At 68.2% G+C, this 102,077-nt stretch carries 82 protein-coding genes; 60 read left to right on the top strand and 22 right to left on the bottom strand.

Translation table 11 applies throughout. The features are described from left to right. Positions 1-1,245 precede the first annotated feature (1,245 nt). The 4 genes from A3A5_RS0112785 to A3A5_RS0112770 all read left to right on the top strand — a co-directional run bounded on the left by A3A5_RS0112785 (position 1,246) and on the right by A3A5_RS0112770 (position 5,850). Positions 1,246-2,769: a Fic family protein gene (locus A3A5_RS0112785; protein WP_018310967.1), complete on the top strand. Its 1,524-nt coding sequence runs from the start codon at positions 1,246-1,248 to the stop codon at positions 2,767-2,769. A 264-nt stretch (positions 2,770-3,033) separates the two neighbouring features. Beyond that, positions 3,034-3,735 (top strand): cytochrome c biogenesis CcdA family protein, encoded by a 702-nt coding sequence (locus A3A5_RS0112780; protein ID WP_018310966.1) that lies wholly within the window; start codon positions 3,034-3,036, stop codon positions 3,733-3,735. Between the two features lie 3 nt (positions 3,736-3,738). Then, positions 3,739-4,257 (top strand): thioredoxin family protein, encoded by a 519-nt coding sequence (locus tag A3A5_RS0112775; protein WP_018310965.1) that lies wholly within the window; start codon positions 3,739-3,741, stop codon positions 4,255-4,257. 261 nt (positions 4,258-4,518) lie between these two features. Continuing rightward, on the top strand, positions 4,519-5,850 hold the full coding sequence (locus A3A5_RS0112770; RefSeq protein WP_018310964.1) for a nucleobase:cation symporter-2 family protein: 1,332 nt from the start codon (positions 4,519-4,521) through the stop codon (positions 5,848-5,850). 141 nt (positions 5,851-5,991) lie between these two features. Here A3A5_RS0112770 and A3A5_RS0112765 read toward each other — a convergent pair whose 3' ends face one another. Continuing rightward, on the bottom strand, positions 5,992-7,632 hold the full coding sequence (locus A3A5_RS0112765; protein WP_018310963.1) for a hypothetical protein: 1,641 nt from the start codon (positions 7,630-7,632) through the stop codon (positions 5,992-5,994). A 161-nt stretch (positions 7,633-7,793) separates the two neighbouring features. Here A3A5_RS0112765 and A3A5_RS0112760 point away from each other — a divergent pair, with 161 nt between their 5' ends. From A3A5_RS0112760 to A3A5_RS0112705, 12 genes are all read left to right on the top strand, one after another. After that, positions 7,794-8,633, top strand: a complete 840-nt coding sequence (locus A3A5_RS0112760) for a penicillin-binding transpeptidase domain-containing protein (RefSeq protein ID WP_026200721.1) — start codon at positions 7,794-7,796, stop codon at positions 8,631-8,633. 247 nt (positions 8,634-8,880) lie between these two features. Beyond that, positions 8,881-9,804, top strand: coding sequence for a hypothetical protein (locus A3A5_RS0112755; RefSeq protein ID WP_198293135.1), 924 nt, complete (start codon positions 8,881-8,883; stop codon positions 9,802-9,804). Between the two features lie 193 nt (positions 9,805-9,997). Then, positions 9,998-11,266, top strand: a complete 1,269-nt coding sequence (locus A3A5_RS0112750) for an ROK family protein (RefSeq protein ID WP_018310960.1) — start codon at positions 9,998-10,000, stop codon at positions 11,264-11,266. Positions 11,267-11,285: 19 nt separating this feature from the next. Next, complete coding sequence (locus A3A5_RS0112745) at positions 11,286-12,848, top strand: sugar ABC transporter ATP-binding protein (protein WP_018310959.1); 1,563 nt, start codon at positions 11,286-11,288, stop codon at positions 12,846-12,848. 79 nt (positions 12,849-12,927) lie between these two features. Beyond that, positions 12,928-13,959 carry a ribose ABC transporter permease gene (locus A3A5_RS0112740; RefSeq protein WP_018310958.1) on the top strand — a complete coding sequence of 344 codons (1,032 nt, stop codon included), beginning with the start codon at positions 12,928-12,930 and terminating at the stop codon, positions 13,957-13,959. 25 nt (positions 13,960-13,984) lie between these two features. Further along, on the top strand, positions 13,985-14,971 hold the full coding sequence (locus A3A5_RS0112735) for an ABC transporter substrate-binding protein (protein WP_018310957.1): 987 nt from the start codon (positions 13,985-13,987) through the stop codon (positions 14,969-14,971). A gap of 44 nt (positions 14,972-15,015) precedes the next feature. Continuing rightward, positions 15,016-16,512, top strand: a complete 1,497-nt coding sequence (gene zwf, locus A3A5_RS0112730; protein WP_051108519.1) for a glucose-6-phosphate dehydrogenase — start codon at positions 15,016-15,018, stop codon at positions 16,510-16,512. Between the two features lie 24 nt (positions 16,513-16,536). After that, on the top strand, positions 16,537-18,171 hold the full coding sequence (pgi, locus tag A3A5_RS0112725) for a glucose-6-phosphate isomerase (RefSeq protein WP_018310955.1): 1,635 nt from the start codon (positions 16,537-16,539) through the stop codon (positions 18,169-18,171). A 28-nt stretch (positions 18,172-18,199) separates the two neighbouring features. Continuing rightward, positions 18,200-19,156 carry a carbohydrate kinase gene (locus A3A5_RS0112720; RefSeq protein WP_018310954.1) on the top strand — a complete coding sequence of 319 codons (957 nt, stop codon included), beginning with the start codon at positions 18,200-18,202 and terminating at the stop codon, positions 19,154-19,156. 168 nt (positions 19,157-19,324) lie between these two features. Further along, positions 19,325-20,650 carry an MFS transporter gene (locus A3A5_RS0112715; protein ID WP_018310953.1) on the top strand — a complete coding sequence of 442 codons (1,326 nt, stop codon included), beginning with the start codon at positions 19,325-19,327 and terminating at the stop codon, positions 20,648-20,650. Between the two features lies 1 nt (position 20,651). Further along, a complete protein-coding gene (locus tag A3A5_RS0112710; RefSeq protein ID WP_018310952.1) occupies positions 20,652-21,890 on the top strand; it encodes an amidohydrolase family protein in 1,239 nt (412 codons plus the stop codon). A gap of 96 nt (positions 21,891-21,986) precedes the next feature. Next, positions 21,987-22,892 (top strand): LysR substrate-binding domain-containing protein, encoded by a 906-nt coding sequence (locus tag A3A5_RS0112705; RefSeq protein WP_018310951.1) that lies wholly within the window; start codon positions 21,987-21,989, stop codon positions 22,890-22,892. A gap of 4 nt (positions 22,893-22,896) precedes the next feature. Here A3A5_RS0112705 and A3A5_RS0112700 read toward each other — a convergent pair whose 3' ends face one another. After that, positions 22,897-23,868 (bottom strand): tripartite tricarboxylate transporter substrate binding protein, encoded by a 972-nt coding sequence (locus A3A5_RS0112700; RefSeq protein WP_018310950.1) that lies wholly within the window; start codon positions 23,866-23,868, stop codon positions 22,897-22,899. Positions 23,869-24,143: 275 nt separating this feature from the next. Then, on the bottom strand, positions 24,144-24,854 hold the full coding sequence (locus A3A5_RS0112695; protein ID WP_026200716.1) for an SDR family oxidoreductase: 711 nt from the start codon (positions 24,852-24,854) through the stop codon (positions 24,144-24,146). A gap of 125 nt (positions 24,855-24,979) precedes the next feature. On the opposite strand from A3A5_RS0112695, the gene A3A5_RS0112690 reads away from it, so the two are divergent. The 10 genes from A3A5_RS0112690 (at position 24,980) to A3A5_RS0112645 (ending at position 35,779) form a co-directional block, all read left to right on the top strand. Then, a complete protein-coding gene (locus A3A5_RS0112690) occupies positions 24,980-25,450 on the top strand; it encodes an SUF system Fe-S cluster assembly regulator (RefSeq protein ID WP_018310948.1) in 471 nt (156 codons plus the stop codon). Between the two features lie 31 nt (positions 25,451-25,481). Then, positions 25,482-26,930, top strand: coding sequence for a Fe-S cluster assembly protein SufB (sufB, locus tag A3A5_RS0112685; protein ID WP_018310947.1), 1,449 nt, complete (start codon positions 25,482-25,484; stop codon positions 26,928-26,930). Positions 26,931-26,983: 53 nt separating this feature from the next. Continuing rightward, the gene (sufC, locus tag A3A5_RS0112680) at positions 26,984-27,730 is read left to right on the top strand and encodes a Fe-S cluster assembly ATPase SufC (RefSeq protein WP_018310946.1); all 747 of its coding nucleotides are present in this window, start codon (positions 26,984-26,986) and stop codon (positions 27,728-27,730) included. Further along, positions 27,727-29,070, top strand: coding sequence for a Fe-S cluster assembly protein SufD (sufD, locus tag A3A5_RS0112675; RefSeq protein WP_018310945.1), 1,344 nt, complete (start codon positions 27,727-27,729; stop codon positions 29,068-29,070). The genes sufC and sufD overlap by 4 nt, the downstream gene beginning before the upstream one ends. Next, on the top strand, positions 29,067-30,335 hold the full coding sequence (locus tag A3A5_RS0112670) for a cysteine desulfurase (protein WP_018310944.1): 1,269 nt from the start codon (positions 29,067-29,069) through the stop codon (positions 30,333-30,335). Before sufD ends, A3A5_RS0112670 begins: the two co-directional genes overlap by 4 nt. Continuing rightward, on the top strand, positions 30,335-30,781 hold the full coding sequence (gene sufU, locus A3A5_RS0112665) for a Fe-S cluster assembly sulfur transfer protein SufU (protein WP_018310943.1): 447 nt from the start codon (positions 30,335-30,337) through the stop codon (positions 30,779-30,781). Before A3A5_RS0112670 ends, sufU begins: the two co-directional genes overlap by 1 nt. A gap of 4 nt (positions 30,782-30,785) precedes the next feature. Beyond that, complete coding sequence (locus A3A5_RS0112660) at positions 30,786-31,154, top strand: SUF system Fe-S cluster assembly protein (protein ID WP_018310942.1); 369 nt, start codon at positions 30,786-30,788, stop codon at positions 31,152-31,154. Position 31,155: 1 nt separating this feature from the next. Further along, a complete protein-coding gene (locus A3A5_RS0112655; RefSeq protein ID WP_018310941.1) occupies positions 31,156-31,476 on the top strand; it encodes a non-heme iron oxygenase ferredoxin subunit in 321 nt (106 codons plus the stop codon). Between the two features lie 191 nt (positions 31,477-31,667). Then, positions 31,668-35,138, top strand: coding sequence for an adenylate/guanylate cyclase domain-containing protein (locus tag A3A5_RS0112650; protein WP_026200715.1), 3,471 nt, complete (start codon positions 31,668-31,670; stop codon positions 35,136-35,138). Beyond that, positions 35,135-35,779 carry a hypothetical protein gene (locus A3A5_RS0112645; RefSeq protein WP_018310939.1) on the top strand — a complete coding sequence of 215 codons (645 nt, stop codon included), beginning with the start codon at positions 35,135-35,137 and terminating at the stop codon, positions 35,777-35,779. The genes A3A5_RS0112650 and A3A5_RS0112645 overlap by 4 nt, the downstream gene beginning before the upstream one ends. Here the strand turns inward: A3A5_RS0112645 and A3A5_RS0112640 are convergent. Continuing rightward, positions 35,760-36,791: a patatin-like phospholipase family protein gene (locus A3A5_RS0112640; protein WP_018310938.1), complete on the bottom strand. Its 1,032-nt coding sequence runs from the start codon at positions 36,789-36,791 to the stop codon at positions 35,760-35,762. The genes A3A5_RS0112645 and A3A5_RS0112640 overlap by 20 nt on opposite strands. A gap of 281 nt (positions 36,792-37,072) precedes the next feature. On the opposite strand from A3A5_RS0112640, the gene A3A5_RS0112635 reads away from it, so the two are divergent. Then, on the top strand, positions 37,073-38,551 hold the full coding sequence (locus A3A5_RS0112635) for a sensor domain-containing diguanylate cyclase (RefSeq protein WP_018310937.1): 1,479 nt from the start codon (positions 37,073-37,075) through the stop codon (positions 38,549-38,551). 33 nt (positions 38,552-38,584) lie between these two features. On the opposite strand, the gene A3A5_RS0112630 is transcribed toward A3A5_RS0112635, so the two are convergent. Then, positions 38,585-39,136 carry a MarR family winged helix-turn-helix transcriptional regulator gene (locus tag A3A5_RS0112630; protein ID WP_018310936.1) on the bottom strand — a complete coding sequence of 184 codons (552 nt, stop codon included), beginning with the start codon at positions 39,134-39,136 and terminating at the stop codon, positions 38,585-38,587. Positions 39,137-39,231: 95 nt separating this feature from the next. Here A3A5_RS0112630 and A3A5_RS0112625 point away from each other — a divergent pair, with 95 nt between their 5' ends. The 3 genes from A3A5_RS0112625 to A3A5_RS0112615 all read left to right on the top strand — a co-directional run bounded on the left by A3A5_RS0112625 (position 39,232) and on the right by A3A5_RS0112615 (position 42,428). After that, positions 39,232-40,209 carry a Bug family tripartite tricarboxylate transporter substrate binding protein gene (locus tag A3A5_RS0112625; protein WP_018310935.1) on the top strand — a complete coding sequence of 326 codons (978 nt, stop codon included), beginning with the start codon at positions 39,232-39,234 and terminating at the stop codon, positions 40,207-40,209. Between the two features lie 17 nt (positions 40,210-40,226). Continuing rightward, complete coding sequence (locus tag A3A5_RS0112620) at positions 40,227-41,795, top strand: sulfatase-like hydrolase/transferase (RefSeq protein ID WP_018310934.1); 1,569 nt, start codon at positions 40,227-40,229, stop codon at positions 41,793-41,795. A 108-nt stretch (positions 41,796-41,903) separates the two neighbouring features. After that, the gene (locus A3A5_RS0112615; protein WP_018310933.1) at positions 41,904-42,428 is read left to right on the top strand and encodes a host attachment protein; all 525 of its coding nucleotides are present in this window, start codon (positions 41,904-41,906) and stop codon (positions 42,426-42,428) included. Between the two features lie 45 nt (positions 42,429-42,473). On the opposite strand, the gene A3A5_RS0112610 is transcribed toward A3A5_RS0112615, so the two are convergent. After that, positions 42,474-43,184: a GntR family transcriptional regulator gene (locus A3A5_RS0112610; protein WP_018310932.1), complete on the bottom strand. Its 711-nt coding sequence runs from the start codon at positions 43,182-43,184 to the stop codon at positions 42,474-42,476. Positions 43,185-43,332: 148 nt separating this feature from the next. Between A3A5_RS0112610 and A3A5_RS0112605 the strand changes: the two genes are divergently transcribed. The 7 genes from A3A5_RS0112605 to gabD all read left to right on the top strand — a co-directional run bounded on the left by A3A5_RS0112605 (position 43,333) and on the right by gabD (position 51,049). Beyond that, positions 43,333-45,033 carry a GMC family oxidoreductase gene (locus tag A3A5_RS0112605; RefSeq protein WP_035812466.1) on the top strand — a complete coding sequence of 567 codons (1,701 nt, stop codon included), beginning with the start codon at positions 43,333-43,335 and terminating at the stop codon, positions 45,031-45,033. Positions 45,034-45,082: 49 nt separating this feature from the next. Then, positions 45,083-45,994, top strand: a complete 912-nt coding sequence (locus A3A5_RS0112600) for a TauD/TfdA family dioxygenase (protein WP_018310930.1) — start codon at positions 45,083-45,085, stop codon at positions 45,992-45,994. Between the two features lie 30 nt (positions 45,995-46,024). Then, entirely contained in the window at positions 46,025-47,446 is a 1,422-nt protein-coding gene (locus tag A3A5_RS0112595) for an aldehyde dehydrogenase family protein (RefSeq protein ID WP_018310929.1), read from the top strand. Positions 47,447-47,639: 193 nt separating this feature from the next. After that, entirely contained in the window at positions 47,640-48,875 is a 1,236-nt protein-coding gene (locus A3A5_RS0112590) for an AI-2E family transporter (RefSeq protein ID WP_026200713.1), read from the top strand. A 108-nt stretch (positions 48,876-48,983) separates the two neighbouring features. Then, entirely contained in the window at positions 48,984-49,199 is a 216-nt protein-coding gene (locus A3A5_RS0112585) for a hypothetical protein (RefSeq protein WP_026200712.1), read from the top strand. Positions 49,200-49,297: 98 nt separating this feature from the next. Beyond that, positions 49,298-49,528 (top strand): DUF3079 domain-containing protein, encoded by a 231-nt coding sequence (locus tag A3A5_RS0112580; RefSeq protein ID WP_026200711.1) that lies wholly within the window; start codon positions 49,298-49,300, stop codon positions 49,526-49,528. Positions 49,529-49,600: 72 nt separating this feature from the next. Further along, complete coding sequence (gene gabD / locus A3A5_RS0112575; RefSeq protein WP_018310924.1) at positions 49,601-51,049, top strand: NADP-dependent succinate-semialdehyde dehydrogenase; 1,449 nt, start codon at positions 49,601-49,603, stop codon at positions 51,047-51,049. A gap of 12 nt (positions 51,050-51,061) precedes the next feature. Here the strand turns inward: gabD and A3A5_RS0112570 are convergent, their stop codons facing one another. The 3 genes from A3A5_RS0112570 to A3A5_RS38415 all read right to left on the bottom strand — a co-directional run bounded on the left by A3A5_RS0112570 (position 51,062) and on the right by A3A5_RS38415 (position 53,139). Further along, positions 51,062-51,865, bottom strand: coding sequence for a hypothetical protein (locus tag A3A5_RS0112570; RefSeq protein WP_232431332.1), 804 nt, complete (start codon positions 51,863-51,865; stop codon positions 51,062-51,064). Between the two features lie 61 nt (positions 51,866-51,926). Next, positions 51,927-52,280, bottom strand: coding sequence for a flagellar transcriptional regulator FlhD (gene flhD / locus A3A5_RS0112565; RefSeq protein ID WP_018310922.1), 354 nt, complete (start codon positions 52,278-52,280; stop codon positions 51,927-51,929). Between the two features lie 22 nt (positions 52,281-52,302). After that, positions 52,303-53,139 (bottom strand): cyclic nucleotide-binding domain-containing protein, encoded by an 837-nt coding sequence (locus A3A5_RS38415; protein WP_157637216.1) that lies wholly within the window; start codon positions 53,137-53,139, stop codon positions 52,303-52,305. Between the two features lie 239 nt (positions 53,140-53,378). On the opposite strand from A3A5_RS38415, the gene A3A5_RS0112555 reads away from it, so the two are divergent. Further along, positions 53,379-55,376 carry a PAS domain-containing sensor histidine kinase gene (locus A3A5_RS0112555; RefSeq protein WP_018310920.1) on the top strand — a complete coding sequence of 666 codons (1,998 nt, stop codon included), beginning with the start codon at positions 53,379-53,381 and terminating at the stop codon, positions 55,374-55,376. 109 nt (positions 55,377-55,485) lie between these two features. Continuing rightward, positions 55,486-56,466, top strand: coding sequence for a tripartite tricarboxylate transporter substrate binding protein (locus A3A5_RS0112550; RefSeq protein WP_018310919.1), 981 nt, complete (start codon positions 55,486-55,488; stop codon positions 56,464-56,466). Between the two features lie 10 nt (positions 56,467-56,476). On the opposite strand, the gene A3A5_RS0112545 is transcribed toward A3A5_RS0112550, so the two are convergent. Next, positions 56,477-57,307 carry an IclR family transcriptional regulator gene (locus tag A3A5_RS0112545; protein WP_018310918.1) on the bottom strand — a complete coding sequence of 277 codons (831 nt, stop codon included), beginning with the start codon at positions 57,305-57,307 and terminating at the stop codon, positions 56,477-56,479. Continuing rightward, positions 57,304-58,131 carry an IclR family transcriptional regulator gene (locus tag A3A5_RS0112540; RefSeq protein ID WP_018310917.1) on the bottom strand — a complete coding sequence of 276 codons (828 nt, stop codon included), beginning with the start codon at positions 58,129-58,131 and terminating at the stop codon, positions 57,304-57,306. The genes A3A5_RS0112545 and A3A5_RS0112540 overlap by 4 nt, the downstream gene beginning before the upstream one ends. A 318-nt stretch (positions 58,132-58,449) precedes the next feature. Between A3A5_RS0112540 and A3A5_RS0112535 the strand changes: the two genes are divergently transcribed. The 4 genes from A3A5_RS0112535 (at position 58,450) to A3A5_RS0112520 (ending at position 62,932) form a co-directional block, all read left to right on the top strand. Beyond that, on the top strand, positions 58,450-59,409 hold the full coding sequence (locus tag A3A5_RS0112535; RefSeq protein WP_018310916.1) for an MBL fold metallo-hydrolase: 960 nt from the start codon (positions 58,450-58,452) through the stop codon (positions 59,407-59,409). Positions 59,410-59,458: 49 nt separating this feature from the next. After that, on the top strand, positions 59,459-61,183 hold the full coding sequence (locus tag A3A5_RS0112530) for an FAD-dependent oxidoreductase (protein ID WP_018310915.1): 1,725 nt from the start codon (positions 59,459-59,461) through the stop codon (positions 61,181-61,183). A 31-nt stretch (positions 61,184-61,214) separates the two neighbouring features. Beyond that, a complete protein-coding gene (locus A3A5_RS0112525; protein ID WP_018310914.1) occupies positions 61,215-61,439 on the top strand; it encodes a DUF2783 domain-containing protein in 225 nt (74 codons plus the stop codon). 140 nt (positions 61,440-61,579) lie between these two features. After that, positions 61,580-62,932 carry an MFS transporter gene (locus tag A3A5_RS0112520; RefSeq protein WP_026200709.1) on the top strand — a complete coding sequence of 451 codons (1,353 nt, stop codon included), beginning with the start codon at positions 61,580-61,582 and terminating at the stop codon, positions 62,930-62,932. Positions 62,933-62,987: 55 nt separating this feature from the next. Here the strand turns inward: A3A5_RS0112520 and A3A5_RS0112515 are convergent, their stop codons facing one another. Then, on the bottom strand, positions 62,988-63,296 hold the full coding sequence (locus tag A3A5_RS0112515; protein WP_018310912.1) for a hypothetical protein: 309 nt from the start codon (positions 63,294-63,296) through the stop codon (positions 62,988-62,990). A gap of 173 nt (positions 63,297-63,469) precedes the next feature. Between A3A5_RS0112515 and A3A5_RS0112510 the strand changes: the two genes are divergently transcribed. Beyond that, positions 63,470-63,691, top strand: coding sequence for a DUF2188 domain-containing protein (locus A3A5_RS0112510; RefSeq protein WP_018310911.1), 222 nt, complete (start codon positions 63,470-63,472; stop codon positions 63,689-63,691). Positions 63,692-63,751: 60 nt separating this feature from the next. Continuing rightward, a complete protein-coding gene (locus A3A5_RS0112505) occupies positions 63,752-65,119 on the top strand; it encodes an erythromycin esterase family protein (protein WP_018310910.1) in 1,368 nt (455 codons plus the stop codon). Positions 65,120-65,160: 41 nt separating this feature from the next. On the opposite strand, the gene A3A5_RS0112500 is transcribed toward A3A5_RS0112505, so the two are convergent. From A3A5_RS0112500 to A3A5_RS0112490, 3 genes are read right to left on the bottom strand one after another with little or no spacing between them, the layout of a single operon-like run. Further along, positions 65,161-65,418 carry a BON domain-containing protein gene (locus tag A3A5_RS0112500; RefSeq protein ID WP_157637215.1) on the bottom strand — a complete coding sequence of 86 codons (258 nt, stop codon included), beginning with the start codon at positions 65,416-65,418 and terminating at the stop codon, positions 65,161-65,163. Positions 65,419-65,466: 48 nt separating this feature from the next. Then, entirely contained in the window at positions 65,467-66,036 is a 570-nt protein-coding gene (locus A3A5_RS0112495; RefSeq protein WP_026200708.1) for a BON domain-containing protein, read from the bottom strand. 44 nt (positions 66,037-66,080) lie between these two features. Then, positions 66,081-67,223, bottom strand: a complete 1,143-nt coding sequence (locus tag A3A5_RS0112490; RefSeq protein ID WP_018310907.1) for a flavodoxin family protein — start codon at positions 67,221-67,223, stop codon at positions 66,081-66,083. 305 nt (positions 67,224-67,528) lie between these two features. Here A3A5_RS0112490 and A3A5_RS0112485 point away from each other — a divergent pair, with 305 nt between their 5' ends. Then, complete coding sequence (locus tag A3A5_RS0112485) at positions 67,529-68,119, top strand: nicotinamide-nucleotide amidohydrolase family protein (RefSeq protein WP_018310906.1); 591 nt, start codon at positions 67,529-67,531, stop codon at positions 68,117-68,119. Positions 68,120-68,201: 82 nt separating this feature from the next. After that, complete coding sequence (locus A3A5_RS0112480) at positions 68,202-68,531, top strand: hypothetical protein (protein WP_018310905.1); 330 nt, start codon at positions 68,202-68,204, stop codon at positions 68,529-68,531. A gap of 23 nt (positions 68,532-68,554) precedes the next feature. On the opposite strand, the gene A3A5_RS0112475 is transcribed toward A3A5_RS0112480, so the two are convergent. Further along, positions 68,555-69,007 (bottom strand): PA2169 family four-helix-bundle protein, encoded by a 453-nt coding sequence (locus A3A5_RS0112475; RefSeq protein WP_018310904.1) that lies wholly within the window; start codon positions 69,005-69,007, stop codon positions 68,555-68,557. A gap of 37 nt (positions 69,008-69,044) precedes the next feature. Continuing rightward, entirely contained in the window at positions 69,045-69,416 is a 372-nt protein-coding gene (locus A3A5_RS0112470) for a hypothetical protein (protein ID WP_018310903.1), read from the bottom strand. Positions 69,417-69,758: 342 nt separating this feature from the next. Between A3A5_RS0112470 and A3A5_RS0112465 the strand changes: the two genes are divergently transcribed. From A3A5_RS0112465 to treY, 8 genes are all read left to right on the top strand, one after another. After that, the gene (locus tag A3A5_RS0112465; protein WP_035812472.1) at positions 69,759-73,175 is read left to right on the top strand and encodes an alpha-1,4-glucan--maltose-1-phosphate maltosyltransferase; all 3,417 of its coding nucleotides are present in this window, start codon (positions 69,759-69,761) and stop codon (positions 73,173-73,175) included. Positions 73,176-73,196: 21 nt separating this feature from the next. Next, the gene (gene treS / locus A3A5_RS0112460; protein WP_018310901.1) at positions 73,197-76,556 is read left to right on the top strand and encodes a maltose alpha-D-glucosyltransferase; all 3,360 of its coding nucleotides are present in this window, start codon (positions 73,197-73,199) and stop codon (positions 76,554-76,556) included. Then, positions 76,553-78,823: a 1,4-alpha-glucan branching protein GlgB gene (gene glgB, locus A3A5_RS0112455; protein ID WP_018310900.1), complete on the top strand. Its 2,271-nt coding sequence runs from the start codon at positions 76,553-76,555 to the stop codon at positions 78,821-78,823. The genes treS and glgB overlap by 4 nt, the downstream gene beginning before the upstream one ends. Then, positions 78,820-81,081 (top strand): glycogen debranching protein GlgX, encoded by a 2,262-nt coding sequence (glgX, locus tag A3A5_RS0112450; RefSeq protein ID WP_018310899.1) that lies wholly within the window; start codon positions 78,820-78,822, stop codon positions 81,079-81,081. The genes glgB and glgX overlap by 4 nt, the downstream gene beginning before the upstream one ends. Next, positions 81,078-83,339, top strand: coding sequence for a 4-alpha-glucanotransferase (malQ, locus tag A3A5_RS0112445; RefSeq protein WP_018310898.1), 2,262 nt, complete (start codon positions 81,078-81,080; stop codon positions 83,337-83,339). Before glgX ends, malQ begins: the two co-directional genes overlap by 4 nt. A 106-nt stretch (positions 83,340-83,445) precedes the next feature. Further along, positions 83,446-86,022 carry a glycogen/starch/alpha-glucan phosphorylase gene (locus A3A5_RS0112440; protein WP_018310897.1) on the top strand — a complete coding sequence of 859 codons (2,577 nt, stop codon included), beginning with the start codon at positions 83,446-83,448 and terminating at the stop codon, positions 86,020-86,022. A gap of 217 nt (positions 86,023-86,239) precedes the next feature. Continuing rightward, positions 86,240-88,246, top strand: a complete 2,007-nt coding sequence (treZ, locus tag A3A5_RS0112435; RefSeq protein ID WP_026200706.1) for a malto-oligosyltrehalose trehalohydrolase — start codon at positions 86,240-86,242, stop codon at positions 88,244-88,246. Next, entirely contained in the window at positions 88,246-90,933 is a 2,688-nt protein-coding gene (treY, locus tag A3A5_RS0112430; RefSeq protein WP_018310895.1) for a malto-oligosyltrehalose synthase, read from the top strand. Before treZ ends, treY begins: the two co-directional genes overlap by 1 nt. Before the next feature lie 31 nt (positions 90,934-90,964). Here treY and A3A5_RS0112425 read toward each other — a convergent pair whose 3' ends face one another. Continuing rightward, a complete protein-coding gene (locus tag A3A5_RS0112425; RefSeq protein ID WP_018310894.1) occupies positions 90,965-91,540 on the bottom strand; it encodes a hypothetical protein in 576 nt (191 codons plus the stop codon). 422 nt (positions 91,541-91,962) lie between these two features. Here A3A5_RS0112425 and A3A5_RS0112420 point away from each other — a divergent pair, with 422 nt between their 5' ends. Genes A3A5_RS0112420 through A3A5_RS0112410 form a run of 3 tightly spaced genes read left to right on the top strand, consistent with a single transcriptional unit; the run spans position 91,963 to position 93,007 of the window. Continuing rightward, on the top strand, positions 91,963-92,328 hold the full coding sequence (locus A3A5_RS0112420; RefSeq protein WP_018310893.1) for a BON domain-containing protein: 366 nt from the start codon (positions 91,963-91,965) through the stop codon (positions 92,326-92,328). Between the two features lie 34 nt (positions 92,329-92,362). Then, entirely contained in the window at positions 92,363-92,593 is a 231-nt protein-coding gene (locus A3A5_RS0112415; RefSeq protein ID WP_018310892.1) for a hypothetical protein, read from the top strand. A 30-nt stretch (positions 92,594-92,623) separates the two neighbouring features. Then, positions 92,624-93,007 carry a hypothetical protein gene (locus A3A5_RS0112410; protein WP_018310891.1) on the top strand — a complete coding sequence of 128 codons (384 nt, stop codon included), beginning with the start codon at positions 92,624-92,626 and terminating at the stop codon, positions 93,005-93,007. Positions 93,008-93,111: 104 nt separating this feature from the next. On the opposite strand, the gene A3A5_RS0112405 is transcribed toward A3A5_RS0112410, so the two are convergent. The 3 genes from A3A5_RS0112405 to uvrA form a co-directional block, all read right to left on the bottom strand. Next, a complete protein-coding gene (locus tag A3A5_RS0112405; RefSeq protein WP_018310890.1) occupies positions 93,112-93,972 on the bottom strand; it encodes an endonuclease/exonuclease/phosphatase family protein in 861 nt (286 codons plus the stop codon). 30 nt (positions 93,973-94,002) lie between these two features. Next, on the bottom strand, positions 94,003-94,353 hold the full coding sequence (locus A3A5_RS0112400; RefSeq protein WP_018310889.1) for a hypothetical protein: 351 nt from the start codon (positions 94,351-94,353) through the stop codon (positions 94,003-94,005). A gap of 99 nt (positions 94,354-94,452) precedes the next feature. Next, a complete protein-coding gene (gene uvrA, locus A3A5_RS0112395; RefSeq protein ID WP_018310888.1) occupies positions 94,453-100,314 on the bottom strand; it encodes an excinuclease ABC subunit UvrA in 5,862 nt (1,953 codons plus the stop codon). A gap of 221 nt (positions 100,315-100,535) precedes the next feature. On the opposite strand from uvrA, the gene A3A5_RS0112390 reads away from it, so the two are divergent. Further along, complete coding sequence (locus A3A5_RS0112390; protein ID WP_026200704.1) at positions 100,536-100,814, top strand: type II toxin-antitoxin system RelE/ParE family toxin; 279 nt, start codon at positions 100,536-100,538, stop codon at positions 100,812-100,814. A gap of 8 nt (positions 100,815-100,822) precedes the next feature. Continuing rightward, a complete protein-coding gene (locus tag A3A5_RS0112385) occupies positions 100,823-101,164 on the top strand; it encodes a HigA family addiction module antitoxin (protein ID WP_018310886.1) in 342 nt (113 codons plus the stop codon). Positions 101,165-101,213: 49 nt separating this feature from the next. On the opposite strand, the gene A3A5_RS38410 is transcribed toward A3A5_RS0112385, so the two are convergent. After that, positions 101,214-102,077: serine hydrolase (locus A3A5_RS38410; RefSeq protein ID WP_018310885.1), on the bottom strand; the 864-nt coding region annotated here is incomplete at its 5' end.

Raw genomic sequence — 102,077 nt, 5'->3', positions numbered from 1 at the left:
GGCAAGATCGTGAAAGACCTTGGTGTGCAGATATTGGGCAAGTGCAGCGAACAAATCGGACAGGGGCATGAGAGCCAAGCGAAGATCGAGAAGCGATCCTCTATTGGCCGCCGCCCTGCTTGCGCTAAACATCCAGCGCAAGCAGGGCGGCGGCCCCTCGAACCTCGTCACCTGTCAAGCGTTCTCGGCGCCAATTGCGATTTTATTTGGCGGCTTATCTTGGGTGGATTGGGGTGCGGGCGGGTATGCGGACGCGCTGCGCCTCAGCATAAGGGTGGCTGCTGGCATTTCATGTCTCCTGTGTCATTGGCATTTATTTGCCTCTTATTCCGACGCCGACCTGAGGTCTCCGCCCTCACCTCTCTCAAGTTGGGAGCGGCGATTGGATACACAGTATGTGATATATCAAGTAAGTCAAGAGAAAGGGGTGGCAGGGTTTTCACTGAATTTATGACAGGGAAGGATCGGCCCCGGATATTCACCCTGAATATGCATCATCGGTCCCGGAGAAAGGCGTCGCCAGGTGCGATCCGATGACCGTGAAACCCTTTACTGTAGCCACTTCCAGCCGAATCGCCGCTGATAGATGAGGGTTCGTTTTGAATGAATGAGGGAAAGGACTTAAATCCAATCATTACGAATTTGTAATGCCTGGAAGCATCCTCCCGGTCTGCCAGCATGATTACGAAAATGTCATGATTACATAAATGTCATGATTTTAGCCGCGCCGAATGATGAAGCAGAGAAATCAGAGCGATTAATACGGTATTAACAGCAACCCACGTGCCAAAAAAAAAGCCCGCAGGCAAGCCTGACGGGCGTAGGCATGATGCGTGACATCAGCCGCAGCATGTAGATGCAGTTATAGGCGATTATTCGAGCCAGACAAATAAATAAAAACGCTTAGTGCGGAATGGCAGCAGGAACCCTCAAAAACCCTGACGGATTTACCGAAAAACCCTGAACACCATTAGGCCGATTCAGAAGATGGCATTTTTGTCATGATCGGATGCACTGCTACCCGGGTCGGAAGGCAAGCCCTGTAGACAAGATCACCCAGGCCACTCATGAAAGTAGATGAAACGGTAAGTGCTGTAGAACATCTGTGAACCGGGCGACCAGGGTGCCCATCCATCGCTATAGATGGAATCGAAAGCGCTTGGCCATCAAGTAGATGTTTTGGTAAATTCTGTAGAAACTCTGGTAAGCTCCGAGCAAACCGGCACCCAAGGATTGCGACTTCATATGTCTCATGCGCCACTAGGCTACGATGCGCTTATCCGCAAGTTCGGGCTGCGCGTCCCGCCGCTGCGCTCGACGTCCGCCCTCGCCGACAAGACCGGGGTCCTCAGCACGCACACCGGACCGGACGGCACCACGCGCACCGTGTACCCAAGAAACCGCTACCGCGGCGGCGACACGACCGTGGACCACCTGACATTCGCGCTGAAGAAGGAGCAACTGGACCTGACCGTGCTGGCGGCGCTGTTTGAGCATGCACAAGCGGTGCAGGCCGTACGGGAGTGGCTGGCGGCCACCCCGACCTCCCGTTATGCGAGGCTGAGCGCGTTCTATGCCAAATGGCTTGCCGGAATTCAATTCGACTACAAGCTGCCGGCCGGGGCGCCCAGGGTACTGGCGCTGGACGAGACCCGGTACCTGACCGGCCCGGCAACGCCGGACCTGCAGTTCGGCATCCAGAACAACCACCTGGGCCCGCCCGCGTTTTGCCCCGTGGTGCGCCGCACCGAGAAACTGGCGCAGTACCTTGCCGCCGACCTCCCCGGCCGCGTGGCCGCGGCCATCAAGCGGCTCGAGCCAGAGTTGCTGGCGCGCGCGGTGGACTACCTCTACCTCGCGGAAACACGATCGACCTACTCCATCGAGCACGAGATCCCCGATAACCAGCGGGTCGCCAAGTTCAGGCGATTGCTGGAATACGCCGGCAATCCCGCCCCGCTTACCGAAGAGCAGCTGTGCGAGTGGCAAAACGAAATCATCTCGGGGCTGCGCGCCGAATTCGCCTACCGCGACAAGCAGAACTGGCTGTCGCGCGGCGGGCGCATGCGCAACATCGCGGACTATATTCCCCCGCCGCCCGGGCAGCTTGGCGCGATGATGGATGGCATTGCCGCGGTGGCGGGCCTGGTCGAGGCACAGGCGGCAAACCCGATCGTGGCCGCGGCGTGCGTATCGTTTGGCTTTGTCTTCGCCCACCCGTTCTACGACGGCAACGGCCGCCTCCATCGATTCCTCATCCACCACTTGCTGCGCCAGGCCGGTGTCACGCCCGACGGCGTAGTGCTGCCGGTGTCGGCGCGGATGCTCAAGCAAATCGATACCTATGCCGCCCTGCTGAAGTCCTATTCCGCCCCGCGGACGGCCCTGCTCAACTACGCGCTGGATTCGGACAGCGACACGATCCTGATCAAGTCGCCACAGCCCGGCTGGCTCTACGCATCCTTTGATGCGACAGCGTTGTGCGAATTCGTCTTCGAATGCATCGAGCAGTGCGTCGAGCGAGACCTTGCGCAGGAGATCCAGTACCTGCGCGCGTACGATGCCAGCGTCACACGGCTGGAAAGCTGGCTGGACCTGCGCCAGTCACGCCTGTCGAACCTGATCGACCTGATCGTCCAGAACCACGGCGAGCTGTCCAGGCGCAAGCGCAAGCTGTTCGAAGACATCACGGACGACGAGCTCGCCCGCATTGAAGCCGTCGTGCACGACGAATTCAAGGAATACCTCGAGCTCCACGGCGGCCGCTGAAGCGGCACAGCGTTGGCACTGCCCGGTGCCGCCACTATGCGGCGGCGGCGCCACTATGTATCGCTCTGTATCCCGGGCCGCGGCAGACATGAAAGATTGCACGGATGCCGGGAAGCGGAAACAGCCGGGATACGTGCGGACGGTGGAATGCGTCTATCGCCAAGACCGGGAGTTCTCCGCCATGTCCATCGTCGCCATCCATCCGCCGCCCGGCCCCTGCCATCGTGCCCGCTACGGTACCGCGCATGCCAATGGGAGCCGCCCATGATCGACGCCTTCCTTGCCTTTGCCGCCGGCGTGCTGACCATTGCCTCGCCCTGTGTGCTGCCGGTGCTGCCCATGCTGCTCGCCGGCTCGGTGGGCGAATCCGGCCGGCTGCGCCCGCTGGCGATCGCGCTTGGCTTCGTCAGCGCCTTTTCCGCGCTGGGCATAGTCTTCGGCGCGCTGTCCAGCGCCTTCAGCGAAGCCCCTGGCGTGGTGCGCAACGCGGCCATCCTGTTCCTGCTGGGTGCTGGCCTGGCACGGCTCTGGCCGGCGGGCTTCGAGCGCCTGGCGGCCCCGTTCGCCGGCGTGGTCGACCGCCTGGCGGGCGCCGGTGGCCGGACCGGCACCGGCGTGGCCGGCGGCTTTGTGCTGGGCATGACGCTGGGCGCGGTGTGGACCCCGTGCGCCGGGCCGGTGCTGGCGTCGATCCTCGCGCTGGTGGCCAAGGCGCAAGACCTGCATCGCGCTGCCGGACTGCTGGCGCTGTTCGCGGCTGGCGCGGCCATCCCGATGCTGGGCATTGCCTATGGCGGCCAGTTCGCCACCACTCACGTGCGCCGCCTGGCCCGGCACACGCACCGGCTGCAGCAAGGCTTCGGCGTGCTGGTGGTGGCGACCGCCATCGGCATGTACTTCCAGTACGACACGCTTGCCGTCGCCTGGCTGACCTCCCTTTTCCCTGCCTCCCAACCTGGAGCCTGAACCATGCACCGCTTCCTTCGTACCCTGCTGGCCACCACCGCCATCGTTGCCGCCCAGCATGCCGCCGCCGCCCCTGCCGACTATGGCAAAGCGCCCGAATTCACCGGCATCGACAAATGGCTCAACTCTGAACCGCTGACCGTTGCCGGGCTGCGCGGCAAGGTCGTGCTGGTCGATTTCTGGACCTACAGCTGCATCAACTGCATCAACACGCTCCCCCATGTGCGGCAGTGGTACGACAAATACCGCGACCAGGGCCTGGTTGTGGTCGGCGTCCACACCCCGGAGTTCCCCTTCGAGAAGTCCACTGCCAACGTGCAGGCAGCGCTCAAGCGCTTCGATATCCGCTACCCGGTCGCGCAGGACAACGCCTATGCCACCTGGAATGCCTGGCGCAACCAGTACTGGCCGGCGCTCTACCTGGTCGATGCCAACGGCACCGTGGTCTACAAGCACTTTGGCGAAGGCCAGTACGCGCAGACCGAGGCAGCGATCCAGAAGGCCTTGAGCGAGCGCCGCTGACCCCGCGCTCCTCCCCGGTCCTGATCCTCCCGCGCAAGGGAGTTGATACAAATTGTATGCAATTTTTGTATCATGGAGTGCCTATCCCTGCTATTCTTGCTTCCCGGTTGCGGCCTGGAACTTGATTCCGGCCACGCTCGCGGCAGGCGGGTTTCCGCCTGCCCGGCAGCGCGCAACGACAGGGCCGGGGCAGGCACTCCCCCGGCGCCAGAAGAACAAGACAGTCCGGAAACATATCCGGCCAGACAACAGGAGACATGAATGGCGCCCTTGCTGTTCAAGGTGGAAGACCGCCCCCCTCGGCTGACGACGTTTTTGCTTGCGCTCCAGCATCTGCTGGCCGCCCTGGGCGGCATCATTGCAGTGCCGCTGGTCATTGGCGGCGCCCTGAAGCTGCCGCCGGACCAGGTCATTGCACTGGTGAATGCCGCCCTGCTTGGCTCGGGCATCGTCACCATCATCCAGTGCAAGGGCATTGGCCCGGTTGGCATCCGCATGCCATGCGTAATGGGCACCAGCTTCGCCTTTGTCGGCGCGGCCATCAGCGTGGGCGTCGAACACGGCGTGGCCGGCATCCTGGGCTCGGCGCTGGCGGGCTCGCTGGTGATGATCCTGGGCAGTTTCTTCATGCCGGCAATCCGCAAGCTGTTTCCGCATACCGTCACCAGCGTGGTTGTCACCATGATCGGCCTGTCGCTGATTCCGGTGGCCATCGACTGGGCGGCAGGCGGCCAGGGCAGCAGCCGCTATGGCGCGCCCGGCAATCTGGCGATTGCCGTCGCGGTGCTGGCGCTGGTGGTCGCGGTGGTGCAGTGGGGCAAGGGCATGCTGTCGGCCTCGGCCATTGTCGTCGGCATTGCCGGCGGCTACCTGCTCTGCCTGGCACTGGGCCTGGTCGATTTCACCCAGTTTCACCAGGCGCCGATCATCGCGGTGCCGCAGCCGCTGCACTTCGGGATGTCGTTCCCCATCGCGGGCATCGTCGCCATGTCGATCGCCTTCCTGGTGACCATCGTCGAGTCCACGGGCACGTTCATGGCACTGGGCGCGGCCACGCAGCGGCCGATTTCCGGCAAATGCCTGTCGCGCGGCATCCTGTGCGATGGCTTTGGCTCGGCCTTCGCGGCGCTGGTGTCGAGCCCGCCGTTGTCCACCTTTGCGCAGAACGTCGGCGTGGTTTCGCTGACCGGCGTGGCCAGCCGCCATGTGGTCGCCCTGACCGGCGTCATGCTGCTGCTGGCGGGGCTGTTCCCGGTGCTGGGCGCGCTGGTGGTGACGATCCCGCAGCCGGTACTGGGTGGCGCAGGCCTGATGATGTTCGCGATGATCGTGTCGGGCGGCATCCAGATGCTCAGCACTGTCAAGTTCACGCAGCGCAATACCCTGATCGTGGCGGTGTCGATCGGCTGCGGCCTGGCGGTGACGTTCCGCCCGGAACTGCTGTCGAAGCTGCCGGCCTTTGTCCACGAAGTGTTTGGCTCCGGCATCACGGTAGGCTCGCTGTCGGCCGTGTTCCTCAACCTGCTGCTGCCCGGCGGCAAGGACGAGCCCGCTGAAGAAGCCAGCCACGGCACCGTCGGCGAGGTTGCGTGAGCGGCCTGCCTTGAAACCCGCGGCGGCCGCGCTAGTGTGCGCCGCCTCGCGCAGCCGCCCCGCCCCCCTGGCGCGGGCGCCTTCCGCAGCGGGTAGGGATTGATCGCCCCGCCCGCGGTGTAGGGGCGTAGCACTCCGCCGTCACGCCGCCTTGCGCCTGCGCCGCGAAGCTTCCGCGGCAGCATCGCGCAACTCTGGCGGCAACGCGCGCAGTTCCGCGGTGAAGAACGCACGCTCGGCCGGCCGCAGCGCGGGCAGTTGGGCGGCCAGCCGCTCGACCGCGGCGCACGCTATTGCGCAAGCGCCCTGCTCGTGGGTGAGATACCAGGCCGATTCGAGCAACAGGTTGGCCAGCTGCAACGGCCCCAGCCTGATGTGGCCGGCGTCATGGTCTTCCAGTGCGAACGCGGCCACGGCCGACCAGCGCACGAAGCCCTTGGCCGGCGCGAACGGCGCGTGGAACGGCCGCAGCGCGTCGACAGCGTCGGCAACAGACAGCGGCCGCTGGCGGCGGAACGCGGCCATGCTGTCGTTGGCCCTGGCTGGCCGGCCGGACGGCGGCGTATCGGGCCCGCAGCTGCCGCGTGCGATGCGCAGCAGGAAGATCGCATTCCACGCCGTGCCGCCGCCCACGCCGAACCGGTCGCAGATCCACTCCGACAAGCCCAGCCAGCGCATCGCCTGCCGCTGCACCGCGCTGGCGGACAAGGAGCGCGCAGCATCGACCAGGCCGTGCTGCCAGAACAGCCACAGGCACAGGCCGATATTGGCCGCGGCATGCTGCACGGCTTCGACGGAATCGGCCTCGTAGGCTGCCTGCAGCGCGCCGGCGAAGGTATCCAGCGCGCGCTGCGCGGCCTGCGCCGTGCCGGCATGCCCGGCGCGCATGGCATCGGCCTTGTGCAGCAGCGCTTCCAGGTTCAGCACTTCAAATCGCACGCGCGGGTTGTAGCGCACCACCAGGCGCAGTTCCGGATCGGACTGCAGCCCTTCCAGGCCGGCACGCGCACCGTCGCCGTCGCCGCGGGTATAACGCTCCCAGGCCCGCACGATATGCGCCATGGCGCAGAACGCGGGCGTCGCCGCGCCGGCCTCGGCCGCCTGCACCAGGCGGTCGACACGCCTGAGCGCCGCCCGGCTCTGATCGAGGCGGCCGCAGCGGCGCCAGGCCAGGCTTTCCTTGAGCAGCGACAGCGCTTGCTGGAAACCGTCGCCGGCACTGCGGCCTGCCGCGCGGAAGGATTCGGCCACGGCTGAGCCGTGCATGCCCGCGTGGCCGTCCTGCGCGCCGCGCATGGCCTGGGTCAGCTCGCTCCAGAAGGCCATGTCGCGCATCACGTAGCCAACGCCGTCCGGCTGGCCCGCCGGCGCCGCTTGCGGCCCCGTGGGAAAGCCAAGGCGGCGGGCCAGCGCGGCCGGGCCCAGCGTGCGCCCGTCCGCCACAAAGCGCAGGCGCCGCGCGCTCGCAGCCGTGATCCAGAACGGCCCGCGGCTGCGGTGCGCCGGGTTGGCCGCGGCGGGATCGCGCTGGCGGTCGGCCCCCCATCCGACCGCCACCTGCCAGCGCGCAAAGTCCGCAAACGCGCGCGATACCAGCATGCGCAGGTTGGCCGCTATCGGGAAGGCGCTGCGCACCACTGCCGCGGTGACGCCGCTCTCTCCGGTGCGATGCGCATGCCAGATGCGCGCCAGCAGCCAGACCGACTGGTAGCGCGCGGGTTGGCCGTCGACCCGGTACGGGGCCGACACGTCGATACGGATCGGGGCAGGCGTGGCTGGCATCAGGCAGTCAGGGAACGGGGCAATCGCGGGGGAAGCGCAGGCGGTGCCCGTCATGTTACGCAAGTTACAGGCAGCGCGGTTGGCGTTACCCGGGCGCTCTCCTATGCTGCGCACCACGGTCCGGGCCCGGATTGCCATCCCCTCAACTCATCTGCACAGCCATGAACAATCACCTTGCGCGTTTGCTGACACCGATGGCGATCGGCCTCGGCCTGCTTGCCTCCACCCTGCCCGCCCTGGCGGCACCGAAAGAAGTCCCGCTGGATGCCGCGGCGCTGTTCCGCCAGGCCGATACCACCGGCACCATGGTGATCTACGACCTGCGGCGCGACCGCATGCTGACCTACAACAAGCCGCGGGCGGCCACGCAGTACTCGCCGGCGTCGACCTTCAAGATCCTGAACTCGATGATCGGCCTGGAGAGCGGCGCCGTGGCTGACGTCGATCATGACAAGCTGCCGTGGGACGGCAAGGTCTGGCTGGTCGGCGGCAAGGCCATCCTGCCCGACGCCTGCAACGCTGACGTGCCGCTGCGCGTCGCCTTCCCCAATTCCTGCGTGCCGGCCTACCAGGCGCTGGCGCGGCGGGTTGGCAGCGCGGCCTACCAGCGCTACCTGACTGCGTCGCATTATGGCAATGCCAACAGTTCCGGCCGGGTCGACCGCTTCTGGCTGAACGGCACGCTGCAGATCTCCGCCTACCAGCAGATCGACTTCCTGAAGGGCGTGGTGCAACGCACGCTGCCGTTCTCGCCAACCACCTTCAACGCCGTGGACGACATCACGGTGATGGAGCGCACCGCCGCCTACACCCTGCACGCCAAGACCGGCTGGGCCGATTCGGCCAGGCCGGCAGTGGGCTGGCTGGTGGGCTGGGTCGAGCGTGGCGACGACGACTACCTGTTTGCGCTCAATCTCGACATGCTGCGGCCCGAGCACGCCAAGGCGCGCATGGAGATTGCGCGCGCGGCGCTGCGCCAGGCGGGGGCATTGCCGGACTGACGCTTCCAAAGGCGGCCGCCGCACGCGCGGCCGCTCTGCAGTCACCGCCCTCAGACTCTCCATCTACGCAATTTCCCCTCCATATTTCAGATCCGTCTGATTTACCTGCCGACCCCGGATCGATAGTTTTAGGCCGGTCGGCATGTCCCACCGCGTCGCCCGACGCAACCAATCCGTAGTGGGATCTGCCGGCGCCTGCATGCAACGGGACAGCAAGACCTTTCCCACCATCCGGAGGTGAAATCCAATGAGAAAAATAGCAATGCCGGCAGCCCTGCTGTCGGCAATCGCGCTGCTGGCCGCCTGTGGCGGCGGCGGGGACGATGCGACGAGCACACCGGCGGCACAAACGCCACCGTCTGAAAATAGTCCCGCACCGGCACCGGCACCGGCGCCTGGCCCAAAGCCTGAGCCCTCGCCCGCTCCGGCACCGCAACCTGCACCCGTTGGCGAACTGCTGCCGAGCCTGAGCACACCGCAACCGGGCTCGACGGCAGCGGTCGGCGATGGCAGCGAAGGTCTCTGGGTCGGCGCCATGAACGCCACGCTGGTCGACAACAGCGGCAAGTTCGTGCACGCGAGACTGACGGGCGTGCTGGGAGGCGCGTTCCAGTTCTCTGGTTCGACCTGGACGCTGGGCCCCGGCACGCTTTACGAGACCGGCTTTGTCAACCCGGCCACCGGGGCCGGCACCATTACCCCGAGCCAGCGCTTTGACGGCAATTTCGTCACCACGCCAAACAACGTTACCAATGCGCTATCCGGTACCTATGATCCGTCCAACGCGCTGGCCGTGGACCAGGCTGCCATCGCCGGCAACTGGACGCAAGGCGGCTTTGCCATGCAGATCGACGACGCGGGCAATGTCACCGGCACCTATACCAGCGGCACCCGCATCTGCGACCTGCAGGGCACGGCAACACTTGCCACCCCGGGATCGGCGACGAACCTGTATGCGGTCAGGATATTTGCCGAAAACTCCACGCAGCCGGGCAGCACCGGTTGCGCGCTGTCGACCGGCGTGCCGCACAACGGCTTTGCCGCGATCCGCCTGATGCCGGCCGACGGCAGCATCATCGTGAGCAACAGCACGCGCTATGCACGCACGCTGGTGATGGCCGGCAGCACCGGGACCGGCGGGTATTTCACCATGCAGATGTCAAAACAATAAGCCCACTCTCGGGCAATCCCCTGGCGGTCCCCTGCTGGGGGACCGCCGCTTCCGCTTCCTAGTCACTGAAGTGGAATTAAAATCACTTATCACGCGGACGGCGCATCCGCCCTCCGGGTTTCCCCGTGGTTGAGTTCTGCGCTCCCATATCATTTAATTCAACGTGAATTAATTAATAGCGGACGGAGACAAGATGACCGCATCCAAAGCGGGCCGTGGCGTAAATTCCGCCAGCCTGCGCCTCTACAACGAACGCGCGCTACTGCTGGCGCTGCGCCGTGCCGGCGAGGCCTCCAAGGCTGACCTGGCGCGGATGGCGCAACTGACCAATACCGCGGTGGGCAGCATCGTGCAGACCCTGTCCGAGGAAGGCCTGGTCGAGCAGTCCGGACGCCGCACAGAAGGCCAGCGCGGCCAGCCCGCCAGCCTGATCCGGCTGCAGCCCAAGGGCGCCTTCGGCATTGGCGTACGGCTGGACCGCGGCAGCATCGAGGTGGTGATGGTGGACTTTGCCGGCCATATCCTGGCCAGCCGCGCCCACCAGCTGGTCCTGCCCCACCCCGACCAGGCGCTGGACATGGTGCGGCACGACATTGCCGAGCTGCGCGCCCTCCTCACCCCCGCCGAACAGAAGCGCCTGCTGGGCATCGGCGTGGCGCAGCCCTATAACCTGGGTGCCTGGCTGCGCGAACTGGACGTACAGGGCGAAGCCTTCCAGGCAAGCTTCCGCGCCTGGGACCAGGCCGACTTCCCGGCGATGCTCAACGCCGCCACCGGCTTGCCGGTCTTCGGCGAGAACGACGGCACCGCCGCCGCGGTGGCTGAGCTGTTCTACGGGCGCCACCATGCCCAGCATTTTCTCTATGTCTTCCTTGGCCCCGCCATCGGCGGCGGCGTGGTGCTCAATGGCGACTGCGTGCGCGGTGTCTCCGGCAATGCCGGCGATATCGCGATGATGCCGGTGCCGCCCAGCGCGCTGTCTTCCGCGCCGGGTGCCGCGGGCACCGGCAAGCGGCGCGACATCCTGATTTCGCGTGCGTCGCTCAACGCGTTGACCCGCCACCTGCGCCACCACGGCGTGGTGGTCAACGGCCATGCCGACCTGCAGCGCCAGGTCGAGCTGGGCCACCCCGCGGTCGAGGAATGGATTGCCGACTGCGTCGATGCGCTGGCGCCTGCGCTGCAGTCCGCGCTTGCCGTGCTCGACGTGCCGCTGGTGATCTTCGATGCCGATATCGACGGCGGCCTGGTCGCCACGCTGATCGCGCGCCTGCAGCAGGCGCTGGAGGAAAGCGCCCCCGAAGCCCGCGCGCCCGCCACCGTGGTGCGCGGCTGCTTTGGCGCCAACGCCGGCGCGGTGGGTGCCGCCTCGCTGCCGATGTTCATGAACTTCTCGCCACGCGCCGAACTGCTACGGGGTGCGTCTGCCATCGTTCCGGAGGCCAGCCATGCCATTGTCTGAAGCACCGCGTCCCTCGCCCATGCCGGCGCACCTGCATGGCGGCCATGCGGGCCCCGCCCCGCTGCTCGAACTGTGCAATATCTCCAAGACCTTCCCCGGCGTGAAGGCGCTCAGCAACATGGAGCTGACCGTCTACGCCGGCGAAGTCCATGCCCTGATGGGCGAAAATGGCGCGGGCAAATCCACGCTGATGAAGATCCTGTCCGGCGCCTATATCGCCGACCCCGGCGGCGAGTGCCGCATCGCGGGCGAGCCGGTGGCCATCGACGGGCCGGCCACGGCGCGCGCCCACGGCGTGGCCGTGATCTACCAGGAGCTGAGCCTGGCGCCCAACCTGAGCGTGGCCGAGAACATCTACCTGGGCCGCCACCTGCACCACCGCGGCATGGTCGACCGCGCCGCCATGGCGCGCGCCTGCGAGGCCACGCTGGCGCGGCTGGGCGCGGACTTCACGCCGCAGACGCCGGTGCATTCGCTGTCGATCGCGCAGCGCCAGCTGGTGGAGATCGCCCGCGCAGTGCATTTCAAGGCCCGCATCCTGGTGATGGACGAGCCCACCACGCCGCTGTCCACCCGCGAGACCGACCGCCTGTTCGCGCTGATCCGCCAGCTGCGCGCCGAAGGCATGGCCATCATCTACATCAGCCACCGCATGGCGGAGATCGATGAGCTGGCCGACCGCGTCACCGTGCTGCGCGACGGCTGCTTTGTCGGCATGCTCACGCGTGCGGCGCTGACACAGGCGGCGCTGGTCAAGATGATGGTCGGGCGCGACCTGTCCGGCTTCTACACCAAGACCCATGGCGAGACCGCGCCGGGCGAGATCATGCTGTCGGTGCGCAATATGTCCGACGGCCGGCGCGTGCGCGGCTGCAGCTTCGACCTGCGCGCCGGCGAGGTGCTGGGGCTGGCCGGGCTGGTGGGCGCCGGGCGCACCGAGCTGGCGCGGCTGGTCTTCGGCGCCGACGCCCGCACCGATGGCGCCGTGTTCGTGGCCGGCACGCCGCTGGCCGTCACCGGCCCGCGCCAGGCGATCGATGCCGGCATTGCCTACCTGACCGAAGACCGCAAGCTGCAGGGCCTGTTCCTGGACCAGAGCGTGCACGAGAACATCAACCTGATCGTGGCCGCGCGCGATGCGCTGCGCGGCGGGCGCCTGAACCGCGCCAGCGCGCGCCAGCGCACGGCCGCGGCGATCTGCTCGCTCGGCATCCGCGTGGCACACCCGCAGGTCAACGTGGGATCTCTGTCCGGCGGCAACCAGCAGAAGGTGATGCTGTCGCGGCTGCTGGAAACCCGGCCGCGCGTGCTGATCCTGGACGAGCCCACGCGCGGCGTGGATATCGGCGCCAAGGCCGAGATCTACCGGCTCATCAACGAGCTGGCGCGCTCCGGCGTGGCGGTGCTGATGATTTCCAGCGAACTGCCCGAGGTGGTCGGCCTGTGCGACCGCGTGCTGGTGATGCGCGAAGGCGAGCTGGCCGGCGAAGTGCCGGGCTGCGCCGATGCCGCCGCCATGCAGGAACAGATCATTGCGCTGGCGACCGGCGCCGGCGAGCAACCGCCCCCGGTCCTGCATTGAACCGCTGAATTCCCGTACAGGCCGGCAAAGAACGGCCGCGCCGGCGCGGCATCCCGCCTCGCAGCATCAGGAGACACTTATGCGCAATCCCCTCTCATCCACGGCCCAAGCGGCCCATGGCGCCACCGCCCAGGCCGCCGCCCCGCTGGCGCGCGCCACCGGACGCGCCACCACGCAGGAACGGCTGCGCGCACTCGGCATGCTGCCGGTGCTGGTGCTGCTCTGCCTGGGCTTCACGCTGCTGACCGAGAACTTCGCCAGCCTGCAGAACCTGTCGATCATCGCCCAGCAGGCGTCGATCAACCTGGTGCTGGCCGCCGGCATGACCTTCGTGATCCTGACCGGCGGCATCGACCTGTCGGTGGGGTCGATCCTGTCGGTGTCGGCGGTGGTGGCGATGCTGGTCTCGCTGATGCCGCAACTGGCGGCGCTGAGCGTGCCGGCAGCGCTGCTGTGCGGGCTGCTGTTCGGACTGGCCAACGGTGCGCTGATCGCCTTCATGAAGCTGCCGCCGTTCATCGTGACGCTGGGCAGCCTGACCGCGGTGCGCGGGCTGGCGCGGCTGGTCGGCAACGACAGCACGGTCTACAACCCGGATATCTCGTTCGCCTTTGTCGGCAACGGCGACCTGCTGGGTATCCCCTGGCTGGTGGTGATTGCCTTTGCGGTGGTCGCGGTGTCGTGGCTGGTGCTGCGCCGCACGGTGCTGGGGCTGCAGATCTACGCGGTCGGCGGCAATGCCGAGGCGGCGCGCCTGTCGGGCATCAAGGTGTGGGTGGTGCTGCTGTTCGTCTATGCGGTGTCGGGCCTGCTGTCGGGGCTGGGCGGCGTGATGTCGGCGTCGCGGCTGTATGCGGCCAACGGGCTGCAGCTGGGACAGTCCTATGAGCTGGATGCGATCGCCGCGGTGATCCTGGGCGGCACCAGCTTTGTCGGCGGGGTCGGATCGATTGCCGGCACGCTGGTGGGCGCGCTGATCATTGCGGTGCTGTCCAACGGGCTGATCCTGCTGGGCGTCTCGGATATCTGGCAATACATCATCAAGGGCCTGGTGATCATCGGCGCGGTCGCGCTCGACCGCTATCGCCAGAAGGGCTCTGCCCGTACCTGAAATGCGGCCGCACAGGAGACAGACCGTGATCCAACCCATCCTCAAGGCCCTGGCCGCGGGCGTGCTGGCAGCGCTGTGCGCGTTGCCCGCCCTGGCACAGACGCCCGCGCCGGCCGCGCCGGCTTCAGGCGCCCAGACTGCGCAACGACCGCTGAAGAAAGTCGGCGTGACGCTGGGCTCGCTGGGCAACCCGTACTTCGTCGCACTGGCCCGCGGCGCCGAGGCCGCCGCCCTGCAGGTCAACCCCAAGGTAAAGGTGACCGTGCTGTCGGCGGACTACGACCTGAACAAGCAGTTCATGCACATCGACAGCTTTATCGTCGCCGGCGTCGACCTGATCCTGATCAACGCCGCCGACGCCCGCGCCATCGAGCCGGCGGTACGCAAGGCGCGCAAGGCCGGCATCGTGGTGGTGGCGGTCGATGTGGCCGCCGCCGGCGCCGATGCCACCGTGCAGACCGACAACACCCAGGCCGGCGAACTCGCCTGCGGCTTTATCGCCGACCGGCTCAAGGGCCGCGGCAACGTCATCATCCAGAACGGCCCGCCGGTGTCGGCAGTGCTGGACCGGGTCAAGGGCTGCAAGACCGTGCTGGCGCGCCACCCCGATATTCGCATCCTGTCCGACGACCAGGATGCCAAGGGCTCCCGCGAAGGCGGGCTGAACGTGATGCAGCTGTACCTGACGCGTTTTCCCAAGGTGGATGCGGTCTTCACCATCAACGACCCGCAGGCCGTGGGCGCGGACCTGGCCGCGCGCCAGCTCAACCGCCGCGGCATCGTGATTGCCTCGGTCGACGGCGCGCCTGACATCGAGGCGGCGCTCAAGGCCGACACGCTGGTGCAGGCCTCGGCCAGCCAGGACCCGTGGGCCATTGCCCGCACTGCGGTGCAGCTGGGCGTGGGCATGATGAATGGCCAGCGCCCGCCCAACCCGACCGTGCTGCTGCCGTCCACGCTGGTGACGCGCGCCAATGTCGGCCAGTACAAGGGCTGGGCCGCGCCGCGGTAAGCGGCATGGCCGGCCCCTCCACCCTTTTCTCTGTTTTCTGAACCATGATGGCTAGCCACCCTGCCGGCGCTCCGGTGCCTGAACCTGCCCCGGAGTTCGATTTCATACTGTTCGGCGCCACCGGCGACCTGGCGCGGCGCAAGCTGCTGCCGGCGCTGTTCGATGCCCACGCCGCCGGCTCGCTGCATCCGCGCGGGCGCATCCTGGCCCTGGGCAGCCAGCCGCTGTCGCATGACGCCTACCTGGCGATGCTCGACGATGAAGTGCTGCCAGCGCTGGCGGGCAACGCCGCGGCGGCGGCGTGGCAGGGTTTTCTCGAGCGGATCCTGTACCTGCAGGTGGATGCCAACGCCGATTCCGGCTTCGATGCGCTGGCCGAGCTGGTCAATGCGCGCGCGGCGCCGGTGGTGGTGTTCTACCTGGCCACGGCCCCGCACCTGTTCGTCACCATCTGCGAGCAACTGGCGCGCGTGGGCCTGACCGGCCAGCGCAGCCGCATCGTGCTGGAAAAGCCGCTCGGGCACGACCTGGCCTCGTCCGAGGCCATCAACGCCGAAGTGGCGCGGCACTTTGCCGAGGACCAGATCTACCGGATCGACCACTACCTGGGCAAGGAGTCGGTGCAGAACCTGATGGCGGTGCGCTTTGGCAACGTGCTGTTCGAGCCGTTGTGGCGGCGCGAATGGGTGCGGCAGGTGCAGATCACCATCGCCGAAGAGCTGGGCGTGGAGCGCCGCGGCAACTTCTACGACGGCATCGGCGCACTGCGCGACATGGTGCAGAACCACCTGCTGCAGCTGCTGTGCATGGTCGCGATGGAGCCGCCCACGAGCCTGTCGGAAGACGCCATCCGCGATGAGAAGCTCAAGATCCTGAAGGCGCTGCGGCCGATCCGGCCGGAAGACGTGGCCGAGAAGGTGGTGCGCGGACAGTACTCCCGTGGCGCCGCGGGCGGCGACCCGGTGCCCGGCTATGCCAGTGAGCCCGGCATCGCGACCGACAGCCGCACCGAGACCTTCGTCGCCATCCGCGCCGAGATCGCCAACTGGCGCTGGGCCGGGGTGCCGTTCTACCTGCGCACCGGCAAGCGCATGCAGTCGCGCGTGGCGGAGATCGTGATCCATTTCCACGACGTCCCCTACCCGCTGTTTCCGCATCCGCTGGGGGTCATGTCCGGCAACCGGCTGGTGATCACGCTGCAGCCCGAGGAAAGCATCCGGCTGTACTTCCTGACCAAGCAGCCGGGCGACACGCAGGCACTGATTCCCGCCTCCCTCGACCTGCAGCTGAACACTGCCGCTCCCCGTGTGCGGCGCGTGGGCGCGTACGAGCGCCTGTTGCTCGACGTGATCCGCGGCCGGCTGGGCCTGTTCGTGCGGCGCGATGAGCAAGTGCAGGCGTGGCGCTGGGTCGCGCCCATCCTGAAGACATGGGAGAACTCCCCCGCGCCGCCCAAGCCTTACACCGCCGGCACCTGGGGCCCGGCGGCCTCGAGCGCCCTGCTGTCGCGAGACAGCATGGCCTGGCATGAAGAGATGTAGCCCACGTATCGCGGAGTATCCGAGATGACCACTTCCCTACCCGCCTGGCAAGCCCTGCGCGCGCACGCCGACACCCTGCGCGGCACCCATATGCGCGACTGGTTCGACGGCCCCCGCGGCCTGCTGCGCGCCGAGCGCTTCACCGCCGAAGCCTGCGGCCTGACGCTGGACTACGCCAAGAACCGCATCACCGGCGAAACGCTGGCGTTGCTGTTCACCCTGGCTGGCCAGGCAGGCGTGGCCGAGCGGCGTGACGCCATGTTCTGCGGCGAACCGGTCAACACCACCGAGCACCGCGCCGCACTGCATATCGCGCTGCGCGCCTATCCAGAGGATGGCTATCGCGCGCTCGGCGTGCCCGTGGGCGCGGATGTCGCCGCGGTGCTGGCACAGATCGAGCGCTTTGCCGGCGCGGTGCGCAGCGGCGCCTGGACCGGGTCCGATGGCCGCGCGATCACCGACATCGTCAATATCGGCATTGGCGGCTCGGACCTGGGCCCGCGCATGGTCTGCCGCGCCCTGGCAGGCGCGCAGACCACTGGCCCGCGCATGCACTTTGTCGCCAATGTCGACGGCAGCGATCTGGCACGCACGCTGTCCGGGCTGGATGCCGCCACCACGCTGGTGATCGTCTGCTCCAAGACCTTCACCACGCTGGAAACCATGGCCAACGCCTGCACCGCGCGCGACTGGTTCCGGCAGCAAGGCGTGACCCGTGCCGGGCTGGCGCGGCATTTCGTGGCGGTGTCGACCAACCGCGACGCGGTGGCCGAATTCGGTATCGACCCGGCCAATATGTTCCCGTTCTGGGACTGGGTGGGCGGGCGCTTCTCGCTGTGGTCCGCAGTGGGGCTGTCGATCGCCGTGGCCATCGGCTTCGAGCGCTTCCGGCAATTGCTGGACGGCGCGCGCGCGATGGACCTGCATTTCGCCAGCGCATCGCCCGAGCGCAACCTGCCGATGATCCTGGGCCTGCTCGACGTCTGGTACCGCAGCTTCCTCGGTGCCGGCAGCCGCTGCGTGGCGCCCTACTGCGAGCCGCTGGAACTGCTGCCGGCCTTCCTGCAGCAACTGGAAATGGAAAGCAACGGCAAGTCCGTCCGGCTTGACGGCGGCGCCCTCGATGCGGGCTCGGCCGCGGTGGTGTGGGGCACCACCGGCACCAACGGCCAGCACGCCTACTTCCAGATGATGCACCAGGGCTCGCAACTGGTTCCGGTAGACTTCATCGCCACGCTGGAACCAGTAAGCGACTTGCCCGGCCACCATACCAAGCTGCTGGCCAACTGTTTTGCGCAGGGCGAGGCGCTGCTGCGCGGGCGTACCGCCGACGAAGTGCGCGCGGAGGGCGTTGGTGACGAGGCGCTGGTGCCGCATCTGGTGTTCGAGGGCAACCGGCCCAGCAATACGCTGCTGCTGCAGCGGCTGGACCCGTACCACCTGGGTGCGCTGCTGGCGTTGTCGGAACACCGCACCTTGGTGCAGGGTGCGCTGTGGCAGATCAATTCGTTTGACCAGTGGGGCGTGGAACTCGGCAAGAAGCTGGCCGCGCCGATCCAGCGCGAACTGGAAGGCACGGCCGCAGCCGCCGCGCATGATGCCTCGACCGCCGCACTGATCCGGCGCGCCCGGGCAGTGCGGGCAACGGCCGCAAGCTAACCCGCAGCAGACAACACAGGAGACCCCAATGTCCGCGCCCCTTCCCCGCTATGTCGTGTTCGGCGAAGCCCTGACCGACATGGTCCGCCAGGCCGACGGCAGCTGGCTGGGCCTGCCCGGCGGATCATGCTGGAACGTGGCGCGCGTGGGCGCCCGGCTGGGCATTGCGACCGCCTTTGCGGGAGCCGTCAGCCAGGACCTGTTCGGCGATGACCTGGCGCAGGCCAGCGCTGACGCCGGCCTGGACCGCCGTTTCCTGCAGCGGGTGGCGCGCTCGCCGTTCCTGGCCTTTGTGGCCTCGCGCCATCCGCCGCAGTACTTCTTTGTCGGCGACGACAGCGCTGACCTGCATTTCGATCCGGCACGCCTGCCGGCTGGTTGGCGGCAGGCCGCGCAGGTGGTTCATTTCGGATCGATCAGCCTGGTGCGCCAGCCGCTGGCGGCACGGCTGTGCGAGGAGGCCACGCAGGCCGCGCGCGCCGGCAAGCGCATCGCCTTCGACCCCAACTACCGCGACCTGATGCGCACGCCCGGCTACCAGGAGGTGCTGGCCCATATGCTGGGACTGGCCACCTACATCAAGATTTCCGATGAAGACCTGGCCGGGCTGTTCCCGGCGCTCGACACCGGCGCCGCGCTGGCGCGGGTACTGGCGATGGCGCCGGATGCCACCGTGATGCTGACGCGCGGCGCGCACGGCATGACCCTGCTCAAGGGTGGTGCCGTCATCGAGCAGGCGGCGATGCGGGTTGATGTTGTCGATACCGTGGGCTGCGGCGACGCGGCCATGGGTGGCTGGATGGCCGCTGTGCTGGGCGATGCCACCCTCGACCTTGCCGCGCAGGCGCGCATGGCTGCGGCGGCGGCAGCGGTAGCCGCGACGCGTGCGGGCGCGTATCCGCCATTGCGGCGGGAAGTGGATGCGATATTGGCAGCTACACCTGCGGCAGGAACGCCGGCGACCGCAGCCGCAGCCCGATCGTAAAGAAGCGCGCGCCGTACCCGACCCATGCGCCACGCGCATGCATTCATGCGGAGATATCGCTAACGTTCGCGCCCCGCCTTCTCCTAACATCAGCTGCATCATCTGCCAGGCCGGCTCTGGACGACACCGGCCCTTGCCCCCGGCAGCTGACACAGAGGAGGAGGACCGATGCCAAACAGTGCTGCGCCGTCGAGCGCACCCTACACCCCGGCAGCGCCTGCGGCGCCCGCCATCCAGCCCAGCCAGCGCCGCCGCGCCATCATCGCCACGGTGATCGGCAACGGCCTGGAGTGGTTCGACTTCACCGTCTACAGCTTCTTCGCGGTCATCATCGCCAGGCTGTTCTTTCCCACCGGCGACGACCTCAGCTCGCTGCTCCTGGCCGTGGCCACCTTCGGCGTGGGCTTCTTCATGCGCCCGGTGGGCGGCATCGTGCTGGGCATCTACGCCGACCGCGTCGGCCGCAAGGCAGCACTGTCGCTGACCATCCTGCTGATGGCGCTGGGCACCACGCTGATCGGCATGGCGCCGACCTATGACCAGGTCGGCATCTTCGCCCCGCTGCTGATCGTGGTCGCGCGCCTGATGCAGGGGTTCTCCGCCGGCGGCGAGATGGGCGGCGCCACCGCCTTCCTGACTGAGTACGCCCCGGCGCGCCAGCGTGCCTACTACTCCAGCTGGATCCAGGCCAGCATCGGCGTGGCCGTGCTGCTGGGCGCCGCGGTGGGCACCTTCGTCACCAGTTCGCTGAGCACCGAGGCGCTCAACAGCTGGGGCTGGCGCCTGCCGTTCCTGCTGGGCATCGTGATCGGCCCGGTGGGCTACTACATCCGCCACCACCTGGATGAAACCCCGACCTTCCGCGACAACGCCGAGCGCGCCGATTCACCGCTCAAGGAAATCGTGCAGGCCTACCCGGGCGAAACCCTGGCCAGCTTCTCGATGGTGATCCTGTGGACGGTGTGCACCTATGTGCTGCTGTTCTACATGCCGACCTACGCCGTCAAGGTGCTGAAGGTGCCGCAGGCCGATGGCTTTATCGCCGGCATGGCAGGCGGCAGCGCCATCATGGTGTTCGCGCCGCTGGTGGGCCTGCTGGCAGACCGCATCGGCCGGCGCGTGCTGCTGAGCGGCTCGGCGCTGCTGATCCTGGTGCTGGCCTGGCCGATGTTCGCGTACATCAACCACACGCCCGGCCTGGCTTCGCTGCTGGTGTTCCAGCTGGTGTTCGGCGTACTGATCGCCACCTATACCGGCCCGATCCTGGCGGCCTTCTCCGAGCTGTTCCCGGCACGCGTGCTGTCGACCGGCCTGTCGGTGGCCTACAACTTCGCGGTGACGATCTTCGGCGGCTTTGCCTCGTTCATCATCACCTGGCTGATCGCCACCACGGGCAGCAGCATGGCCCCGGCCATCTACGTGATGATTGCCGCCGCCATCAGCCTGGCCGGCACCCGCTTCGTGCGCGAACCTTCCTACCTGCAACAACGCTGACATGTCCCAGAGTTCCCAGATCCTTTTCCACGGCGGCGATGTGCTCGAACCCGGCACGGGCGAGCTGCTGCGCGGCCACGACGTCCTGGTCGAAGGCGACCGGATTGCCGCGGTCGGCCCGGCCGTCGACGCCCCCAACGCACAGCGCATTGACGCGCGCGGCAAGACCGTGATGCCTGGCCTGATCGACTGCCACGTGCATGTGCTGGCCTCGCTGGCCAATCTCGGCCTGAACGCGGTGCAGCCCAATGTGCTGGTGGCGATCCGCGCGCTGCCGATCATGCAGCGCATGCTGGAGCGCGGCTTCACCACCGTGCGCGATGCCGGCGGCGCCGACTGGGGCCTGTCGCAGGCGGTTGCCACCGGGCTGGTGCCGGGCCCGCGCATCTTTGCGTCGGGCAAGGCGCTGTCGCAGACCGGCGGCCATGGTGATTTCCGTCCGCGCTCGGATGTGCTGGAGCCCTGTTCGTGCGCCTTCCGCGCCGGCGCCATCGCGCGCGTGGTGGATGGCGTCGACGCGGTGCGGCTGGCCGTGCGCGAAGAAATCCAGAAGGGCGCCAACCAGATCAAGATCATGGCCTCGGGCGGCGTGGCCTCGCCCACCGACCCGATCGGCAACACCCAGTACAGCGAAGAGGAGATCCGCGCGATCGTGGCCGAAGCCGAAGCCGCGCAGACCTATGTGATGGCCCACGCCTACACCGGCCGCGCCATCACGCGCGCGGTGCGCTGCGGCGTACGCACCATCGAGCACGGCAACCTGGTCGACCGTGCTGCCGCCGACGAGATGCGCAAGCACGGCGCCTTTGTCGTGCCGACACTGGTCACCTACGACGCGCTTGCGCGCGACGGCGCCCGCCTGGGCCTGCCGCCCGACTCGGTAGCCAAGATCGAGACCGTGCGCCAGGCCGGCCGCGACTCGCTGCGCATCTATGGCGATGCCGGCGTGCCGATGGGCTATGGCTCGGACCTGCTGGGCGAGATGCACGACCACCAGTCCGAAGAGTTCCGCATCCGCGCCGAGCTGCTCGGCAACCTGGAAGCAATCCGCTCGGCCACCTCGATCGCCGCCGCCATCCTGCAGCGCGAAGGCGAACTCGGCACCGTGCGCGCCGGCGCGCTGGCCGACCTGCTGCTGGTCGACGGCAACCCCCTGGCCGATATCGGCCTGATCGCAGGCCAGGGCGAGCGCCTGAGCGTGGTGATGCAGGCCGGCCGCATCCATCGCCGCGCCGGCTGATCCGGCATGCCGCCGCCCGGACGATCCGGGCGGCGCCCCTGCCCGCTGGCCTGCGCCTGCGGTCTATCATGGAGGCATCTCCGACCAGAAGCCCCCATGCGCATTTCCCCGCTCCCGCCCCTGCCCAACCTGGTCGCCTTTGAAGCCGCCATGCGGCACGGCAGCTTCACCCGCGCCGCGGCCGAGCTGCACCTGACGCAAAGCGCGATCAGCCGCCAGGTGGCCCAGCTTGAACGCTTTCTCGGGCGCAAGCTCTTTATCCGCGAACCGCGCGCGCTGCGCCTGACCGTCAGCGGCCAGCGCTATGCCGAGGTGGTGCAGCGGCTGCTGGTGGGCTGCGCCGAGGCCACCGAAGACGTGATGAAGGTGCGCAGCCATAGCGCGTTGACGGTGGCCAGCTCCACCGGCGTGGCGGTGCTGTGGCTGACGCCGCGGCTGGCTTCGTTCCGCGAGGCGCACCCCGAGATCCAGCTGCGCCTGACCGTCAACGACAGCCTGGCGTCGCTGTCGCCGGCGGAGTTCGATATCGGCATGTACTACCTGCGTGAAGGCCCGCCGCCCGGGCTGGCGGCGCGACGGCTGTATGGCGAAGAGGTGTTCCCGGTATGTGCACCCGGTTATCTGAACGGGCGCACGCTGGCGCCGTCTGCGCTGGTCAACGAAACGCTGCTGACGATCGACGACGGCCAGCGCCAGTGGATGTCCTGGCGGACCTGGCTGGCCCACCACGGCCTGCCTGACGCCACGCCGCGCAACGTGCTGACCTCCAACCAGTACCCGATCCTGCTGCAGCTGGCCATGGAAGGCCAGGGCATTGTGCTGGGCTGGCGCCATATGATCGACGCCTGCCTGCGCGAAGGCCTGCTGGTGCGCGCCAGCGAGGCCAGCGCCAGCCTGGGCGGCGGCTACTACGCGGTGTGGCCGCGCGACCGGATGGAACCGGCCGCGGCGCGCGCGTTCCGCAGCTGGCTGGTGCGGCAGGCGACGGCTGCACCAGCCTGAGCCCTCACGACCCCGCCTTGTAGTTCGTATCCTTGACGATCTTGACCCACCGCGCGGCATCCTCGGCAATGGTCGCGGCGAACTGCTCCGGCGTGCCACCCACCACCTCATAGTCGATCGCTGCCAGGCGCTGCTTGATCTCGGGCTGCGCCAGGATGCGGTTCACTTCCTGGTTCAGCCGCGTGACGATCTCCCTGGGCGTGCCGGCCGGGGCCAGCAGGCCTGCCCAGGAATTGAAGGCCATGCCGTCATAGCCGGCCTCATGCATGGTCGGCACATCCGGCAGCGCCGGCGAGCGCTTGGATGCGAACACCGCCAGCGGGCGCAGCTTGCCGGCCTTGATCATCGCCATGCCGTTGAACGGGTCGATGGTCATGTCGACCTCGCCCGCCACCACCGCCTGCATCTGCGGCCCGGTGCCGCGGTAAGACACGCTGACAACGTCCGGCGTGCCCGCCGCGGACTTGAAGGTGGCGCCGATCAGCTCGATCATGCTGCTGCCGGCCGACAGGCTCAGCGGCTTCGTCTTCGACTTGGCCAGCGCCACGAACTCCTGCACGGTCTTGGCCGGCACCGACGGGTGGACCACCATCACGAAGCCGATATTGCTGATCTGCGAGACCGGCGCAAAGCTCTTCAGCGGCTCATAGCCCGCCTTGTACAGCACCGGGCTGAGGGTCTGCGCGCCGGCGCTGTTCAGCAGCAGCGTGTAGCCGTCCGGCGCCGCGCGCGCCACGATGTCCGTGCCGATGATGCCATTGGCGCCGGGGCGGTTTTCCACCACCACGGACTGCTTGAGCGCTTCGCCCAGCTTCTGCGAAATCAGCCGCGCCACCACATCGGTGGCCCCGCCTGGCGCAAACGGCACCACCATGCGGATCGGCTTGCTGGGATAGGTGTCACTCCAGGCCAGCGCGGGCATCGCGCCCAGCATGGCGGCGCACAGCATCAGGCGGCGGCGCGAGTTCGGTTTCATCGGGGTTGTCTCCTGGACGGCGGTGGCAGAAAGCCTGCGCCGGCATGGCCAGCGCCTGGCTGGCACCTGCCATTATTCATGGTTGTGAATTATATTTTACGCACATAAATTATCCCGTCAACCGAGGGTATGTGCGGACAGCCGCCCGCGGCGCATGCCCGAGCGCGTCACAGCCCGGTCGTCAGTGGGCCGGCGCCAGTCTTCGGCAGATAGACGTCCACGCGCGCGACTTGATGCACGACGCCTTCGACGCGGCTGCCGCCAACCCGCCGGGGCTACCACGGAATCGGCTGGCGATCGCGGAAGAAGCCACCGGTGGGGCCATCGTCGGGCAGCGTTGCCAGCCAGATCACAGTGTCGATGCCCTGCTCCGGTGAGCGCGGCGCATCGGGGCCGCCCAGGTCGGTGCGACACCAGCCGGGGCACACCGAGTTGACCTTGACGCCGCTATCGGCCATCTCGGCGGCCAGGATGCGCGTGACGGCATTCAGCGCCGTTTTCGAGATTCGGTAGGCTGGCACGCCGCTGCCCATCTCCGCCAGCTGTCCCATGCCCGAAGCCAGGTTGACCACCCGGCCGGCGCCGCTGGCGCGCAGCAGCGGCGCCAACGCCTGGGTAGTCCGCAGCACGCCGAACAGATTGGTTTCCAGGGTGCGGTGCAGGATCTCGAGCGGAAGTTCGAGCAGGCTGGTGCTGTAGTGATCGAGTGAAACACCAGCGTTGTTGACCAGCACATCCACGCGACCGAAGCGTTCGGTCAGCCAGCTGGCCAGCGCGGCCGCCGAGCCTTCCTCCGTGACGTCAAGGGGACGGCATGCAATCGGATGCCCCGCAAGCCGCAGCTCTGTCTCAAGCGCCGCGAGGTCCGTTGGCTGGCGCGCCGTGGCAACGACCAGATGGCCTTCAACGGTGGCCAGACGGCGCGCTGCTGCGCGGCCCAGGCCGCGGCTCGCGCCGGTGATGACGGTAATGGGTTGGTTGACCATGCCTGAGTCCTCCCCGCTGGCGCCGATAATCATCTATACACCGTTGACTGCGACCTTGTGTCAGCGGATTCGCCGGAACAAATGAGGACCGGATTGGTTCTAATTAACAAATACTGGTGGCGACAATGCTCAGACTCAGCAAGCTGACCGACTATGGCACGGTGATCATGACGCACCTGGCGCGAAACCCGGGCCGAATCTACAGTGCCTCCGAAGTCGCCGCCGCGATCGGCGTGACGGTTCCGACGGCAAGCAAGATTCTGAAGTTGCTGGCAAGACACCACTTGCTGGAGTCATTGCGCGGCGCCAATGGCGGCTATCTGCTGGCGCGGCCGCCGGAACAGATCTCGATCGCACAGGTGATTGACGCCATGGAAGGCCCGGCCGGCATGACCGAGTGCAGTGTCGCTGCCGGCCTGTGTGCGCAGGAAGGCCTGTGCGCCATCCGCGCCAACTGGCAATCGATCAATCGAGTCATCTTTAGCGCACTGAATCGCGTGACGCTGGCAGATATGGCGCAACCGGTATTGCACCCGGTGGATATCGGCGCCTTGCACGCCCGACGCACCAACGGGCCGCAAGCTGACATCCGGTGATTCAGGTGACAGTGGCAAGCGAAGGCAGAACATGGCAACCCCGGCACGCAAGCTCGACGAACTGATCAGCCAAGGCTATAAGCATGGCTTCTACACGCCCGTGGAGACGGACACGGTACCGTGCGGGCTGAATGAGGACGTGATCCGCATGATCTCGGCCATCAAGGGCGAGCCGGAATTCATGCGGGAGTGGCGTCTCAAGGCCTTCCGCCACTGGCTGACGATGTCCGAGCCGCACTGGGCGACGGTCAGGCACCCGCCCATCGACTACCAGGCGATCGCCTATTATGCGGCGCCGCGCTCCCAGAAGGCCGGACCGAAGACGCTGGACGAGGTCGATCCGGAGTTGCTGCGCACCTACGAAAAGCTGGGCGTGCCGCTGCACGAGCGTGAGCTGCTGGCAGGCGTGGCGGTGGATGCGGTATTCGACAGCGTCTCGGTGGCCACCACCTTCAAGCAGAAACTGGGCGAACTCGGCATCATCTTCTGCTCTTTTTCCGAGGCGGTGCGCGAGCATCCGGCGCTGGTGCAGCAGTATCTCGGCTCGGTTGTGCCCTATACCGACAACTTTTTCGCCACGCTCAACTCCGCCGTGTTCAGCGACGGCTCGTTCTGCTATATCCCACCCGGGGTACGCTGCCCGATGGAGCTGTCGACCTACTTCCGCATCAATGCCCGCAACACCGGCCAGTTCGAACGCACCCTGATCATCGCCGACCAGGGCGCTTACGTCAGCTACCTGGAAGGTTGCACCGCGCCGATGCGCGACGAGAACCAGCTGCATGCCGCGGTGGTGGAGCTGATCGCGCTGGAAGACGCACAGATCAAGTACGCGACCGTGCAGAACTGGTATCCGGGCGATAAGGACGGCAAGGGCGGCATCTACAACTTCGTCACCAAGCGCGGTGACTGCCGCGGCGCGCGCTCGAAGATTTCATGGACCCAGGTAGAGACCGGCTCCGCCATCACCTGGAAGTATCCGAGCGTGATCCTGCAGGGTGACGACTCGGTCGGCGAGTTCTATTCCGTCGCACTGACCAACCACTACCAGCAGGCCGACACCGGGACCAAGATGACGCACCTCGGCAAAAACACCAGGAGCACCATCCTTTCCAAGGGCATCTCGGCCGGGCACGGCCAGAATGCCTACCGCGGGCTGGTGAAGGTTGCCCGCAGCGCGGTCGGCGCGCGCAACTACTCGCAGTGCGATTCGCTGCTGCTGGGCGACAAATGCGCCGCCCACACCTTCCCTTATATCGAGGTAAAGAACGCCACCGGCCAGGTCGAGCACGAGGCCTCCACCTCGCGCATCGGCGAGGACCAGTTGTTCTATTGCCAGAGCCGCGGGGTCAGCGCAGAGGATGCCGTTTCGATGATCGTGAACGGCTTTTGCAAGGAAGTATTCAAGGAGCTGCCGATGGAATTCGCGGTGGAAGCCCAGAAGCTGCTGGGCGTGAGCCTGGAAGGCAGCATCGGGTAAGGGTGGCGCGCACGGCGCGCGCCGCGGGCCGCATCGGATGAAAGAAGCCAGCCATGCTTGAGATTCGCAAGCTGCATGTCAGCGTAGACGACAAGCCCATCCTGCACGGCATCGACCTCGGCGTGAAGGCCGGCGAGGTGCACGCCATCATGGGCCCCAACGGTTCGGGCAAGAGCACCCTGGCCCACGTACTGGCCGGGCGCGACCGCTTTACCGTGACAGAGGGCCAAGTCATCTATGACGGCACCAGCCTGCTTGGCATGCCGCCGGAAGAGCGCGCCCGCGCGGGCATCTTCCTCGCCTTCCAGTATCCGGTGGAAATCCCCGGCGTCTCCAATATCTACCTGCTCAAGGCGGGGCTCAACGCGATCCGCAAGCACCGCGGTCAGCCAGAGCTGGACGCCATGGATTTTCTCGCCCTGGTCAAAGACAAGCTCCGCCTCATGGAAATGGACCAGGACCTGCTTTACCGATCGGTGAACGAGGGCTTCTCCGGCGGCGAGAAGAAGCGCAACGAGATCCTGCAGATGGCGGTGCTGGAGCCGCGGCTCGCCATTCTCGATGAGACTGACTCTGGCCTCGACATCGACGCACTCAAGATCGTCGCCAGGGGCATCGAGGCCATGCGCAGCCCGCAACGCGCGATTGTGCTGGTCACGCACTACCAGCGCCTGCTCGACTACATCGTGCCGGATCAGGTTCACGTGCTGGCGCAAGGCCGCATCGCCAGGTCCGGCGGGCCCGAGCTGGCGCGCGAGCTGGAGCGGCACGGCTATGCCGGGATGGAGTCTTCAACATGAGCGCAAGCGGACTGGAGCACTATCTCGCCGAGTTCGCCCGCGTCGAGGCCGCGTTGCCCGGCCACCACCTGGGCTGGCTTGCGCACGCGCGCCGGCAGGCGCTGGATCATTTCGCCCAGGCCGGGTTCCCCACGCTGCGCCAGGAGGACTGGAAGTACACCAGCGTGGCCGCACTCGAGAGAAGCCGCTTTGCCGTGGCACTGCCGCAGGCCGGCGCCGGCCTGGACCCTGCGGTGGCAGCACAGATCGAGGCGCTTGCCCTAGCCGGCGCGCATCTGCTGGTATTCGTCAATGGCGCGCACCAGCCGCAATGGTCGCGCGTCGACGCCCTGCCTGCGGGCATGGAGCTCGCCAGCCTGGCCGCCACGCTGGAGCGCGCACCAGACTGCCTGGAAGCGCTGCTCACGCGTCGCGCAAGCGACTACCCGTCCGGTTTTGCGTCCGGCTTTGCCGCCTTGAACATGGCGTTCATGACCGACGGTGCCTATATCCGCCTGGCGGCCGGAACCGTCTCCGAACAGCCGATCCACTTGCTGTTCCTCGCCACGGCTGGCGAGCTGGCAACCCATGCGCGCAACCTCGTGGTGGCGCAAGCCGGCAGCCAGGTCTGCATCGTGGAGCACCACGCGGGCCTGGATGGCCTGGGCTATTGCACCAATACCATCACTGACATCGTTGCCGAGCGCGATGCGCAGGTCGAACATCACAAGCTGCAGCAGGAGAGCCTCAAGGCCTTCCATGTCGCCGGCGTGAAGCTGGACCAACAGCGTGGCAGCCGCTGCGCGTCCAGCTCCTTTGCCCTGGGCGGCGCCCTGGCGCGGGTCGACATCGAAGTCGGGCTGAATGCCGAGCATACGGAGTGCTCGCTGGACGGGCTGTACATGAGCGGCGGGCGACAGCATATCGACCACCACACCCGCATCGACCACGCCAGCCCGCACAGCAAGAGTCGCGAGTTCTATAAAGGCGTGCTCGCGGGCGCCGCGCGCGCCGTCTTCAATGGCAAGGTGGTGGTGCATGCCGATGCCCAGCACAGCGACGCGCATCAGTCCAACCGCAACCTGCTGCTGTCCGACAACGCCGAGGTCGACACCAAGCCGCAACTGGAGATCTATGCCGACGACGTCAAGTGCAGCCACGGCGCCACCGTAGGCCAGCTCGATCCCGAGCAGATCTACTACCTGCGCTCGCGCGGGATGGACGATGCCGCGGCGCGTGCGCTGCTGACCTTTGCCTTCGCCGAAGAGGTAGTCAGACGGCTCGGCCCGGCCCCATTGCGCACGCGGCTGGAAACGCTCCTGCGCGGCCGGCTGCCGGCACCCGTGAAGGAGGTGCCATGAACACGGCAGCGCATGAGTCGATGGCAGTGGAGCACGCCTTGCCGGTCGCCAGCCTGGAGGTAGAGCGGCTGCGGCAGGATTTCCCGATCCTGCGCCAGACCGTCAACGGCAAGCCGCTGGTCTATCTGGACAACGCCGCCACCACCCAAAAGCCGCAAAGCGTGATCGATGCCGAAGCGCGCTACTATGGCGCGCTCAACGCCAATATCCACCGCGGCGTGCATACCCTGAGCCAGCGCGCCACCGATGCCTACGAGGCCGCGCGCGACGCAGTGCGAGACTTGATCAACGCGGCCGGGCGCGAGGAAATCGTGTTCGTGCGCGGCACCACCGAGGCGATCAACCTGGTGGCGGCAAGCTTCGGCCAGCGCCTGCGCCCGGGCGACGAGATCCTGATCAGCGCGATGGAGCACCACTCCAATATCGTGCCGTGGCAACTGGCCTGCCAGCGCACCGGCGCCTTGCTGCAGGTGGCGCCGATCAACGATGCCGGCGAGCTGATGCTGGAACAGTTCGCGCGATTGCTCGGCCCCCGCACCAGGCTGGTCGCGCTGACGCACCTCTCCAACGCGCTTGGCACGGTCAACCCGGTGCGACACATCATCGATCTGGCGCATGCCCAGGACATCCCGGTGCTGATCGACGGCGCCCAGGCAGTGCCGCACCTCAAGGTCGACGTACAGGCCCTCGATTGCGATTTCTACGCGTTCTCCGGGCACAAGCTATACGGCCCCACCGGCGTCGGCGTGCTCTACGGCAAGGCCGCGCTGCTCGATGCCATGCCGCCTTACCAGGGCGGCGGGGACATGATTCGCGAGGTCACGTTCCGCAAGACCACCTACAACGCGCTTCCCTACAAGTTCGAGGCCGGCACCCCTAATATCGCCGGCGTCATCGCCCTTGGCGCCGCGATCGGGTACGTGCGCGCGGTCGGCCTGGATGCCATTGCCGCCCACGAGCACGCGCTGCTCGCCTACGCCAGCGCGCAGGCCGCGAGGATCGCCGGCCTGCGCATGATCGGCACGGCTGCCGACAGGGCGAGCATCCTCTCGTTCACCCTGGACGGTATCCATCCCCACGATGCAGGCACCATCCTCGATCAGCACGGCGTGGCGGTCCGTGCGGGCCACCATTGCGCCATGCCGGTGATGGAGCGCTTCGGCGTGCCTGCCACGGTGCGCGCTTCCTTCGCGTTGTACAACACGCGTGAAGAAGTGGATGCACTGTTTGCCGCCGTGCGCGCGGCACAGGAGGTATTCGCCTGATGTCTGACCTGCGCAACCTCTACCAGGAAGTGATCGTCGACCACAGCCGCTCGCCGCGCAATTTCGGGCGGCTGGCGGCAGCGAACCGCAGCGCCGAGGGCTTCAACCCGCTGTGCGGCGACCGGCTGAGGCTGTACCTGAGAATCAGCGATGGGGTGATCGAGGACGCCAGCTTCGAGGGCTCGGGCTGCGCCATCTCCACCGCCTCAGCCTCGCTGATGACAGAAGCGCTCAAGGGCAAGACCGAGGCACAGGCGCGGGCCTTGTTCTGCGGCTTCCACGCGCTGGTCACCGGAGCGCCGGGGCAGGCCGAGGTGCCGATGGGAAAGCTGGAGGTCCTGGCCGGCGTGCGCGAGTTCCCGGCACGCGTGAAGTGCGCCACCCTGGCCTGGCATACCATGCAAGCCGCTTTGGAGAACAGCGCCAGGCCGGTCTCAACGGAGTAAGACCATGAGCATGATCGATTGGCTGCACAAGGCCAGGGAACACGAAGACAGCTCCGAGGCTGAGCCGGACAGCCTCGAGGGGCGGGTGATAGCGGCCTTGCGCACCGTGTACGACCCCGAGATCCCGGTCAATATCTACGACCTTGGCCTGATCTACCAGTTATCGGCGGACGAAGCCAGCGGCAAGGTTGGCATCCGCATGACGCTGACCGCACCGGGCTGCCCGGTGGCGCAGGCCTTCCCCGGCGTGGTGGAGGGCGCCGTGATGGAAGCCAGCGGGGTGAACGAAGTCGAGGTTGAACTGGTGTGGGACCCGCCCTGGTCGAAGGAAAGAATGAGCGAGGCGGCACGCCTGGAACTGGGGCTGATCTGAGATGAGCGAGTGGATCGATGTCGCCAGGGCCGACGAGTTCGCGCCCGGCACTTGCCGCAGCGTCGATGTCGATGGCATACAGGTCGCGGTATTCAATGTGGGTGGCAATTATTACGCCATCGAGGACCTCTGCTCGCACGAGGCCGAGCCGCTTTGCGGCGGCGACGTGGAGGGACAGGAAGTGGTCTGCCCGCGCCACGGCTCGCACTTTTCCCTGCTGACCGGCGAGGCGCTGTCCCCGCCCGCCTACGAACCGGTGGCAACATTTCCGGTCCGGGTGGAGGGCGGCAAGGTGCAGGTCAGGGACGAGCGCGCGGAATAGGCGGCCGCGCCGCGGGCACTTTCCCTCTGCGCAGCACTATGCGTACACTCTGAGCCGGCACAAGTTCAGTCACTTGGCCCGAGCCGTCTGGACTCACTGTCATCAGGCAGCACTGCCTTGCCATACCCGCCGATCCCATCTCTAATAGTCTTGAGTACCGTCCAAGCGACCAACGACGGCCAGGAGGCGAAATGCGCTGCACCAGTTGCGGTTTCGCGAACCTTGCGGGAGCCAACTTCTGTGAGGCATGCGGGGCAAGGCTTGGCCGAGCGTGCCCTCAGTGTGGCGAAGAAGCCACTGCAGCTGCGAAGTTCTGCCGCGCTTGCGGCTTTGCACTGTCCGACGCCCCTGCCAGCGCCGTTTCCACGCCAGTGCCGCCTTCACCTGCGGCCACGGCCCCGGTCCTCTACACGCCGCCCCACCTTGCCGGGCGCATCCTCGCCGAGCAGGCGGCGATGGAGGCCAGGGGCGAGACTGCCGGCGAGCGCAAGACCATCACCGCGCTGTTTGCCGACATGGCGGGCTCGACCGCGCTGACGCAGGACCTGGACCCCGAAGACACGCGCCGGCTGATCGACCCCGTGGTGACGCTGATGATGGAAGCCGTCCACCACTATGAGGGCTATGTGGCCAAGTTCCTCGGCGATGGCATCCTGGCGCTGTTCGGCGCCCCGATTGCCCACGAGGACCATGCCTTGCGCGCGCTGTACGCGGCGCTGCGCATGCAGGATGCCATGCATCGCCACAGCGACCGGGTGCGGCTGGAGCAAGGCATTCCGCTGCAGATCCGCATTGGCATCCACACCGGCGAAGTCGTGGTGCGCTCGATCCGCAAGGATGACCTGCACACCGACTACGATCCGGTCGGGCACACCATCCATATCGCTTCGCGCATGGAGGGGATTGCCACGCCGGCGTCGATCCTGGTCAGCGAATCGACCCACAGGCTCACCGAAGGCTATTTCGAATTCACGGCGCTGGGGACCACCCATGTCAAGGGCGTGCGCGACCCGCTCGCGGTGTATGAGGTGGTTGGCCTGGGGGCCTTGCGCACGCGCCTGCAGGTGGCGGCGCACCGCGGCCTGGCCAGGTTTGTCGGGCGCCAGGATGAGCTGGCGCACTTGCACGCGGCGCTGGGGCAGGCCAAGGCGGGGCACGGGCGCATTGTCGCAGTGGTCGGCGAAGCAGGGGTCGGCAAGTCCCGGCTGTTCCATGAATTCAAAGTCAGGTCGCAACAGGGCTGCCTGGCGCTGGAGACCTTTTCGGTCTCGCACGGCAAGGCTTTTGCCTACCTGCCGCTGATCGAGATGCTGAAGAGCTATTTCCAGATCACGGCGCAGGACGGCGACCGCAGCTGCCGCGAAAAGGTGACCGGCAGGCTGCTGACGCTGGACCGTTCGCTGGAAGAGCACCTGCCCTACCTGCTCTACCTGCTGGGCACAATCGAGCCCGACTCGCCGTTGCCGACCATGGACCCGACCATCCGGCGCCAGCGTACCTTCGACGCGATTGCGCGGCTGCTGGTCCGGGAAAGCCTCAACCAGCCACTGGAAGTCATTTTCGAAGACCTGCAATGGCTGGACGGTGAGACCGAGGCGTTCCTCAATATGCTGATCGAGCATGTACCCGGCGCGCCGATCCTGCTGCTGGTGAACTACCGGCCGGAGTACAGCCATCACTGGAATGCGGACGGGCATTATTCGCAGCTGCAGTTGCAGCCGCTAGGGCAGGCGGAGGCGCAGGAACTGCTGACCGCGCTGCTCGGAGACGACCGTAGCCTGGTGCCGCTGAAGCGGCTGATTCTCGACAAGACCGAAGGCAATCCCTTCTTCATGGAGGAAGTGGTCCAGACCCTGGCCGAGGAAGGCGCGCTGCTCGGCCAGCCCGGCTGCTACCGCATCGAAACCGCGCCGGCCCTGCTCCATATCCCCACCACCGTGCAAGGCGTGCTGGCCGCCCGTATCGATCGGCTGCCGCTGGCCCAGAAGGAGCTGTTGCAGACGCTGGCCGTGATCGGCAAGGAGTTCCCGCTGAGCCTGGTCCTGCGCGTGACCGGCTTGCCGGAAGACCGCTTGCATCCGCTGCTGGCCGACCTGCAGGCTGCGGATTTCGTCTACGAACGTCCGGCATTCCCTGAAGTCGAGTACGCCTTCAAGCACGCGCTGACCCAGGAGGTGGCCGGCAGCTCGCTGCTCACCGAGCGGCGCAGCGCATTGCATGAAAGCTCCGCCCAGGCCATCGAGGCGCTCTTCCATGGGCGGCTCAAGGACTACTGCAGCGAACTGGCGCACCACTACAGCCTCAGCGGCAACATCCCGAAAGCAGTCGAGTACCTGCACTGCGCCGGCCAGCAGGCACTGCTGCGCTCCGCGCAGGCCGAAGCGATCCGGCACCTGAGCACCGCCATCGACCTGCTCAAGCGGCAACCCGACAGTCCCGAACGCGCGCGCCAGGAGCTGAAGCTGCTGCTTGCGCTCGGGCCCGCCCTGTTTGCGGCCCGGGGCCAGGCATCGCCCGAAGTGGAGGTCAATTACCGGCGCGCGCTGGCCTTGTGCGAGCAGGGCCAGCAGACGCCCTATGTGTTCTCGGCACAACTGGGGCTGTGGGCGTTCTATCAGCTGCGCGCGCAATACGAGGTCTCGCTGCCTTTGGCCAAGCGGCTGCTTGCGCTGGCCATGCAGTCACAGAAACCCAAGCAACTGGCGGAGGGCCATCGCGCGATGGGCGCCACGCTGTTCCGCCTTGGCATGCTGGACGCCGCGCGCAAGCATGTGGAGGCGGTGCTCGCCGTGCCGCACCCTGAACAGCCGGCGTACGACTTCCTGACGGGCTACGGGCGCGACCCGGCCGTCCATGCCACCGGTACACTGGGCTGGCTCCTGTGGTACCAGGGGTTGGCGGACCAGGCACTGGCGCGCTGCAAGGAGGCGCTGGCCATGGCCCGCGCCCGGCCGGATGCATACAACCTTGCGCTGTGCCTGGTGTTTGCCGCGGAACAGCATCAGTGCCGGCACGAGGCCCGGCTGACACGGGAGTACGCCGAAGCCGCCATCGCCATTTCGGGCGAGCAGGGGTTTCCGATCTACCTGGCATGGGGCACGGTCCTGCAGGGCTGGGCGCTGGCGGAACTGGGCAGCCACCAGGAGGGCCTTGCACTGATGCGCCGGGGCGTAGCCGCCTATGAGGCCACCGGTGGCAAACTGGGTATGCCGAATATGCTGGCCTCGGTTGCCGATGCCTGTGGCAAGGCGGGCCAGACCACCGCCGCGCTGGACTTGCTCACGCAGGCACAGGCACTGGTGGAAGAGACCGGAGAGCGGCTCGATGAGGCAACCGTGTACCGGCTACGCGCCGAGATGCTGCTGCAGCTGTCGGCAGAGCGCCCTGCATCGCCGGCCGCGCAGGAGGAAGCCGAAGCCTGCTTCCAGCGGGCCATCACGGTCGCCCACGAACAAGGTGCAAAGCCGCTGGAACTGCGGGCCACCCTGGGCCTGGCCCGGCTGTGGCGGCAACAAGGCAAGGGCGACGCGGCGCGCGAAGTGCTGGCGCGGATCCACGGCAGCTTCAGCGAGGGCACCGATACTGCGGACTGGCAGGAGGCCCAGGCGCTGCTTGCAGCGCTGGCCGCCGACCACACCACCCCGGAGCGCCCACACGCATGACCCCGACGCCAGGCCTCCCCCTGCAAGACCGCTTTGTCGCCCTGTGGACTCGTGCGGGCGGCACGCGCGCGGCCGACGTCTTCACCGATCTCGCCCGTTGCTACGGTGAACCGACGCGGCACTACCACACCCTCGACCATGTCCGCCGCTGCCTGCACGACCTGGACTGGGCGCGCAGCGCGATCCCGGATACCGACGAGGTGGAACTGGCGCTCTGGTGCCACGACGTGATCTACGTGCCCGGTGCCACGGACAACGAGCAACGCAGCGCCGAATGGTTGCGCCATTGGTCGGGCGGCACCATCGCCGCCGCCGCGCGCGTGGCCGCCCTTATCCTGGAAACCACGCATGCCGAAGTGCCGGCAAGCCTGGCCGGCCGCTTCACCGCCGATATCGACCTGGCGGCGCTGGGCTGCAGCCGCGCGCGCTTCCAGGAAAATGGCGACCACCTGCGGGCCGAACGCACCGACCTGGACGACGCCGCCTATGACGCTGCCGAGCGCGCCTTCCTGAGTGCGCTGCTGGCCAGCCCACGCATCTACACCACCGACCTGTTCCAGGCGCGCTACGAGGCGCAGGCACGCGCCAACCTGACGTGGCGGCTGGCGCAGCCGGGCCGGCCTACAGGAACTCTCCGCTGATATCGATGCTGGAGCGCCGGCCCACGCTGTCGTAGTGCTGCTCCAGCCACCGGCTCGCCTCTGCCCGGCCCTTGTCGCGCAGCGAGCACAGGAATGCCCAGTCGGCGTTGTACTTGGTGGAGACCCCCAGCGCGGCCATGGTCTGGTCCGAGCGGATCGAGTGGATCCACATCTCCTTCATCTCCGTGCCGTCGACCTTGCCCTGCTGGATCAGCGACGTGACGAAGGCAATCGCGCGCATCTCGCGCATCAGCGACGAATTGAAGCTGACCTCATTGACGCGGTTCAGGATATCCGCGGCCGTGGTCGGCACGCCGTGGCGCACGATCGGGTTGATATGGACGATCACGACATCGTGCGTCTGGCAGTGATAGATCAGCGGAAAAATCGCCGGGTTGCCGACATAGCCGCCATCCCAGTAGTGCTGGCCGTCGATGCTGACCGCCTGGAACAGCGTGGGCACGCAGGCCGAGGCCAGCACGGCGTCGATGCTGAGCTCCTCGGGCGGGAAGATGCGTATCCGGCTGGTCTCGATATTGGTCGCACACAGGTACAGCCGGATCGGGCAATGCTCGCGCAGTGCCGCAAAGTCGACCTGGCTGCCGAGCACGTCGCGCAGCGGATTGAGGTTGTTGGGATTGAACTGGTACGGCGACAGCAGGCGCAGCGCAATGTCGGCCATCGCATACATCGGGGAATGGTTCAGGCCCAGCGTATGGCTGCTCTTGAACCACGGCAGCCACCGGAACGGGTTGTAGCGCTGCGCCGAGTGCGCGATCGCTTCCCAGAAATCGTGCAAGGCCAGGCGTGCGCCGTCACTGCCGCCCTGCAGCAGCCCGTAGGCCAGCACCGTGCCGTTCATGGCCCCGGCGCTGGTGGCGCTGACACCTTCGATCGCCAGCCTGCCGTCCTCCAGCAGACGGTCGAGCACGCCCCAGGTAAAGGCGCCATGCATGCCGCCGCCCTGCAGGGCGAGCGCCACGGGCTTGGGTTGTGCAGGCTCTGGCTGCATGCGTTCTTCCCTTCAGCGGCGGCAACCCGCCATGCTCAAGTGTAGGGAAGAACTGTGCGTGCAGCGTAGTGCCGGACGCGCGCAGGGGCACACACCGCGCATGCCCTGGCCAGGCAGGGCCGGTCCGCAAGCGCCGGGCCGTTGCGCTGGCGCACAAGGCACTGAGCCAGGCTGCGGCCAGGTACTACAATGGCCGCATAAAAGCAGAACAGCTCTTCTTCGTGCGCCAAATACCTCACTTTCCGGCTCGAAAGGCCATTTCCCGCCCGGCCTCCCTGATCGTGGCCGCCAGCGTTATCCTGGTCTGCATGATCACGGCCCTTGGCGCGCTCGCCCTGGTGCAAATGCGCAGGGATGTGCTGGACAATGCCGGCGAGGCCTCGGCCAACCTGGCGCTGACGCTGGAACGCAGCATCACGCGCAACCTGCAGATCCACGAGCTGGCGATCGGGGGCGTGGTGGAAGCCATGCACGATCCCGCCCTGCTGGCGCAGCCGCCGGCGCTGCGCCAGCGGCTGCTGTTCGACCGCTCGATCAATGCCGAAGACATGGGCTCGCTGCTGGTCACCGACGCCAACGGCACGCTGGTGTTCGACTCGCACCAGTGGCCGCCGCGCCCGGTCAACGTCTCTGACCGCGACTACTTCCAGGCCCACCGCGGCGGCGATCACGGCGGCTTGTTCCTGAGCCGGCCGTTCCAGCCGCGCCTGACGCCGGAGAACCAGTCCATCGGCATCAGCCGGCGGCTCTCCGCGCCGGACGGCAGCTTTGCCGGCATCGTGGTCGGCACCTTGCGCCTGAACTACTTCCGCAAGCTGTTCGATGGCGTAAGCCTTGGCGCGGGCGGCACCCTGACGCTGCTGCGCACGGACGGCACCATCATCATGCGGCGGCCCTATCAAGCCGAATCGATCGGGCGCGACATCTCCGGCAGCCCGTCATTTGCACCGCTGCTGCAAGGCACGCAAGGTACGTTTATCGGCGTCGCGGCAGTCGACGGGGTTCAGCGGCTCTACAGTTTCAGGCGCATTCCGGGCTTTCCGCTGCTGGTCGTGGTGGGACGCGCCACCCACGACGTGCTGGCGCCCTGGTACCGGCGCGCGTGGCTGTTCGGGACGCTGATCATCGCCCTGGACGCCGCGATCATCGCGCTCTCGGTATTGCTGTCGCGCCAATGGCGGCGCCGCGCCGAGATGGAAGAGCACCTGCGCTGGATGGTCAACACCGATGGCCTGACCGGGCTGGGCAGCCGGCGCGCGCTGGACGATGCCGCCGATGTGGAATGGCGGCGCGCGCGGCGGCACGGCGAGCCCTTGTCGCTGCTGATGCTCGACGTCGACCATTTCAAGGAGTTCAATGACCGCTACGGGCACCAGGCCGGTGACGATGCGCTGGCCGCGGTGGGCGCCTGCATCCAGCGCCATGTGCGGCGGCCGGGCGACTATGCGGGACGCTATGGCGGTGAAGAATTTGCCATCCTGCTGCCCCACACCGACGCAGCCGGCGCAGCCGCCATGGCCGAGACCGTCCGCGCAGCCGTCCAGGCCTTGCAGATTCCGAATGCGGCGGGAGCCAACGGGCTGCTGACGGTCAGCGTCGGCGTGGTGACCGACTCCAACAGCGCCGGCAGCCACGAGGCCTTCACCGAGTTGCGCGCCTTTCTCCGCGCCGGCGACGAAGCGCTGTATCTGGCCAAGCGCTCCGGGCGCAATGGCGTGGCAACCTTCGGCACGACGACGGCAGTGGCAATGGCACCCTGAACGCGCGCCGCTGCATGCTCGCTGCGCCAGTGCTTACACCCGCCAGACCTGCAGCAGATCCCATGCCGGCTCCGCCCCTTCCGGCTGTGGCAACGCCTGCGCCTCGACCAGCATCGCGCCGGCCTGCGCCTGCAGCTTGTCCAGGCAGCGCGACAGCACGCGCGCCTCTTCGGCCGTCAGGCAGCCAGCCAGCCGTGTATTGAAGTCCCGGGCCTGCGCGAACGCCGCGCGGTAGACGGCTTCGCCTTGCCCGGTCAGCGTGAAGGCTGCAGCGCGCCGGTCCTGGGTGCGCGTTTCGCGCCGGACCAGGCCGCGTTCCACCAGGGCGTGGACGGCGCGGCTGGCCAGCACCTTGTCCAGGCCGGCGCTTTCGGCCAGTTCGGTCAGCCGGGTGCCTGGCTGCTCGCCAAGGAAGGAAATCATGCGCCATTCGCGCCGCGTGACGCCCGCCCTGGCGCGCAGGTGCAGCGCCGCGGCGCCCAGCGCGACGCGATTCAGGTGGTAGACCCGGTAATTGATGAAATCAGCCAGCCGCTGCGGCCGCTGCAGCCGGTTGCCGCGGTTGCCGCTGTTGTCGTGTGCCATGCCACACCTGCCAATTAGTTGACTTTGTCAATTATATCGACGGGTGTTAGCTTGCATCGACGCCGCTCGCCGGCGGACAACAAACTGGAGACATCGTGAGCCCTCGCACCTTCCTTCCCCGATTCGCCGCGTGCCTGCTGGCCGTTGCCGCCGCCTGGTCCGCGCCCGCCAGCGCCCAGTCGGACCGTCCGCTGCGCATCCTGGTGGGGTACCCGGCCGGCGGCACTGCCGACCTCGCCGCACGCCTGGTCGGCGACAAGCTGCGCGAGACCCTGAACCAGACCGTGGTCATCGAGAACAAGCCCGGCGCCGGCGGGCGGCTGGTGATGGACTACGCGCGCACGCAGCCGGCCGATGGCAATACGCTGGTGGTGGCCAACTCGGCGGTCATGACCATTGCGCCGCTGGTCTACCGCAAGCTCAACTACGATATCCAGCGCGATTTCACGCCGGTGGCGCAGGCCGCCAACTTCCAGCTGGCGCTTGCCACCGGGCCGGCCAGCCCGGCACGCACGCTGAAGGACTATGTGGCATGGCTCAAGGCCGGTCCGCAGAACAACTCCTACGCCTCGCCGGCGCTGGGCAGCATCCCGCATTTCTTCGGGCTGATGATCGGCAAGCAGGTTGGCATCGAGATGCTGCACGTCCCCTTCAACGGCTCGGCGCCGCTGATGAGCGCGCTGGTCGGCGGGCAGGTGCCGGCTTCGGTCGACACCCTTGCTGACCTGACTGAAATGCACCGCGCGGGCAAGATCCGCGTGCTGGCGACTTCCGGCACCCACCGCTCGGTGGCACTGCCCGATGTGCCGACCTTCACCGAACTTGGCTACAAGGGCATCGAAGGTGAAGGCCGCTACGGCCTGCTGGCACCCGCGGGCACGCCGCGGCCGGTGCTCGACAAGCTCAACGCCGCCATCGTCAAGGCCGTGACGTCGCCGGACGTGCGCGAGAAGTTTCTCAAGCTGGGACTGGAACCCGCAACCGGCCCGGCCGACGCCTTTGCCGGCGTGCTCAAGGCCGACGCCAGCAAGTGGGCACCGGTGGTCAAGGCGTCCGGCTATACCGGCGACTGAAGCGAGGCAGACCGACCATGACGATCCGCAATACCCTCTTCATCATGTGCGACCAGCTGCGGCGCGACCACCTGGGTTGCTACGGGCATCCGGCGCTGCGCACGCGCAGTATCGATGCGCTGGCCGCGCGCGGCGTGCGCTTCGACCGCGCTTTCGTTACTTCCGGGGTCTGCGGGCCCAGCCGCATGAGCTTCTATACCGGCCGCCATGTCAGCAGCCACGGCGCCACCTGGAACCGTGTGCCGCTGTCGGTCGGTGAAGTCACGCTGGGCGAATACCTGAAGGACAGCGGCCGCGCGCTGGCGCTGGCGGGCAAGACCCATGTGATGCCCGACAACGCCAACCTGAAACGGCTGCACCTGGATGGCGGCACTGAGCTGGAAACGCTGCTGCGCAGCGGCCACTTCACCGAGGTCGACCGCCATGACGGCCACCACGCCGAGCCGCACAGCGCGTACGCCGACTGGCTGCGCCGGCAAGGCTACGACAGCGCGGATCCGTGGACCGACTACGTGATCAGCGCCGAGAACGAACGCGGTGAGATCGTCTCCGGCTGGCACATGCGCAACGCAGGCCTGCCCGCGCGCGTGGCCGAGCCGCACTCCGAGACCGCGTACACGGTGAACCAGGCGATGCAGTACATCGCCACGCGCGGCGATGATCCGTGGGTGCTGCACCTGTCGCTGGTCAAGCCGCACTGGCCCTACCTGGCGCCCGCGCCCTACCACGCCGCGTATTCGCTCGACGACTGCCTGCCGCTGCAGCGCCACGACGCTGAGCTGGAAGACCCGCACCCGGTGCTGTCGGCCTACCGCACGCAGGAAGAATGCGCCAGCTTCATGCGCCAGGAAGTCTCGGACACGGTGCGGCCCGCCTACCAGGGCCTGATCCAGCAGATCGACGACCGGCTCGGCCAGCTATGGGAACAACTCGAACGCCTGGGCCGCTGGCAGGACACGCTGATCGTCTTCACCGCCGACCACGGCGATTTCCTGGGCGACCACTGGCTGGGCGAGAAGGAGCAGTTCTACGACACCGTGCAGAACATCCCGCTGATCGTCTACGATCCCTCGCCGCAGGCGGATGCCACGCGCGGCACCGCGCAGGCCAGCATGGTCAGCGCGGTCGACGTCGTGCCGACGGTGCTGGACGCATTGGGCCTGGCGCCGGCCGACCACCGCGTCGAGGGCCGCTCATTGCTGGACCTGACGCGCGCGGGTGAGCGCGCCGATGCCGTCAGCTGGCGCGATTTCGTCGTATCCGAACTGGACTACGCCTATCGCGGCGCTCGCGTGGCGCTGGGCCGCCATCCCGGCGAATGCCGCGCCTGGATGGTGCGCGACGCGCGCTGGAAATATGTGCACTGGCAAGGGTTCCGGCCACAGCTGTTCGACCTGCAGAACGATCCGCAGGAATATGTCGACCTGGGCTGCGATCCGGGCCACGAAGCCGTGCGCAGCGCCATGCGCTTGCGGCTGCTGGAGTGGTTCTGCACGCTCAAGCCGCGCGTGACCGTGACCAACGAAGAGGTAGCGGCCAAGACCAATGTGTACAAGCAGGCCGGCGTGTTCTTTGGCGTGTGGTGACTACGCCCCGCGCCATCCGCGGTACGGCGACTGCCCCTGCCCGGATGGCGTATCCTTTGAAAGGAGGGATGGGGGGGGCCGGTGTTCGGACCGGCAACCGGAGCGATCATGAAACACACCTGGATCCTTGTGGCGGACGAATCCCTCGCCCGCATCTTTGCCTCGCACGCCTCAACCGCGCCAATGGCGCTGGTTGAGGAAATCACCGACGCGGCTGCGCATGGCGACCGCGCCGACCTGCGCCGCGATGCCTACGGCCGGCGCGGCCACGCCGCCGTACAGGGCGACGCCGGGCACCCGGGTGCCCACCAGGCCGGACCGTCCACTGTCACATCCTCGGCCGGGGAGGATGAACTGCACCAGGAAGCGCAGCTGTTTGCCCGCCGCGTGGCGGACTATCTTGCCGATGCGCGCAACAAGCAGCGCTTTGATTCTCTGGCGCTGATCGCGGCGCCGCGTTTCCTGGGCCTGCTGCGCAAAGCCCTTCCCGCCGGCGTCACGGACGTCATCACGAAGGAAATTGGCAAGGACCTCACCCACGTGGCCAACAACGACCTGCAACAACGGCTGGCCGACGAAAACATCATTCCCGCGCGCCGCGACGCGCGCGTCAATACCGGCCGGGACCGGTAGTGAAGCCACGCAGCGCCGGTGCCAGCCACTGGCGGCTGCGTCGCCCTATCGCGTCAGTGTCCACTTGTAGGCATAGCGGTCCGGACGGAACAGCAGTTCGCCGCAGAACAACGGTGTGTCCTCGATGTCATGCGGCGTGCTGCGCAGGCGCAGCAGCGGTTCGCCCACGGCAACACCGAGCCGGCGCGCCACGTCCGCGGGCGCGGCAACGGCGGTGGCTTCCATCGCCACTTCCTTGAACCGGTATCCCAGCCGGCTTTCAAACAGCGCCATGGCGTCGTTGGTTTCCAGGTCCTCCTGCACCAGGCGGCGCATCAGTGGCTCAGGACCCATCAGGGTGAAATGCGCGACGGCCGCGTCGTCCCAGTACCGCACGGTGGCCACGCTCAGCACCTTCTCGCCAGGCTGCAGACGCAGCGCCGCCGCCACATGGGCCGGCGCGCGCACCAGCCGTACCGACGCCAGCTTGCCGTACGCAAGCTGGCCACGGGCGCGTCCGGTTTCATAGAAGCCGGTCAGTGCGCCAAGGCTGGGCGTGTCCGAGGGACGGGTCACGAAACTGCCCTTGCCGTTGACCTTTTCGATCAGACCGGCGTTGTGCAGCCCGGACAGGGCCTGGCGCACGGTGATCCGGCTGACCGCGAATTCCGTCACCAGCTCCGCCTCGGACGGAAGCTTGGCGCCCGGCCCCCATGTATTGCTGGCGATTCGCTGGCGAATCTCGTTCTCAATCTCTTTGAACCTGGGCAGCGTCACGTATGTTCCGCCTTGGCGGCGGCTCCGAACTGGGTGGAACGGGATTATACCTATCATAATAGGTCTCGGCCTAACCCTATTGACCTGTCATAACAGGTGATGGCAGTATCCGTCATCACCAGATGTGCGCGCCCCTGAAGAACACCGCATGCTGGCAACTCAGGAGACACGTAAATTGAATACCAGGGCATCACAAGACGCCGCCAGCGCGGCGGCGGAGTTCGACTACATCGTGATCGGCGCGGGATCGGCGGGGTGCGCCGTGGCAGGGCGCCTGGCAGAAGACCCGAGTGCGACCGTGGCCCTGCTCGAGGCGGGGCCGCATGACCATCACTTCTCGATCTGGGCGCCGGTGGGCATCGCTGCGGTGGTGCCCAAGGCCGGCCCGCGCAACTACGCCTACTACACCGTACCGCAACCGGGCCTGAACGGCCGCCGCTCCTACCAGCCGCGCGGGCGCGGCCTTGGCGGCAGTTCATCGATCAACGGCATGGTCTATATCCGCGGCCATCGGCGAGACTACGACGACTGGGCCGCGCTGGGTTGCCGGGGCTGGGGTTTCGACGACGTCCTGCCCTACTTCCGCCGCAGCGAGCACAATCCCCGCCTGGCCGGCCACGAACATCCGCTGCACGGCAATGACGGGCCGCTGCACGTGAGCGACTTGCGCTCGCCCAATCCGTTTGCGCGGCGCTTTGTCCAGGCAGCGATCCAGGCCGGCCTGCCTCACAACGACGACTTCAATGGCCACAGCCAGGAAGGCGCCGGCCTGTACCAGGTGACGCAGCGCAACGGCGAACGCTGGAACGCGGCGCGGGCCTACCTGCACAGCGGCAATGCAGCGGACACGGCGCTGAATGGCGGCCGTCGCGGCCTGGCGGTGCTGACCGATACGCAAGCCCTGCGGATCGTGTTCGAAGGCAAGCGCGCTGTCGGCGTGGAAGTCGTGCGCGGTGGGGCGGTGCAGATCCTGCGCGCACGGCGCGAGATCGTGGTCAGCAGCGGCGCCTTCAACTCGCCGCAGTTGCTGCTGGCGTCCGGCATCGGTCCGGCCGCGCAGCTGCGCAGCTTCGGCATCGGTGTGGTCCATGACCTCCCGGGCGTGGGCGAGAACCTGCAGGACCACCTCGACATCATCGTCAACAAACAGCTGCAAACGACTGAGCTGTTCGGCAAGACCGGCCGCGGCATGCTGCGGCTGGCACGCGAAGTGATGCGCTACCGGCGCACCCGCACCGGCATGGTGTCGTCAAATATCGCCGAGGCCGGTGCCTTCCTGCGCAGCCGCCCCGAGCTGGACATCCCGGATGTGCAGCTGCACTTTGCCGTGGCGCTGCTCGGCAACCGCAGCCTGGGCAATCTCGGCCACGGCTACTCCTGTCACGCCTGCGTGCTGCGCCCGACGAGCCGCGGCCATGTGCGCCTGCGCAGCGCCGACATGCGCGAGACGCCGGTGATCGATCCGCGCTTCCTGTCGGCCGAGGAAGACATGGCCGGCATGGTCGAGGGCGTGCGGGCCATCCGCCGCATCTTTGCGCAGCCCGCACTGGCGCAGCACGGCGGGCGCGAAGTCCTGACCGACGCTTTCGGTCCCGACAGCGGCAATGAAGCCGCCATCCGCGACTTCGTGCGCGCGCACGCGGACACGGTCTACCACCCGGTCGGCACCTGCAAGATGGGCGTCGACAACATGGCGGTGGTCGACCCGGCGCTGCGCGTGCATGGTGTGGAGGGCCTGCGCGTCGCTGACGCGTCAATCATGCCGACGCTGATCGGCGGCAATACCAACGCCCCCGCCATCATGATCGGCGAAAAGGCTGCGGACCTGATCAAGGCCTCGCACCGCTGAGACGGCCATCCCCCCTGCATTGGCAACCACAACACGGAGGAGACACCCCATGCAAGCCACTGCCGCAGTCACCATCAGCGCGCAAGCCTATCGCGCGCTGGACAATGAAGCCTTTCCCTTTACCGTGCGCCGCTGCACGCCGACAATCGGCGCCGACATCGAAGGCATCGATTTCCGCGAGCCGCTGGACGACGACACCTACCTGTCGCTGCGCCGCGCGCTGCTGAAGTACAAGGTGCTGTTCTTCCGCAAGCAGGCGATCACCCCGGCTCAGCACGTGGCCGCGGCGCGCCGCTTCGGCACGCTGGAAACGCATCCGATGCTCACCAACCATCCGGAACTGCCCGAGCTGGTTGTCTTCGGCCGCGACGGGCAGACGCGCGGGCGCGAGAACCTGTATCACTCCGACGTGTCCTGGCGCGAGATCCCGTCGATGGGTTCGATGTTGCGCTGCCTGGAATGCCCGGAGGTCGGCGGCGACACGCTCTGGATCAACATGGCCGCCGCCTACGAGAACCTGCCGCAGGATGTGAAGGTCCGCATCGCCAACCTGAAGGCCGTGCATGACGCGATGCCGACCTTCGGCGCGTCGATGAGCGACGAGAAGTACGCGGAGATGCGCGCCAAGTATCCGCCGATGGTGCACCCGGTGGTACGCACCCACCCCGAAACCGGCGAGAAGATCCTGTTCGTCAACGAAGCCTTCACCACGCATTTCGCCAACTTCGTCAAGGAACAGCCCTATCGCTTCGGTTCCGATTACCGGCCCGCCGAACTGGACCTGCTGCAGTACCTGTACCGCCAGGCGGCCGCGCCGGAGTACCAGGTGCGCCTGCGCTGGCAGCCGGACACGATCGCGCTCTGGGACAACCGCTCCACGCAGCACTATGCCGTGCAGGATTACTTCCCGGCCGTGCGCCACATGAACCGCGCCACCATCATCGGCGACCGTCCGGTCTGACCGAACGCCAACCCATCCGAGGCAACCGGCATGCATATCGTCGACAAGTTCTATATCAATGGCAAGTGGGTGCAGCCCGCAGCGGGCGCGACCCAGGCCGACATCACCGACCCGGCCACCGAAGCGATCGCCGGCAAGCTCGCCATGGGCACCGCGGCAGACGTGGACCAGGCCGTGGCCGCAGCGCGCGCGGCATTCCCGGCCTGGTCGGTGTCCACGCGTGAAACGCGCATCGACCTGCTCGAACGCATCATCGCCGCCTACCAGGCGCGCATGGGCGAGCTGGCGCAGGCGGTGCGCCAGGAGATCGGTGCGCCGATCACGCTGGCCACCAACCTGCAGGCCGCGATCGGCCTGGCACAGCTGCAGGCAACGCTGCAGGCGCTGCGCGAGTTCGAGTTCGAAACCACGCGCGGCAAGAGCTACATCCTGCGCGAAGCCATCGGCGTGGCGGCGCTGATCACGCCGTGGAACTGGCCGCTGAACCAGATCGCGGCCAAGGTGGCGCCGGCGCTGGCGGCGGGTTGCACCGTGGTGCTCAAGCCATCCGAGATCGCGCCGCTGGACGCCCGGATCTTCGCCGAGATCATGGATGCCGCGCAGACGCCGCCGGGTGTCTTCAACATGATCTATGGCGAGGGCCGCGCGGTGGGCGCCGCGCTGTCGTCGCATCCCGAGGTCGACATGGTCTCCATCACCGGCTCGACCCGGGCCGGCGTGGAAGTGGCCATCAGCGCCGCGCCCACGGTCAAGCGCGTGGCGCAAGAACTGGGCGGCAAGTCGCCGATGATCATCCTGGACGATGCCGACCTGCAGGCAGCAGTGACCAGCGGCGTGGCGCAGTGCATGGTCAACACCGGACAGACCTGCATCGCGCCGACGCGCATGCTGGTGCCGCGCTCGCGCTATGAGCAGGCCGTGCAGATCGCCACCGCCGTGGCCAGCGCGGTGAAGGTGGGCGACCCGTCCGACCCCGAAACCAAGATGGGCCCGATCTCCAACCGCGGCCAGTTCGACAAGGTGCAGCGCCTGATCGGGGCAGGCATCGAGGAAGGCGCGCGCGTGGCCGCAGGCGGCCCCGGCCGCCCCGACGGGCTGGAACGCGGCTTCTATGCGCGCCCGACCATCTTTGCCGACGTGCGCAATCACATGGCCATTGCCCGCGAAGAGATCTTCGGGCCGGTGATGTGCCTGCTGCCGTACGACACCGAAGACGAGGCCGTGGCCATCGCCAATGACACCGAGTTCGGCCTGGCCGCCTACATCGCCTCGTCCGACCCGGCGCGCACGCGCAAGCTGGCGGCCCGCCTGCGCGCCGGCAGCGTGCGCATCAACGGCGCGATGATGGACATCACCGCACCGTTCGGCGGCTACAAGACGTCCGGCAACGGGCGCGAATACGGCCCCGAAGGCATTGCCGAGTTCCTTGAGACCAAGACGGTGACTGGCTGAGCCTGCGCGCCCCGCCTGCAGTCACCGGACCACCCGGCCGTGCAGCGCCATGCTGCCGGCCGGGCGGTGTCGCTAGTAAGGCGCCTCGCTGCCGCGCTTGTCTGACATGCACAGGCGGCGGCGTCCGACAGCCGCCACCTTCCAGCCAGCTATCTTCATAGCAGCGCCCGGCCTTTTGCCAGGGCGCCCGGCCATGTCGACCATCCCCGATTCCGCGGCGCCTTCGCTGCCCCCTGCCCCGCCCGTTCCGTTGCCCGCCGACGGTAGCCCGCATGCCGGCGCCGACACCGAGGGCGCCGGTGGGCCTCGCACGGTGGGAGAGATGCCTGGCACCGTCGCGCCGGCCGACGCCGTCACCGCCTCGCTGCACCGTGCCAGCCTGGCGCTGGTGGTACTGGCCACGCTCCTTTCGCTGTACGCCGTGCATATCGCACGCGACTTTCTCATTCCGGTGGTGCTCGCGATCGTTCTGGCCTACCTGCTGGACCCGCTGGTCTGCGCGCTGCAGCGGCTGGGCCTGCCGCGCGCGCTGGCAGGCACCGTGGTGCTGCTGGCCGTGCTGAGCGCCCTGCTCAGCGGCGCCTACCTGCTGCAGGGGCAGGTGGAATCGATCGTCAACAGCCTGCCCGAGACGGCCAGCAAGCTGTCGCGCTCGGTGGGCGCGCTGATGAGCGGCGACGATTCCATGTGGCAGAAGGTACGCCGTGCAGCCACCGTCCTCAGCGGCACCGGCCAACCCCCGCCCGCGCGCGGCACGCACGTGGTGGTGGAGCAATCGCCCGCCCAGATCCAGAACATGCTGCTGGCCGGTTCGGTCAGCATCTTCACCATGGCCGGACAGGCGGTGGTGGTGGTCTTCCTGCTGTACTTCCTGCTGCTGGCCGGCGATACCTTCAAGCGCAAGTTCATCAAGATGACCGGGACCACCATCTCCGAAAAGAAGATCAGCGTGCACATGCTGGACGAGGTCAACCACTCCATCCGCCGCTATATGGGCATGCTGCTGGTGACCAATGCGGGCCTGGGCGCCTGTACCTGGTTGCTGCTGAAGTGGCTGGGCGTGCACAACGCGGGCAGCTGGGCGACTGCGGCTGCGGCGCTGCACCTGGTGCCCTACTTCGGCGCCATGGCGATCGCGGCGTGCCTGGGAGTGGTGACCTTCATGCAGTTCGGCACGCTCGGCATGGCGGCCGCGGCTGCGTTCGGATCACTACTGATCGCCACGCTGATCGGATCGGTCATCACCACCTGGATGACCGGCCGCATGGCGCGCATGAACGCGGTGGCCGTATTTGTTGCACTGCTCCTGTTCACCTGGCTCTGGGGCGTATGGGGCATGTTGCTCGCCATCCCGCTAATTACCATCGCCAAGGTGGTAGCCGATCACATTGAAGGACTTGAAGTGATGGCAGAGTTCCTTGGCGAATAGCCGTTGCGCCGCCGCCCACGGCACTATCGTTCCGCCGCTATACTGGAAAAACGAATGCTGCACCACAGCATTCTTGCTGCGCCGGGGATCGTGCGGAGGAAAACAATGATGTCTTTATGCGACCTGTGCGAGTCGCAGCTGGACCGGCCTGGCCACGTGCCGCCGCATCCCAGGCTGGTGCTGTCGGCGACCTTGCGCACCACCAGCGGCCAGAATGCGTTTGTGTACCGTTGCGGGCACTGCGGCCAGACACTGCTGCTGGCCTCGCCCGATGGCGAGGCGCCCGACCGCTGGACCCGGCTGGACGCCGACGGATGGGACTGAGCGGGATGGCCGGCCGGCTGACTTGCGCTTGCGGTAGCGCAAATCGACGGCTTGCAGGTGTGGGCATAATCGTCCCAGCAGTTTCCCAACCGCAAGCCATGGCCAAGAAATTTCCCCTGCATCCCCGCCACCCTGAGCGCATCTGCTGGGGTTGCGACAAGTACTGCCCCGTAGACGACATGGGCTGCGGCAACGGCTCCAGCCGCACGCAGCACCCCATTGAACTGCTCGGCGACGACTGGCTGGAGTGCGGCGACTGGGATATCGAGGCACCGTCCACGGCCGCACCTGCCGGCCCGCCCAAGACCTCCACCAAGACCTCTACCTAGGTAGCCGGACTACAATCGTTGTCTCAGGCATCCACAAGACGCCGGGCACCGCCGGCATCCACCGAGACAACCATGCTGAACCTCCAGGACTCCTCGCTGCTGCGGCAGCAGTGCTATATCGACGGCCGCTGGATCGATGGCGAGCGCCGCATCGACGTCACCAACCCTGCCACCGGCGAACGCGTGGGACAGGTCCCGCAACTGGGCGCCGATGAAACCCGCCACGCCATCGAAGCCGCCAACCGCGCGCTGCCGGCATGGCGCGCCCGCACCGCCAAGGAGCGCTCGGCGCTGCTGCGCAAATGGTTCGAACTGATCATGGCCAGCCAGGAAGACCTGGCGCGCATCATGACTGCCGAACAGGGCAAGCCGATCGCCGAAGCGCGCGGCGAAATCGCCTACGCGGCCTCGTTTATTGAATGGTTTGCCGAGGAAGGCAAGCGCGTCTATGGCGACACCATCCCGGCGCCGGTCAGCAACCAGCGCATTGTCGTGACCAAGGAGCCTGTGGGGGTATGCGCGGCCATCACGCCGTGGAACTTCCCCGCTGCCATGATCACGCGCAAGGCCGGCCCGGCCCTGGCGGTGGGTTGCACCATGGTGCTCAAGCCGGCGTCGCAAACCCCGCTGACAGCGCTGGCGCTGGTGGCCCTGGCCGAGCGCGCGGGCATTCCGGCCGGGGTGTTGTCGGTGGTGACCGGCTCGGCCGGCGCCATTGGCGGCGAGATGAGCAGCAACCCGCTGGTGCGCAAGCTCACCTTCACCGGGTCGACCGAGGTTGGCCGCATGCTGATGGCCCAGACCGCGTCGACGATCAAGAAGGTATCGATGGAGCTGGGCGGCAATGCCCCCTTTATCGTGTTCGACGATGCCGACCTGGACGCGGCGGTGGAAGGCGCGATCGTGTCCAAGTACCGCAATGCCGGCCAGACTTGCGTCTGCGCCAACCGCATCTACGTGCAGGCAGGCGTGTATGACGCGTTTGCGCAGAAGCTGGTGGCGGCAGTGGCGGCCCTGAAGGTCGGCAACGGCATGGACGACGGCGTGCGCATCGGGCCGCTGATCGACGACAAGGCCGTGGCCAAGGTGGAAGAGCATATCGCCGACGCGCTCGGCAAGGGCGCGCGCCTGCTGCAGGGCGGCGAGCGCCATGCGCTGGGGCATTCGTTCTTCCAGCCGACCGTGCTGGCCGACGTCGGCCCCGGCATGCTGGTCGCGCGCGAGGAAACCTTCGGCCCGCTGGCGCCGCTGTTCCGCTTCGAGACCGAGGATGACGTCGTCGCCATGGCCAACGACACCGAGTTCGGCCTGGCCAGCTACTTCTATGCCCGCGACCTGGGCCGGGTCTGGCGCGTCTCCGAACGTTTGGAATACGGCATGGTGGGCGTCAATACCGGCCTGATCTCCAACGAAGTGGCGCCGTTCGGCGGCGTCAAGCAGTCTGGCGTGGGCCGCGAGGGCTCGCACTACGGCATCGAGGATTACCTGGTCATCAAGTACACCTGCATGGCCGGTATCTGACCTTGTCGCGCCTCAGCACGCCGTGTCCGCGCGCACGGCGCGCCGGGGCTCGGGGCACCGCCCGCCGTGCCGGAAGGTGTCGCGAAAGCGCGCGATCCGGTCATGGACACGCTGCATCTGCTCCAGCTGGTAGCTGGCGCGCGCAGCGCTGTAACAGGTGCCGAACTCATACAGGGCGTCATCCGCGGCGCGAGACAGTCCTTCCAGTGCCTGCGCCAGTTCCCGCCCTTCCACGCTGCGGTGTCGGCGCAGGCGCCAGGACAGGGTCTCCTGGCCCTGCGCAAGCAGGCTCTGCTCAAGGTAGCCAAGCTGCTCGGCAACGGCCTGCACGCCATGCAGCGCCGACAGGTAGGCACACACCACCGCGAGCCGCTGGCTCATCTCCCCGCCCCGGCCCAGCAGTTCGCGCGCACAGGTGCGCAAGGTATCCGCTTCGAACGATTTGCCTTCGTCGGTGGCTTCCTGCGCATAGGCGGCCAGCGGCAGCACCGTGACTGCCAGCCCTGGCGGCAGCACGCTGGTGAAACGGCTGGCGATCGCGTGCTGCAACGTGCTGTCCAGTTCGCAGCAGGTCGGCACAGCGGCATCGACATAGAATTCCAGCGCCTCCAGCCGCCCGTGGCCCGTCGACACCACGGCACGTGCAGGCGGATGCCCGGCCATCGCAAGCACCTCGAGGCCGGCCTCGACACAGCGCTGCGCATCGGGCTCTGCCCCCAGTGCCTGGACAATATCCTGCATCTGCAGCGTGCCCGTGATTTCCATGCGCGTTGTCCCGGGCAGGTGGTCTTCCCTGCGGCCGGGGTCGATCGCCATCCGCCTCCATTCGACTTGCGTCATCGCATTGCCCGTCATACAGCCTCCGATTTTGGTTCCACTACCCGCGCTGCGCGGTCATCACGATGGCCGCGTGCATGTTCTGCAGGGGATGCAGCGGCTCAGCGCCGGTCAGCGCGGCCAGCAGCATGCTGTCTTCCAGCCGGAAACGGCACAGCACCAGGTTGGAGCGCGCCAGCGCCACCATCTGCTGCGGCGTGAGCGCGGCCAGCACCCGGCCCACTTCGCGCCCGATGCCGAGCCGGAACAGGGCCTCGGCCTCGTTCTCGCGCATCAGCCGCTGCACCAGCAGCAGGTAGGAGAGGTTCAGGTCCTTGATTTCCCGCAGGCTCTCGCTGACCGGGTCGCTGGCCGGCTCTTCACCCGCGGTGCCAGCCTGTATTGCACGTTCCATTCCGTCCTCTCGCTTGCCGGGGTTAGTCATTCGACCGGTACAGCCTGGCCGCCGGCCGTGCGGGGTGCAAGCCGGCAGCTATGGTGCGGGCCGCGCCGGGGACCTGCACATCGCACGCAGGCGTGTGAGCGGAGATCATCGGGCGCTCGGCGATGGCCTGCAAGGCAAGCTTGTCGAGCAGCGCGATGGTGCGGTGCCTCACCCGGATCAGCCCGCAGTCCGCCAGCCGCGAGAACTGCCGGCTGACCGTTTCCAGCGTCAGGCCGATATAGCTGCCGATCTCCTCCCGGCTCATGCGCAGCACAAACTCCGAGGACGAGAAGCCGCGCGCCGCAAAGCCTTCAGCCATCCACAGCAGGAAGGTCACCAAGCGCTCTTCGGCGGTCATCAGCGCCAGCATGGTCTGCAGCGCGCGCGAGCGCCGCGCCTGCCCGCCGAGCGCCAGGAACAGCTGGTTGGCAAGCTCCGGCATGCCGGCGGCGGCGGCGCGCAGCGCGTCCATGCCGAGCATGCACAGCTTGGTGTCTTCCAGCGCGGTGGCGTAAGACGCATAGTGCGGATGCGCCAGGCTGTCCAGCCCGACCAGGTCCCCGGGGAAATGGAAGCCAACCACTTGCGTGCGGCCGTCTTCCGTGGTCACGTGGGTCTTGACCGTGCCGACGCGGATTGCGTAGAGCGAGGTCACGGGGTCGCCCAGCAGATACAGGCACTGGCCCTTGCGCAGGCGCACCGTGCGGTGGATGCCCTGGGCGCCGCCCGCCGGCCGCCGTGCGACTCCCAGGCAGAAGCGATCCAGCTGGCAACCTGCGCTGCACGGCATGCCGTCGCACGGCAGATGGCATTCGTCTAACTGTGTCATTGGCGCCTCTGGATGGAAGACCTGAAAACCCTGTGCAACTATTCTATGGAGCCAGCTTCTCCAGAAAACCCGCACATTCTGATTTGCAGTACGGAAGCTTCCGATCCTGGCCCGCGCCCGCGGCGCACCCTGCCGCACCGGCATCCCGGCCATTCGCCCTGCCAGGCTGCGGGCAGGGGTATCCTTGCTGCAAGATCAGGAACGGATGCGCTGGCGGCCACGGCCGTACAGGACATGCCATGACAAGACACCCCGACGACCCGCAACAACCTGCCGGAAGCGCACCTCGCCGCGAGGCTGGCGAGCCATCGGGCGGGCGTTCGCACGACATCCGGGCCGACCAGCTGCCGGATGCGCCTTACCAGACGCTGGTGGACTCCGTGCAGGACTACGCCATCTTCACGCTCGACGTCGCCGGCCATGTCTCCAGCTGGAACAAGGGCGCGGCGCGCATCAAGGGCTATGCGCGCGAGGAGATCCTGGGCAAGCACTTCTCGCAGTTCTACACGCCGGATGCGATCGCCCGGAACTGGCCGCAAGCCGAGCTGAGAGCCGCCGCCAAAGCAGGCCGGTTCGAGGACGAGGGCTGGCGCGTGCGCAAGGACGGCAGCCGCTTCTGGGCCAATGTCGTCATTACCGCATTGAGGGACGCCGAGGGCCGGCTGATCGGCTTCGCCAAGGTCACGCGGGACATGACCGAACAGCGCCGCGCCGCCGAGGCCCTGCGCCAGAGCGAAGAGACACTGCGGCTGCTGGTGGAGGGTGTCAAGGATTACGCGATCTTCATGCTCGACCCCGGCGGCCATATCGTCAGCTGGAATTCCGGTGCCTCTTATATCAAGGGCTACCGCCGCGACGAGATCATCGGCCGTCATTTCTCGGTGTTCTATCCGCAGGAGGATGTCGCCGCCGGCAAGCCGTCACGGCACCTGGCACTGGCGCGGCGCGTCGGGCGCGTGGAAGACGAAGGCTGGCGCGTGCGCAAGGACGGCTCGCTGTTCTGGGCCAATGCCACCCTGACAGCGGTATACGACGAGTCCCGCACGCTGCGCGGCTTTGCCAAGGTGACGCGGGACATGAGCGAGCGCCGCCGCCGCGAAGAGCTGGAACGCTCCAGCCAGCGCATGAATGAGTTCCTTGCCACGCTTTCGCACGAACTGCGCAATCCGCTGGCGCCGGTGCACAGCGCGCTGGCGGCGATGCGGCTGGCGCCGCAGAACGCGGTGCTGGCAAACCGGAGCCTGGCCATGATCGAGCGCCAGGTGACCCACCTGAGCCGGTTGGTGGACGACCTGCTCGACATCGGGCGCATCACCTCCGGCCGGATCGAGCTGCGCATGGAGCCGGTCGAGTTCAACGAGATCATCGCGCTGGGCGTCGAGGCAGCGCAGCCGGCCCTGGATGCCAAGTCGCAGCGCGTTGAAGTGCGGACCCATGCCGCTTCGATCCCGATGCATGCCGACAAGACGCGGCTGGTGCAGGTCATGCAGAACCTGGTGCTCAATGCATCGAAGTTCTCGCCGCCCGGTTCGTCGGTGACGATCGCCACCACGATCCAGAACCGCACACTCCAGCTCCAGGTGATGGACCAGGGCCGCGGCATCGGGCCGCAGGCCATCGACGAGATCTTCAACCTGTTCATGCAGGAAAGCCGCCCGGGCACCGACGTGCAGGGCGGGCTGGGCATCGGCCTGTCGCTGTCCCGGTCGCTGGTCGAGCTGCACGGCGGCACCATCGCTGCCGCCAGCGCCGGGCCGGGACAAGGCAGCACCTTCACGCTGCGCCTGCCGCTGCCGGCCTCGCGCAAGGAAGAGGCCCGCCCGGGCGCCGCACTGCCGGCCCAGGGTCCGGTGGCGCCCGAGCTGCAGGCGCAGCGCATCCTGCTGGTCGACGACAACCGCGACGCCGCCGACAGCCTGGCCATGCTGCTGGAAATGTGCGGCCACGACGTGACCATTGCCTATGACGGCGCCGAGGCCCTGCACGTGGCGCCGCGCTGCCGTCCGCATATCGCGCTGATCGACCTGGCCATGCCCGGCATGGACGGCTTCGAGGTGGTGCGCGCCATGCGCGGCGTGGCCGGCACCGAGCTGACCCGCTTCGTGGCGCTGACCGGCTTCGGCCAGCCGGCGGACCGCCAGCACACCGAGGCAGCCGGCTTCGACGCGCACCTGGTCAAGCCGGTGGCGCTGGAAACGCTGTTCGGCACCATCGCCCGGCTGCGCCAGCCGGAGTGACCCGCTCCGGCACCGAACGCGACCTTCGCCAATCCCAAACACGCGCCTGCCGGCACTGCGACACACTGACGGCCATTCCATCGCACCAGATCACAGAAAGGAGACAGCGATGCAAGGTTGGATCAGGCGTGCAGCCGCAGGGCTGATATTTGCGTGCGCGGCCACGGCCGCCGGGACCGCACTGGCGGACTATCCCGACAAGCCGGTGCGGCTGGTGGTGCCCTTCCCGCCGGGCGGCGCCACCGACCTGCTGGCGCGCGAGATCGGCAACGCGCTGTCGGCGCGGCTGCACCAGCCGGTGGTGATCGACAACCGGCCCGGCGCCGGCGGCAACCTGGCAGCCGTCGCGGTGGCGCGGGCCCCGGCCGACGGCTATACGCTGCTGTTCGGCACCTTCGGCTCGCTGGCGGTCAACAAGAGCCTCTATGACAAGCCTGGCTACGATCCCCTGAAGGACTTCGCACCGGTCGCTTCGGTCGCCTACCTGCCCAACGTGCTGGTGGTGCATCCCGGCGTGCCGGCGCGCAATGTGCAGGAGCTGCTGGCGCTGGCGCGCAAGGAGCCGGGCAAGCTGACCTACGGCTCGTTCGGCAACGGCTCGTCGTCGCACCTGGCGGGCGAGTTGTTCACGCACCTGGCCGGCGTCAATATCACGCACATTCCATACAAGGGCAGTGCCGCGTCGATGACCGACCTGATCGGCGGGCGCATCACCATGATGTTCGACAGTGTCTCGACCGCGCTGCCGTATATCCGCGACAACCGCGTGCGCGCGCTGGCGGTGACCACACAGAAGCCCTCTGACCAGCTCCCCGGCGTGCCTACGCTGGCGGCCGCCGGGGTGCCCGGGTACGAGCTGACCGCGTGGTTTGGCGTGGCCGCGCCGGCCGGCACGCCCAAGGCGGTGATCGACCGCCTCAACGGCGAGATCGTGGCGGCGCTGAAGCAGCCAGACCTGGCCGCCAGGCTCGCCAGCCAGGGCACCGTGCCCTTCCCCGCCACGCCGGCGCAGTTCGGCAGCTATATCCGCGCGCAGTACGAGAAGTGGGACAGCCTGATCAAGTCGGCCAATATCAAGCTGGACAACTGATGGCCTGAGCTCAGGCTGTGTCCGGCGCGCCGAAGCGCCACGACAGCCGGCACGCCGCCTGCCCCAGCAGCGCGGCAGTGGCGCCTTCGGTGCGGCTGTCAAAGCTGCCGCTCGAGCCCATCACGGCGATCACCAGCGCCAGGCTGCCGGTGTGATCGAATACCGGCGCCGCCAGCGTGTCGATGCCCGGCACCGGGTGGCTCAGCGCATTGTCGAGCCGGGCCGCGCGAACCTGTGCCAGGCGCCCGGCGTAGGCCGGCGCCAGCTTGCCGCCGGGTTCAAGCACTTGCGCCGCGGCAGCGCCGGCCATGCGCAGTTCGTCCTTTTCCAGCAAGCCCGCCAGCACGTTGGCTGGCAGGTAGGCCGCGGCGGTGCGGCCAATCGCGGTATGGACCAGCGACAGCACCGTGCCCACGCGCAGGCTCACGTGCTGCGGCCGCGCCGATTCCTCCAGCCGGACCACCGTGGGCCCAAGCGGCCCCAGCACCGCCATGGCCACGCTCAGGCCCGTGGCGCCGGCCAGCTCGACCACCTCCGGTTCCGCCTCGCGCGTCGGCGACAGCCGCTGCAGCGCGATCAGCCCCAGTTCCAGCGCCAGGGGGCCGCACAGGTAGTTGCCCGCGGCGTCGCGCGCCAGCAGGCCGGTCTTCTGCAGGCTGACCAGGTGCGGGAACGCCTTGGCCGGCGGCATGCCCGCGGCCAGCGCCAGGTCGCGCAGCGCCAGCGGCCGGCCGGCAGCCACCAGCGCCCCCAGCAGCTGGCCGGTGCTGTCCAGCGACTGGATGCCGCGCTGCGGCTTGCCGCCTTCCAGGTCTGGTTGGGCTTGCGCCGCGCGGGTCATGCCTGGCGCTCCTGTTCATCGCGCAGCGCGGCGCCGATGTCCGCCGCCGCGGCCAGCAGGGCCTGCGCCGCCGCGCCGCGCCAGTCCACGTCGATGGCACCGGTCGATCCCACCAGCGTCAGCACCAGCCGCAGCACGCCAGCGGCGTCGAGTACCGGCACGCTGAGGCTGCTGACGGCCGGGCTGGGCGTGTCGATGCTGCGCTCGATGCCGCGCTCGCGGATCTCTCTCAGACTGGCGCTGAAGGCGGCCAGGTCGGACTCGGCCGCGCCCGGCTGCTGCGCGCGCCACAGCGGCTGCCACAGTGCCGGTGGCTGGAAGGCACAGAACACGCGCCCGGTGGCCGTGGCGGCCAGTGCCATCACCGTGCCCACGTGCAGGTTGACATGCAGCGGCGCGCTGGCCGGCACATAGCGCACGATAGTCGGGCCCTGCGGCCCGGCAATGCTGATTGCCACGCTGAAGCCGGACGCCTGCGCCAGCGCATCCACCCGGGGCTGCGCGGCGCGCCAGGCGGCGTCCTGCTCCAGGTGCAGCATGCCCAGCTGCAGCGACAGCGGCCCGGGCTCGTAGCGGCCCGAGAGGTGGTCGCGCTTGATCAGGCCCAGCCGCGTCAGGCTGACCAGGTAGGCATGCGCCTGGGCCGGCGCCAGCTGCGCCACCTCGGCCAGCGCGGCCAGCGGCATTGGCGCGCGCGCGGCGGCCAGCGCCGCCAGCAGGCGCCCGCCCACCTCCACGCTCTGGATGCCGCGCTGCGCCTTGTCGGCGCGCGCCGCGGGCTCGCCCGCCTGCGTTCCTGCTTCTCCAGCCTTGCGCCTGGCCATTGCCATCCTGTGTGATCGGAAACCCCGGATATTAATCGAACGCCTCCCCTTGCCGTGCATACAGGGGTTTACCCCAATGAACGGGATCCGCTTCCGATGGCGCTCGAGGCACGCCCCAATGATTTGTCATAGACTAATCATTTAGCTATTGATTAATTTTCCAACGTTTCCTAAGATGGCACTACCCCGACCGAACACGGCGAGCCACGTCGTGAGACATCCATAGAAACGGGGGCGAGACAGCCCGCGCAGCCAGCGCAACGCAGCCATCGTGCCCCTGCCGGTGCCGTCTCGCCCCCCACACAAAGGAAAGACGCCATGTCCAAGGCATTCGCATCGCAGGCCGACCTGGAAGCCAAGCAGGTCACCTTCACCCAGTTGTCCGAGAACGCCTGGGCCTACACCGCCGAAGGCGATCCCAATTCGGGTGTGGTCATTGGCGACGACGGCGTGCTGATCGTCGACACCACCGCCACGCCGGCCATGGCGCAGGACCTGATCGCCCGCATCCGCACCATCACCGACAAGCCCATCAAGTACGTGGTGCTGTCGCACTACCACGCGGTGCGCGTGCTGGGCGCGTCGGCCTACTTTGCCGAGGGCGCGCAGCAGGTCATCGCCAGCCGCGGCACCTACGAGATGATCGTCGAGCGCGGCGAGGCCGACATGAAGTCTGAGATCGAACGCTTTCCGCGCTTGTTCGCCGGCGTCGAGACCGTGCCCGGCCTGACCTGGCCGACGCTGGTGTTCGAGAAGGAAATCACCCTGTTCCTGGGCAAGCTGGAAGTGCGCATCGCCCACCTGGGCTCAGGCCATACCAAGGGCGATACCGTGGTCTGGCTGCCGCAGCAGAAGGTGCTGTTCTCCGGCGACCTGGTCGAATACGACGCCGCCTGCTACTGCGGCGACGCCCAACTGGAAGACTGGCCGGCCACGCTGGACGCGCTGCAGGCACTCAACCCGGAAAAGCTGGTGCCAGGCCGCGGCCCCGCGCTGACCACGCCGGAGCAAGTGAAGAAAGGTATCGCCTACACCAAGGACTTTGTCACCACGCTGTTCCAGGCCGGCAAGGAAGCCGTGGCCGAGAAGCTCGACCTGAAGGCCGCGATGGGGCACACCCGGCGCGCGATGGACCCCAAGTTTGGCCAGGTCTTTATCTACGAGCACTGCCTGCCCTTTGACGTCTCGCGCGCCTATGACGAGGCCAGCGGAATCCGCCACCCGCGCATCTGGACGGCCCAGCGCGACCAGGAAATGTGGGCCGCGCTGCAGGACTGACCCACAGAAGAAAAGAGTCGGGCAACAAGCTATGGATGGAGACACAGGCATGAGCAGCATCGATTACCAGCGGCTGTCGTTCGAATATCAGCCCTGCGCCGAGCAACAGACAGCGGCCGATCCGGCCATCCACCCGGTCGTCGTAGTCGGCGCCGGGCCGATCGGCCTGGCCACTGCCATCGACCTGGCACAGCGCGGCGTGCGCGTGGTGCTGGTGGATGACGACTGCACGCTGTCCGCCGGATCGCGCGCGATCTGTTTTTCCAAGCGCACGCTGGATATCTTCGACCGGCTGGGCTGCGGCGAGCGCATGGTCGACAAGGGCGTGCGCTGGCATGTCGGCAGGGTATTCCTGCGCGACCAGCAGGTCTACAGCTTCGACCTGCTGCCAGAGAGCGGCCACCGCCGCCCGGCCTTCATCAACCTGCAGCAGTACTACGTCGAAGGCTATCTGCTGGAGCGTGCGCAGGCGCTGCCCAATATCGAGATCCGCTGGCGCAACAAGGTGGTCGGGCTGGAGCAGCGCGGCACGCCAGAGGCCGGCGTAGTGCTGACCATCGAGACGCCTGAAGGCTGCTACCCGCTGGCGGCGCGCTACGTGGTGGCCGCCGACGGTTCGCGCAGCCCGATGCGCAAGCTGCTGGGCCTGGACAGCAAGGGCCGCACCTTCCGCGACCGCTTCCTGATTGCCGACGTGAAGATGGAAGCGGATTTCCCGAGCGAGCGCTGGTTCTGGTTCGACCCGCCCTTCCACCCCAACCAGTCAGTGCTGCTGCACCGCCAGCCGGACAACGTCTGGCGCATCGACTTCCAGCTTGGCTGGGACGCCGATCCGGTGCTGGAGAAAACGCCGGAGCGCGTGATCCCGCGGGTGCAGGCGCTGCTGGGCAAGGACGTGAAGTTCGAGCTGGAATGGGTCAGCGTCTATACCTTCTCCTGCCTGCGCATGGACAGCTTCCGCCACGGCAACATCCTGTTCGCCGGCGACGCCGCGCATGGCGTGTCGCCGTTCGGCGCGCGTGGCGCCAACAGCGGCATCCAGGACGCCGAGAACCTGGCCTGGAAGCTGGCCTATGTGCTGCAGGGCCGTGCCTGCGACAGGCTGCTGGACACCTACGCCAGCGAGCGCGAATACGCCGCAGACGAAAACATCCGCAACTCCACCCGTTCCACCGACTTCATCACGCCCAAGAGCGCGGTCAGCCGCGTGTTCCGCGATGCAGTGCTGACGCTGTCCAAGCGCCATGCGTTTGCGCGCACCCTGGTCAACAGCGGGCGGCTGTCGGTGCCCGCGGTGCTGCAGGACTCGCCGCTGAACACCGGTGACGATGCCCAGGGCTATGCCTGCAAGCTGGTGCCTGGCGCGGTCTGCTGCGACGCGCCGGTATCCGGCGCGCAGGGCGCGGGCTGGCTGCTGTCGCACCTGGGCGGGGACTTCACGGTGCTGCTGTTCGGCAACCCTGACGCCATCGACGCGGGCACGCTCGCCGACCTTGCCGCGCTGAAAGACAGCGGCGTGCCGCTGCGGCTGGTCTACGTGACCGACGCGGCGCAGCCGGCGGTGACCTGCACCAATGCCACCGTGCTGCGCGACGACGAGGGCCTGGCCGCCGCGCGCTACGGTGCCACGCCCGGCACCTGCTACCTGGTCCGCCCCGACCAGCATGTCTGCGCCCGCTGGCACCGCCCCGACCCGGCCGCGATCCGCGCCGCGCTGGCGCGCGCCACCGGTGCCGACCTGCGCGCCCCGCAGCCCGGCCGCATGGCCGCCTGAGACCGGCCAGACCTGCACCGCGGAGATTCCCATGCCCAATACACTCAACACCCAGCCCAACCTGACGCGGCCCGACGACTTCTACGAAGCGCTGATCGAGATGCACCGCGACCTCGACGAGGCGCAAAGCCAGGCCGCCAATGCGCAGCTGATCCTGCTGCTGGCCAACCATATCGGCGACCACGATGTGCTGCTGGCGGCGATGCATGCCGCGCGCGAAGGCGTGACCGAGATGCCGGCCAGCACGCCAGCCTGACCTGATACAGGCGCGGCCCGCCGCGCCTGCCGCGGGCCTTTCCCAAAATCATCCCGGGCCACTGCGCGCAAGACGCTGCCCGCTGGCGGAACCCTCCGGCTGCCCGCCGCCGCAGCCACCACCGTACGGAGACAACACTCATGAGCCATCCGGTCTCAGGGGATCTTTCGTCCCTTTCCACCCTATCGCCCCCGTCGTCACCCGCACTGACCTTGCACGATGAGGACGCGCTCTACCGCAAAGTCTGGCTGCGCATCATCCCGTTCCTGTTCGTCTGCTACGTGGTGTCGTTCCTGGACCGCATCAACATCGGCTTCGCCCAGTTGCAGATGAAGCAGGACCTGGGCTTCAGCGACGCCATGTACGGCCTGGGCGCCGCTGTCTTCTACGTCGGCTACGTGCTGTGCGAAGTGCCCAGCAACATGCTGCTGGCGCGCTTTGGCGCGCGGCGCACGTTCACGCGCATCATGGTGCTGTGGGGCCTGGCCTCGGTGGCGATGATGGCCGTCTCCACCCCAACGCAGTTCTATGCGCTGCGCTTCCTGCTGGGCGTGTTCGAAGCCGGCTTCTTCCCCGGCATCGTGCTCTACCTGACCTACTGGTTCCCGGCGCGGCGCCGTGCCGCGGTGATGGCGATCTTCTTTGCCGGCGTGGCGGTGGCGGGCGTGCTGGGCGGGCTGGTGTCCGGCTGGATCATGCGCGACATGGCCGGCGTGCTCGGCCTGCAGGGCTGGAAGTGGATGTTTGCGATCGAGGGCGCGCCCGCGGTGCTGCTGGGGCTGGTGGCCGCGCGCTGCCTGGTGGATGGCCCGCAGCAGGCCAGCTGGCTGACCGACGGCGAACGCGCCCACCTGGCGCGCGACACCGCCGCGCAGGCTCATGCCGGCGGCCATTCGCTGCAGGCGTTGCGGCAGGTGCTGGGCAACCCACGCGTGTACCTGTTCGCCTTTATCTATTTTTCGCTGACCTGTGGTTCGCTCGCGCTGAGCTTCTGGATGCCGCTGATGATCCGCGACTTCGGCATCACCGACGTGATGTCGGTCAGCCTGTATTCGGTGGTGCCCAATGCCGTGGGCGCGGTCGGCCTGATCCTGATCGCTCGCCATTCCGACCGCACCGGCGAGCGCCACCGCCACTTCCTGCTGTGCACGGCAGGCGGCGCGCTGGCCCTGGCGGCGCTGACGCTGCACCTGCCCAGCCTGGCGGTGATGCTGGCCATCCTGTCGGTGGCAGCGGTGTTGATCTTTGCCGCGCTGCCGGTGTTCTGGTCGCTGCCGCCCAGCTACCTGCCGGGCGCGGGCACGGCAGCCGGCATCGCCTTCATCAGCAGCATCGGCATCACCAGCGGCATCGTCAGCCCGTGGGTGATCGGGCAGATCAAGACCCAGACCGGCAGCCTGGACCATGCGCTCTATCTGCTGGCGGCGCTGCTGCTGGCCAGCGGACTGGCCATGTGGCTGGGTGTGCCAAGGCAGCCCGCGCGGCCGGCCTGAACCGGGCCGCAGGCGTCTTCAAAGCCGGAATGTCCGCACCCGCGGGGTGCGGCGTTCAGTGGGACCGGCCGCAGGGGATGACGGAGGCGATTTCTTCGCGCATCACCTCGACCACGTCATCGATTTCCAGCCCTTCGGCCGTGACCAGCACATCCTGTCCGCGGCCGATCGCGTAGACCACGCCGCGCCAGTGGCCGGGCTCGACGGCCTCGCACAGGCGGATATTGAATTCGGTGTCCTGATCCTGGCTATACACCGTCACCAGGTCGCCCACCTGGGGAGTGCGCACCGCTTCTCCGTCGAACGCCCGGGCCACCACGGTCACCGGCGACTGCGTCAGCCCCCTGGCAAATCTTGCACGCATGGTCCGCTCCTCTTTTTGCGATCCAAGTCCAGCTTACAAGAGGCCGGATAAATAACCAGGGATTTCCGCCGAAAAGTGGAACTTGATGCGCTTTGCGCCTGTCAGACGCCGCCGGATAGACAGCGCGTGCAGATAGGCCACAATAAAAGCACTGACATTCGAGGAGACCCAACATGGGCAACAACATACACGTCGTCCCGCATGATGAAGGCTGGGATGTCATCCACGAAGGCGCGCGCTACGCCGAGTCGCACCATGCCACGCAGGAAGAAGCGATTACGGCCGGCACCACGCAGGCACAGCGCGAGCAGGTCGAACTGCTGATCCACGGCCGTGATGGCCAGATCCGCTCGCGCAACAGCTTCGGCCACGATCCCCGCACCATTCCGGGCTGACCTCCGGCTGAGCAGATCCGCTGAGGATTTCGGCGCCGCGCTCCCGGAAGCCGATGCGCCATGCCAAACACCCGGGCTGAACCACACGCCGCTGCCGCGGTTGCGGCCGCCGCGGTGCCACTGCCGCCCATCGACCACGCGGCCGAGAGTCCCTTTATCGGCGCCTTTGCCAACGCTACGGCAGTGCTGGCCGATATCCTCGCCGGGCACCGCATGGTGCTGCTTGGCGAGAGCACGCACGGCACCGCCGAGTTCTACCACGCCCGCGCCGCGCTGACGGCGCACCTGGTTGCCCGCCACGGCTTCCGCATCATCGCGGTCGAGGCGGACTGGCCGGATGCCGCGGCCGTGGACCGGCACGTGCGCGGCCGCCCGCCGCAGCCAGCCGAATCGCCAGGCGCGGCCTTTACGCGTTTCCCGGTCTGGATGTGGCGCAACCTGGAGGTGGCGCGCTTTATCCGCTGGCTGCGCGCGCACAATGCAACGCAGGCAAGCGCACGGCGAGCCGGCTTCTTCGGCCTGGACATCTATAGCCTGCGCGCCTCCATGGCGGCGGTGCTGGCCTACCTGGAGGGCGTCGATCCGCAGGCCGCGCGGGCTGCGCGCGAGCGCTATGCCTGCCTGGAGCCCTGGGGCCGCGATCCGGCGCGCTACGGCCGTGCCGTGCTGCACGGCACACACGCCGACTGCGAGGATGCTGTCGTCGAACAGTTGCAGGCGCTGCTTGATAAGCGCCTGGCCTATGCCCGGGCCGGCCATGAAGACTTTCTGGATGCCGCGCAGAACGCGCGCCTGGTTGCTTCAGCCGAGCGCTACTATCGCGTGATGTACCACGGCAGCGACGACAGCTGGAACCTGCGCGACACGCATATGTTTGAAACCCTGGCGCAGCTGCTGCAGGCGCATGGGCCCCAGTCACGCGCGGTGGTGTGGGCGCACAACTCGCATATCGGGGATGCCTCGAAGACCGAGATGGGCGCCAGCCAGGGACAGCTGAACATCGGCCAGTTGTGCCGCGAATCCTTCGGCGACGCGGCCGCGCTCATCGGCTTCAGCACTTACGACGGCACGGTGGCCGCAGCGACCTCCTGGGACGGCCCGATGGAAATCAAGCAAGTGCGCCCCGCCCGCGCCGACAGTTACGAGCACCTGTTCCACGCGGCCGGCCACGCGCAATGCTGGGTCGACTTGCGGGGTGCGGGCAGCGGCGTGCTGGCCGAGGCGCGCCAACTGCTGATGCCGGCGCGGCAGGAGCGCTTCATTGGCGTGATCTACCGCCCGGAGACCGAACTGCAGAGCCACTATGCGCGCGCCACGCTGCCGCAGCAATTCGATGTGCTGTTGTGGTTCGACCGGACGCGCGCGGTCCCGGCGCTGCCGGCGGCGCCTGCGCCGGGCGCGCCCGAGACCTGGCCATACGGGCTCTGAGCTGACCCGGAATGCGATACCCATGCCAGCGGGGGCACAATTCAGTCGCCCGTGCGGTCCGGCGCAACCTGGATGCGGTTGACGATCTCGCCTACGCCGGCACAGCCACGCACGCAAGCCTCGACCGCATCGCGCTGGGCCGGCGTGCCGATCGCGCCGTTTAGCGTGACGCGGCCTTGCGACACATCCAGCGTAATTTCGCTGATGTCGAGGCCGGTGTCCCACAGGCGCGCGCACAAGGCCGCCTGCAGCGCGGCATCGGCTTCAGTAGCGGCCATGCCGCGAGGATTGGCAGGCATCTTCGAGGGCTCGTGCATGCGCGCAGTCTCTGGGTTGATGCCCTGGGATCAGTACATGAGCATGCTGTGGCCGGGATGTATTGCCGAAGCACTGGTCCGCGGCACGCGCAAGTGGTTGACCAGGTCCTTCACCGCGAACACGTCGTCGGCAATATCCTCGATCCGGTATTTTTGCTGCCGGGTCGGCACGCTGCCCTCCAGCGTCACCACGCCCTGCTCCACCCGGACTTCGACATCGCTCAGGTCCAGCCGTGCATTGCGCGTCAGTTGCTCGCAAATGTCCTCAAGGATGCGCTCGTCCGACCGCTGGTAATTGCGCGGACCGACCGGGCGCGCACGCTGCGCCCCGCCCCGGTAAAGGTCCATGCGCTCGTTGTAGCCGGTGAACTGGCGATAGGGGTCGGCCATGCCGCCTTGCGCATGCGGCACGCCGGGCTCCCTGGGCTCGGCACCGTGCCGCCATGCCGGCGCCGCCCCGGGCCCGGCAAACTCTTCGGGGTCGACCGGCTCGTCATAGTCGTAGACGCCATAGGCGCCGACATAGTGGCTGCGCATATCCGTTTCAGGTACGGCGCCCTCATGCCAGGGTGGGCCGCGCCAGGTCTCTCTGTGATCCATCGTCGTCTCCGCTTGCCGTGATCCGGTGGCCTGTCGGCGTGCCGCTACTTCTGCCGCGGGGGCACCAGGCCGCGGTCAGGCGTGCTCAGTTCGCCCGCGCGCAGCAGCCGCACCGCACCTGCCAGCGCGCGCGCCACGTTGTCCACTTCGGCCTGTACGCCGGTGTCTTCATCCAGCGCCACATGGCTGGTGGCGTAGGGCGCGTAGTAGCCGATAAAGCGGTCCAGCCGCGCCTGCGGGCCCGCGTCGACCAGGCCCATCCAGTCCAGCCAGTCAGCCAGCGCGCGGCGCACGCCCTCGGTGCCGGCCACGTCGCCGTGCACCACCAGCCCATAGGCGCGCCCCGCCAGGTGCTTGGGATAGTCCCAGCCGGACAGCTCCATCGCCTTGGCGCGCACCACGTCCTTGCCATGCGTGCTGGTGGGGTCGGGATTGCCGCCATCGGCGCAGACCAGGCGGTCCATCATCAGCTTCAGCGGGCTGGCGGCCTGGTACCAGTACACCGGGGTGACGATCAGCACGCCGTGGCAGCCGGCCCAGCGCGGATAAATGTCATTCATCCAGTCGTTGACCTGGCCCAGCGCATGATTGGGGTAGCAGCTGCACGGCCAGTGGCACAGCGGCATCGCCGTCGACACACAGGCTTTGCAGGGGTGGATGCGCAACTCCGCATCAGAAGCCAGGTGGCTCAGGTCGAGCATGTCCACTTCCATGCCGCCCGCTTCCAGCTGTTGCCGCGCGCGCTCGGCCAGGCGCCAGGATTTGGATATTTCGCCGGGACAGGTGTAGTCGTTGCGCGCCGCCGCGCACACCAGCAGCACGCGCGACGGCGTGGCGGGATCGGCCTGGCGCTGCTGCGCGGCCCGCACCGCCTCGCTGGCGGCGCGCCATTCGTCGGACAGGTCGTAGTCCGGGTCGGCATACCCGGGCCCGGCCTGGTGCGACAGCGGGGCCTTGCGTCCGGCCTGGTAGGCATCCCAGGCAATGCGCTCGAGGCGGTCCAGCGCGGCGTCCTCCTGCCGGTACGCGGGATCGGTGAAACGCGCCAGGAAGCGCTGGCGGAACGTGTCACGCGGCAGCGGGCTGGTCACCTGGCCCTTGCGCACATCTTCGGGGTTGCCGGGGTGGCGCGGCGCACGCGGCGCATCCTGCGCGGGGCGGGCTGGCTTGGGCGGCTGCTCGGGCATGGCGGTCTCCGTACAGGGGGCTTGTCCCGGAGCCATGCAAGATGAGCGCCATCACCCGGACGGCTTGTACTGCGCGCACCCACGCAGCTTTTACAGCCATGCTCCGGCGCTGCATGTACATATTTCTCCGCGTAGGGACCGGCAGACGGGACAGCATGGAAGCCTGCGCTGGCACGGAACCTGCCGCCGCAGCCAGAAAGACCAACCGTGGATGCCGACATGGACAGCATGGAAGTTCGGGCCGATGTGATGCACAGGCTGGTCGGCGCAGACGACGACCGCTGGCACGCCCGCGCGTCGGGGGAATGGCGATGACGCACAACGGCAGCCATGATGGCAACCCTGGCGGCAACGATAACCGCGGCATTGCGCGCTACCTGCTGCGCCATGGCCTGCGTCTGGTCACAGCGGAGTCCTGTACCGCGGGGCTGATCGCGTCGCGCATTGCCGAGGTGCCAGGCTGCGGCGACGTCCTGCACTGCGCCATCGTTGCGTATTCGCCCTCGGCCAAGGTACAGCTGCTGCACGTGCCGCCAGACACCATCCGGCGCCACGGGCTGACCAGCGAGGCCGTTTCGCTGGCCATGGCGCTGGGCGCCATGCAGGTCACCGGCGCCGACCTGGCGATCGCCAACACCGGGGTTGCCGATGATGGCGGCGACGGCGATATCCCCGCTGGCACGCAGTGCTTTGCATGGGTGTTCCGCCGTCGCGGCCATGGCGCGCGCCACGTTCCGGGCAACCAGGCCGCCATTGCCGCGTTCACCGCAACCCGGCGCTTTCCCGGCACGCGCAACGCGGTGCGTGAAGCGGCTGCTGACTGGGCGCTCGCCCGCATCTGCCACTACCACGAGCTGGCGCAGCGCGGGCAAGGCGCCCACGCCCCGCGCGCATGAAGCGCCGGTGTGCTGAATCGGCGCGCCGGCATTCTCCAGGGCCTCTGGGCCGGACCTACCTAGTCTTGCAATGGAGACCACTATGAAACGCACCCTCGCTACCACGGCGCTGGTCGTCGGCGCCGCGCTCTGCCTGCCGGCCTTTGCGCAACAGGCTCCGGCCTCGCCGACCGCACCGAACCCCAGTGCACCACCGATCGAAGGCGCCGGGGCCTCGCGCAATCAGCCGGCCGCCAGCGACATGAGCGCCGCATCCGGCCCGGGCGCCACCAAGGACACCATGAAGAAGTCCAAGTCCGACAAGGCCTCGCGCAGCAAGAAGCCACGCGAGCAAGGCGCGCCGCCGTCACCGACCGCCGATGCGCCAAGCGGCCCCAAGGGGGATTCGCCGGATCCGGCACCCAAGCAGTAGGCCCGCGGTAATCCTCCCCGCGGCTACGGCCGCGCCTGCGGTATGCGGTACTGCTGCCGGAGCACGCGAAACAGCTCATGGCTGACTTGCACGCCACGGTACTGGCGGCGCACCACGGCACGCAGGCGCGAACCCAGCACTTGCGCGCGCAGCGCCCGCGCATAGCGGCGCTGCACGGCATGTTCGCGCTTGCTGATCGCCTGCAGGATGGAGCTGTCCGAACTGTGCCGGGCGATGCCGCGTGCCGCCGCGGCGGATGTGGCGGCCCGGGCCGGGGGTTCATCAGGCAGTTCGCCCAGGCCGAGCAGGCACGCTCGCAGCTCCTGCGCCGCCTGCGCAAACGCATTGGCGCGGCTGGTAAGGAGCGATTTCAGGTGGGGATTGGCCGCGGCCAGCGCTGCGCCGCGGCAGCCCAGTTCGCCATCGCGCGATGCCGCGATCAGCGCATTGAGCAACAGGGCCTTCTTCTTTGCCATGAAACACCTGCCCTGGTCCGCGGGCGGACCCGTGAAGTCACCGATCGGGGCCGGCTGCCGCCGGCGGTTGCTCCTTAGCGCCAGGCATGCGCCGCTCGGACAACTCGGACAAGAATAGTGGCTCGTCCCGCGCGCCGCCAGTTGGGGCAAACGCGCGGCGCGAGGCGGCCGTCCACGTCTTGCGGGCCTCGCGCATGCCGCGCAGGTTCATCACGATCAGCGCCAGTTGCAGGACGATCAGCGCATAGGCGCCGCCATGCCAGCCCCAGGCAATCCACAGCACATTGCTGGCAAGGAAGACCCAGAAGCCGGCCCGCCGGCGTGCGCTCCGGCGTGAGCCGACCAGCCAGGTGGCGACCACCGTCACCACCATCGCCGGCCATTGCGCTGCCTCCAGCCACCAGTCCATGCGTCTCCTTCCGCGGCCTTCCCACCGTGCCGGGGGCAGCACGCGCTGCCATACAGCGGCAAGAAACATACCGGCTGTGCACGGCGCTCTCATCGGCCCCGCTGCCCTGCGCGTTCTTTCCATCGGCACGGCGCGCACCGGTAGATTTTACAAGCGGTACGGCATTGCTCACATGACGTGCTGCGGCGCTTGCCCTTGAGGCGCCTTGGCCAGGGGCGCAACGGCAACTGGCCGGGCGCGCTGGCACGCACTTCGCATGGCTGTGCCATCCCGCCGGCGGGCCGCGAGGCGCCGGAGCGGGATTTTTGTTGCTCCGCCGGAGCGAAACACCGGGAGGACTTTGTGCGGATCTGCCAGATCGACCTGACCGGAACGCCCGATGCCGATGAACACGCGCTCCAGCGCGTGGCGGCCCTGGGCTTCGACCACGTACTGATCGGCGGCTGGCCGCACCTGCCCGGCGAAGACGCTTTCGCGGCTTGCGCCCGGCACGGGCTGGCCCCGCTGCTCGACATCTCACTGGACCGCTATGCGGTCGACCACGCCGACGGCGCCGAGCCAGCTCCCGACCCTGCCTGGATCGACAGTGCGGTCCCGGCCTTCGCCCCACACGAGACCGACAGCCACATCCCCGGCGCCCGCCTGCGCTGGCATGACCCGGCCACGGCCGACGCGCTGGTGCAGTGGTGGGCGGTCCGGCTGCGCCAGGCCTGGGCGGCAGGCGCGGCGGGCTTCTGCTGCCGTGCGCCGGCTCGCGTGCCCGGCAGGCAGTGGGCCGCGCTGACCGGCACGCTGCGCAGCGATGCCGTGCCGGCACAGGCGCGCGGTGCACCGTGCTTGCTGGCGTGGACGCCGGGCCTGACGCCGGCGCAACTGGATGAGCTGGCGCCAGCAGGCTTCGACGGCGCCTTCTGCTCGCTGCCGTGGTGGGATTTTCGCAGCCCCTGGCTGACCGAGGAAATCGCGCGGCTGCGCCGCTTTGGCCGGGTGCTGGCCGCCCCCGCGCTGACGCCGGCAAGCCATGACGCGCTCAGCGCGCGGCGTGCGCTGTGGACCGCCGCGGCGATCGGCGACGGCATCCTGGTGCCGGCCGGCTTCGAGACCGGCGGCGCGCTGGCACGCGACCCGCTGGCAGCGGATGGCGCCCCGCATCAGGGCGTGCCATACGACATCACCCATGAACTGCTGGAAACCAATACCTGGCTGGCTGCGCGCGATCCGGCCCCCGCGCTGGCCGTGCGGCTGCTGAGCGGACCCGACGCGCCGCTGACGGTGCTGGCACGGCTGCCTGTGCCGGACGGCGCCTGCGCCCTGCTCGACACGGCCGGCAACCGTAGCGACCCTGCGGTACCAGACGGCGCCCCCGCCCTGGCAGTGGTGCTCAATCCAGACCCCGCGGCACCCGGCACGCTGGGCGCCGACCGCGTGCTGAGCGCGCTGCCGCATGCCAGCGCGCATCTGGAATCGTCACTGGGTGGCCCGGGCGGGACGCTCGATGGCAACCACCGGCTCGATGCGCTGGCCAGCATCACGCTGGCGCCCGCCGATATCCGCCTCTATGAAGTGCCACCGCTGCCCCTGACGCGGCCCGGCATGCCGGCAGCCGACGCGCGCGCGCCGCACGGCCATGAAACGCTGGCCGCCACCGGCCTGGGCAGCGTGGTGGCGGCGATGGAGGCCCCGCGCATCGCCATCGAGCACGTCGAACCCGCCTGCAACGAAGGCCGCTTCGCCGTGCGGCGCATAGTGGGCGAGCGCGTGACCGTCAGTGCCGATATCTGGATGGATGGGCACGACAAGCTTGCCGCCGCGGTGTTATGGCGCGCGCCGGGCGAGACTGGCTGGCACGAAGCGCCGATGCAGCCCGTGATCAACGACCGCTGGGAAGGCAGCTTCCCGCTGGTGGCACTGGGCCGGCACGAATTCACGGTCGAGGCCTGGCGCGACACCTTCGCCAGCTGGCTCGACGAGATCGGCAAGAAGCGCGCGGCCGGCCTCAACGTGGCACTGGAGATCGAAGAAGGCGCGCGGCTGGTGGCCGATGCGCTGCTGCAGCCTGCAAGGAACGGGAAGCAGGGCAATGGCGGGAAGGACAGCCAGAAGGCAACCGCGGACAAGGAGCTCTCAGCTCTCGTCGACGAACTGACCACCGCTGCCGCCGATGACGCTCGCCGGCAGGAGATCCTGCTGTCGCCACGCACCGCGGCCGCGATGCAGGCAGTGATGGCAACCCCCGCGGGCCGCCCGTTTGCCTCGCGCCATCCGGTGGCCATGCCGGTCGAAGCCGACCGCCTGGCCGCACGCTATGCCAGCTGGTACGAGCTGTTCCCGCGTTCGCAAAGCAACGACGAGACCCGCCACGGCACCTTCGACGATGTCATCGCCAGGCTGCCCGCCATCCGCGCGATGGGCTTCGACGTGCTGTACTTCACGCCGATCCACCCGATCGGCCGTACCCATCGGAAAGGCCGCAACAACAGCTTGCGCAGCGAGCCGGGCGAACCCGGCAGCCCTTACGCCATCGGCGGCGAGGAAGGCGGCCACGATGCGCTCCATCCCGAGCTGGGCACCTTCGAAGATTTCGGCCGCCTGCTGGACGCAGCCGCGGCGCACGGCCTGGAACTGGCGCTGGACTTCGCGATCCAGTGTTCGCCCGACCATCCGTGGCTGAAGGATCATCCGGAGTGGTTTGCGCACCGCCCCGACGGCTCGCTGCGCTATGCGGAGAACCCGCCCAAGAAGTACGAGGACATCGTCAACGTCGATTTCTACGCCGCGCCGCCCGCGGGCGCCGCGCTATGGCAGGCCCTGCGCGACGTGGTGATGTTCTGGGCCGACCACGGCGTGCGCATCTTCCGCGTGGACAACCCGCATACCAAGCCGCTGCCGTTCTGGGAGTGGATGATCGCCGACGTGCGCGCGCGCCACCCCGACACCATCTTCCTGGCCGAGGCCTTCACCCGGCCCAAGATGATGGCGCGCCTGGCCAAGCTCGGCTTCAGCCAGTCGTATACCTATTTCACCTGGCGCAACACCAAGTGGGAGCTGACCGAGTACCTGACCGAGCTGACGCAAAGCCCGCTGCGCGATTTCTTCCACCCGCACTTCTTCGTCAATACACCCGACATCAACCCCTACTTCCTGCACCAGGGCGGGCGCCCGGCGTTCCTGATCCGCGCCGCGCTGGCCACGCTGCTGTCGGGCCTGTGGGGCATGTACAGCGGCTTCGAGCTGTGCGAGAGCGCGCCCTTTGTGCTGGACGGCAAGGTGCGCGAGGAATACCTCGACTCCGAGAAATACCAGCTGCGCGTGCGCGACTGGCGGCAGCCCGGCAATATCGTCGCGGAGATCTCCCGGCTCAATGAGATCCGCGCCGGGCACCCGGCGCTGCAGAACCACCTGGGGCTGCGCTTTTACCATGCCGGCAGCGACGCGGTGCTGTGGTTCGCGCGCTTCGTGCCAGGCACCGACTACCTGTTCGGCGACGACGTGCTGCTGGTCGCGATCAACCTGGATCCGCGCACGGCGCACGAGGCCGATATCGAAATCCCGTTGTGGGAATGGGGGCTGCCCGACCAGGCCGGCCTGGCGGTGCACGAGCTGATGCACGGCCGGCGCTTCGAGCTGCGCGGCAAGCACCAGCGCATCCGGCTGGATCCGGCGCAACTGCCCTTCTCGGTCTGGCATGTGCGCCCGCTGGAGCGTCCCGCGCCCCGCCCACCCGCGGCGCCGGCCTCGACCGACCCGCACGGCGCCTGACAGGCATACGTGGAGACACGGATGAAACGCCTTACCGAAACCGGCAGTGCCGACCTGCTCAACGCCGATCCGCTCTGGTACAAGGACGCGGTCATCTACCAGCTCCACATCAAGTCCTTCTACGACGCCAACGGCGACGGCGTGGGCGATTTTGCCGGGCTGCTGGCCAAGCTCGACTACCTGGTCAACCTGGGCGTAGACACGGTGTGGCTGCTGCCGTTCTATCCGTCGCCGCGACGCGACGACGGCTATGACATCGCCGACTACCGCAATGTCCATCCCGACTACGGCACGCTGACCGAGGCCAGGCGCTTCGTGGCCGCGGCCCATGCACGCGGGCTGCGCGTGATCACCGAACTGGTGATCAACCACACCTCGGACCAGCACCCCTGGTTCCAGCGCGCGCGCAAGGCCAAGCCCGGCTCTGCCGCGCGCCGCTACTACGTGTGGTCCGACCACGACCAGTCCTACGCTGGCACCCGCATCATCTTCTGCGATACCGAAAAGTCCAACTGGAGCTGGGACCCGGTCGCCGGCGCCTACTTCTGGCACCGTTTCTACTCGCACCAGCCGGACCTGAACTTCGACAACCCGCAGGTGCTCAACGAAGTGCTGTCGGTGATGCGCTTCTGGCTCGACATGGGCATCGATGGCCTGCGCCTTGACGCCGTGCCCTACCTGGTCGAGCGCGAGGGCACCAGCAATGAGAACCTGCCGGAGACGCACGCGATCATCCGCCATATCCGGGCCCACCTGGACCAGCACTTCCGCGGGCGCATGCTGCTGGCCGAAGCCAATATGTGGCCCGAGGACGCGCAGCAGTACTTCGGCCTGACCGGGCCTGAGCCTGAGGGCGACGAATGCCACATGGCCTTCCACTTCCCGCTGATGCCGCGCATGTACATGGCCATCGCGCGTGAGGACCGCTTCCCGATCACCGACATCATGCGCCAGACGCCGGAGGTGCCGCCCAACTGCCAGTGGGCCATCTTCCTGCGCAACCACGACGAACTGACGCTGGAAATGGTGACCGGCAGCGAGCGCGACTACCTGTGGGAGGTCTATGCCTCGGACCGCCGCGCGCGCATCAACCTGGGCATCCGCCGCCGGCTGGCGCCGCTGATGGAGCGCGACCGCCGCCGCATCGAGCTGATGAACAGCCTCTTGTTCTCGATGCCCGGCACGCCGGTGATCTACTACGGCGACGAGATCGGCATGGGCGACAACATCCACCTGGGCGACCGCGACGGCGTGCGCACGCCGATGCAGTGGTCGCCCGACCGCAACGGCGGCTTCTCGCACGCCGATCCCGAGCGCCTGGTGCTGCCGACGCTGCAGGGCCCCCTGTACGGCTACGAGGCGGTCAATGTCGAGGCGCAGGCGCGCGACCCGCATTCGCTGCTGAACTGGATGCGGCGCATGCTGGCGCTGCGGCGCAAGCACCACGCCTTCGGCCGCGGCACGCTGCGCTTCCTGTTCCCGGGCAACCGCAAGATCCTGGCCTACCTGCGCGAGTACGAGGACGAGCACATCCTGTGCGTGGCCAACCTGTCGCGCGCGCCGCAGGCGGTGGAGCTGGACCTGTCCGCCTTCAACGGCCGCGTGCCGGTGGAGATGATGGGCGCCACGCCGTTCCCTGCCATCGGCACGCTGACCTACCTGCTGACGCTGCCGCCCTATGGCTTCTACTGGTTCGTGCTCAGCGACGAGGCGCAGCCGCCGTCGTGGCACGTGGAGGCGCCTGAGCAAATGCCAGACCAGATCACCCTCGTGATGCAGAACATTGGCCGGCCGGAGCTGACCGACGCCTCGCGCCGCATCATGGCCAGCGACGTGCTGCCGCACTACGTCAGCCGGCGCCGCTGGTTCGGCGCCAAGCACGAGCGCATCGAGCGCATCGAGCTGGCCTATGTGCTGCCATTTGCGCGCGGCAGCAGCGGCGAAGATGTCTACCTGGGCGAGGTCGAAGTGGTCCTGCCTGGCCGCACCGAGCGCTACCAGCTGCCGCTGGGCATCCTGTGGGACCGGGAGAGCGCCGACAGCGTGTCGCAGCTGGCACATGGCCTGTCGATGGCGCGCGTGCGCCAGGGCAGCCGCGTGGGGCTGGCCACCGACGGTTTCGTGGTCGAGCCCTTTGCGCGCGAGGTGGTGCGCGCGCTGCGCAATGACGTGCAGATGCAGGCCGGAAACGACATCATCCACTTCCGTGCCGAGCCCGGCCTGGCCGCGCTGGAACTGGAGCGCGACCCGATCGAATACATGTCGGCCGAGCAGTCCAACAGCTCGCTGTCTTACAACAACACGGCCGTGCTCAAGATGGTGCGCCGGGTCTCTGGCGGCATCCACCCCGAGGCCGAGATGACGCGCTACCTGACCGCGCAGGCCTATGCGCACGCGGCACCGCTGCTGGGCGAGGTGGTGCGCACCGGGCCGGATGGCGTGCCACATACGCTGATGCTGCTGCAGGGCTATGTCCTGAACCAGGGCAATGGCTGGGACTGGACCCTGGACTACCTGGGCCGCGCCATCGATGACGCGCTGCCCTCGCAGGAGAGCGAGGACGAGTTTGCCGAGGCCATGACCGGCTACGCCGCGCTGGCTGGCACGCTCGGCCGCCGGCTGGCCGAGCTCCATGCGGTGCTGGCACGGGCCACCGGCGACGACGCCTTCGCGCCATTGCCGGCAACCGACGGCGATGCGCGCGCGTGGGCCGGGCAAGCCATGCGTGCGCTGCAACGCGCGCTGACGCGGCTGGAGCCTGCGTTAGCCACCGTGCCGGGACCGGTGCGCCAGACCCTCGAGGCCGACGTGCAGACCCTGATGGCCGCGCGCGACGCGCTGCCCGCGCTGGTCGAACAGCTCGCCGCTGCCGCGCCGGGCAGCCTGCAGACGCGCATCCACGGCGACTTCCACCTGGGCCAGGTGCTGATTGCGCAGAACGACACCTACCTGGTCGACTTCGAGGGCGAGCCCGGCCTGCCGCTGGACTGGCGCCGCCGCAAGACCTCGCCGCTGCGCGATGTGGCCGGGCTGCTGCGCTCGCTGGACTACGCCGCGGCCACGGTCGGCACCGACCGCCAGGAACGCACCCACAGCGAACTGCCGCCGCAGCTGGCCGAACGCCGCGCGGTGCTGCTGGAGCGCTTCCGTACCACCGCCAGCGAAGCCTTCCTGAACTGCTACCACCAGCACATGCAGGACTCGGGCGCACCCTGGGTCGCGCCCGACCAGTTGCAGCCCTTGCTGGACCTGTTCTTGCTGGAGCGGGCGGCCTATGAGGTCGACTACGAAGCCGCCAACCGCGTGGCGTGGATCGACCTGCCGGTGAGCGGCCTGGCGCGCCTGCTGCGCAAGCTGGTACCGCCGGGAGACCAGCTATGACCCCCGCCCATGGCACGCAGCCCGGCATGCTGCCGGGCCACGAGCTCGAGGCCTTGCTCGGTGCACGCCACCATGACCCGTTTGCCGTGCTGGGTCCGCACCCTGACGGCGACGGCACGCTGGTGCGCGCCTGCCTGCCAGGGGCGGCGTCGGTGCAGCTGACCGATGCCGGCGGCACGCCACTGGCGGAGATGGCGCGGCTGCACGGCGGCGGCGTCTTCGCCGCGCGGCTGCCGCGCGAATACAAGGGCAGTCCGCCTGATTACCGGCTGCGCGTGCAATGGTCCGACGGCACCGGCCAGTGCAGCGCCGACCCTTACGCCTTTGGCCTGCTGCTGGGCGAGCTGGACCTGCACCTGATCGCCGAGGGCCGCCACTTCGAGCTGGGCGCCTGCCTGGGCGCGCAGTGGCAGCGCGTGGACGGCATCGACGGCGTGCGCTTTGCCGTGTGGGCGCCGAACGCGCAGCGGGTTTCGGTGATCGCTGACTTCAACGGCTGGCACCCGGCGCGGCACCCGATGCGGCTGCGCCATCCGAGCGGCATCTGGGAGCTGTTCATCCCCGCCGCGCTGGGCGCGCAGCCCGGCAGCCGCTACAAGTATGACCTGCTCGACCCGCACGGCACCGAGCTGCCGGACAAGGCCGACCCGCTCGCGCAGGCCACCGAGGCGCCCCCCGCCACCGCCTCGGTGGTGGCCGGGCCGGACCAGGGCGCGCCCCCCTTCGCCTGGCACGACGCCGACTGGATGGCGCGCCGCGGCGCCGCTGATCCCTATGCCGCGCCGATGTCCGTCTATGAAGTCCATGCCCTGTCGTGGCTGCAGGCGGCCAACGACCCGCAACGCGGCTGGGAAATCCTGGGCGGGCGGCTGGTGCCGTACGTGCAGGAACTGGGCTTTACCCATATCGAGCTGCTGCCCATTACCGAGCACCCGTTCGGCGGCTCCTGGGGCTACCAGCCGCTGTCGCTGTACGCGCCCACCGCGCGGCTGGGGCCGCCGCAGGCCTTTGCCGCGTTTATCGACCGCTGCCACCAGGCCGGCATCGGCGTGATCCTGGACTGGGTGCCCGCGCACTTCCCGACCGATCCGCACGGGCTGGCGCGCTTCGACGGCACCGCGCTCTATGAGCACGAGGACCCGCGCGAAGGCTTCCACCAGGACTGGAACACCCTGATCTACAACCTCGGCCGCAACGAGGTGCGCGGCTTCCTGCTGGCCGCCGCGCTGCACTGGCTGGAGCACTTCCACGCCGACGGCCTGCGGGTGGACGCGGTGGCATCCATGCTCTACCGCGACTACAGCCGCGAGCCCGGACAGTGGGTGCCGAACCGCTTCGGCGGCCGGGAAAACCTGGAAGCCGTCGACTTCCTGCGTGAACTGAACGCCGTGGTCCACGAACGCTGCCCCGGTGCGCTGACCATCGCCGAAGAATCCACCGCGTGGCCCGGCGTGACCGCCAGCGTCGCCAGCGGCGGGCTTGGCTTCGACTTCAAGTGGAACATGGGCTGGATGCACGACACGCTGCACTATCTCGGGCACCAGCCCGTCCACCGCGCCTGGCACCACCAGGACATGACCTTCGGGCTGGTCTATGCGTGGTCCGAGGCCTTCGTGCTGCCGCTGTCGCATGACGAAGTGGTGCACGGCAAGGGCTCGATGATCGGCAAGGTGCCCGGCGACGACTGGCAGCGCTTTGCCGGCCTGCGCGCCTACTACGGCTTCATGTGGGCGCACCCGGGCAAGAAGCTGCTGTTCATGGGCGGCGAGCTGGCGCAGTGGCAGGAATGGAACCACGATGCCGAGCTTGACTGGGCCTTGCTGGACCACCCGATGCACCGCGGCATGCACACGCTGGTGCGTGACCTGAACCGCCTCTACCGCGAGCTGCCCGCGCTGCATGCGCTGGACCACCGCCCGGAAGGCTTCCAGTGGGTGGTGGGCGACGACAACCACAACAGCGTGTTCGCGTGGCTGCGCCGCGCGGGCCCTCTCAGCCGCGAGGTGGTGCTGGTGGTGGTCAACATGACCCCGGTGCCGCGCTATGGCTACCGGCTCGGGGTGCCGTACGCCGGCGCCTGGCAGGAATGCCTGAATACCGATGCTGCCGTGTACGGCGGCAGCAATGTCGGCAATGGCGGCGCGGTAGCGGCAGTGGACGTGCCTTCGCACGGGCAGCCGGCTTCGCTCGCGCTGACGCTGCCGCCGCTGGCCACGCTGGTGCTGCGCTTCGATCCAGGCGGTGGCATCCAGGGCGCATCGGCATGAGCCGCCAGTTCGCGGACCGGCTGCTGCCCGGCAAGCCGTATCCCCTCGGAGCCCACTGGGACGGCCTGGGTGTCAATTTCGCGGTGTTCTCGGCCCACGCCCCCCGCATCGACCTGTGCCTGTTCTCCGACAACGGGCGCAAGGAGCTGGCGCGCCTGCGGCTGCCGGAATGCACCGACGAGATCTGGCACGGCTACCTGCCCGACGCGGCGCTCGGCACGCTGTACGGCTACCGCGCGCACGGCCCCTACGATCCCGCGCACGGCCACCGCTTCAACCCGCACAAGCTGCTGCTGGACCCGTATGCGCGCCAGTTGAGCGGCCCGGTGCGCTGGTCCGATGCGCTGTTCGGCTACCGCCTGCAAAGTGCGCGCGGCGACCTGACACCAGACCGCCGCGACAGCGCTCCGACCATGCCCAAGGCGGTGGTCGTCGACGAAAGCTTCCACTGGGGCGACGACCGCCCGCCCGCGGTGCCGTGGCCGTCCACCGTCATCTATGAAGCCCACCTGCGAGGCCTGTCGATGCTGCGCGGCGACCTGCTGCCCAACCTGCGCGGTTCCTTCGCCTCGCTGTGCGACCCACGCTTTATCGACCACCTGGTGCAGCTCGGCATCACCACTGTCGAGCTGCTGCCGGTCCACGCCATCCTGCAGGACCGCTTCCTGCTGGAGCGCGGACTGCGCAACTACTGGGGCTACAGCACCATGGCGTACTTCGCACCGGAGCCCGCCTACCTGGGCACCGGGCAACTGCAGGAACTCAAGGTGGCGATGCGGCGCCTGCACGCCGCCGGCCTCGAAGTGATCCTGGACGTGGTCTACAACCATACCTGCGAGGGCAACGAGCTGGGGCCGACAGTGTCGTGGCGAGGGCTGGACAACGCCAGCTACTACCGGCTGGTGCCGGGCGACGAGCGCCACTACATCAACGACACCGGCTGCGGCAATACGCTCAACGTGTCGCATCCGCGCGTGCTGCAGATGGTGATGGACTCGTTGCGCTACTGGGTGCAGTGCTACCACGTCGATGGCTTTCGCTTCGACCTGGGCACCACCCTCGGGCGCGAGGGCAATGGCTTCGATGCCGGCTCGGGCTTTTTCGATACGCTGATGCAGGACCCGGTGCTGAGCCGCGTCAAGCTGATCTCCGAGCCGTGGGACCTGGGCCCGGGCGGCTACCAGCTTGGCAACCACCCGCCCGGCTTTGCCGAGTGGAACGACAAGTTCCGCGATGTGGCGCGCCGCTTCTGGCGCGGCGACGCCAGCCACCGCGGCGAACTGGCGGCGCGGCTGGCGGCCTCGGCCGACCTCTTCGACCGTCGCCACCGGCGCCCGTGGGCCAGCATCAACTTCATCACCGCGCACGACGGCTTCACGCTGGCAGACCTGGTCAGCTACAGCAGCAAGCACAACGAGGCCAACGGCGAAGACAACCGCGACGGCACCGACGACAACGCCAGCGCCAACTGGAGTCCCGACGGGAGCATCGAAGGCCCCACCGACGACCCCGCCATCCTGGCCTGCCGCGCGCACGTGGCGCAGGCGCTGATGGCCACGCTGCTGCTGTCGCAGGGCACCCCCATGCTGACCGCCGGCGACGAATGGGGCCGCAGCCAGCAGGGCAACAACAACGCCTACTGCCAGGACGACGAGATCTCGTGGCTGGACTGGAAGCAGGCCCAGACGCCCGGCGCGCAGCCGCTGCAGCACATGGTGCGCCGCCTGCTGGCCCTGCGCCGGCGGCTGCACTCGCTGGCCGGCGACCGCTTCGCGCACGGGCGCGAGGAGCCGGCGCAGGGCATTGCCGATATTGCCTGGTTCGATACCGACGGCAAGCCGCCCACCCCCGAGGAATGGGCCGACCCGGAGATCCGCACGCTCGCGCTGCGCCGCGCGGCCACGCCGCCCCAACCGGAGCGTGCACAGCTGGGCTCGATGGCGCAAGACGAAGAGAGCGATGCTGACAGCGTGCAGGTGACCTTGCTGCTGCTCAACGCCGGCGATGCCGATGCATCCTTCCTGCTGCCCGAGCCCGCGCTGGCCTGGACGCTGCTGTTCGACAGCAGCCGGCCCGACGCCACTGAGGCCGAACTCGCGGGCGAGGCGGTCGCCAACAGCCTGGCGGTGGCGGGCCACTCGCTGGTGCTGCTGGCGGCCCAAGCCCGCCGCCGCCACAGCGCGCCCCAGGAAAGCCCGCCCCTGGGCGCGCCCCAGGAAAGCCCGCCTCCGGGCGCGCCGCAGGAGGCACAAGCGTGAGCCGGCGCGCCACCCGCCACGACGCGCCCACGCCGCTGCATGCGCTGGCGCTGCGCGCGGGCCTGCTGCCTCAGTGGACGGATGCCTGGAACCAGCCCCAGACGGTCTCCGACGCCGCGCTGCGGCGCGTGCTGGACGGCCTGGGACTGCCTGGCGCCACCAATGGCCAGTGCGAAGCGTCGCGCGCGTGGCTTGCCTCCGATGACGCCGCGCATGCACTGCCGCCCCTGGTCACCGCCGAACGCGGCAAGCCGGTGTCGGTGCCGTGGCCGCGTGCGCTGCCGCAGCGGTCCTACCGGCTGACGCTGGAAGACGGCGCCATCGTCACCGGCACCGCGGTGCGTGGCAACGGTGACAGCGCGCGCGACAGCGGCGGCACCATGCTGCTGCCCGCCATTGACGTATGCGGCTACCACCGCCTCGAACTGGGCGATGCGCACACCGTGCTGGCGATCGCGCCGCCGCGCTGCTACGGCGTCGCCGATGCGCTGCGGCACGCCGGCCGCGCGGGCGAACTGACCCGGCCCTGGGGCCTGGCAGTGCAGCTCTACGGCCTGCGCCGCGGCGCGCCCTGCGGCATGGGCGACCTGAGCGCGCTGGCCCAGTGCTGCATCAGCGCGGCCGGCGCCAGCGCCGACGCCGTGGCCATCAACCCGCTGCACGCCGGCTTTGCCGCCCTGCCCGAGCGCTACAGCCCGTATGCGCCGTCCAGCCGCCTGTTCCTGAATCCGCTCTATGCCGACCCCGCCGTGCAATTCGGGCAGGCCGCGGTAGACTGGGCCGTCGCCGCGCTCGGCGCGGGCGAGTCGCTGCAAGCGCTGGAAGCCCGCAGCGAGATCGACTGGATCACGCTGACGCCGCTGCGCTACGCCATCCTGCGGTGGCTATGGGAGCGCAGCGAAGCGCTGCTGCCGCGCGCGGCGCTCGATGACTGCGCCGCCTTTCGCGCGCGCGGCGGCACTGCGTTGCACGCGCACGCCTGCTATGAGGCCATCCAGGCCCAGCGGCTGGCCGACAGCGCCAACGGCATGAACCACAACCCCGCGCCTGACTGGCACTGCTGGCCGGTCACGCTGCGCTCGCCCGGCGATGCCGCCGTGGCGGCTTTTGCACAGGCGCATGCCGATGAGGTCGCCTACCACGCTTTCCTGCAATGGATCGCCGCCGACGGCATGGCACGCGCGCAGCGCGCGGCGCGCGCCGCGGGCATGGCGGTCGGTATCGTCTCCGACCTGGCGGTGGGCGCCGACCCTGGCGGCAGCCAGGCCTGGACGCGGCAACAGGAAATCCTGGCGGGCTTCCATGCCGGCGCGCCGCCGGACCTGTACAACCCGCTCGGGCAGGACTGGGGCGTGGCGGTATTCTCGCCGCGCGGGCTGCGCCGCCGCGGCTATGCCGCCTTCCTGGAGATGCTGCGCGCCAACCTGGCCCATGCCGGCGGCCTGCGCATCGACCATGTGCTTGGCCTGGCACGCATGTGGCTGGTGCCGGCCGGTGCCCCGGCCAGCGAGGGCGCCTATCTGCGCTATCCGCTGCAGGACATGTTGCGGCTGGTGGCGCTGGAATCATGGCGGCACCGCGCGATCATCATCGGCGAGAACCTGGGCACGGTGCCGCCGGAGCTGAATGCGGTGCTGTCGGCCCGTGGCGTGCTGGGCATCGATGTGCTGTGGTTCCAGCGCGAAGAGTGCGCGCCAGCCGAGGCGGCGCAGGCAGATCGCCGGGTGCCCGCCCCCGTGCCAGACACCGTGCCCGACACCGTGCCGGCCTTCCTGCCTCCCGCAGCCTGGCCGCCCGATGCCGTCGCCACCACCTCGACGCATGACCTCCCCACAGTCACTGGCTGGTGGGCCGGCCGTGACCTTGCGTGGCGCGACCGGCTGCACCTGCTGGCGCCTGGCGAAACCCTCGAAGCGTTGCAAGCCGGCCGTGCGCGCGAGCGCGGCGCGCTATGGCAGGCGCTGTGCGAAGCGGGGCTGTGCAGCGGCGCCGTGCCGGGCCCCGCCCATACCCCGCTCGATGCCGTGCTGGCATGGCTGGGCACGGCGCGCACCGCCATGCGCCTGGTGCCGCTGGAAGACCTGCTGGGCGAAGCCGAGCAGCCCAACCTGCCCGGCACCACCAGCGTCCATCCCAACTGGCAGCGCCGGCTCGATGCCGACGTACGTGCGCTGTTCGATACCCCGGCGGTGCGGGCGCGGGCTGACGCCCTGCGCGGCGGCCGGCACGGCGCACGCCATCCGCCGCCACGCGCGTAGCCACGGGCCCGCAAAAGTGCCGCTTGCAAGACCAGCGCCGCGATCTCCCTGCAGGGATTGCTCCATCCACTAAGCTTGACCCACGCACATGCGCAGGAGCCTCGCCATGAAGGAATCTGTCCGGCCCGAGCATGCCGATGACATCCATACCGTCCGGCCCGAGCATGCCGATGACACCCGTACCGCCCTGTCCGGCGCCAGCCTGCGCCGGGCCTTCCTCGACCACGTCTTCCATACCCAGGGCAAGCTGCCCGGCCACGCCAGCCAGAACGACCTCTACCAGGCGGCGGCGCATACCGTGCGCGACCGCCTGGTGCAGCGCTGGATCAGCACCGCCGAAGCCTATCTGGGCCAGCCCTCGCGCACCGTCGCCTACCTGTCGGCCGAATTCCTGATGGGTCCGCACCTGGGCAACAACCTGATCAACCTGGGCATCTTCGACGAGGTGCGCGAGGCCATGGCCGCTGCCGGGCTGGATCTCGACCGCATCCTGGAGCAAGAGGTCGAGCCGGGGCTGGGAAATGGCGGCCTGGGCCGGCTGGCGGCCTGCTTCATGGATTCGCTGGCGACGCTGGAAATCCCCGCGCTCGGCTATGGCATCCGCTATGAATACGGCATCTTCCAGCAGACCATCATCGACGGCATGCAGGTGGAATCCACCGACACCTGGCTGCGCAACGGCAACCCCTGGGAGATCCAGCGCTCAGAGTGGGCCGTGCAGGTGCGCCTGGGCGGCCACACCGAGCACTACACCGACGACCGTGGCCACTACCGCGTACGCTGGGTGCCGGCCAAGACCGTGGTGGGTGTGCCATTCGACTCGCCGATCCTGGGCTACCGCGTCAATACCGTGAACACCCTGCGCCTGTGGCGCGCAGACGCCACCGAGGCGTTCGACTTCCATACCTTCAACCGCGGCGACTACCTTGGCGCGGTCAGCAAGAAGGTCACCTCCGAGAACCTGACCAAGGTCCTCTACCCCAACGACGAGACCAGCCAGGGCAAGGAGCTGCGGCTGGAGCAACAGTACTTTTTCGTCGCCTGTTCGCTGCAAGACATGCTGCGGCTGCTCGCCGTCGACGGCATCCCCGTGACGCGCTTCCACGAGAAGTTCGCGGTGCAACTGAACGACACCCACCCGGCCGTCGGCATTGCCGAGTTGATGCGGCTGCTGGTTGACGACCATGACCTGCCCTGGAACGAGGCCTGGCACATCACCCAGAATGCCTTTGCCTACACCAACCACACGCTGCTGCCCGAGGCGCTGGAGCAATGGCCGCTGCCGCTGTTTGCCCGTGTGCTGCCGCGCCATCTTGAGATCATCCTGGAGATCAACGCGCGCTTGCTGGACGAGGTGCGGATCCGCTTCTACGGCGACGAATCGCGCCTGGCGCGGCTGTCGCTGATCAATGAGCACGGCGAACGGCATGTGCGCATGGCCAACCTGGCGTGCGTGGGCAGCCACGCCATCAACGGCGTAGCCGAGCTGCACTCACGGCTGATGCGCGAGGACGTGCTCAAGGATTTCCACGAGATGTGGCCGGAGAAATTCACCAGCATCACCAACGGCGTGACACCGCGGCGCTGGCTGGCGCTGTCCAATCCGCGCCTGACGCGGCTGGTGTCGGAGGCGATCGGCGACGGCTGGATCTCCGACCTGGCGCAGATCCGCGCGCTCGAGCCGTATGCCGAGGACGCGGGCTTTCGCGAACAATGGCACGCCGCGCGGCACCAGAACAAGGTGGCGCTGGCCGAGCTGGTCCGCGACACCACCGGCGTGGTGGTGGACCCTTCCTCCATGTTCGACGTGATGGTCAAGCGCATCCACGAATACAAGCGCCAGCACCTTGCGGTCCTGCATGTGATCGCGCTGTATCACCGCATCAAGTCCGATCCCGGCGCCGAGATCCAGCCGCGCACCTTCCTGTTCGGCGGCAAGGCGGCACCGGGCTATGCCTATGCCAAGCTGATGATCCGCTTCATCACTTCGGTGGCCGACGTGGTCAACCGCGACCCGCAGGTGCGCGAGCGCCTAAAGGTAGTGTTCCTGCCCAACTTCAACGTCACCTACGGGCAGCGCATCTACCCGGCGGCCGACCTGGCCGAGCAGATCTCGCTGGCGGGCAAGGAAGCGTCCGGCACCGGCAACATGAAATTCGCAATGAATGGCGCGCTCAATATCGGCACCATGGACGGCGCCAATATCGAGCTGCGCGAAGCCGTGGGCAACGACAACTTCTTCCCGTTCGGCCTGACCGCGCCAGAGGTCTATGCGCTGCGTGCAAGCGGCTACGATCCTGCCGCCTACTACCACAGCAACCCGCAGCTGCGCGCGGTGATCGACCTGGTCCAGCAAGGCTTTTTCTCGCGCGGCGACCCGGCGCTGTTCCGTCCGCTGTTCGACCCTCAGCAGAGGCACGACCCCTACCTGCTGATGGCCGACTTCGCCTCATACATCGAGTGCCAGGAGAAAGTCTCGCAGGCCTTTGCCGAGCCGGCGCGCTGGCAACGCATGTCGGTGCTGTCTTGCGCGCGCTCCGGGCGCTTTTCCTCGGACCGGGCGATCCGCGAGTATTGCGAGCGCATCTGGCGCATCGAGCCGGTGCCGGTGCGGCTGCTGCACCGCGCCAGCGGCGCGCCCTGGCAGGGTGAATCTCCGGCACACGCCCCGCGTGCCGCCTGAAGCAGCGCTGCGGGCGTGGGCTAACGCACGTCCGCACCACCCGGTAGTTTCTACAATGGCCCATGTAACAAAGCCCGCGCCGGCAGTTGCCCCCGCCAGCATGCGGCCTCGCAAAGCGTTGTCCCACGGGCATGGAGTTCGCATTGTGCCAAGACCGGCCATCCGGCCGGCTCTCCCTTCGCACGTCCCACAGCTGTCCCGAAGCCAGGAGCCGAATTTGCACGCCAACCCGTTTCTTCTTGCCCCCGGCGCCCGCTCCGCCATGCCCAGCCTGGCCCCGCACGACTGCTTTGCAGCGCCCGCTGCCGTCGGACAGCCGGGCCTGCCCGGCAACGGCGAACCTGCGCACGACTACCTGTTCGGGCCGGCCTGGCTGCCAGACGGCCGCGTGCGGTTCCGGCTGTGGGCTCCGGACGCAGCCGAGCAGGGCCAGGCGGTACGGCTGGAGATCGCCGGGCTCGGTCCGGTGCACATGGCGGCCGGCGCCAACGGCTGGTTCGAGGCCATTGTTCCGTGCAGCAAAGGGGCACGCTACTGGTTCCGGCTTGACGACGGCACCACCGTGCCTGACCCGGCCTCACGCTGGCAGGCTGACGATGTGCACGGGCCCAGCATCGTGCCCGCCCCCGACGCCGCGGGCGCCTTTGCGTGGGCGTGTCCGGACTGGCGCGGGCGCCCCTGGCATGAAGCCATCGTCTATGAAATGCACGTGGGCCTGTGCGGCGGCTTTGCCGGCGTGGCCCGGCAGCTGCCGCGGCTGGCGGCGCTGGGCTTCACCGCGGTCGAGCTGATGCCGCTGGCTGAGTTCCCCGGCACGCGCAACTGGGGCTATGACGGCGTGCTGCCATTCGCGCCGGAGTCCGCCTACGGCACGCCGGACGAACTGCGCGCGCTGGTGGACCGCGCCCATCAGCTCGGCATGATGGTGCTGCTGGACGTGGTCTACAACCACTTCGGACCGGAAGGCAACTACCTGCACCGCTACGCCAGCGCGTTCTTCCGCGCGGACCGGCAGACCCCATGGGGGCCGGCCATCGATTTCCGCCGGCCGCAGGTACGGCGCTTCTTCACCGAGAACGCGCGCTACTGGCTGGAGCAGTTCCGCTTCGACGGCCTGCGCCTGGACGCCGTGCACGCGATCGAGGACGAAGGCTGGCTGGCGGCGCTGCCCGGCGAGCTGCGCACCATGCTGGCCGAAGGCGACGGCGCCAGCCGCCATCTCCACCTGGTGCTGGAGAACGACAACAACGATGCCGCACTGCTGGCCACGGGCTACGACGCACAGTGGAACGATGACGCCCACCATGCCCTGCACGTGCTGCTGACCGGCGAGGGCGACGGCTACTATTCCGACTACACCTGCCGTGCCGATGAGGGCGACGATGCGGCTGCGGGGCGCGGCGAGCCCGCGCTGCGCCACCTTGCGCGCGTGCTGGGCGAAGGCTTTGCCTACCAGGGCGAACTGTCGGCACACCGCTCTGCCGCCGCGCCTGGCGTGTCGTCAACCGCGGAGGGCGTGCGCCGCGGCCAGCCCAGCGCGCACCTGCCGCCCACGGCCTTCGTCTGCTTCCTGCAGAACCACGACCAGACTGGCAACCGCGCACTGGGCGACCGGCTGGCCGGCCTGGCGGACCGCGATGCGCTGCGCGCAGCGGTGGCGCTGCAGCTGCTGTGCCCGCAGGTGCCGCTGGTGTTCATGGGCGAGGAAACCGGCACGCAGCGGCCCTTCCTCTACTTCACCAGCCACCCGCCCGAACTGGCGCAGGCCGTGCGCGACGGGCGGCGCCGCGAGTTTGCGGCAAGCGCGGCATTCCGCGACGATGCGCGCGCCGCGGCCATCCCCGATCCCAACGACCCGGCCACCTTCGAGGCGTCGCGCCCCGAGCTGGAGGACGACGGCGACTGGACACCGTACTACCACGAACTGCTCTCAGTACGGCGCCGTGAACTGCTGGACCGGCTGGCCGGCTGCCAGTCGGCCGGCGTCGATATCCTGGGGCCGGCCGCGCTGTGCGCACGCTGGCGGCTGATGGACGGCATGGAGCTGAGCCTGTGGCTGAACCTGGGCAGCGAAGCCGTGCCATGCACGCGCCCGTGCCACGACATGAGCGCGGCGCTGCATGAAAGCCTGCCCGGCGCCGCAGCCGAGCTGTCCGCCGGCATGCTGCCGCCGCTGGCCTGCGTCGCCACCATGTGCGAGCCCGCCGCGGCGCGCGCCAGATAATGCCCGCCGGCTTGCCGGAATCCCTGCCAGGCAGCCATGGCGATGGCGGCGATCATGACCTCCCCCGCGCCACCGCCCGGCTGCAGCTGCATCCGGGCTTCACCTTTGCCGATGCCGCCGCCGTGGTCGACTACTACGCCGCGCTCGGCGTCAGCCACCTGTACCTGTCGCCAGTGTGCAGCGCGCGCCCGGGCTCCAGCCATGGCTACGACGTCACCGACTTCACCCGCGTGCGCGACGAGCTGGGCGGCGAGCCCGGCCTGAAAGCGCTGGCCGGGCGCGCCCGCGCCGCCGGCCTCGGCCTGGTGCTGGACATTGTGCCCAACCACATGGCAGCCGACGCCACCCACAACCGCTGGTGGCGCGACGTACTGACCCACGGACGCGCCAGCCGCTGCGCCGGCAGCTTCGACATCGACTGGACCCCGCGCGACCCCGCCCTGCATGGCAAGGTGCTGCTGCCGATGCTGGGTCAGTCCTACTGGGACACGCTGGTGGCGGGCGAGCTGCAATGGGTGCCTGCAAGCGCAGGGGATGCCGCCCACCTGCGCTATTTCGAGCACTCGCTGCCGCTGGCGCCGGGCAGCGAGGATGCCGCCGCCGCAACACAGCCCGGCTGGTACGACCCCAAGCAGGCCGAAGGCCGCACCCGCCTGCACGCACTGCTGGAGCGCCAGCACTACCGGCTGGCCTGGTGGCGCACCGCCGCCGCGGCACTGAACTGGCGGCGCTTCTTCGAGATCAGCGATCTTGTCGGCGTGCGCGAGGAAGACCCGCAGGTATTCGACGCCGTCCACGAACTGGTCTTCCGCCTGCTGCGCGAAGGCTGGATCGACGGCGTGCGTGTCGATCATGTCGACGGCCTGGCCGATCCTGCTGGCTACTGCCGCCGGCTGCGCGCCGAGCTGGACCGGCACGCCGCCGCGCGCCCGCCGTTGCTGCGCCTGGCGCACCCATGGCTGGTGGTCGAAAAGATCCTGGGCCCGCGCGAACGCCTGGCGCCGGACTGGCAGGTCGATGGCACCACGGGCTACGACTTCATGGACGATGTGGCCGCCGTGCTGCATGACGGCAACGGCGAGGCGCCGCTGGGCGCGCTGTGGGTATCGGCCAGCGGCGATGCGCGCCCGTATGCCGCCCATGTCGCGGCGGCGCGGCGCCAGGTGCTGGAACGGCACCTGGTGACCGAGTACGAAGGCGCGGCCGCCTGCCTGCACGACTGCGCGAAGCAGGAGCCCGGCACGCGCGACCTGACACGCGCGGCGCTGCGGCGCGCGCTGGCCGCGCTGATGGCGGCGGTGCCCGTCTACCGCAGCTACTTTGACGCGCAACCCGGCAAGCGCGACGCCTCGGCCGCACAGGCCGACGATGCCATGCTGGACGAAGCCATGCAGGCGGCGCGCGCCGGCCTGGCCCCGGACGAGGCCGTGGCACTAGCCTTTATCGGCGGCTGCCTGCGCACGCCAGCCCCGCCCGACAGCGAAACCGGCGTGCTGCGGCGCCGCCTGCAGCAACTGATGCCCGCGCTGGCAGCCAAGGCCGGCGAAGACACGGCGTTCTACCGCTACGGGCGGCTGCTGTCGCGCAACGAAGTGGGCAGCGACCCCGGCACGCTGGCGCTGCCGCCGGCGCAGTTCCACGCGCGCATGGCGGCGCGGCGCCTGGCCAGTCCTCATGCCATGCTGGCCACCGCGACCCACGACCACAAGCGCGGCGAGGACACACGCATGCGCCTGGCCGTGCTGAGCGAGATGCCCGACGCCTGGGCCGATGCCGTGGCGGCATGGGAACGCGCATGCGCACCGCTGCTGTCGACCCTGCCGCAGGCCCCGGACCCCGGCGACCGCCTGACGCTGTACCAGACCCTGGTCGGCGCGTGGCCGATGGAGGACATCGGCAAGCCTGCAGGCAGCAACACCGTCGACGCGCTCCTGGAGCGCGTGTCGGCGTGGCAGCTCAAGGCCATCCGCGAAGCCAAGCGCCACGGCAACTGGACCTGCCCCGATGCAGGGTATGAAACTGCGTGCGAAGCCTTCCTGCGCGCCATCGCAGCGGGCTGGCCCTTGGGTGTGCTGGCGCATATCGGCCAGTTTGCGCAGCACATCGCCGTGGCCGGCGCAGTCAACAGCCTGGCACAGGTGCTGGTGCAGCTGACCGCACCAGGCATCCCCGACCGCTACCAGGGGTGCGAAGGCTGGGACCTGAGCCTGGTGGACCCGGACAACCGGCGCCCGCCCGATTTTGCGCAACTGCGCGCGCGCCTGGGCTGCAGCGCTGGCTGGGCCCACTGGCTGGCGCACTGGCGCGACGGGCGCATCAAGCAGCAGCTGATACGCCAGGTGCTGGCAGTACGCCGCACCTATCCCCGGCTCTTTGCCGACGGGCAATACAGCATGCTGGCGGCGCAGGGCGCGCTGGTGCCGCAGGTGCTGGCCTTTGCCCGCACCACGGATGCGCACCAGGCCATCTCGGTGGTGACGCGGCTGGCGGCCACGCGGGTCGACCCGACCATGCCGCGCATCCCGCCGGCGAGCTGGGGCGACACCATCCTGGACGTGGGCGCGCAGCAGCCCAGCCGCTGGACCGATGCGCTGACCGGCCACGTGCTGGACGCACCCATGGGCCGGCTGCGCCTGCGCGAGGTGCTGGGCGGCTTGCCGGTGGCGCTGCTGCTGCGCCAGCCGTAAGCGGCCCCGGGCAACGCGAACGGTGCCGGTCTCAGGACTTCTGCGCCGCCGTATGCAATACGATCGGCGTCAGCGGGCCGTGCTGCGGCTCGCGCCTTGCCTGGCTGGGCGAAGCGCCGCGTTCCTGCGGCAGGTAGGGCCGGATCACGACGGCCACGTAGTCGTCCGCCTTGGGCGTGACAACGATATATGCCAGGCCCGACATCACCAGGCCCACCTCACCCAGCTCGGTCGCGATGCGCGCCACGATAAAGCGCTGCAGCAGCAGCGGGTTGACGCTGTCGTCAATCGCAAGCGCGGCCGTGCAGATCGTCAGGAAGCAGCGCTCGACCTCGCGGCACACCACCACCACCTCATCGATGGCGTAGCCCGAGCGGCTGGCGCGCACCAGCACCGATACGCCCGAACTGGGCGCGGCACGGTGCCAGCCCGGCTTGACCTTGAAACTGGGCAAGGCCAGGCCGGAGCCAGTGTCCTGAGCCACGGTGTTGAAGCGCTGGGCGAAGTCCGTGGGCGTCATCGCAAGCAGCTGGCGCTCCATCGGTGCAGAAGACACCGAGACGGACGAGGCCAGGACGACAGTGGACAGGATGCTGGCTAGGTTCATGACTACCTCGCAACGGATGAGCCGCTTCCCCCCGGCTGCGCTGTCGGGCCCGGCGACACGCGGCGCACAGGGTGCCGCCGCGGCATGGGGCCGGCGTTGCGGGCTGTGCTCGCCGGCACTTGCCGCTCGCCAGTTTTTGCCAGCATTTCATTCACTATAGACACGACGGCACGCAATCACACGACAGCGCGCAAGCATCGCGCCGGTCATGCCGCGGCGGCCTGCCGGCACGCGCACGGGGCGCCATGCGGCGGTGCATGCAGTTTCTGCGGCGGCGGTAAAAACTACGCCGTGTACGCCGCGCCTGCGCCGCAAGCCGCACAGGATCGAGCCAGGCACCGGCGCGGGAACGGAGCTTGCAGGTCAAAGGCAGATGCGGAGCAGGAATCGCCCTGCCCGCCGCCAAGTACAGGAGGATCGTCATGACACCACGCTCCCGCATCACCCGCCTGGCGCTGCCACTGGCGGCGCTGGCCGTGGCCGCCTCCCAGGCCGCCGCGGCCGCCCCGACCGATGCGCCGGCGGCGCCGTCTTCCACGGGCCACACTGCCGCGCCGCGCGACACTGCAGCCGCCAGCGACCGCGCCATCACTGCCGAAGTCAAGGCCCGCCTGGCAAACGCGCGCACGCTGGACCCGGCCAGGATCCGCGTATCCACCACTGACGGCGTGGTCAAGCTGGAAGGCACCGTGCGCGACGATAAACAGCGTACGATGGCAATGGAACTGGCTCGTTCGGTGCGCGGCGTGAGCGCCGTCTCCGACGAGCTGCGCGCCGGCACCGACTGACCGGCAGCGCCATGCCAACCTTCGTGGAGGCGCCATGAGCACCCATCGCCAGCCCGACCATGACATCACGCGGCGCCGCAGCGAGCGCCCCGATCCGCACAAGGGCGGCCCCGACACCGAGCATGAACGCGGCAAGCCCGGACGCGACCGCCGCCACGATAGCGAGCATGAGCATGACATCCCGGACGAGAACCGCGAGCCGCCTTCAGTCAGGCGTCGCGGCAGCAAGCCCGAGGAAAGCGAATCGCCGGTGGAGAATGGCTGAATCCGCCGGGCCAACCGAACAGGAGGCACGATGAGCAAGACCGTACGTACCCACCGTACCGGCCCACGTCGCGGTGACCGCGTGGGCGGCACAGCAACCGCGCCGCGCGAAGGCGCGCAGGCCTCCGCCGGCCGCCGTTCGCGCGAGAACACCGCGTCCGGCGCCGCGCGTGCCGACGCGGGCCATATCCCGAGCACGCTCGACCCCGATCTCGAACAGGAAACCGACGATATCGACGAAGAAATCGAGCAACGCGAGAATGAGGCCCACACTGCGCCGGATGAGGAAAGCCCCGAGGAAGAGATCGCCGATGAAGTGATGCATGCCGCCGAAGACCTGCCGGCCGAGGTGCCGGTCGACAAGGCCGACCACACCGATGAGCGCGAGGAACGCCCGCCCCGCGCACCGCGTTAGGATGGCGCCCGGCAAGGACGTATCAGGGCGGCAAGACGAATGCCGGCCCCGGTGCGCCCGGGACCGCCGTCCTTATCCGGTCAGGACGCGCGTCGAAGCCACCTCTATGTCGTGCTGAGGTCCCCACCGTCATGCCGCGGCGCTGCGGGCACTTCAAAACAAGCCAGCAGCGGCAGGTGATCGGAGGCCACGCGCGCCAGCGGCGAACGATGGCTGGCCACGGACACCAGGTGCGCGCGCGGCGACACCCAGATGCGATCGAGCGCAAACACCGGCCAGCGCGACGGGAAGGTGGCGGTGTGCGGCGTATGCTCGAAATAGGCATGCAGCCAGCGCAACGGCCGGCCCCACAGGAACCATTCATTGACGTCACCAAGCAGGATCGTCGGCAACGGCGGCGCGGCGGCCACATAGTTGAGCAACTGCTGCACCTGGCGCCGGCGCTCACCGGGGCGCAGGCCCAGGTGGGTGGCAATCACGCGCAGTGCGCTCTCCCGGCCCGAGGCCGTGCACGCCAGCGTGACATCGATGGCACCGCGCGGCTCGCAGCCCTTCACGGTCAGGTCGATCTGGTTCACCGCCTGCGGCGCAAAGCGCGCCAGCAGCGCATTGCCATAATCGGCATTGCCGCGCACGCGCGTAAAGCCCGAGACCACATGCATGCCGGTATGGCCGGCCAGGTATTCCAGAGTGTGGTCGTTGCTGCTGCCGGATTCCACCTCCTGCAGCGCGACGATATCGGCGTCCAGTTCCTCCAGCACCGCTGCGATGCGGTCCGGCCGATAGCGGCGGTCCGTGCCCACGGCGCGGTGAATGTTGTAACTGGCCACCGTCATGCTGGCGATGCCGGCCGCGTCCGCCGGCCGCCCGCAGTGCAGCGCTGCCCGCGCGCCGGCGACCGCGAGCGCGTCGCCGGGGTCACGCGCCTGGGCAGGATTTACAAGAGACGGTAAGTCCGGTTGCATTCGCATGGCCGGCAGCGCTGGCCGCAATGCTCAGGCGCCATCCAGGAACGGGTTCGGCTTGCCGATACGGCGCCCCAGGTCGGGGCTTTCCCAACGTGCGCCATCCATGTATGGATCCGGGGCACGCTGCATGGTCGTGCCAGGCACGCCAGGCTGCGCCGGCATGGTCGAAGGCTGGGCCTCTGGCGCGGGCGCCAGGTCGGTCCGCGCAGGAGCGTTGGCGCCCTGGCTGTACGGGTCGAACTTGTCAGTGCTGCGCGCGCCTTGCGAATATGGGTCATAGGCGCCGCGCGGCGTGTCCGGCGCCTGCGCCATGGCGGGAATCGCGGCGGCGGCCAGGGCCACCGCTGCAAGGAGTCGGCTGGTGCGGGTATGCTTCATGGTTACCTCCGTTTGCACGCGATGTGCGCGCCAGTAACCATGATCAAGCGAAAGGCGTGCCCGTACGCCCTTCGCTGCGCCAATCCCTGCGCCAGTCCCTTACGCGATGCCCACTTTGCCTGCCTCGGCATTGCCCCGCGCCAGCACCGGCACCAGCGCCGCGCCGGTATGGCTGGCCGCATTGCGCGACAAGGCCTCCGGATCGGCCGCGCCGACAATGGTGCCGCCGCCCGCACCGCCTTCGGGCCCAAGGTCGATGATCCAGTCGGCCTCGGCAATCACGTCGAGGTCATGCTCGATCACCACCACGCTGTGCCCGCCGTCCGTGAGCCGGTGCAGCACGCGGATCAGGCGCGCCACGTCGGCCATATGCAGGCCCACGGTAGGCTCGTCCAGCACGTACAGCGTATGCGGCGCCTTCTGGCCGCGGCGCGTGATGTCGTCGCGCACCTTGCTCAGCTCGGTGACCAGCTTGATGCGCTGCGCCTCGCCGCCGGACAGCGTAGGCGACGGCTGGCCCAGCGTCAGGTAGCCCAGGCCCACGTCCTTCATCAGCTGCAGCGGATGCGCGATGTTCGAGATGGCCGAGAAGAACGCCACCGCCTCGTCGATCTCCATCGTCAGCACGTCGCCGATATTCTTGCCGCGCCAGGTGACCGCCAGGGTCTCGGGGTTGAAGCGCTGGCCGTGGCAGACATCGCACGGCACCTTCACGTCCGGCAGGAAGCTCATGCCGATGGTGCGCACGCCCTGCCCTTCGCACGCCGGGCAGCGCCCGTCGCCGGTGTTGAACGAGAAGCGCGACGCGGTGTAGCCGCGTGCGCGCGCTTCCAGCGTATCGGCAAAGAGCCGGCGAATGGTGTCCCACACGCCGATATAGGTAGCCGGGCATGAGCGCGGCGTCTTGCCGATCGGGGTCTGGTCCACTTCCAGCACGCGGTCGATCGGTTCCCAGCCGGTGACGGCGTCGCAGCCATGCCAGTTGTGCTCGACATTGAGCGGCTTCCTGGCGCTTGACTTCGCTGCCCTGGCCTCGTCTTTCGCAGCGTTGCGCGCGCGCCGGGTCGCAGGCGAAGACAGCACCGAGCGGCCCACCGCATCAAGCAGGTTGGTCATCAGCACATCGCGCGCCAGCGTGGACTTGCCCGAACCGGACACGCCGGTGATTGCCACCAGCCGCGACAGCGGAATGCGCGCCGTCACCTTGCGCAGGTTATGCAGCGATGCGCCATGCACGGTCAGCCATTCCGGCGGATCGGCGGGCTTGCCGGCAGCGCCGGGCTTCACCCTGCGCCTTGCCTGCAGCGGATGGATGATCGGGCGCGCCAGGAACTGCCCGGTGGTGGAGTCCGGCGCCGCGGACAGGTCGGCCACGCCGCCCTGTGCCACCAGCGTGCCGCCGCGTTTGCCCGCACCGGGGCCGATATCGATGATGTGGTCGGCACGGCGGATGGTGTCTTCATCATGCTCGACCACCACCAGCGTATTGCCCTTGTCGCCCAGCTTGCGCAGCGCGTCCAGCAGGATCCGGTTGTCGCGCGGATGCAGGCCGATGGTGGGCTCGTCCAGCACGTAGCAGACGCCCTGCAGGTTGCTGCCCAGTTGCGCGGCCAGGCGGATGCGCTGGGCCTCGCCGCCAGACAGGCTTGGCGCGGCACGGTCCAGGCTCAGGTAGCCCAGCCCCACTTCCTCCAGGAACTGCAGGCGGCTGCCGATCTCGCTGATGACATCGCGGGCGATCTCGGCATCGCGCCCCGTGAGGTGCAGGCCATCGACCCAGCGCCGGGTATCGGACACGGTCCACTGCGCCACGTCGACGATGGCGTTCTCGTCGAAGGTCACCGCGCGCGCCACCAGGTTCAGGCGCGTGCCATGGCAGTCCGGGCACGGCGTATCGACCACGCCTTCGGGTTCCTGCTCTTCCGACGGCAGGCTCTGCTCGCGGCCGCGGTTGTCTTCGGCCAGCACGGTATCGTCGAACGCCGCGCGCTGTTCGCGGGTCAGTGCCAGCCCGGTGCCCACGCAGGTGGTGCACCAGCCATGCTTGCTGTTGTACGAGAACATGCGCGGGTCCAGCTCAGGGTAGCTGGTGCCGCACACCGGGCAGGCGCGCTTGGTCGAGAACACCTTGACCTCGCCCACGTGCGCGGTACCGCCGTTGTGCATGGCGTCGTGCAGGCCGTCCAGCGGCGCCAGGAGGTGCATCACGCCCTTGCCGGCCTCCAGCGTCTGCGCCAGCAGCGCGCGCAGCTCGGCCTCGTTCTCCGGCGAGACCACCAGGTCGCCTACGGGCAGCTCGATGGTGTGCTCGCGGAAGCGGTCCAGCCGCGGCCACGGGTCGACCGGCAGGAATTCACCATCGACGCGCAGGTGCGTATTGCCGCGCGCCTTGGCCCACTTGGCCAGGTCGGTATAGACGCCCTTGCGGTTGACCACCAGCGGCGCCAGCAGCCCCACATGCTGGCCTCGATGGTCGCGCAGCAGCTGGGCGGCAATCGACTCCGGGCTCTGCGAGCTCACCGGCGCACCGTCATGCACGCAATGCTGGATGCCCAGCTTGACGTACAGCAGGCGCAGGAAGTGCCAGACTTCGGAAGTGGTCGCCACCGTGCTCTTGCGGCCGCCGCGCGACAGGCGCTGCTCGATCGCCACCGTAGGCGGGATGCCGTAGACCGCATCCACCTCGGGCCGGCCCGCGGGCTGCACGATGGAGCGGGCATAAGCATTGAGCGACTCCAGATAGCGGCGCTGGCCTTCGTGGAACAGGATGTCGAAGGCCAGCGTCGACTTGCCCGATCCGGACACACCGGTGACCACGTTGAACCTGCCGTGCGGGATATCGACGTTGAGCGCCTTCAGGTTGTGCTCATGCGCATTGACGATGCGCACCACGTCCTCGCCCTCCACCTCGCGGCGGGCGCGCCGTGCCTGCAGCGCGGCCTGCAGCGGCACGCCTTCGATCTCGGCGCGCTCGGCGGCCAGCGTGCCGGCTTCGCCCAGCGCCGCGTCATAGTGGACCAGCGCCTGGCCGGTATGCGATTCGGCGCAGCGCTTCACCTCTTCCGGAGTGCCGGTGCAGACCACGCGCCCGCCGGCGTCGCCGCCCTCGGGGCCAAGGTCGATCAGCCAGTCCGCTGCGCGGATCACGTCCAGGTTGTGCTCGATCACGATCAGCGAATGGCCGCCGTCCAGCAGCTTGCCGAAGGCGCGCATCAGCTTGGCGATATCGTCGAAGTGCAGGCCCGTGGTCGGCTCGTCGAACATGAACAGCCGGCGCGGGATGGCGCTGGGCCGGGTCCGCGACGGCGTTGCCTGCGCCGCTTCGGCGAGGAAGCCGGCCAGTTTCAGGCGCTGCGCCTCGCCGCCCGACAGCGTCGGCACCGGCTGGCCCAGCTTCATGTATTCCAGGCCGACATCGACGATGGGCTGCAGCACGCGCAGCACCGCGGGGTCGGCGGCAAAGCAGGCGGCGGCTTCGCTGACCGTAAGCTCCAGCACGTCGGCAATGCTCAGCAAGCGCGGCGGCTGGCCGGCCGCGGCGCGCTCGATCTTCACTTCCAGCACTTCGGGGCGATAGCGGGTGCCGTCGCAGTCCGGGCAGCGCAGGTAGACATCGCTCAGGAACTGCATCTCGACATGCTCGAAGCCCGAGCCGCCGCAGGTCGGGCAACGCCCGTCGCCCGAGTTGAAGCTGAAGGTGCCCGCGGTATAGCTGCGCTGCAGCGCCATCGGGGCCTTGGCGAAGATCTTGCGGATCTCGTCGAACGCGCCCACGTAGCTGGCCGGGTTGGAACGCGCGGTCTTGCCGATCGGCGACTGGTCGACAAAGACCACATCGTCGACCAGGTCGGCGCCGCACAGCTTGCGGAAGGCGCCCGGCGACTCGGTGGCCTTGCCAAAGTGCCGCGCCATGGCCGGATGCAGTACGTCCTGCAGCAGCGTGGACTTGCCCGAACCCGACACGCCGGTCACGCACACCAGCCGCTGCAGCGGGATCTCGACCGTGACGTCCTGCAGGTTGTGCTCGGTGGCGCCTTCCAGCACGATGCGTGGCAGCGTGGCATCCACCGGCCGGCGCTGCCAGTGCGAGGCATCGGCCACGCGGCGGCGCCCGCCCAGGTATTCGCCGGTCCGCGTGCCGGCATTGCGGATATCCGCCGGCGTGCCGTCGAAGATGATATTGCCGCCGCGCTCGCCGGGACCCGGGCCCATGTCGATCAGGCGGTCGGCAGCCAGCATCACGGACGGATCGTGCTCCACCACCACCAGCGTGTTGCCCGCATCGCGCAGCCGGTGCATGGCCTCGACAATGCGGTTCAGATCACGCGGGTGCAGGCCGATGCTGGGCTCGTCCAGTACGAACAAGGTGTTGACCAGCGAGGTGCCCAGCGCCGTGGTCAGGTTGATGCGCTGCACTTCGCCGCCGGACAGCGTGCGGCTCTGGCGGTCCAGCGTCAGGTAGCTCAAACCCACGTCGCACAGGTATTTCAGGCGCGTGCGCACCTCGGCCAGCAGCAGCTTGAGGGCATCGTCCAGCATCGCGCTGGGCAGGGTCAGTCCGTCGAAGAAACGGCGGATGCGTTCGATCGGCAGCAGCATCAGGTCATGCACGGTCAGGCCGGGCAGAGCCTCCAGCTGCGTGCGGTCCCAGTCCACCCCGCGCGGCAGGAAGCGGCGCGGCGGCGCCAGCACGGCGTCGGCATTGTCCCTGGAGCCCAGGCGCCACAGCAGCGACTCGGTCTTCAGGCGTGCGCCGCCGCAGGTTTCACACGGCGTGTAGCTGCGGTACTTCGACAGCAGCACGCGGATATGCATCTTGTAGGCCTTCGACTCCAGGTAGTTGAAGAACCGCATCACGCCATACCAGTGCTTGTTCCACTGGCCGGTCCAGTCCGGCGAGCCATGGATGACCCAGTGGCGCTCGGCCTCGGTCAGCTCCGCCCAGGGGGTGTCGCGCGGGATGCCGGCCTTGGCCGCATAGCGCATCAGGTCATCCTGGCACTCCTTCCACGCCGGCGTCTGCATCGGCTTGATCGCACCGCCGCGCAGCGTCTTGCGCGCGTCGGGGATCACCAGGCCAAGGTCGACGCCGATCACGCGGCCGAAGCCGCGGCAGGTCTCGCACGCGCCGTAGGCGGAGTTGAACGAGAACAGCGCCGGCTGCGGATCCGCATAGCGCAGGTCGCTGTCCGGGCTGTGCAGGCCGGTGGAAAAGCGCCATACGGGGCCTTCGTCGCCGTCAGCCAGCACATAGATGTTGACGCGCCCGCCGCCGCGCTTGAGCGAAGCTTCGATCGCCTCCACCACGCGCACCTTCTCGGCATTGCCGATGCGCAAGCGGTCCGCCACCACATCGAGCAGCTTGCGCGCGCCGGTGGGCGACTGCACCACGCGCTGCGCCTGCACGCGCGTATAGCCGCTGACCGACAGCCATTGCTGGACCTCTTCATCCGTTGCGGACTCGGGCAGCTCGACCGGAAAGGTCACCACGAGCCGCGCATCGTGATGCGGCTGGCCCTCGGCCGTGCGCGCCAGCAGCTCGGCGTAGATGGTTTCAGGCGAGTCATGGCGCACCGGCAGCGCGGTCTGCTTGTCGAACAGCTCCGCCGCGCGCGCGTAGAGCAGCTTCAGGTGGTCGTTCAGCTCCGTCATCGTGCCCACCGTCGAACGCGAGCTGCGCACCGGGTTGGTCTGGTCGATGGCGATGGCGGGCGGCACCCCGTCCACGCGCTCCACCTGGGGCCGGTCCATCCGGTCCAGGAACTGGCGGGCGTAGGCGCTGAAGGTCTCGACGTAGCGGCGCTGGCCTTCGGCATAGAGCGTGTCGAACACCAGGCTGGACTTGCCCGAGCCGGACGGCCCGGTCACCACGGTCATCTCGCCGGGTCGCAGGTCGAGATCGACATTCTTGAGGTTGTGCTGGCGGGCGCCGCGAATGCGGATTAGCTGCTTGCTCGACACGATTTCTCTTTTCGAATCAGGACGTTAAGAAGAAGACGGGGGTGGCCCGACCACTGTACATCCATACAGTCTATCAGGTTGGAAAAGATTTGGTATCGCCAGCGCCGCTCGGAATCAGACAAATGACGGTGCGGGGGGAGCGGCGCGCAGCTTTCATGGCTTCTGGTACAGGCCAATGCAAATTTCGCCAGACTACTATTTATCGATTACCGGTATGCGATATGATCCAGTCATTCAGATGTTCCCACACATTTGAACTGTTCGGCGGCCGCTGTGTGCCGCGTTTCGCCAATGTTCGCGCGGTCGCCTGCCGCAAGTTGCTCATGCTCCATGAGGCGACCACACTCGGAATGTTGCGTTCGCCTCCGGGCAACCGGCTGGAATTGCTGGGCGGCGACCGCAAGGGCCGCTACAGCATCCGCATCAACAATCAATGGCGGATTTGCTTCATCTGGACGCATGACGGCCCGGCGGCCGTCGAAATCATCGACTATCACTAAGGACTGCCATGGCCCACTTCAAAGACGGCATGCCCCCCATCCATCCGGGCGAAATCCTGCGCGAGGAGTTCCTGGTGCCGCTGGACATGAGTGCCAACGCCCTGGCCCTGGCGCTGCGCGTGACCGCGGCGCGCATCAACGAGATCGTGCGCGAGCAGCGCGGCATAACGCCGGACACGGCACTGCGGTTGGCGCGCTATTTCGGCGGCGATGCGCGTTCGTGGATGAACCTGCAGTTGAACTATGACCTGAAGGTCGCGGAGCGCGACCACGGCGAGAGGATCACGGCGGAAGTGGCGCCGCGCGACCCAGCCGCGGCGCAGGCCGGCCCGTCGGCCGCAGAAAAGTAGGAAGTCTGTATTGCCAAGCCGGGCGGCCCTTGCCGCCCAGGCCATCACCCTATCGCATCAGCGTTTCCGCCAGCGCGCGGAAAGCGCGGAACGTGATCGGATTGTTGGCAGCGTTGCCGGCCACGGGGTGCGACGCGTATCGCACGATGGTCAGCTCGGCCTTGGGGTCGATATAGATGCGCTGGCCATGGATGCCGGCGGCCTGGAACATGCCGTGGCTATCGTGCGAGACCCACCACATATCGCGATAGCTCCAGCCCGGCAGCACCGGCGCGCTGGCCGACCTGGCAAACTGGTCCCGGTCGCCGCCGGCGCGGATATCCGCCACCACCGAGGCCGGAATGATCTGCTTGCCGTTGAAGCGCCCGTTGCCGCGGATGGTCTCGCCAAAGCGCGCGAGGTCGCGCAGCGTGGTGTTCAGCCCGCCACCGCCTGACTCCGTGCCGATGCTGTCCACGGTGAAGTACGCATCCTGCTCCGCGCCCATCGGTTGCCAGATCCGTTCCGAGAGCAGCTTGGCCAGCGACTGGCCCGAGGCTCTGCGCACGATCCACGCCAGCACCTCGGCATTGACCGTCTTGTAGGCAAACACAGCATTGTGGTCGCCTTCCTTCTGCAGGGTCTTCAGGAAGTCGTAGAACGTCCCCGGCCCGCTGTAGTCCGCCGGGCGGCCCAGCATGCCGCCCGCACGCGCGTAGTCCCACACTTCTGCCTTGGGATTGGCATAGTCCTCGGAGTAGCGCACGCCGATGGTCATGTCCATGACCTGCCGCACCGTGGCGTCGCCATAGGCCGTGCCAGCCAGTTCGGGCAGGTAGCGCGTCACCGGTGCTGCCGGGTCGAGCTTGCCGTCGGCTGCAAGCATCGCGGCCAGCGTGCCGACGAATGACTTCGTGACCGACATGGCGATATG

The sequence above is a fragment of the Cupriavidus sp. UYPR2.512 genome (assembly GCF_000379565.1).
Lineage (GTDB): Bacteria > Pseudomonadota > Gammaproteobacteria > Burkholderiales > Burkholderiaceae > Cupriavidus.
The sequence above is the reverse complement of the archived record's forward strand: the minus strand, read 5'-3'. Positions and strand labels throughout refer to the sequence as shown.

Bases quoted from the DNA above. Each gene is read 5' to 3' on its own strand.
- A3A5_RS0112705 (WP_018310951.1), top strand. From the start codon at position 21,987: ATGCGCATTTCCCCGCTCCCGCCCCTGCCCAACCTGGTCGCCTTTGAA.
- A3A5_RS0112755 (WP_198293135.1), top strand. From the start codon at position 8,881: ATGAGAAAAATAGCAATGCCGGCAGCCCTGCTGTCGGCAATCGCGCTG.
- gabD (WP_018310924.1), top strand. From the start codon at position 49,601: ATGCTGAACCTCCAGGACTCCTCGCTGCTGCGGCAGCAGTGCTATATC.
- A3A5_RS0112505 (WP_018310910.1), top strand. From the start codon at position 63,752: ATGCCAAACACCCGGGCTGAACCACACGCCGCTGCCGCGGTTGCGGCC.
- A3A5_RS0112390 (WP_026200704.1), top strand. From the start codon at position 100,536: ATGATCCAGTCATTCAGATGTTCCCACACATTTGAACTGTTCGGCGGC.
- A3A5_RS0112750 (WP_018310960.1), top strand. From the start codon at position 9,998: ATGACCGCATCCAAAGCGGGCCGTGGCGTAAATTCCGCCAGCCTGCGC.
- A3A5_RS0112485 (WP_018310906.1), top strand. From the start codon at position 67,529: ATGGCGATGACGCACAACGGCAGCCATGATGGCAACCCTGGCGGCAAC.
- A3A5_RS0112595 (WP_018310929.1), top strand. From the start codon at position 46,025: ATGCATATCGTCGACAAGTTCTATATCAATGGCAAGTGGGTGCAGCCC.
- A3A5_RS0112510 (WP_018310911.1), top strand. From the start codon at position 63,470: ATGGGCAACAACATACACGTCGTCCCGCATGATGAAGGCTGGGATGTC.
- A3A5_RS0112600 (WP_018310930.1), top strand. From the start codon at position 45,083: ATGCAAGCCACTGCCGCAGTCACCATCAGCGCGCAAGCCTATCGCGCG.
- A3A5_RS0112710 (WP_018310952.1), top strand. From the start codon at position 20,652: ATGTCCCAGAGTTCCCAGATCCTTTTCCACGGCGGCGATGTGCTCGAA.
- pgi (WP_018310955.1), top strand. From the start codon at position 16,537: ATGACCACTTCCCTACCCGCCTGGCAAGCCCTGCGCGCGCACGCCGAC.
- A3A5_RS0112670 (WP_018310944.1), top strand. From the start codon at position 29,067: ATGAACACGGCAGCGCATGAGTCGATGGCAGTGGAGCACGCCTTGCCG.
- A3A5_RS0112440 (WP_018310897.1), top strand. From the start codon at position 83,446: ATGAAGGAATCTGTCCGGCCCGAGCATGCCGATGACATCCATACCGTC.
- A3A5_RS0112745 (WP_018310959.1), top strand. From the start codon at position 11,286: ATGCCGGCGCACCTGCATGGCGGCCATGCGGGCCCCGCCCCGCTGCTC.
- A3A5_RS0112415 (WP_018310892.1), top strand. From the start codon at position 92,363: ATGAGCACCCATCGCCAGCCCGACCATGACATCACGCGGCGCCGCAGC.
- A3A5_RS0112550 (WP_018310919.1), top strand. From the start codon at position 55,486: ATGCAAGGTTGGATCAGGCGTGCAGCCGCAGGGCTGATATTTGCGTGC.
- A3A5_RS0112645 (WP_018310939.1), top strand. From the start codon at position 35,135: ATGACCCCGACGCCAGGCCTCCCCCTGCAAGACCGCTTTGTCGCCCTG.
- A3A5_RS0112660 (WP_018310942.1), top strand. From the start codon at position 30,786: ATGAGCATGATCGATTGGCTGCACAAGGCCAGGGAACACGAAGACAGC.
- A3A5_RS0112420 (WP_018310893.1), top strand. From the start codon at position 91,963: ATGACACCACGCTCCCGCATCACCCGCCTGGCGCTGCCACTGGCGGCG.
- A3A5_RS0112655 (WP_018310941.1), top strand. From the start codon at position 31,156: ATGAGCGAGTGGATCGATGTCGCCAGGGCCGACGAGTTCGCGCCCGGC.
- A3A5_RS0112530 (WP_018310915.1), top strand. From the start codon at position 59,459: ATGAGCAGCATCGATTACCAGCGGCTGTCGTTCGAATATCAGCCCTGC.
- zwf (WP_051108519.1), top strand. From the start codon at position 15,016: ATGATGGCTAGCCACCCTGCCGGCGCTCCGGTGCCTGAACCTGCCCCG.
- A3A5_RS0112590 (WP_026200713.1), top strand. From the start codon at position 47,640: ATGTCGACCATCCCCGATTCCGCGGCGCCTTCGCTGCCCCCTGCCCCG.
- A3A5_RS0112500 (WP_157637215.1), bottom strand. From the start codon at position 65,418: ATGCCTGCCAATCCTCGCGGCATGGCCGCTACTGAAGCCGATGCCGCG.
- A3A5_RS0112695 (WP_026200716.1), bottom strand. From the start codon at position 24,854: ATGGTCAACCAACCCATTACCGTCATCACCGGCGCGAGCCGCGGCCTG.
- sufC (WP_018310946.1), top strand. From the start codon at position 26,984: ATGCTTGAGATTCGCAAGCTGCATGTCAGCGTAGACGACAAGCCCATC.
- A3A5_RS0112785 (WP_018310967.1), top strand. From the start codon at position 1,246: ATGTCTCATGCGCCACTAGGCTACGATGCGCTTATCCGCAAGTTCGGG.
- A3A5_RS0112780 (WP_018310966.1), top strand. From the start codon at position 3,034: ATGATCGACGCCTTCCTTGCCTTTGCCGCCGGCGTGCTGACCATTGCC.
- A3A5_RS0112765 (WP_018310963.1), bottom strand. From the start codon at position 7,632: ATGCCAGCCACGCCTGCCCCGATCCGTATCGACGTGTCGGCCCCGTAC.
- A3A5_RS0112475 (WP_018310904.1), bottom strand. From the start codon at position 69,007: ATGGCAAAGAAGAAGGCCCTGTTGCTCAATGCGCTGATCGCGGCATCG.
- A3A5_RS0112620 (WP_018310934.1), top strand. From the start codon at position 40,227: ATGACGATCCGCAATACCCTCTTCATCATGTGCGACCAGCTGCGGCGC.
- A3A5_RS0112470 (WP_018310903.1), bottom strand. From the start codon at position 69,416: ATGGACTGGTGGCTGGAGGCAGCGCAATGGCCGGCGATGGTGGTGACG.
- A3A5_RS0112490 (WP_018310907.1), bottom strand. From the start codon at position 67,223: ATGCCCGAGCAGCCGCCCAAGCCAGCCCGCCCCGCGCAGGATGCGCCG.
- A3A5_RS0112690 (WP_018310948.1), top strand. From the start codon at position 24,980: ATGCTCAGACTCAGCAAGCTGACCGACTATGGCACGGTGATCATGACG.
- A3A5_RS38415 (WP_157637216.1), bottom strand. From the start codon at position 53,139: ATGACACAGTTAGACGAATGCCATCTGCCGTGCGACGGCATGCCGTGC.
- A3A5_RS0112480 (WP_018310905.1), top strand. From the start codon at position 68,202: ATGAAACGCACCCTCGCTACCACGGCGCTGGTCGTCGGCGCCGCGCTC.
- sufU (WP_018310943.1), top strand. From the start codon at position 30,335: ATGTCTGACCTGCGCAACCTCTACCAGGAAGTGATCGTCGACCACAGC.
- A3A5_RS0112545 (WP_018310918.1), bottom strand. From the start codon at position 57,307: ATGACCCGCGCGGCGCAAGCCCAACCAGACCTGGAAGGCGGCAAGCCG.
- A3A5_RS0112715 (WP_018310953.1), top strand. From the start codon at position 19,325: ATGCCAAACAGTGCTGCGCCGTCGAGCGCACCCTACACCCCGGCAGCG.
- sufD (WP_018310945.1), top strand. From the start codon at position 27,727: ATGAGCGCAAGCGGACTGGAGCACTATCTCGCCGAGTTCGCCCGCGTC.
- A3A5_RS0112425 (WP_018310894.1), bottom strand. From the start codon at position 91,540: ATGAACCTAGCCAGCATCCTGTCCACTGTCGTCCTGGCCTCGTCCGTC.
- sufB (WP_018310947.1), top strand. From the start codon at position 25,482: ATGGCAACCCCGGCACGCAAGCTCGACGAACTGATCAGCCAAGGCTAT.
- A3A5_RS0112650 (WP_026200715.1), top strand. From the start codon at position 31,668: ATGCGCTGCACCAGTTGCGGTTTCGCGAACCTTGCGGGAGCCAACTTC.
- glgB (WP_018310900.1), top strand. From the start codon at position 76,553: ATGACCCCCGCCCATGGCACGCAGCCCGGCATGCTGCCGGGCCACGAG.
- A3A5_RS0112740 (WP_018310958.1), top strand. From the start codon at position 12,928: ATGCGCAATCCCCTCTCATCCACGGCCCAAGCGGCCCATGGCGCCACC.
- treS (WP_018310901.1), top strand. From the start codon at position 73,197: ATGAAACGCCTTACCGAAACCGGCAGTGCCGACCTGCTCAACGCCGAT.
- A3A5_RS0112385 (WP_018310886.1), top strand. From the start codon at position 100,823: ATGGCCCACTTCAAAGACGGCATGCCCCCCATCCATCCGGGCGAAATC.
- A3A5_RS0112580 (WP_026200711.1), top strand. From the start codon at position 49,298: ATGGCCAAGAAATTTCCCCTGCATCCCCGCCACCCTGAGCGCATCTGC.
- flhD (WP_018310922.1), bottom strand. From the start codon at position 52,280: ATGGAACGTGCAATACAGGCTGGCACCGCGGGTGAAGAGCCGGCCAGC.
- A3A5_RS0112605 (WP_035812466.1), top strand. From the start codon at position 43,333: ATGCTGGCAACTCAGGAGACACGTAAATTGAATACCAGGGCATCACAA.
- A3A5_RS0112630 (WP_018310936.1), bottom strand. From the start codon at position 39,136: ATGGCACACGACAACAGCGGCAACCGCGGCAACCGGCTGCAGCGGCCG.
- A3A5_RS0112775 (WP_018310965.1), top strand. From the start codon at position 3,739: ATGCACCGCTTCCTTCGTACCCTGCTGGCCACCACCGCCATCGTTGCC.
- A3A5_RS0112515 (WP_018310912.1), bottom strand. From the start codon at position 63,296: ATGCGTGCAAGATTTGCCAGGGGGCTGACGCAGTCGCCGGTGACCGTG.
- A3A5_RS0112700 (WP_018310950.1), bottom strand. From the start codon at position 23,868: ATGAAACCGAACTCGCGCCGCCGCCTGATGCTGTGCGCCGCCATGCTG.
- treY (WP_018310895.1), top strand. From the start codon at position 88,246: ATGCCCGCCGGCTTGCCGGAATCCCTGCCAGGCAGCCATGGCGATGGC.
- A3A5_RS0112495 (WP_026200708.1), bottom strand. From the start codon at position 66,036: ATGGATCACAGAGAGACCTGGCGCGGCCCACCCTGGCATGAGGGCGCC.
- glgX (WP_018310899.1), top strand. From the start codon at position 78,820: ATGAGCCGCCAGTTCGCGGACCGGCTGCTGCCCGGCAAGCCGTATCCC.
- A3A5_RS0112770 (WP_018310964.1), top strand. From the start codon at position 4,519: ATGGCGCCCTTGCTGTTCAAGGTGGAAGACCGCCCCCCTCGGCTGACG.
- A3A5_RS0112760 (WP_026200721.1), top strand. From the start codon at position 7,794: ATGAACAATCACCTTGCGCGTTTGCTGACACCGATGGCGATCGGCCTC.
- A3A5_RS0112520 (WP_026200709.1), top strand. From the start codon at position 61,580: ATGAGCCATCCGGTCTCAGGGGATCTTTCGTCCCTTTCCACCCTATCG.
- A3A5_RS0112615 (WP_018310933.1), top strand. From the start codon at position 41,904: ATGAAACACACCTGGATCCTTGTGGCGGACGAATCCCTCGCCCGCATC.
- A3A5_RS0112535 (WP_018310916.1), top strand. From the start codon at position 58,450: ATGTCCAAGGCATTCGCATCGCAGGCCGACCTGGAAGCCAAGCAGGTC.
- A3A5_RS0112400 (WP_018310889.1), bottom strand. From the start codon at position 94,353: ATGAAGCATACCCGCACCAGCCGACTCCTTGCAGCGGTGGCCCTGGCC.
- A3A5_RS0112525 (WP_018310914.1), top strand. From the start codon at position 61,215: ATGCCCAATACACTCAACACCCAGCCCAACCTGACGCGGCCCGACGAC.
- A3A5_RS0112555 (WP_018310920.1), top strand. From the start codon at position 53,379: ATGACAAGACACCCCGACGACCCGCAACAACCTGCCGGAAGCGCACCT.
- A3A5_RS0112640 (WP_018310938.1), bottom strand. From the start codon at position 36,791: ATGCAGCCAGAGCCTGCACAACCCAAGCCCGTGGCGCTCGCCCTGCAG.
- A3A5_RS0112585 (WP_026200712.1), top strand. From the start codon at position 48,984: ATGTCTTTATGCGACCTGTGCGAGTCGCAGCTGGACCGGCCTGGCCAC.
- A3A5_RS0112570 (WP_232431332.1), bottom strand. From the start codon at position 51,865: ATGGCGATCGACCCCGGCCGCAGGGAAGACCACCTGCCCGGGACAACG.
- A3A5_RS0112410 (WP_018310891.1), top strand. From the start codon at position 92,624: ATGAGCAAGACCGTACGTACCCACCGTACCGGCCCACGTCGCGGTGAC.
- A3A5_RS0112720 (WP_018310954.1), top strand. From the start codon at position 18,200: ATGTCCGCGCCCCTTCCCCGCTATGTCGTGTTCGGCGAAGCCCTGACC.
- A3A5_RS0112405 (WP_018310890.1), bottom strand. From the start codon at position 93,972: ATGCAACCGGACTTACCGTCTCTTGTAAATCCTGCCCAGGCGCGTGAC.
- A3A5_RS0112540 (WP_018310917.1), bottom strand. From the start codon at position 58,131: ATGGCCAGGCGCAAGGCTGGAGAAGCAGGAACGCAGGCGGGCGAGCCC.